Genomic DNA, 115,343 nt, shown 5'->3' with positions numbered 1-115,343 from the left:
TCCACCACGAAAAGCGGCTGGTTATTACCTGCGATTGACGTTTCGCCCCGGATCACGATCCGCGACGAGCCCATTCCGCCCTGGCTGTTGGTGATGTTCACACCCGCGATCTTGCCCGAAAGCGCATTCACGAGGTTGCCTTCGCGCGCTTCGGCCACGTCTTTGGTCTGCAACTCCTGCACCGCATAACCGAGCGATTTCTTCTCTTTCGCGATGCCGAGCGCTGTTACCACCACTTCCTGCAAAATCGTCTCGTCGCTTTCGAGCCGGACGTCGAGCTTGCCGTCGCGCGGGACGGGCAATTCAATGGATTTTAAACCGATAAACGAAAATTTCAATATTGAACCGGCGTCGGCTTCGATGGCGTAGCTGCCGTCGCCGTTGGTGGATGTACCTTTGGAAGTGCCTTTGATGAGGACAGTTACGCCGGGCAGCGTTTCGCCGCTGGTGGAAGTGACCTTACCGGTCACCGGGATCGTTTGCGCCTTTGCCGGTTGCAGCCAGGCGACACTGAACAGGAGGAAAATCAGTACTAAATTTCTTCTCATGATGTGGATTGGAAGTTAGGGACAGCTTAAAAGTTTGTGATTCATTATTTACTCTACTTATTTTATAGATTTAATATACAAATGTAATAAAACGATATTATTTCCAATGCTAAGGCCGCTATTTTCTGGGAAATTGTCTGCTACGCCAGGCTCGCGATCCTTTTCCAGCCCGTACGCGTCAAAACCACGGGGTCCGATTCGTATATCCGCATAATGGCGTCCACCACCAGGTCCAGCTCTTCGAACGTGTTGAACTTGCTGAACGAGAACCTCACGTTCTCCTTATCGGCCTCGCACGCCAGCGCCTGTATCACATGCGACGCACCGCCACCCTGGCAAGCGCTCCCGCCTGAAACCTGAATACCGACCTGGTCCAGCTTGGTCACCAGGCTCCCCGTGCTCAAACAGGGAAACGACACACTGAGCACATTAGCGACGCTGTTTTCGATCGATTTGCTCTCTCCGTTATAGCAAATCCCCTCTATTCCGCTGATTGCCAGCTTCGACACCAGATATTGTTTCAGCTTGGAGACCTTGCTGCGGCTCGCTTCCAGGTTGCGGTAAGCTACTTCCAATGCCTTCGCCAGTCCCACTATACCCACTACGTTCTCCGTCCCGCCGCGCTGGCCACGCTCCTGCCCTCCGCCGTAAATCAGCGGTTTCAGGTGGTGTTTTTGCTTGATATAAACAAAACCCACGCCTTTCGGACCGTGGAACTTGTGTGCCGAGCCTACGAGGAAGTCGATCTCAGCCTCCTGCAAATCGAAATGTGCCTTGCCCATTGTTTGCGTCGTATCGGTAAAAAACACCGCATTGTACCGACGGGCCAACACACCAATCGCATGGATGTCCGTCAGGTTCCCGATCTCATTGTTCCCGTGCATAAGCGCAATAAGCGTGCGCGGGTTCGCCCGCAGGAGGTTTTCGAGATGGTATAGATCTACATTACCGCGTTCGTCGAGCTTCACGAAGCTTGTTTCAATGTCGCCCTCTTTCTCGTGCCGCTTCAATGTTTGCAACACCGCCTTATGCTCGATACGGCTTGTGATCACATGGCTAAGATCGTAAGCCTGGATTGCCCCCGAGAGCACGAGGTTGATCCCCTCCGTCGCACCGGCTGTGAAGTAAATCTCTTCCGGCAAAGCGCCCAGCAGATTTGCTACCGTACGGCGCGCCTGATCTATCGCCTCCTTTGCCCTTCTCCCCGCACCGTGTGCCGATGAAGGATTGGCATAGTGGGTGGTCAAAAATGGCAGGATCGCCTCAATCACTTCCGGGTCCAGGGCGGTCGTAGCCGCATTATCCAGGTAAATTTCCATGTGTCTCTGGTTTGTTGTTGATCAAAGTTTATTCACGGCAAGGCACAGATTTTCCCGGGCCTGACCAACCCTGATTCAGTGCACAATACCAGTTTACTACTGTGGTTGGATTTTCAGATTTATCAATAGAATTAGGTTGGGGCACCTTGACGAGTCACAGGTTGCCAGAAGATCACAGAGCCTAACCTCTCCCTTCGTTCTCAATAAATCTATAAATTCGATAGACAAAGATTGATAAAAGATTTTAAGAATGCAAGGGGTGACATTAAGGATAGCGAAAAAAATTTGCGGATGCCGTTTTGAGAGCCGCTTGCACATCGATCCCGCGGCTTTGCTCATTTGATCGTTTACCTAAGCTGAACAGAGCCTAGTTTGCGGGGAAAAATTCATCATCAAGCTAAACTTTTCAAACTTTGGCAAGTGCTGCAACATTGAAATTACTGGCTTTCGAGCGGCTGCGCGATGCGGAATGCCTCATCGCGAACGGCCATGCTGGCGCGGCTTACTATATTGGCGGATATGCGATTGAGCTGGGACTTAAAGCCATTGTCTGCAAAAAACTGAATATAGAAATTTTCGAAAAAGACGAAGTCCCCAGACATATTGCGAAGTCTTTCATGGTACATGATCTGTCCGATCTTATGATACTAGCTGGTATGGCTAGTGCATTGGAAGAAAAATGTCGTACTGATGCCGGTTTTCAAATAAGTTGGTCGCTGGTGTCTGACTGGTCAGAGCAACGCAGATACGAACTGGCATGTCAGGCCGGGAAAGCAAAAGTTTTCGTATTTTCATTAAAAATTGTAATAGAATGGCTGCAAAAGAACTGGTAGAGACACTTACCAAAGTGTTTCAAGAGGCAAAAGATGATGGTTTGATTGTAAACGCGATCGGACTCGCCCCAGCTCATCATGGAATGGCAAAAAACCGATTTGTGCTGGGAGTGAGTGCCCCATCGCTTTCAGGAGTACACAAATACGACAAGATAGAAATAATCATAAAACTTCTTTGGTCAAAACTTGCTATTAAAGACCGCGGAATGATCGAGCGTGTTCGTGTTTTTGACAACGTAGAGGTTCTCGATGATCTCAAATACAACGATTTCGAAGACTATCCATATGAAGGCTACATCGGCATTCAACGGAAATTGCCTCAGCTGTACCCAGTCGAGTAAGTCGCTTTTACCCTCGTTATTTCACCTCCTTCTTCAACTCCTCATACCGCTTCCGTAGCTTTTCCAGCGTGGGTTTCTTCGAAGAGCGCTTCGCCAGGTTCACTGTCTCGTGGGGATCTTTTGCCGTATCATAAAGCTCCTCATACCCGTGCTCGGTGTAAAGCATATATTTCAAATCACCGCTCACAACGCCTTCCACCTTTGGCAAACGCGGGCTTCCCAGATAGGTGTGTTCATAAAGGAAGTCCTTGCGGGCAGATCGCTTCTTTTGCTCGGCTGCGAGAAGATCGTACCCCTGGATTGCGGATGGCACAGGTATTCCCGCGAATGAAAGAATGGTAGGCGCAATGTCAATATTCAATGCGAGTTGGGATGATGATTTGCCTTGGAAACTCTTGGGCAATGCCCCGCCGGAAATGATCAGGGGTACCCGGATGGATTCTCCAAAACCAAACCATTTTCCCTCCAAGCCATGTTCCCCGAGTGAAAAACCGTTGTCGCCCATGAAAATAATGAGCGTGTTCTGATCGATTTTCAGGTTTTTGAGTTGCGCAACCACATTACCCACCACTTCGTCGACACCGCTGATGAGCCGGTAGTATTCACGGGTGGTTTGCTGGCGAAGCTCCGGGGTTGAAAGCAGCGGCTTCCATCTGTCGCGACCGATATTCTGATCTGTGCGGAAGAATGCGGGGAGGCTGTCCCAGTATTGCGGGGCTGCGGTGAGCGGTTCGGGGATTTTTACATCTTCATATAAAGTCTTAAAACGCTCCTGAACAGGGTACTGAGGCGGATTACCGTCTAATTCGTGCGGCGCTTTGAAACTTACAGAAAGGCAAAAAGGTGCCTCATTACCCGCAAAACGGTCCAGAAATTGCGCAATATCTTTCCCCACGCTATCGGTGTGGTGAATGGTATGGCCGCTCGCATTGACCAGCACATACTGCGGTTGGCCTTCCTTTTTGGCCGCCCAGTAATCAAACAACGTGTCGGGCTGGTTCTTTACCCCGATGCCGAATTTCCCGATGAAACCGATCTTGTAACCAGCCTTTTTCAGCAATGCCGGGTAGGTTTGAGCAAGGGCTTCCGGTTTGAAATCGGTGCCAAAATCGTTGATCCCATGCCTGGACATGTATTGTCCGCTTAGCAAACTGGCGCGGCTCACCATGCATATTGCGGTAGTAACATGCGCATTCCGGAATAAAATGCCCCTTTTCGCCAGCGCATCCAGGTGCGGGGTTTGGATGATTTTGTTCCCCATTGCTCCGAGCGCGTCCCAGCGGTGGTCGTCGGTGAGCAAAAAGATGATATTCGGCCTTTTGGCCTGCTGCGCGAGCGCTGCACAGGTGCTGACAAGCACCAGCGCGATGATGATCAAGGTCTTTTGCATATTACAAACCACTCACCCGGAGACTATCCTTGCCGTCGTACCGGTACTTCCATTGCCGCATATATTCATCGGCAGTCAGGAATTGGTCCTTTGCGTCAGCCAATTTTGCCCGGAGCGCTTTTTCAAGTTTCGCCTGTACGTGTGCGTACGCCGGTGAGCCTATGAGGTTTTTCAATTGATAAGGATCTTTGGCATTATCATACAAAAGCCATGGACCTTTCAAATCTCTCACATAGGTGTATTGTTCCGTGCGAATACCGCGGTATTCCTTTCCGCCATCCAGGAAATTGTTTTCATGAAACGGCACTGGCACCTGGATCAGCGCGGCTTCATTGCCCTTCGGTTTCCGCCGGCCGGCCAGGATAGCCGCATAATTGGTTCCCTCCACGCTTTCCGGGATTTCCATATTACTGATCCCCAACAAAGTAGGTAATATATCGACGTTAGAAAAAGGCAGAGCAAGCTCCCGCTTCACATTTCCCAAACCCGCCGGATAATGCACCAGCAGCGGCACTAACACCGACTCATCCCAAGGTTTCTGCTTCCTTGTTTTGCCCTGCGAATAAAGCATATCACCATGGTCAGAAGTAAAAACCAGGATCGTATTCTCCTCAATACCAGCCCTTTTCAATGCATTTAAAAGATCACCGGCCGATTTGTCGAGCGCTGTACAATGGGCGTAGTAACCTGCCAGGTCTTTCCGGGCTTTGGCTTGCAGCGAATCCGGCACATTCGGGCGGAGTTTCAGCCTGGCCGGATCATACATTTTGCGGTAAGCCTCCGGCGCGGTCTGGTAAGGATCGTGCGGCGGCCCCCAGGACAGCACCAGCACGAACGGGTTGTTCTTATTTCTGTCGATGAAACTGATAGCACTGTCGGTTTGCGGAAATACATCATAGCCGGGCCATTCATGGCGCACATCATTTTCATCGAAGTAGAAGGAGCTGTTGTAATCGTGCGTCACTTCGCGGGCTTTCCAGTAATCGAAACCCTGACGGCGGTCGCGCGGGACGGCGCGGTTACGGGCAGCGAACAGCTTTTCATGGCTGGCTTGCCCGTTGATATGCCATTTCCCGATGTAGCCGGTCGCGTAACCAGCCTCTTTGTAAATCTCGGCCAATGTGAGCGCTTCATTGCGCAAGGGGCGGTCGTTGTAAAAAACGCCGTGCGTGAGCGGGTACTGGCCCGTGAGCAAGCTCGCACGTGCGGGGCTGCATACCGGCATCACCGACACGGCGGTTGTAAACACCACGCTTCGCTGCGCCAGTTTGTCGAGATTCGGCGTTTTGACATCCGCATTGCCTGCGTACCCAAGCGACTGTGCATTCCATTGGTCGGCGAGCACGATCACAATATTAGGCCTGCGCGACGCCTGCGGCTTGTCGGCTTTCCAGGCAAAACCGGTCGCCATCGCCAGCACAATGCCGGCGACCGACAACCGGATCGCATATTGATATTTTGAAATCATCTTCCAGTCTCTTGCTCTGTTTCGGGATAACCTTTTTTCAACAAAACAGCCAGTTCATTAACTGTAATCACGAAATTCTTATCCTTCGCCAGGTTTGTAAATTCTCCCGGATCCTTCTGGTGATCATACAATTCCATACCGGCTTTCCCGCCGTCCCATTCGGTGTAGCGAAAACGCTCCGTGCGTACGCTGCGGCCAAAAATCTGGCCTCGCCGCACCTGCGTATAGGCCGGCTTGTTCCAGGGAGCGGCCGGGTTTTTCAGCAATGGCGTCAGGCTTTTACCCTGCAAATTTTGCTTCGGATCGAGTCCGCACAGCTCGGCCAGCGTCGGATAAATATCGACCAGCTCCACGGTGCGGCCGGAAGCTTTTCCCTTGGTACCGCCCGGAACCGAAATAATGAGCGGCACGCGCGCGGAGTTTTCAAAAAGGCTCTGCTTCATCCATTGGCCGTGCTGCCCCACATTATAGCCATGATCACTCCACAGTACGATGATGGTCTTATCGGCCAATTTCAGTTTATCGACGGCGTCGATCAGCTTGCCCACCTGCGCGTCCATAAATGTGATCGTAGCATAATAGGCCCGCAATGCCTCGCGGCGCTTGGCCTCATCCAGGCCCCAGTGCGGCGGTTTGGTAAACAATGCAGCTTCTGGAACGTCGTCCAGGTCGTTAGGGATCTCCTTAGGCAGCGGTACCTGGTCTACCGGGTACATATCAAAGTATTTCTGAGGTGCCACATAAGGTGTATGGGGCCTGAAAAAGCCCACGGCAAGGAAAAACGGCTCGTTCTTTTTCTCGGTCATGATCTTGATCGCCTCACCGGCGATCATGCCGTCGGTCTGCTCCTCGTCCGTACCCTCCGTCGCGCGCCACGCCAGTGCGCTCCCCAGCCCCCGGTCGGGTGTAAGGTTTTTGATCAATGGCTCCTCGGTTTTGTCGCGTCCTTTGGGATTCACACGGTAGTTCCACGAATCAGGGTCGTCCAGGCCGTCGGTACCGATCTGTCCCGGCACGCCGTAATGGTATATTTTGCCAACCCTTGCGCTGTAATAGTCGTTGTTCTTGAAAAGCTGCGGCAGGGTAACGATATCGGGCAGATTTTTCCGGAAATGCGTCTGTAACTCGTAGATCTTGGTCACATCCGGCCGCTGGCCCGTAAGCAGCGACGAACGGCTGGGACTGCAAAGCGGAAACTGCGTATAGGCCTTATCGAACCGCACGCCCCGCTCGGCCAGCCGGTCGATGTTCGGGGATTTCACAAATGTGTTCCCGTAGGTACCCAGGTCGTTGTTCAGGTCGTCGACCGCGATAAACAGGACGTTGTACTTCGGCTTGGCCTTATCGTCGCCATCCGCGGCTACCGAGGCAGCAAAGGGAGTAAGTGAAAGCGCAGCCAGCGCCAGCAATGCATATTTTTTCATCATAGGTTGTGGTTTAAATTATTCCTTGCCCTCCTTCACGGTCGGAGCGTCCTTTGCATCGGTTTTGGGCAAAGACTTTGCCAACTCGGCCTTCACCGACGCATACTTCGTGTCAGCAGCCAGGTTCTTCCATTCCTGCGGGTCGGTATCGTGGTCGTAAAGTTCCTCCGATCCGTCGTTGTAGCGGATATAGCGGTATTTTTCAGAACGCACCGCGTGATTGCCCAATCCATGCGTAGTAACGGAAGGGTGGTTCCACGCCGTCGCAGGGTTTTTCAGGAGCGGCACGATGCTGTTACCTTCTACCCCTTTCCTGGCAGGTAATTTACACAATTCGGTGAGCGTCGGGTAAATATCCATCAGGTTCACCGTGCGCTCGGAAACGCCATTAGCTTTCGACAAACCCGGCGCATAAACAATGAACGGCACGCGCGAAGCCTCTTCCCACAACGCAAACTTCCGCCAATGCTCCTTCTCGCCCAGGTGCCAGCCGTGGTCGCCGAAGAAAACAACGACCGTATTTTTGGCATACGTGCTTTTCTCCAACGCATCCAGCAGGCGGCCAATCTGCCCGTCGGCAAACGTAATGCTCGCCAGGTAACCCTGCACCGCCTTCTCCCATTGCTTATGCTCGACGATGAACTTGTGATCACCCTTCGGCTTGGCGATTTTCACGCCGGCATCCGGCACGTCCTGCAAATCGTTGGCAATCGTTTTCGGCAGTTTAATATCGGATAAGGGATATTGATCAAAATACTTTTGCGGGACATACCACGGCAAATGCGGCCGCGTAAAACCAACCGCCAGGAAGAAGGGTTTCTCATGCTGGCCGTTCAGAAAACCAATTCCCTCATTCACCACCTTATAATCACCCATATCTTCATCCTGCACATTCACAGGGCTCCAATCGAAATGCGCGAAGCCATTAACCGGTGCACGGGGCGGCTCGGGAGATTTTGGTACATCAAAATAGGAAGGCCACGAAGCATTGTCGTTGAATGCATTATGAAAAATCTTGCCCGCTCCCTTTACTTCGTACCCGTTGGCGGTGAAATATTGCGGAATGGTGACGGCGTCCTTCAAAACCGGCCGCCAGGGCTGGTTGTTATGGTACACCCCCGAGCTCGACGGCCTCACCCCCGTGAGCAGGCTCGCACGCGACGGGTTGCACGCAGGCGCGGAGCAGTAGGCCCTTTTGAAAACAACACCTTTCTTCGCCAGCCTGTCGATATTCGGCGTTTTGATACCCGGATACCCGCCAAACGGCCCGATCCAGTCGTTCATATCATCGACCGCAATGAACAGGACATTGTATTGAGTGTTTTGGGCGAATGCGGGTATGGTCATCGCCCAAATGCTTAATAGCATTGCCCCGATAGCGACCCGATAGTTCTTTACCATTTTCATTATTTTACTTTGATCATTAAAAAGGCGACTCCGACGGAGTCTTGAAATCTTGCGGTATCTTTTTTGCTACAAACAGGTTGCTCCTCCGGAGCTGGCATTCGCCGCCGACCACGGAGCGGTTTCCTGCTTCCAGCAATACAATTATCCTTTACGTGCGGGCTCCATAGGGGCCTCCTGCCTACCTCAATCCGCTTTATCGGCGAATGCTGGATCGGGCTCCAAGCCGGGCAGTATTACCTTCGCTACACCCGGATCACCGAATTTCCAGGCCGGCAGCTTGTCCATTTCGGCTTGAAACACCTTTCTGATCTTTTCACCCTCCGTGCCCGCCTTACCCAATGCAATCGGATTTTTCTCTTCGATATCCTTCTGCAAATCGTAAAAACGGCCGTCGGAATAGAGCTTGTAATGGCGGTCCCTGAAAAAACGGGCCGATTGCCTGTTGGCCGCTTCGGAATGGATGGGCTGGTAATGCGAGAATATCCACTTCCGGGGCGTCCCTTTTTCGCCTCTGATCTGTGGCAGAATGCTGGTACCATCGGTATTCCAGCCGACCGGCACTTTCACATTCGTGGCCTGTGCGATGGTCGGAAGGATATCGGTAAAATCAACCAAATCGTTCGTTTCGTGGGTTTTGTAGCGGCCGGTTCCCCAATTGACGATCAGCGGCACATGATGGCCACGATCGATCGTCAGCCCCTTGCCGCCTTGCAGCTTACTGCCGTCTTTCAATTGTGTCACAATCGGCCGACCGGTGCCGTTATCGCCGGTAAAAATGATGATGGTGTTCTCGTACAGTCCAAGGTCTTTCAGCTTCTGCACAATCTTGCCTACATTTTTATCGAGGTAAGAAACCATATCCCTGAAATTGGCCGTATCCTTTTTGAAACGCCCTTCCACGTCCGATTTCCAGCTTTTGCTCTCGGGAGTAGGCAGGAAAGGATCGTGTACAAGCGCCATCGGGAAATAGGCCAGAAACTTGCGGTCCTTGTTCTTTTCGATGAAATCGAGCATATAATCCGTAAAGATATCCGGGCCGTAGTCGTCGGCATCCGTTTTCAATATCTCCCCGTCGCGGTCGATGAGCGGTTTGGCGTAACGCTCGCCCTCCCGCCTGGGCTTGCTGAGCTGCCACAAACAATACTGGTCAAATCCAAAGTGTTTCGGCAATTTCTGGTTCGCGCCGAGCTGCCATTTGCCGGCAATGGCCGTAGTGTAACCGGCTTCCTTCGCCAGGTGCGCGAAAGTCTTCTGGTCCTGGTTCAGAAAACCGAACTCGGAGTAATTCTTATAATTATACTTCCCGGTCATGATCTGCACCCGCGAAGGTGTGCAAAGCGGTTGCGAAAAGCCGTAATTGAATTTCAAACCCTCTTTGGCGAGTCGGTCGATATTCGGGGTCTGATAGGTACTCCCGTACGTTCCAATGCATTCTTTGCCCATGTCATCGGCCAGGATGAGGACGATGTTGGGCGTTTGCTTTTGCGCCCAGGCCGGTACGAATGCGAGGAGCGTGAGCAGCAGGGTTAGGTGTCTTTTGTTAGTCATATAGGGTCAGATGTGGTCATGAAATAGTCAGATGTTGTCATGAATGGTGAAATGTTACTTTCCGCTGCCTGCCTGTTGCTTGGCTTTGTCGTAATCATAAAACCATTTGAAAGTCTTGTCATAATCCTCCGCGCCGACGCGTTTGTACCATTCTTCATATTTAGGCACCAGCTTTTTGGCGATTTCGGGCTGTTTGTCGAACTGGTCGTATAACTCCGTCCGGTCTTTTTCCACGTCGTACAACTGCCATTTCTCGGTTTTTTCCGCCACGAGTTTCCATTTGCCGTCGCGGATGGCGCGGTTGCCTTCGTGTTCCCAGAAAATCGGGTTCTTTCGGTTGACAGGCTTGCCCGTAAATGCAGGTTTCAGACTGGCACCTTCCAGCGGCTGGATCGTATTGCCAGCATAAGTAGAAGGGTATTTCGCACTGCCGAGATCCACCAGCGTCGCCATTATGTCGATAATGTGGGCCGGCTGGCGTTCAAATTTGCCATTGCGCGCGGCAGGGATACCCGCAGGCCACGAAATAATGCCCGGGGAAGAAATGCCACCCTCGTGCGTGTGGTGCTTGTAGGCCCAGAATGGCGTGCAAGCCGCTTCCGCCCAACCCTGACCGAGGAACACCGTGGATTGAGCCGTACCCGGCTGATCGCCCTCATAACGGCCTTCGATACCGGGCTCGGCATTACCGCCGTTGTCGGACACGAAAAGGATCACGGTGTTGTCAAACACACCGCGTTTTTTCAGCCCGGCTACCAGGTCGCCGATGCTTTTGTCGAGCCGGTAAATCACCGCGGCGTAAATCGCCATCATGTCGTCGTAACGTTTCTTCTCCGCGTCGCTCAGGCTGTCCCATTTCTTCACATTCGGGTTAATGGGCGGCAGCTTCCACGACGGGTCCACCAAGCCGAGCTTGATTTGCTTCTCGTACCGCTCCTGGCGCAGCTTTTCCCAGCCTTTCAGGTATTTACCGCGGAATCGGGCAATGTCCGCTTCGGGTGCCTGCAATGGAAAATGCGGCGCATTATGAGCGAGATAGAGCATAAAAGGCTTTTTCTCAGCCACCGCCTCGTCGATGAAGCGCAGGCCGTAATCCGTCCAAAGATCGGTCGAGTACCAGTCTTTCGGCAGCTTGTCCGAGTCGTTGGGGATTTCCTGCCCGTTCAGGTACAGCTTCGCATTGTTGCCATTAGCATAATAAAAACCGCCCGCAGGTGCGTGCAGTGAGCGGTCGAAGCCACGGTTCGACGGATACACACCATGCTGGTGCCCGACGTGCCATTTACCGGTCATCGCAGTAAAGTAACCGGCACTTTTCATGACTTCGGCGATCGTCACGCTGTTATGGTTCAGTTGCCCTCGGTAGGCGGGATGGTCGGCGCCTTTGTCGTCCATCATATGGCCGATACCCGCCTGATGGCTGTACACCCCGGTGAGCAGGGCCGCGCGCGTGGGACAGCAGCGGGCGGTGTTGTAAAAATTGGTCAGCCTTACGCCATTCCGGGCCAGTTCGTCGAGGTTAGGTGTCGGGATTTCGCTGCCGTAACAACCCAGATCCGCATAGCCCAGGTCGTCGGCCAGGATCACGATCACATTGGGTTTCTTTTGGGCAAAAACAGTCTGCGCGGCAGTGAGTACAGCCGCCAGCAGAAGCCAGCTGATTCGTTTTTTAAGCATAGGATAAATGATTATTTCAAAAACTTATTGATACCGGATTGTGACCTTCTTCAACTTGCCTGTAAATGCGAATGGCGATTGGTACTGGTCCGAAACCGGGAACTTCTGGTCGCGGCCGACGTCCGTACCATCGATCTGCCGCGGTCCCTGCACCTGTGCCTGCGTAGCCGCGAAGCTGCGCTCGCCTATCTTTTCGTCGTTGATATAAACCGTCTCCTTCCCTACCGACTTGCTGCCTTCCGAAGGTCCGGTAAATTCATATATTAGTTTGAAATGCACCCGGCCGGTTGGAATGGCGGCATTGGAAGCCACGTGATACGAATCCCGGGCAGTTTTGTGCGCATAATGTAGCTTCCCGTCCTTCACAAACAGGCTGATACCGCTCTTTTCCCCTCCTACCGCAAAGAGTACGCCCTCCTCTTTGCCCGTGGCAATATCCGCTTCCGCATCCACGGTAAACGACCGTCCGTCGTACAACGGACTACTTACGCCCACGAGGTTATCGATGCCCGGGAAAAGGGTAATTTCGGGCACTTTGCCATAAACCGTCCGCCCGGCAGGCATATCATGAGCGGTAAAATCTTTCAGTGGGTACACGTTGTACTTCTTCGCTTCCTGATCGAAAACGGCCTGCAACTCTTTCAGCTTTTCCGGATTTTTAGCAGCGAGATTGATGCGCTCGTTGAAATCCTCGTTCAGGTTATACAACTCCCACACATCTTTGCTGAAATCCACCGACTTGCCCGACGGATCGGCCTTGCTGCCCGCGTCGAAACCTTCCCAAACCGAATGCCCTTTCGAAGCCTTCCAGCCGTCTTTATAAATCGATAATGCACCGGCGATCTCATAATATTGCACCGTGTGCCGCGAAGGTGCATTCTTCTGATCCACCGCATAGGCAAGACTCGTCCCCTCAAACGGCTCCTGTTTATAGCCGTTGATCACCTTCGGCGCCTCGGCTTTCGCCAATTCCAATGTCGTAGGCAAAATATCGTTCACATGCCCGTACTGATTACGGATGCCTCCTTTCTCCTTAATGCCTTTGGGATAATACAGCACCATCGGGTTGCGCGTACCGCCCTCGGTGTTGGCATCGCCTTTCCAGTAACGGAACGGCGTATTGGCCGCGGCCGCCCAGCCGATAGGGTAATCCGTGCTCGACTCGTCGGTACCGATCAGATCACGGGCATTCAGAATGGCGTCAATGCGTGCTTCACCTTGCAGGCGGTTGATCTGCGGGCTGATGGTACCATGCTCGGTACCGCCCTTACTCGCCCCATTGTCACCCAGGATCACCGCAATGACGGTATTGTCCAGCTGATCGATCTGTTCCAGGTAATTCACAATACGCCCGATCTCATAGTCGGTGTATGTATAAAATGCCGCGTAAACTTCCATAAAATGCGCATAGGCCTTCTTTTCTTTTTCGGTCAATGCAGCCCATTCTTTCACGCCCGGGTTACGTTCGGGCAGTACGGCGTTTTGCGGGATAATACCCAGTTTCTTCTGCCTCTCGATCACAATCTCGCGGTATTTGTCCCAGCCCATATCGAACTTGCCCTTGTACTGGTCAATCCACTCTTTCGCTACCTGGTGGGGCGAATGCGTGGCGCCCGTCGCGAGGTACAGGAAAAACGGCCGGTCGGCATCCACGGATTTTTGATTGGCGATGTACTTGATCGCCTTATCGGCGAGGAGTTCGTTCAAATGCCTGGTATTCGGCTCGATATCGAGCTTCGTCACATCCTCCCACAGCTCGGGATGCCACTGGTCGGTGGCGCCGGGCAGGAAGCCGTAATAATGATCAAATCCGCGCCCGGTAGGCCAGCGGTTGAACGGCCCCGCCTGTGAGTTTTCGGTCACCGGCGTAAGGTGCCATTTACCTAACGCGAATGTAGCATAACCATTCTCCCGCAACACCTCGGCGGCAGTACCTTTCTCGAAAGGGATGTAGGTATCATACCCCGGAAAATCAACCGCGGCGGGCGTCAGCAGACCCACGTGCGCCGAATGATGGTTCCTGCCCGTAAGCAGGGCTGCGCGCGTAGGCGAGCAAATGGCGGTGGTATGGAAGTTGGTGAACCGCAAGCCGTTATTCGCCAGCCTCTCGATGTTCGGGGTTTCTACCAGTCCGCCAAATGCCGTCGTAGCGCCGAAACCCGCGTCGTCAATGAGAATCCACACCACATTGGGCGCGCCTTTCGCAGCCTTTTTATTGTATTGAATATGAAACGGCGTCGATTCCTGCAATGTCTTACCGGCCTTGCCGTTCCAGGGTTGCTGAGGGCTGTGCTGCGCCAACACCGGCTGAACGGCCAGACCGCCGGCAAGCATTACCGCACTGATTTTAAACAGGTTCTTCATTTTATCGGGGTATTAAAAAAATGACTATTCCTCAGAAGCTCCGGCGCCGTGCGGCGATGCACCGCCGGAAGCGCTTCCTGGCGCATATTCCGGGTTCAATTGAGTGGGGACCGGCGCGTTGGTCTTTTGCTTCCAGGCTTCGAGCTTCTCTTTCAGCTCTTTGGTTTTACCCGGATTGGATTCGGCCAAATCTTTCGTTTCACCGATGTCCGCGCGGATATTATACAGTTCTACATGCCCGTCTTCATAAAACTGGTGTAGCTTGAAATCACCGGAACGAATGGTACTTGCCGGCCTCGTGCGGAATGCGTCCTTGTTGCGCTTGTCGCCCTTGTAGGCTTCGAGATAGGCAGGGAAATGCCAGAAAATATCTCGCTGCGCAGCCGTTTTGCCTTCCAGAAGCGGGGCGAAACTTTGTCCGTCCAGATCCGCATTCAACGGTTTTTGAATATGGGCCACTTCCAGCAATGTCGGGTAAAAATCAATGCCGATCACCGGTGTGTCGGTCTGTGAGCCGGCCCTGGTTTTGCCCGGCCATTTCACGATCAGCGGCACGCGTACGCCACCCTCATAAAGCATTCCTTTGGAGCCGCGCAACGGGTGCTGGGCGGTTACGGCGCCCATTCCGCCGTTATCCGAGAAAAACACGACGAGCGTATTCTCAGTCAGGTTTAAGGCATCGAGCTGTTTCAAAACACGGCCTATTCCCTCATCGGCGCTCTGGATCATCGCCGCATAAACAGGGTTATAGTGGTAGGCGTCTCCTTTTTTGGATTTGTATTTGGAAATAATATCCGCCTTAGCCTCAATGGGCGTATGCACGGCGAAGTACGACAGATATAGAAAAAACGGTTTCTGTTGATGATTATCCAGGAACTTCAGGGCCTCGTCGGTTAGCCTATCGGTGAGATATTCCCCCTCCTTGCCGCTGGTAATGCCTTCGTGCGGCGATGCCTTTCCATCTTTATTATAAGGATAAAAATAGGCGCTCGTGCCTCCTGTCCCGGCTATTACATGCTCAAATCCCTGTGCATGTGCATCGGCGCCCTTGCCTTTCCCGCCCAGCTGCCATTTGCCGATCAGGCCGGTACTGTAACCCGCATTTTTAAGCTCCTCTGCGATGGTTACCAATGAAGGGTTCAAAACCGTGTTATTCTCGACAGGGATCAGTTTGCGATCCACCGAATAGCCGCGATCGGAATTACCTACGGTGTAAATACCGTGGCGCGGTGTGTATTTGCCCGTCATCAGCGACGCGCGGCTCGGTGCGCAGTTCGGTCCCACGGAATAGGCCTGCGAAAACCACATCCCCTCTTTCCGGAGCCGGTCGATGTTCGGTGTTTCGTAGTATTTGCTCCCCGCCGAACTCAGGTCTGTCCAGCCCCAGTCGTCGACAAGGATGAAGAGGATATTGGGCTGATCTTTTGCCTGTGCCTTCGCACAGGCGGGTAACAAGCTCAGCAAAACGGCTATTTTCAGAATGGTCCTTTGCATCATTTCCAATGTTTAAAACCTTTATTCCCAACCCGGGTTCTGCAACAGCTTCGGGTTCAAATCCATTTCACGTTGTGGGATCGGGTGCAGGTAATGTTTCTCGGCGGCGTTGGTTTTGCCGGCAGCGTGCAATGCAGTGATCATCCGCTTGGTGCGGATCAGGTCGAACCACCGCTGGAACTCAAACATCAACTCCAAACGGCGCTCGTGATAGACCGCCTCGCGGAACTCGTCTTTGCTCAAACCCGACAATACATCCAATCCCGCGCGCTTGCGAACGCGGTTCACGGCAGCATACGCATCGGCGGTGGGGCCATTACCCTCGTTCAATGCCTCTGCATAAATCAGTAGTATCTCGGCAAACCGTATCACCGGAATGTTCTTGGCCGATTCCGTCGGGTTCACGATCTGCGCAGGATCAAAATACTTGAAAAAGCGCGGCGGGAATGTGATCTCCTTTCCGGTGGTAGGGCTTACAAGCGAAGTAAAAAACGTCACATCGCGGCGCTTGTCCTTCTCACTGAACAGCTTATACACATCGGCATGAGGCTCGTCCGTCCCCGCCGATGCCACCCCGGGTATCCCTACCGGCGTGGCCGACGAAGCCAGGCGGTTGCCCTGCCCATTGACATTGGATTTACATTGTACAGAGAAAATATGCTCTTTCCCGTTCTTGGTAGCCACATTGAAAACATCCGCAAAATTCTCGAACAGATCGTAACCATAAGGGCCATTGATCACTTCGAGGCTCTTTGCAGCAGCTTTGTCCCATTCCTGGCGCGTCAGGTACACCTTCGCCAGGATGGATTTGGCGGCACCGCCGGTAGCCCGGCCGGCATCGGCTCCGGTAAAGGAATTGGGTAATGCTTCCGCGTCGGTCAGGTCCTGGATAATCTGCTTGTACACATCCTCCTTGGGCGTGCGCGCCACCTGAATCGCCTCGTTACTCAATGAGCTATTTTCTTCGAGGATCAGCGGAACATCGCCCCAAAGCCGCACCATATTGAAATACAGCAGCCCGCGCAAAAACTTCGCTTCATTCACAAGCCGGGCGCGCAGAGCGGCGTCCATTTCAATACCCGGAATGCGCGCTATGGCAATATTGGCCCGGTTAATAGCCACATAACTTTCCCTCCACAGCTCATCCACGCGGTCGTTGGTGGTAGAATGCGCCAGTACGGAAATCGTGCGCACGTCGGCATTCGTTACACGCAGGCCCGCGATGGCGTCGTCGGACATGATTTCGAATGCGAGGTGAAACAGCCGGTTATACATCGTAAGCCCGCCGTTGTTCAATGCAGCATTGTATACGGCCGTCACGGCGGCGAGGGCGTCGCTTTCGGTCTTGTAAAATTGTTCGGTGGTAATGAGGGAGGCAGGATCCTCGTTCAAGTCCGTGCAGGCGGTGAAACTGAAAATGGCGAGTATCAGTAATAGTATCTTTTTCATATGCTGTCAATGGTGGTCAAGCGTGGTCATTTACGGTCAGGTGTGGTCAAATGCTGTCAAGTGTAGTCAAGGTTGGTCAAGTGTAGTCATTTGTTGTCAAGTATTGTCAGGGTTGGTCAGGCGTGGTCAAGTATTGTCAAATACAGGTCAGGGTGGTCAGGTGTGGTCAATGGCTTCGTTCGCATTCAATGACTATGAATGACCATACCTGACTACAAATGACCACACCGGACAACACTTGACCATACCTGACAATACTTGACCACACCTGACTTTATCTGACAACACCTGACCCAAAATACTTAGAATGAAATACTGAGACCGCCAAGGAACGACTTGCTGCCGGGGTACACGCTGTAATCGATCCCCTGCGTGAGCGTACTTTGCTCGTTGCGGCTCACTTCGGGGTCGAAACCGGTGTATTGGGTCCAGGTAAGCAGGTTGGCCGCCGACACGTACACTTTAACCTGGCTCGCATGGATTTTGGAAGCAATGGCCTTAGGCAAATTATAGCCCAGCGTCACGTTTTTCAAGCGCAGGAACGACGCATCCTCCACGTACCGGCTCGTGTTCACAGCCGCCGGATCCTCGAATGCCCGCTGGATCACATTTGTCGGGTTTGTGGGTGTCCAGCGTTCCAACGCGGTTACCGAGGCATTCTGCTGGCCGGTCAGGAGTTCGAGCTGCTGCTTGTTCTGGTTGAAAAGCTTGTTGCCATAGGTACCCTGGAAGAAAAAGCTGAGGTCGAAATTGAGATAGGACAAGGTGTTGGTGATCCCTCCCTGAAATTTCGGCTGCGCATTGCCAATGAGCGCCCTGTCGTCCGCTTGCGTGATTTTACCATCACCATTGATATCGACATAGCGGCGGTCGCCCGGTTTGGTAGTGGCCGGGTTAATGGTCGGCAGGTTGGCAATATCGTCGCCGGTCTGGAACAGGCCATTCGTTTGATACCCATAGAATGACCCGAGCGGCTGGCCTACCTTGGCGATATTGGCGCCGGAAATGATGTAATTAGCACCATCCCCGAGAGTCAGCACTTTATTGCGGTTAATGGAAAACACGAAATTGGTATTCCAGGTGAATGCGCCGGTGAAGTTCTCGGTGCTGATCCCCAGTTCTATCCCCTTGTTTTCTACGGAGCCGTAGTTCTGCAATGCGGTCGATTGCCCGGTCGTGTAAGGGATCGGCACATTCAGAAGCAGGTTGGTCGTCTTTTTGTAGTAGGCGTCAAACACGACATTGATGCGGTTTTTGTACAGTGACAGATCAATGCCCGCATCATATTGCGCAGTGGTTTCCCAGCCAAGATCGGGATTTGCAATGCGGTTCGGTGCAAAGCCAATGTAGGTTTGCCCCCCGAAGAAATAGGTATTGGAATTCAAAGTCGCCAGCGAAAGGTACTGCCCGATCTCCTGGTTACCCGTCACCCCGGCGCTCAGGCGGAGTTTCAGGTTGCTGATGGTTTTGTAGTTTGAAAGGAAATCCTCTCTCGAAATATTCCACGCAAATGCCGCGGAAGGGAAATAACCCCATTTCTTATCCTTTCCAAAGCGGGAAGAACCATCGGCCCGGCCACTCACCGTGAAAATGTATTTCTGGTCGATCGAATAGTTGATACGCCCGAGCCAGGAGTTCAATGCCCAGGCCGACGAGCCCGAAGACGGCTGGCTGTACACCGAGCCGCTCCCGAGGTCGTTGTACTCCAACTGGTCGGTCACAAACGCCTCGGATGCAGCTATGGCACTCTCGGTTTCAAATGCCTGCTGCGTATACCCGACTACAACGTTGAGTGAATGCTTCCGGTTAAAAGTTTTGGAATAACTCAATGTATTCTCGTTCAGCCAGGTCGACGAAAACTTGGTACCGACAGAAGCCTTGCCGGTCGGGTTGGAGTTCGCGCCCTGGTAGATATCCGACGGCACGTAGCGGTTCTGCTTGTTGTTGATCACATCGGCGCCAAACGACACCTTGCCCACCAGGCCTTCCGCAAAGGTATACTCCCCGTACACATTGCCGAGCACGCGATAGGTCTTGGTTTGGTTCACTTCTTTTTCCAACGTGGCGATCGGGTTACCCAGTGGCGTCTCGAACTCGCTTTGATAGGTATATTTCCCGTTGGCATCATACACATTCACCGTCGGCGGCATAGCGAGTAAGGCATTTACCACACCGTTATTGGCTACCTGCGCGGTGATTTTACTCGCGGTAAGGTTGACGCCCACTTTCAATTTGGAAGAAAAATCGCGGTCGAGGTTGATCCTGCCCGAATACCGCTCAAAATCGGTATTGCGCAGCACGCCGTTCTGTTTGAAATAATTCCCGGAAATCGAATAGCGCGTACGATCATCGCCACCGGTCAGCGATAGCTGGTGGTTCTGGATCGGCGCCGAGCGGAACGCTTCATTTTGCCAGTCGGTACCCTCGCCTAACGCGTCGATTTGTGCCTGCGTATAATAGGGCGCCTTCCCGGAATTGGCGCGCGCATCGTTTTTGAGCAATGCCCAATCCCTGGCGCTGGTAAGCACGTCCACTTTTTTCAACACTTTTTGGGTGCCGTAGTAGGCGTCGTATGTCAGTGTGTTTTGTCCGGCTTTCCCTTTTTTAGTCGTGATAATCACCACGCCATTGGCACCGCGCGAGCCATAAATCGCCGTAGCGGAGGCGTCCTTCAATACTTCAATGGATTCAATATCACTGGGGTTCAGGCTGGAAAGGGCATTGATACTCGGCCCGGCTGTCACACCGGCGCTGGCGTCGGCATTGCTGTTATACACCGGGAAGCCGTCGATCACGTACAACGGCTCGTTACCGCCGGTAATGGAGTTGCCCCCGCGTATGCGTATGCTCACGGCCGCGCCCGGCTGCCCCGACGTTTGCGTTACCTGCACGCCCGCCGCCGCACCCTGCAGCGCGCGGTCGAAAGAGCTGATCGGCTGTTTCAAAGCCAGCTGCGGCACCGAAGCTACCGAACCGGTAATGTCGCCTTTTTTCTGCGTCCCATAACCGATCACAACCACTTCGTCGAGCACGTTGGCCGTTTTCAGGACAACCTCCGCCGGCTCGCCGGTTAGTTCATAAATATCGATTTCCTGCCGCTGGTAGCCTGTCAGGTTCACTTGCAATGTAAATGGAAAATCATCGGGAGCAGGAATGGAAAACTTACCGTCGAGATCGGTAGCGGCATAGCGCGCTGTGCCTTTAAGGACGACCGTCGCTCCGGGGATCGTTTGCCCGGAGGCGTCCTTCACCACACCGGTAACCGTTTCCTGGGCGTAGGAATAACTAAAAAAGCCTGTCAGAAACAGGACCACGTAAAGGTACCTTCTCATTGATTGGTGTTAAGCGGGTTTAGTAAATTACTCAAAAGTGGAGCGTGGACTGCCCCATTCCGGGGCCCTGGCACCGAAAACGCAACGCTAATCCATATACGCAGTTCAGCGCATATGCGAAACCCTGCCCCTGTGTTTAAAGCATTACAGGCATTTGTAGATGTACCGTCTGGAAATGGTGGTTATTTCCGGTCGACAAAGTTTCAATAAAATACTTACTCTATAAATTTGGTGGGCAAAGTAAAGTTACATATCCCAATAATGCAAGCATCGTCCTGCATTATTGGGATATTTTAAGCTTATTGCTTTTAATAGGAAACGATTAATCGAGTTTGGTTACTTTCAGATCGGTAAAATGCCCGAGCGAACCCGGCCCGATCCACAGGCCCACACTCCCGCGCAGGTCTTTCCCCTGTTTGAGGTCGTTGACGATCAATGCGGGTTGTGAAGCGCCATTGATATACAGTTTGGCGGTCTCATCCTTCACCTCAATTTTCACCTTGGTCCATTCAGCCGGCACCATGTCGGCATAGGCCTCATATTTTTCCGGCGTTTCCTTGCGCAGCTTTTCCCAGGGAAACCCGGGCATCGACACGTATTGCGTAGAGTGGTTGCGGCGCACCTGGTCGTTGGCACGGCCATTGGTGGGACGGATGTAGAAAAGCTCCATTTTGGAAGTATCCGCAGCGACCCTGAATGCGATCCCCACAAACCCGCGAGCGCCTTCTCCGGCATTTGCCTGCGGCTGGCCCGAAATCGTGGCTTCAATGGTGCCGTTATGAAAATCCATGCCTTTCAACACGGCCAGCGTCTTTTCGTTCGTCGCCATTTTGGGCATTTCCAAGGCAATGGCAGATTTTCCTTTGTAATCTGCCGCAGCGACGGTCACCTGAAAAGGTGTAAGCAAAGCAGGTTTGAGTGCAATATCCTGTGCCCGGACAGAAGTGAGCAGACAAGACAAGGCGAATGAAAGCCCTAAGGCGGTGGTTGTGATTTTTTTCATGGCTGTTTTAAAGTAAAATTGGAATGGCTATCAAATACATAACCATTCCAAAACTACTTATTTGCCCGTATTTTTTCCAACGGCACGCTCAGCTCTTTTTTAATATGGCTATCATCCGATGGCATCCGCTGCACGAGTGGTGGCGGGGTGTCACCTATCTTCTTTTTGTAGACTTCCAGTAAGGCGAACAGCTCCTTCGCTTTGGCCGGATTGGTTTTCAACAGGTTATGCTGCTCGCCGATGTCGTTTTTGAGGTTAAACAACAATGTATCCGCAGCGGGAACGATCACTGCATTCCCTGCTTTTACATCCTTCTGCGGCAGCCGGATCTTCCAGTCGCCTTTGCGATACGCTTCGATAATGCCATTGGAATAATAGGCAAATTCATCGCCTTTCCGCTTCCCTGTACCAAACAGCACCGGGCTGATGTCCTCCCCGTCGAGTGGCTTTTTGGTTTGCGTTTTCTGACTGCCTGTGAGGCTGATAATCGTCGGATAAAGATCGAGTTGCGATGCCAGATCGTCATAAACCGTTCCCGGCTTGATTTTCCCGGGCCAGTAAGCCACGGCCGGCACACGTTGCCCGCCCTCGAAAGTAGTTCCTTTTCCTTGTCGTAACGGCCTCGCCGAGCCGCCTTCCACATCGAATATCAGCCAGGGACCGTTGTCGCTTGTGAATACAACCAGCGTATTTTCTTCCAGCCCGTTCTTTTTCAATGCGTTCACCACCTGCCCCACACTCCAATCCAGCTCCTCGATCACGTCGCCATACAGGCCCCTTTTCGATTTCCCCTCAAATTCCGGCGAAGCGTAAATCGGCACGTGGGGCATATTGTGGGTAATGTAGAGGAAAAACGGCTTATCCTTATTCTGCTCGATGAAGCGCACTGCCTCTTTGGTGTAGGTCTGGGTGATATATTTCTGGTTTACTTTAATGCTGTCTACATCATTGCCGCGCAGGTATACCACACCCATCATATCATTGCTGTAAGGAATACCGTAATATTCATCAAAGCCATTTTGCAAAGGCAAAAATTGCCTGTGGTGCCCCAGGTGCCATTTCCCGAAGATTGCCGTGCGGTAACCGTTCCCTTTCAATGCCTCAGCAATTGTCACTTCCCCGGGTGGAATACCGGTAAAACTTTCCGGGAAAAATACATGATCGATGCCGAGCCTGCGCGGGTACCGCCCGGTAATGAGCGCCGCGCGCGTAGGGCTGCACACGGGCGAGGTGGAATAAAACGAAGTCAGTTTGATACCGTTCGCAGCCAGCCCGTCGATATTCGGTGTGCGAATGTCCGTAGCGCCGAATGTACCGATGTCGCCATACCCCAGGTCGTCGGCGAGGATAACGACGATATTGGGCTTCCGGTGTGTTTGTGCCTGGGCGGCCAGCGATGCCAGGAGCACGGCCGCGCCCATTACTAGTCTTCTCATGGAAGGATATTTAAAATGTTACTTTCCCTTTTGTAATAAACCCACTTTCTCGTGATTCTCCTCCTTCTGCTCGATGACCAGCAGCTTTACCTTTCCATTGAATGCGAAAGTACCGGGATAATCCTTAGTAACCGGAGAATTGAGGTCCTTCCCGACGCTGAACCCGTCGGAAGAAGCCGAAGTGAGGTATTTGCTACCGATACCGGCCTGCTCTGCCGCCTTTTCGCCATTTACGAACAAAGTCAGTTTCTGATCGGCTGCGAATTCGATACGAATGGTGTTGCGACCTTCTTTCAGGGGTTGGGACGATGTCAGCACCACCGGTTTCAGGCCGTCGTTGAGCAGGTAATGCAATTTGTTTTGCTTTAAATAAAGGCTGCTTCCCCCCAGCAGGCCGCCGTTGGCGAAAATCACACCCTCCGCATTCTTTCCCGCTTCTATTTCCGCGGTAATGTCCACCGGCCCTTTTCCGATGTAGACCCGCGTTTTGATGGTCGTACCTTCGTAAATCACCGTTTTAGGACGCACAGGCGGCGGCGTAAGCCCGGCGCGGAAATTTTTGAGCGGGTATACATTGTATTTCTGCGCTTCCTCATCGAACAGCTTTTTCAATGCTTCCAGCTTTTCGGGATATCGGGCGGCAAGGTCGTTGATCTCATTCCAGTCTTCATTGATATTGTAAAGCTCCCATTTGTCACGTTTGAAATCCGCGATGAAATTGATATCGGTCGTTTGCTCGCCAAATGTATTACGCGGGTGATAAACGCTTGCTTTCCAGCCATCTTTATAAATAGCCCGGCCACCATGTAACTCGTAATACTGCTGCGTATGCCGCGCCGCAGCCTGTGCGTCATTCAGCGAATAGGCGAGCGATGTACCATGGAACGGCCATTGTTTGTATCCATTGATTTCGGCCGGGACCTTCACTCCGGTAAGCTCGATGGTAGTCGGCAGAATGTCCGTCACATGCGCGTACTGCGCACGTAGACCACCCCTATCGGTAATGCCCTTCGGGTAATGCACAATGAGCGTGGTATGCGATGCCCCTTCCGCATTCACATCGCTTTTCCAATAGCGGAAGGGCGTATTGGTAGCCTGCGACCAGCCCAGTGGATAGTTGGGGTAGCTGTACTCGGTCCCCAGCTTGTCATATTGAGACAACAGAAACTTGATATCGTCCCCAGCCGACTTCTCGGCCGTGCCCGCCGTGCCGGTGTAAGTCCCCTCCTTGCTGCCGCCATTGTCCCCTACGACGAGGAAAATCAGCGTGTTATCCAACTGACCAATCTGTTGCAGGTAATTTACTACCCGGCCCACTTCATAGTCGGTATACGAAAGGAAGCCTGCATACACCTCCATGAAACGGGCGTAAATCTTCTTCTCATCGGCCGAAAGCCCGTTCCAGGGCTTGATACCCGTCTGCCGCGGAGGCAGTTGCGTGCCTTTCGGCGCGAGTCCGCCGGCGAGTTGCCGCTGGAAAACTTTCTCGCGATACTCGTCCCAGCCGCCGTCGAACTTGCCTTTGTACTTGTCGCTCCACTCCCGCGCGACGTGATGCGGCGCATGCGCGGCACCGGTTGCGAGGTAAAGAAAAAATGGTTTTTCGGGATCGGCCGACTTCTGATTGGCGATGTAGGAAATAGCCTTATCGGACAGCAGCTGGTTCAAATGCTTTGTGTTAGGCTCGATATCGATCGGCGAAGTTTCCTCTACCAACTGCGGATGCCACTGGTCGGTAGCACCGCCTAGAAAGCCGTAGAAATGCTCAAAACCCCTACCGGTCGGGTAGCGATTGTAAGGCCCGGCGATAGTGAGGTCACGCGGTTGGTTGCCGTGCCACTTGCCCAATGCAAATGTGTTATAGCCATTTTCCTTGAAAATCTCGGCCACAGTACCGGCTTCAAACGGGACGTTACCATTGTAACCCGGCGCCCCGATCCCCAATTCGGCATGATGCCCCATTGCCACCGCATGCGGGTTCCTTCCCGTGAGTAGGGATGCGCGCGTAGGACTGCAAATGCCCGTGGTATGGAAGTTGGTGTAGCGCAAACCGCCTTGGGCCAGCTTTTCAAAATTGGGGGTATCGATCAGCCCGCCGAATGCGGACGTAGCACCGAAACCCACGTCGTCGAGCAGGATCCACACCACATTCGGGGCACCTTTGGGTGCTTTGGGTTGCTCCTGCCACCATTGCTCTGTCTCTTCGATCGTCTTGCCGATCTTTCCCTTAAATGGCTGAACGGGGTCGTGCTGGGCCGAAGCATGCCCGAAAACGGCAGTGCCGAGCACAAAGAGGCTCAGCCGCTGCCTGGTCAGGGCGGTTAGTAGTAGTCGTTTTAGCATAAAAATTTTAAGATAAATGGAGCAGGAAAAGCGGGCACGAGATATGTCGTGCCCGCGGGCGTAAACCTTACTTTACAGCCTGAAATCTTTCCAGTTTCTCTTTTTCGTCGGCCAATCGTTTGGCATCGGCTTTCAGATAACCGAAGTGGTGAAGGTCTTTATCGGCATTCGCCGCAACCCAAAGCAGGAATTTCTTGGCCTCGGGGTTGGAATTATTTTTTGCGATGGAAAAATGGATGTTTTCAACCGGCACATTTTTGACTTTTTCGGCTTCCAGCGTCGCAATCACCTGGTCCAGATTTTCCAATGCTTTTTCTTCTTTCGAAACGCGGCCGTTGCCATCCAGGTCGACAGGAATGATCGTCAGCCCTTCTACCGGCTTGCGGCTTTGCAGGTCATAAGCGAGACCTGGCGTCGTGTAAGTAATGCCTGTCTCATCTTTCAACAGTGCCTTAATTAAATGCTCATCAGCGCCGGCAATGGCTTTCCCCTTGATATTCTGTTGTTCATAACCAAAATATTTCGCGAACGTAAGCGGCGCCCCGGCTTTCTGCAAGCGCGTGTAGATCGTGTATTGCGTCGTCAGCGACTTGTCCTTTTCTGCGTAAATATCGTGGAAGAAAATCTGTTTGTACGTCTTCTCGTTCAATCCTTTATCGGCATATTCCTTCGCAAAAGCCGATTTCGCATTTGCCACCGGCAACAATGCATAACGACCGATTGATATGTACTCGCGCGTGTCCTTCACTTCCTTCTCCTGCTCATAGGCTTCAATCAGCAGGTCATATTTAGCCGGATCGGTGATCGTGCGCGTTTCGATCACAATCTGGGCCTTCGGGTTCGCTGCGGTGTATTCTTTGATCCATTTATCAACCAGCGGGTAAGCGAAACGCACGCCCGTGATGATGACCTTGTTTTCGTTGGTCTCCTGTGCAAATGCATTTGGAAAGGCAGCCAGCGCCAGACCTGCTGCCAGAAAGATTCTCTTAAAATTTTTCATGATGTAAAAAGTGATTGGGAGTATGGGCCAGTCGGCCCACAGCATAATGGATGATATATAACAGAGTGAAAATCAGATTACAGCAGAACATACCGCCGTCAGGGGCAGCTCAGCAACAGCGACAGGATGCAAGAGCGAAGGAACAACCGGAAGGGCCCACCATAGGCATGTCAATACTGCGCGAAGAATAACGATCCATCGATTTCATGTTTGAAAAAGATTGTGGTATTGATCTCGTCTGCTGGTGGTTAACAGACAAAATCTACTAATTTGATAGACAAAGTAAGTTTAAAGAAATTGAAAACGCAAGGGGTTGGGTTGAAATTCGTGGAAATTTGGATAAGAAAGGTGGTTACCAGACGACTTGCAGGCCTTCGCTGGCGTACTTCCGGATGTTTCTATCTATTGTGATGAGCGCACATTTCTGATGAAGCGCCTGCCAAATGAGCATTCGGTCGAACGGATCTTTGTGATGAGCAGCAGAAAGTTTGTAGAAAGAGGAACAAAGCTCAGTTGAGAGTGGTAGTATGCGGAAGTCTGCTTTAACTGTCGCTATCGCGAAATCCTCAGGATTTGCTCCATCCAGATCAAGCTTATGAATTGAACGCTTAATTGACATTTCCCAAAAACTCAGTGTACTGACAACAATTTCATTGCTTTTGTTTCTCAAAATACGCTGAACATTGGCAGGAAGCTTTTCAAAATCTGTAAGAGCCCAAATTAATGTGTGTGTATCAAGGAGGTAGGTCATAAGCCAAGGAATTCTTCTGTCGTCATTTTGAAATCGTCTGCAAATGTCACCGTCACTTTACCTTTCAGTCCTCCCAATTTCCTGGGTTCCTTGTTCCTTGGAAGCAAGTCTCCGGGAACAAGATACGCCTGGACTGCCTTCTCCTCACCGAACGTAACTCCTACTCTTTCTCCTTTTCTTAATTCTAAAAGAACCGATTCGGCGTTCGCTTCAATTTGATCTGCGCTGATGGTCATCATATCCCCGTGTTTAATGTTTGATACAATTTACGACATTTACTAAACACCTGCCAGTAAAAACAAGCCTAATGTCCGAACGGCGCGGCTGCATTATCAAGCACCTGAGGTTTCGATTTTCGCTTGTTCCACTTCTTGAAATCCTGCCAGATCGCCTCAGGGTAGAGGTTGATTCCATAGCTGTAATAAAAGCCGCTGAACCGCTCGCGGAATTCGCCGGAAGAGAGGGCGTTGCGATAGCCGATCTGCGAGTTGATACCTGCCCAGCGCAATGCGCGGTATTCGGCGTAGACGCCTACTTGCAGGGGAATGAAGTAATCTTTTCGCGAACCGGATGCAACGCTATCGAACAGGTCCCGGAAGCGGGTGCTTTCGTTCCCGATGCCTATTTCCAATGGCGTAGACAATACCCAACGCTTGTTGCGGATGGCGGTGTGCCAGTAGGCGAAGTTGGCGAAACGGACGTCGGTAGCGGTGTAATAAGAAAGGTTCAGGGGATTCGGAAACATCTTCCGCCAGTTGACCAACCTCCTAGCTGCATTATAGCCCAGCCAGTAGTAGCCAGCCGTAAGACGGTTGCGCTTTTCGCCAAAGGTTATCCCCGCATTGACCCCAAAAACATTGATATGTTTGTGTTGAATGAATGTCCCCCGCGCATCAAAATTGAAGAAGAGCTTGACTTTGTTTTGCGCTGACGCCGGGCCTGACGTGGCCGTGGTATCCGGCGAAACCTCAATTTTGGGCAAAGTAGCTGCGGATTGTGTAGCAGTACCCGATCTTAGGGCAGCAGTGGAATCGGTTTGGGCGTAAACGGGCCATTGTCCTGCAAGCAGCAGGGTTAACAGTAAAAAATTGATCTTGTTAGGGCGCTTACGCGGTTCTCGGAAACCGTATTCCATCTTGACTTCAACACTAAACGGCAACGGGCCTGCTTCGTTTTCGTCTTGTCAGGACCACCGGGGTATTGCAACAATTAACGCAAAACCGGCGAAAGAAATTTACGGATTAAAAAAATTTAATTTCCAAACATCAATTCACCCGCTTCGAGAGCGCATTCAATTCATTATCAGTGGGGGTTTCAGAAGGAACACCACCAGCCGGAACGTCGATTTTGGCTGCCCATACGATGGCATTCAGCACGAGTTTACGGAAGTTATCGTTTTGCCAGTTCTTATGCATGTGCCCGCCGGTAAAACCAAATCCCCGGCCGCCGTCCGGCCGCTCGAAGGCCCAGGCCAGGGTTTGCATTTCCTTTCTGGTAATCACCGCCTCGCGCACCGCGGGGTTGTTGGAATGCGTTCCGTCAGGCTTGTTCAGGGTGGATTCCGGTGGTAATGCCTGTAAAATGGGGGTTATTCCTTTCATACCTGTTGCGAACCGCATGTGGTAGTACCATTCATCGAGAATGCTGAAAGGCTTTACGCCTCGTGCGACGGGGTGATCGGGAAAGCGCGCGAAACTGGCTTCCCAAACAGGATTGACGGACCAGTTGGTTTCAAAATACCCTCCTATCCATTTCAAAAACCGGTCTCCGCCAGCCTTGGCATCTACTTCGAGGGAGAAATGCAAATTGACAATGCCGGTACCGCCCGCAATCAGCTTTTCCATTTTAGCAGCATGCACCAGTTCAAGATGATCGGCACCTCCCCCGTCGAGGTAAAATACGACGGCAGCCGCATTGTCCAATACCGATTCGTCCTGTGGCCATCCATTGCGGACAATCACGGCTTCTACGCCCGGCAGGCTGTCGTTGAGGGCTTTGGCGAGTAATGTACAGCCGCCATTATGCTCGTGTTCCCCTTTACCGTGGCTGTCGGGGCCAGCGATAAAAACGATCTTTTTCTGAGGAAACGTCCCCCTGCCGGCAGATTTAACCTGTGCATTCGCTGCTGTGCAGAGCAGCATGAAGCTCAAAATGAAAGTGCATATCCTGTCCATTGTTTCCCAATTTGGTTGACGGCCCGTTTCGGGGGCCAGTAACTGGGCTTGGACAGCATAAAAATCAGGCCATGGGTTACTTCATCGCAAGACTGATAAGCTCGGCAGTGTTCTTCACATTGGCCTTTTTCATGATACTCGCGCGCTGATTGGCGACGGTATTGGAGCTGATATCGAACTTTTCGGCAATGTCCTTGCTGCTCATCCCCTCGGTGAGGCATTTGAGGATCTGTTGTTCTCGCGGGGTTATGATTTTCCAGATTGATTTTTCCTGGACTTCCTCCTGCACGGAACGCGCGTCGCTCACGCGGGTGAGCTGCCTGAGGAGGTTTTTGATAATCACCGACGACGCATAAGGCGGAAAATAGAGCTCACCTTTTGCAATAGCCCGAATCGCGCGGAGCATTTCATCGCGACTGGTATCTTTTTCGAGATAGCCCGAAGCCCCGTTCAATGCCGACGAAAGCATGTAATCGGTGTTGTTGTGCATACTGAACACGAGAATTTTCGAGGACGGAAACACCGGCACGATCTGCTTAATCACTTCCAGGCCCGGCATACGGGGCATCGTCAGATCGAGCAGGATTACGTCGGGCTTCACTTTCTCGACCATATCCCATACCTCATCGCCATCCGACGCTTCGCCGGCAATGATCAGATCCTCTTCATCTTCGAGGAGGGTAATAATGCCCTGCCTCACTACCGAATGATCGTCTACAACTAAAATCCGAATAGGCATACGTGGTCAGCTAATCAGCAATAAGTCATTATAAATCAACCTGAACGACTAATCTCGTACCGCTGTCCACTTTGGAAATAATCTCTATTTCTCCATTCAAAAGCCGGGTGCGCGTACGGATGTTCTCCATCCCGTTGCGGGTCAGGAACTGTCCTTCTGACTTTAAATTACTAATTAAAAATCCTTTTCCGTCATCCGCAATTTCCAAAACGATGCGATTCTTATTTTGTTCCAATTTTATCTTGATCAGATCCGCATTCGCATGTTTCACGGCGTTGTTCAATGCCTCCTGGGCAATGCGGTACAGTCCGATCTCCATCGGACGGGCCATCATAATGCGTTCGCCTGTCTCGCCTTCGAACAAAATTCTGATTCCCGACACATCGGCTGTCTGCTGGCAAAGCAGCTTCAATGCCGACGCAAGCCCAAAATCGCTCAACACCGAAGGCATTAGATTAAACGATACCTGTCTGGTTGTCTGGATGATATCCTGGATCAGCGTCACCAGTTGCTCGAAACGTTTCTGGTGCTTCTCGTCGTGAGGCTGCACGGCCTTTAATTTTTCCGCATGCAATTTCAGGCCTGTCAGCATTTGGCCTATCCCGTCGTGCAGCTCCAATGCAAACCGCTTTCGTTCTTCCTCCTGCCCTTCTATCAATGCGCCTGCCCTGATACGGTCTTCGGCCAGCTGTAATTCATATTTTTCTTCTTCGAGACGCAGCAGTTCCTTCTGCGTTTCGAGAAGCTGGCTGTTGGCCTCTTTTAATCTTTGATTGGATAACTGCAATGCATCTTCCGATTCCGTCAGCATCCGCACAACACGGCGCGTGGTATTCACTACCGGCCTGAAAATCAACAACCCCTCCGCTACAAGCACGAGGATAGTCATTAAATCCAATATCCATTCAATGCGTTCCAGGTTTTGAAGCCGCTCAAAACTCTCCTTGTCAAACTGAAACACAATGCGGTCCATCTGCGACAGAAACCGTGGCTCGTTGACAAGGACTTGCGCTAACGCCCGCTGTTTCGCAGCCGCGTCGACACTGTCGTGGCTGATGATCCTTAAATTTTGGTAAATGCTGTCAAATACGGGAGCCAGCTCGCGGAACATGGTATCCAGGGGCTGGCTCTTCCAGGTTACAAAACCTTTTTCCACCGGCAGCCTTCTGGATACCAGGTCTTCGTGGCTGTCTTTCCACAATGTAAGCAGTGAGTTAAAGCTCACGGAGTCGCGATGCGCGATTCCGTTGATTTTCAACACAGCCAGCTTGGTAAGACGCTGACTGAGCATCCGCTGTCGCCCGGCCACGTTTACCAGCCGGCTGTCGTGGTTGAGGTTACGGATCGTACGCCTGATCAGAAACAGGCCACTCACGGTAAGCATCGCCACCACACACAATGCCACTACATAAAATCGGGTGAGGCTGCCCGCTACACGTTTGTCGAGTCTTTCCATTTGCTAAGCCCAGGGGTTGAAACCCCTGGTTGATGATGGTCTGCGACCGGACGGCGCTGCCGTCTTGGTGGGGTGCGCCTTCGGCTGCCCCTTTGAGCTAACCTATTTGCCTAATGCTTACAGTCCGATATATACGCGGTTCTCTTTTACCATCACTGGGAAAGTGTTGATCCGGTATTCGTCGTCGTTCAGGCACTGTCCGGTTTGCAATGAAAAGGTTTTTTTGTGAAAAGGACAAGCAACTTTCGGTTCTTCTCCATGGCTACCGATCATTCCTCGCGAAAGTGCCATTTGCTGGCGGTGCGGGCATTGGTTGTCGGTTGCATACCATTCTCCCCGTCTCGCAAAGTTGTAAATGGCAATTTGCTTGCCGCCGATAAACGCGCAGCCTCCGCCATCTTCGGGGATATCGTCGACGTAGCATGCCATGTGCCAGGTTACTGCATTAATTGTGTCGGTGATCGTTTTCATTTTGCTGTAAGGTTGGTCGTCAAGGCCAGGGGTTGAAACCCCTGGTTAAAAAATCTTTTTGCTATTGATTTGCTATTCTATTGCTATTCTTTTCCTATTCTTTTGCTATTCTATTGCTATTGATCCCCGGGTTAAAACCCGGGGCAATGGGATTTTTCATTTCAATCCATTTCCGTTGGCTTTAGCCGACGGGTGGCGTATGCAATGGGTTTATTTTCAATCCATTTCCGTTGGCTTCAGCCGACGGGCGGCGTATGCAATGGGTTTATTTTCAATCCATTTCCGTTGGCTTTAGCCGACGGGCGGCGTATGCAATGGGTCTATTTTCAATCCATTTCCGTTGGCTTTAGCCGACGGGCGACGTATGCAATGGGTCTATTTTCAATCCATTTCCGTCGGCTTCAGCCAACGGCAGCACGGCCGGCGAGCCGGCAATGCGCCATGGATACCGGCTGCTATACCCATTCCGTCGCGCGTTTCTGCTCGCGCATGTCTGCGAACGTGATGCTGGGGTCTTTCATCGGCGTGTTCACGAAATGCGTGAAACGTTTGCGCAATTCAGGGTTTTCCACCACCTCGCGCCATTCGCATTTGTAGACGTCGATGAGGTTTTGCATATCGCGTTCGAGTTCTTCGGCAATACCCAGCACGTCGTCCACGACCACGGCTTTGAGGTAGTTCATACCACCTTCCATTTTGTTCAGCCAGGTGGCGGTACGCGTCAGCGGGTCGGCTGTTTTGATATAAAACATCAGGAAGCGGTCGATGAGGCGCAGACAGGTTTCCTTATCCACATCGCTGGCAAGCAGCTGTGCGTGCTGTGGTTTCGCCCCGCCATTGCCGCATACAAACAGGTTCCAACCTTTGTCCGTGGCAATGATACCGAAGTCTTTACTTTGCGCTTCCGCACATTCACGCACACAACCCGATACCGCCGATTTCAGCTTGTGCGGGGAGCGCAGTCCTTTATACCGGTCTTCTACTTCGATCGCAAAAGACACCGAATCCTGCACTCCGAATCGGCACCAGGTAGAGCCTACGCAGCTTTTCACAGTCCTCAAAGACTTACCATAAGCATGGCCGCTTTCGAATCCCGCATTGATCAGTTCCTCCCAGATCTCCGGCAGGTCGCCCAGGTGGGCACCAAATAGGTCGATGCGCTGGCCGCCGGTGATTTTGGTATACAAATTATATTTCTGCGCTACCTGCCCAATCACAATCAGTTTCTCGGGGGTAATTTCCCCGCCAGGAATCCGTGGAACCACCGAGTAAGTACCGCCTTTCTGAATATTGGCCAAATAGCGGTCGTTCGAATCCTGTGCAACTGCGCGGTCTTTTTCGAGGATATTTTCATTCCAAAGGCTGGCCAACAGCGAGGCTACGAGCGGCTTGCATACTTCACAGCCATCACCTTTTCCGTGATGATCGAGTACGGCGCCATAGGTTTTCAGGCCATTCATTTTTACCAAATCGAGCAACTCCTGACGTGAATAGTCGAAATGCTCGCAAACCACGTTGCGGACATAAACGCCCTTTTCCTTCATCAAACCGGAGATCAGGTCCTTCACCATCGGGATACAGCCGCCGCAACCAGTGCCGGCTTTGCAGCATTTCTTCAATGCATCCACGGTGTGATGGCCGTTTTCGCCTACTTCATGGCAAATCATGCCCTTGGTAACGGCCTCGCACGAGCATATGAGCGCGTCGTCGGGCAGGCTCATTACACCCGCACCCGTTTCCTCGCCCCCGCGGGAGCCCAGGATCAGGTCTTCCGAATCGGGCGGCAGAATGGTTTTATTCTTGCAGGTTTGGAGGAGCATATTGTATTGCTCCGCCTCTCCTACCAGGATTCCACCCAGCAAAGTCTTGCCGTCGGTGCTGACATTAATGCGTTTATAAATGCCCTTGGCTTTGTTTTCGTAGCGGATCGTGCGGCAAGCCGGCTCCTCCACGAACGGATCGCCGAAGCTCGCCACGTCGGTACCGATCAGTTTCAGCTTGGTCGACATATCGTAGGGCAGAAACTCCTTCTCACCGCCCGTCAGCATGGTGGCTACCACGTCAGCCATTTCGTAGCCCGGCGCAATGAGACCGTAAATCATATGGTGTGCTAATGCGCATTCGCCGATCGCAAAGATGAATGGATCGGAAGTTTGCAGCTGGTTGTTCACTACAATACCGCCCCGTGGATGCGTTTCGAGGCCGGCAATTTTGGCTACTTCGTCACGCGGACGGATACCTGCCGAAATCACGAGCATATCCACATCGAGAGAGCTGTTGTCGGCAAACTGCATTCCTTCAATGCGGGCTTCGCCTTTGATTTCCTGTGTGCTTTTGGAGAGGTGAATCTGCAAGCCCAGCGATTCGAGCTGGCTTTGCAGCATGCGTGATCCTGCCTCATCAATTTGCCTCGGCATGAGTCTCGGGGCGAACTCTACCACGTGCGCTTCTTCCAATCCCAGGTCGAGCAACGCCTTAGCCGCTTCCAGGCCGAGCAAACCGCCACCTATTACAGCACCTTTTCTGGCTTTCTTGGCATACGACTGGATCAGTTCCAGATCCTCTATTGTGCGGTACACAAATACCCCGTCCTTTTCCACACCCGGGATCGACGGAACGAATGCCCCGGAGCCGGTTGCCATAACAAGATAGTCATAATACACTATATGTCCATGGTGTGAACGTACCAGTTTCTCTTCCCTGTCGATATCCACTACGGGGTCTGACAAAAACAACCGTATTCCGTTCTCCGCATACCAATCGACACTCGCCATAGAAAGGTCCTCTGCCGTCTTGCCTGCAAAAAACTCGCTCAAATGTACTCTGTCGTAAGCAGCGCGGGGCTCTTCGCCAAATACGGTGATGGTAAAATCCTGTCCGTCTTTTTTTTTCGAGAGGAGCTTTTCACAGAATTTGTATCCCACCATACCATTGCCAACTACGACGATCCGGGTGTTTGAAACAGCTTTCATAGTAATTAATAACTATTTATTTGTGAAAACATAATTATTTTGTTGTACTATTTCAATATTATAGGTGCGTTGTTGATTTTTCGATAAGTCAAAAGTAAATCGTGTTTTCTGAATTTCCTAACTTTTAATTCGTGTTTATGGTTAAAAACAAACATAATTTTTGGCAAAATGATTGTTTTATAAAATTTGACTAGTAAATTTGAACCAATAATCAATATAGTTACAAATTACTATATATAGTACATTTCTAATATTCACCCTATTATATATAAGAGATGGAAGCGAAACTGACACTGGTAGGAGCCGGCCCTGGCGACAGCGAACTGATCACACTCAAAGGCATGCGCGCATTACAATCCGCAGATGTGGTGCTGTACGACGAGCTCGCCAATGCGACTTTCCTGGAATTTGCACCGGCCCACGCATTGAAGATGTATGTAGGCAAGAAAGTGGGAAACCCTTCCTTCTCGCAGGACGAGATCAACGGCCTGATCGTCCGACTCGCCCGCAAGCGCGGCCATGTAGTAAGGCTCAAAGGCGGCGACCCGTTCGTGTTCGGCCGCGGGCATGAGGAGATCGAATATGCGCAGGACCACGACATCGTCTGCGAAATCGTACCGGGCATTTCCAGCAGCATTGCAGTTCCGGCTTCACTAGGCGTACCGGTAACGCGCCGCGGGGTAAGCGAGAGCTTCTGGGTGATCACCGGCACGACACAAAGCGGCGAGCTTTCGGACGATCTCCGGCTGGCCGCTCAGTCCAAAGCGACGGTCATTGTTTTAATGGGTTTGAATAAACTGGAAGAGATTTGCGCACTATACAAACACTTCGGACGTGGACATTTGCCGATGGCCGTGATCCAGAACGGCACCCGGCCGGATGAGAAGAGTGTGGTTGGACAGGTTTGGGAGATGCCCCGCCTCGTACGCGAGAGCGGCATAGGCACGCCGGCAATCATGGTGATGGGCGAAGTAGTGGCCCTCAGTCCCGCATACGCATTGGAATACCTGCAAAACATGCAGATGGCATTTTGACCCGCTTGCTTTCACTCCAACCTAAACATAATCACAATGAGAAAAGCTGTTTACCTCCTTTTGCTGGGTATTACCGCGGCCGGCCTGCTGGCCCCGACGCGGACTATGGCGCAGTTCAGCCTTTCGGGTCAACTACGAACCCGGACGGAGTTGCTTGACGGACAGGGCACAATGCTTTCCAAGGGGGAAAAGCCTGCCTTTTTCACCTCCCAGCGTACCCGGCTGAATGCGGGCTACAAGGGCTACCGGACGCAGTTTTTCGTCGCCGTTCAGGACGTTCGCGTTTGGGGACAGGATGCTTCTACCAATAACCGCATTACCAATTCGTCGCTGAATGGACTCATGCTGCATGAAGCCTGGGGGGAAATCAGTCTGCTCGACACCAACCAGACCAAACTCGGGAAAGAGTTTGCATTGAAGATCGGGCGGCAGGAGTTCCTCTATGACGACAGCCGTGTGCTGGGTAACCTCGACTGGCTGCAACAGGCGCGGCGCCACGATGCGGCTTTGATCAAGTACGGTTTCAATGGCTTCACCGCACATTTGGGAGTTGCGTATAATCAGAACCGTGAGCTCAAAACAGGCACTTTGTACGACGGCGTACCCGTGGGCTACCCCGCTGGTACAAACGGGATCGGGACGATGTATAAGTCGCTGCAATTCCTGTATTTGGGCAAAAAGTTAAAGCAGGGCAATGCCTCTTTCCTCTTTGTAAAGGATGATTTTCAAAAATATACACTGGACACGGCAGGCGTAAAAAGGCTGGCCAATGGCGTTCGCAGCCGCGTTACTTTCGGACCGTACCTGCAAACCAAAATCGGCAAAAACTGGACGCTGACTGCCAATGCATTCTACCAGGCCGGTAAGGACAAGGACGGTGCGTCGCTAAGCGCTTATATGTATTCTGTCCGGGGGTTGTATGCGATGAACCGGGTATTTTCCATTGGTCCCGGCTTTGACTACACCTCCGGCACAGCTACGGGATCGACCAAAAACCACACATTCGACCCGCTTTACGGCACACCGCACAAGTTTTGGGGACAAATGGATTACTTCTATGCGGCCAACGGCTTCGGCAAGGGCGGACTTTCGGATCTTTACATCAATACGACCATCAAGGCTTCCGAAAAGCTCTCCATCAACACCGATATGCACCATTTCGCGAGCGCAGCCACAGTACGTGTAGCTGATAATCAGAAACTTTCATCCGGCTTCGGCGAAGAACTCGACATTATCGCCAACTACAACCTGACAAAGTCCATCAGCTTCCAGGGCGGCTATTGTACCTTCTTTTCCACCAAGAGCCTTGCGCAGGTGAAGGGCGTAAAGAACCCGCAGAAAATGTCGAACTGGGCCTACCTGATGATCAATATCAAACCTGAATTTTTGAAATAAGTCTGTCATAACCAACCATTTCAAACTCTTATTACTATGGAAACGACCAATAAGCCGCTTGAAAAACTCAACATATTCAGCTTCAAAGGTGTGCAAATGCGTACCTTCCATCTTACCTGGATGGCGTTCTTCCTTTGCTTCTTCGGATGGTTCGGACTGGCTCCATTGATGACCGTCATCAAAACCGACCTGGAATTGACCAAACCGCAGATCGGCAACATTATCATCGCTTCCGTGGCCGCGACAGTGATTGCCCGCATCGCGATCGGGAAACTGTGCGATACCTGGGGACCGCGTAAAACTTACACCGCACTGCTGGGACTCGGTTCTATCCCGGTCATGACAGTCGGCCTGGTAAACTCTTACGAAGGCTTTCTGCTTTTCCGCCTCGCTATCGGCGTGATCGGTGCTTCGTTTGTGGTGACGCAATACCACACCTCCGTGATGTTCGACAAAAAGATAGTCGGAACCGCCAATGCGGTAGCGGGCGGCTGGGGTAACCTCGGTGGCGGTATCACCAACATGGTTATGCCTTTGATTTTCGCGGCATTCGTGGGTGCAGGATACCTGCCCGAATCCGCTTGGAGAATTGCAATGGTGATCCCTGGTGCTGCATTGCTGATCTTCGCATTCGTATATTACTTCTTCACCAAAGACACCCCGGCCGGCAACTTCGAGGACCTGGCCATTGCCAACCCGAAAGCTGCGAAAGCGAAAGGAACGCTCGGCATTGCAATGCGTGACCCACGTACCTGGGCGCTGTTTCTGGCCTACGGAGCATGTTTTGGAATTGAGATTACTTTCGACAACGTAGCGGCACTGTATTTCTTTGAAAACTTCAATACCTCCCTCGCAACGGCGGGTATCCTGGCTGGAACATTCGGTTTTATGAACATTTTCGCCCGGGCAGTGGGTGGTATCGTGGCCGATAAAGTAGGTAACAAATGGGGTATGCTGGGTAAAGGACGTTTGCTGGCGCTCCTGCTCGTACTGGAAGGCATCGGCATTGCATTGTTCGCACAGAGCGGCAGCATTATAGGCGCGGTAATCACGATGCTTTGCTTCGCGATGTTTTTGAAAATGGCCAATGGTGCCACCTACGCTATTGTTCCTTTCATTAATCAAAAGGCGATCGGCTCCGTAAGCGGTATCGTGGGTGCAGGCGGTAATGTGGGCGCGGTACTTGCAGGCTTCCTGTTCAAATCGACTACCATCTCCTACTCGCAGGCATTCATGTACATCGGTGTCGCTATTGCTTGTGTGGCTGCCATTATTGCATTGATCAATTTTGAGAAAACACAAATAATCACAGCAGAAGCTGGCCAATTGGAGCCAGCAGAGGCATAATGGCATTGCAATCAGCAGGAGCATAATGGCATTGCAAAATGAATCTCTATTTGAATGCAAGCTCTATTGAAATTGAATCTCTATTGAAATCCAATCTCAATCTCAGTTTCAGTTGACTAAAGTCAACTGCAATAGATGGCTGCTGCGAGCATATAAAAAATCCCCTTGCCCCGGGTTTTAACCCGGGGATCCAGATAGAAAGAAAAAAAAGATATATATCTATGAAACCAGCCCCCAATTCCTACAAATCGACCTGCTGTTATTGCGGCGTAGGCTGCGGGGTCGTGGTGACGAAAGAAAGTAATGGCCAGCTGAGCCTCGAAGGGGATAAAGAGCATCCTTCGAACAAGGGAATGCTGTGTTCCAAAGGTATGAACCTGCATTACACGGTCATGGATCAGTCGGATCGCCTGCTTTACCCACAAGTGAGGCTGAACCGTTCGATGCCCTTGCAGCGCGCGACCTGGGATGAGGCACTGGAACGCACAGCCGCGGTTTTTAAAACACTAATCAAAAAATTTGGGCCCGATTCGGTAGCTTTCTATGTCTCCGGTCAATGCCTTACGGAGGAGTACTACCTTGTAAACAAGCTGATCAAAGGTTTCATCGGGTCCAACAATATCGACACCAACTCCCGCCTGTGCATGAGCTCGGCGGTGGTGGGTTACAAGTTGTCACTGGGCGAGGATAGCGTTCCCGTGTGCTACGACGACATCGAGGCGGCCGATGTCATGTACGTAACCGGCGCTAACCCGGCCTGGTGCCATCCCATTATCTGGCGGCGCGTGGAAGCGCACAAAACGGCGAACCCGGATACCAAAATTATCTGTGTGGACCCGCGCGTGACCGACACCGCCCGCTCGGCCGACCTGCATTTACAGATCCGCCCGGGCACCGACATTGTCCTTAACAATGCGATCGGCCGTTTGCTGATCGAAAATGATTATCTCGATGAGCGGTTTATTACAGACCACACCGATGGTTTCGAATTATTCCGGCTACAAGTAATGCAGCGCACATTGGCGGAAGCGGCCGACATTTGTGGTGTCCCTTCCGCCGACATTGCCTTAGCCGCCGAGTGGATCGGTCGTTCAAAAGGTTTTCTCTCCTTTTGGACAATGGGCCTGAATCAGTCGGTAATCGGTGTAAACAAAAACCTTTCGCTCATCAACCTGCATTTAATTACCGGGAAAATAGGGAGACCTGGCAACGGTCCATTCTCGTTAACCGGCCAGCCGAATGCCATGGGCGGCCGCGAAACAGGTGGCCTTGCCAATATCCTACCGGGCCACCGTGAAGTGGTGAACGCCGCACACCGGGAGGAAATGGAGCAGTTCTGGAACACGCCTGTCCGCATTGCCGACAAGCCCGGACTCACCGCTACCGAAATGTTCGAAGCGCTGGCTGATGATAAACTGAAAGCGATCTGGATTATTAACACCAACCCGTTGGTGAGCATGCCCGACATGAATGCCGTGGAAAGCGCATTGAAGAAATCACGTTTCATAGTCGTGCAGGACGTTTCCAACCGCGCGGATACCGTTCATTTCGCCGATGTGGTGCTCCCCGCGGCCGCCTGGCTGGAAAAAGACGGCAGCATGACCAACGCCGAACGCCGCATTACCTACCTTCCCAAAGTGCTGGACGCGCCGGGGGAAGCATTGCCCGATTCCGAAATCCTCTGGCGTTTTGCGCAGAAAATGGGTTTTGAAGAAGCATTTAATTACAAAACTACCTCCGAAGTTTACGATGAATATGTCAAAGTAACCAAGGGAACCAATATTGACGTCACCGGCGTAAGCCACCAGCTATTAAAAGAAAAACGCAGCGTCCAATGGCCGCTAGCAGCCATCGGCGGTCGGCAGTCGGCGGTCGGCAGTCAAAAGAAGCCACGACAGATCGATAACGCGACAAACGGTGAAGTATCAACCAGCCACGGCACAAAACGCCTTTTCACCGACCATCAATTTTACACCAAAAACAAAAGAGCACAAATCCACCCCGTACCGGACGAAAACACCTCCGAACCCACAGACCATCAATTCCCGTTGGTTTTAACCAACGGAAGAATCCGTGACCAGTGGCACACGATGACCAAAACGGGCCGCGTTGCGAAATTGAACAAGCATATCCCTCAACCTTTCCTGCAAATTCACCCGGAAGACGCAAAAGAACGCGGCATTCTGGAAGGCAGCCTGGTGACTGTCAGTAGTCGCCGCGGGGAGGTGCGCGTGAAGGCGCAGATTACTACGGATGTGCGCAAAGGCCTTTGCTTCCTCCCTATGCATTGGGGAAAAATACTAGGAAGCAACCTGGTACGGGCGAACAATCTGACCAGCCCATTGGTTGACCCAAAATCCAAAGAACCCGATTTCAAGTTCTCGGCTGTACAAGTCGCTTTATACCAAAAACCATTTGAAAAAATTATCATTATCGGCGCCGGATCGGCTGGATTGGGCTTCATAAATTCCTACCGCCAGCTGAATGCCGACGATGAGATCCATGTTTTTTCCAAAGAAATATATCCGTTCTATAACCGGGTAATGCTGCCCGACTATATCAGCGGCTCACAATCCTGGGAACAGCTCGTGAAGCTGCGCGAGGACCAGTTTGCTGAAAACCGCATTACCGTGCACAAAGGCGTGAGCATCGTGCATATCGACCGGAAACATAAAACCGTCATCGATAGCAATGGATTGGAACACCATTACGACAAGCTCATTCTCGGCATGGGCAGCAAGGCTTTCATGCCAAAGGGCGTGCCTAACCTACCCGGCATTTTCAACATGCGCTCGCGCCTCGACGCGGACTCGCTCCTGCCGTTTCTGAAACAGCCCGAGCCGCATGCGGTCATCGTCGGCGGTGGTATTTTGGGACTGGAACTGGCAGCATCCTTCCGCGAAATGGATGTAAAAGTGACGGTAATCCAGCGCAGCGGCCGTTTTATGGAGCGCCAGCTCGACCCTCTGGCCAGCGAGTTGCTATACCAGGAACTCCTCGACCGGGGTATCGAATGTTATTTCAATGATGAGGTGGCTACCTTCTCGGGTTCGGATACCGTGGAAGGAATCAGGCTGAAATCGGGGCGGAAGATCGACTGCCAGGTGGTTGTACTGGCAATAGGCACCGTCCCGACCATCGATCTGGCCCAGCAGGCCGGCCTTGAATGCAAGCGCGGCGTGGTGGTGAATGATTATATGCAAACCTCCGACCCGGACATTTACGCTGCCGGAGAAATCGCTGAATGGAATGGGCAGATGTGGGGCATTACCCTCGCCGCCGAGCACCAGGCCGAGGTGATTGCGAACTACATTGCAGGCGACATTTCGCAGCCTTACAAAGGCAGCACTTCAATGAACATCCTGAAAATGGAAGGTTTGCAGCTTTGCAGTATCGGCCTGACCGACGCCCCGGCCAACGATCCGGCTTACGAGCAGATCGTATTCATCGATAAATCAAAGCGTTACTATAAAAAATGCATCGTACACCGCGACAAGCTCGTGGGTGCGATCCTGATCGGTGACAAGAACGAATTCCTCGAATTCCGCGACCTGATTTCGGGTGGGGTCGAACTCTCAGAGAAACGCCTCCAACTCCTGCGAGCCAGCCAGAATGCCGAGCCGATAATAGGGAAACTCGTATGCTCCTGCAACAATGTGGGACAAGGAAACCTGGAAAAAGCCATTGCAGGCGGCTGCGGGGATTTCCAGCAACTCTGCCAGACCACCGGCGCCGGAACCGGCTGCGGCTCATGCCGGCCGGAGGTGCGGTCGATACTTGAAAAGGCGTTGGAAGCAAATTTGGTACCGAATTGAAATTAGGTCAGGAATGGTCATTAATAGTCAGGTGTGGTCAAGTGTTGTCAGATTTAGTAAGGGATGGTCAAGTGGTGGTCAGGTGGTGGTCAGGTATGGTCATTAAGTCATTTATTGTGAGTTACAATTTCCTCCATACCCGATCACGTGTACAACACTTACACTCTTGACAATACCTGACCATACTTGACAATACTTGACAATACTTGACAATACCTGACAATACTTGACAACACCTGACCACACCTGACAACACTTGACAACACTTGGCAACACCTGACCACGCCTGACAACACTTGACCATACCTGACAACACCTGACAACACCCGACCATAAAACCGTAAATCGATGCGCGACTATTACCACATCAAAATCAACCTGCCGGGGGGCATTGCTTCGCCGGGGTACCTGAAAGACATTCTTTCGGCGGCGTGGAATGCGAATGTCCGCAAGGTGCGGTTCGGATCGCGGCAGCAGCTGCTGATGACGGTGCATTACGAGGATATGCGGTTTCTCGAAAGCGATTTCAAAAACCTAGGCATCTTTTACGAGGTCAATACCGACCGCCGGCCCAATATTGTGAGTTCTTACTGTGGCGAGGAGGTTTTCAGGACCGGGCAATGGCTCAATGCGAGCGAGTACCACTCCGTACTCGACAGCTTTGACTTCCAGCCTGGCCTGAAAGTTAACATTTCCGATTCCAATCAGAGCTTTACGCCGTTTTTTACGGGTAATCTCAACTTCATTTCCTCGCCCGAGCCGCATTTCTGGTATTTGTATGTGCGTTTGAAGCAAACGAATACGGTTTTCAAATGGGACGGGTTGATTTATACCAACGAAATCGGGCGGTTGTCGAAAGCGCTGGAAGAATGCATGCTGGAAGAAGGTTTGAATGAAGAAAATGCATTGAAATCGGCTGTGGGAGAACGCATTCGCTATGTTTTTCAACCATCGCAGCAAGAGCTCGAATTGCCTTCTTTTTCCCTGCCCTACTACGAAGGCTTCAACCGCTACGAATCGCGGACCTGGCTGGGTCTTTACCGCCGCGATGAGGAGTTTACGATTGAGTTCCTGCTCGATGTGTGCGCGTTATGCCTCAAAACACGCGTGGGCGAGATTTGCTCTACACCCTGGAAATCACTGGTTATTAAAGGAATAGAAGACCAATACCGCGAAGCTTGGAGCAATATCCTCGGAAAACACAACATCAATGTCCGCCACGCCGCCAACGAGCTGGCCTGGCAAACGGAGGATCATAATGGCGACGGTGCAGAACTTAAAAACGAACTGATCCGGTATTTTTCCAAAAACGATACCCGCACGTTCGGCCTCTGTTTCGGGATCCAGACCCGCCCGAAATCCGAAGTTTTCGGCTCGGTACTTATCCGGAAACGTCCATTGCTGCGGATCGGGCAGCTGCCGCTGTTCAGTGTTTACGACCTTTACTATACCGAAAATTTCAACCCCAACAGCCGCGCGCAAGTGCTGTTTGAGAGGGGTTTGTTTAAAATACATTTGCCTGCCCAGCTGGAACGTCTTTGCAGGCGGTTTAACAATCAGCGGTCGAGGGATACTCTGAAAACTATGCTGTCCGAGCCCGACGAAGCCAAAGCCGCCGTCAAAACGGCGAAGACGGTGCACCAATGCCCCGATTGCCTGACTATTTATGATCCCGAGTATGGCGACGTGCTCGGCGATATCCCTCCCGGGACCGCCTTCGAAGACCTTCCGGCAAGCTATTGCTGTCCTACCTGCGACAGTGGCAAGGCCGTTTTCCTGGCCGTAGAATTTACCCGACCATCCAACCTAGAACCAGCCTGACTATGACATGCATACCCGCTATCGAAACCCGTTTCTTTGCATTTGAAAGCGATTTCGTCGACAGCCTGCGCTGCATTCCGATGATCGTGCGCTACAAGCTCGACACCTGCCGCGTGAAGCTGCAACTCTCCGACTGGGCCAAGTTCAATTATGACGAAAAAGACCTGCTGGCCGAAATGCCGTGCCATACGGACCTGGAAATCGACATCTATGCCGATTATGTGAATGAACTGGTTTGGAAATACACGAAAACGGTTCCAACCCTGCTCAACAACCTCGACCCCGCGTGGGTATCCGCGCACGTACCCACGGAGGTACACGAGAAGGCGCAGGAATGGAACTGCCCTGTCATTTCCGCCAGCCAATGGATGCAGCTTGATGTCCTCGAACGGTTCGCATTGGTAAAACTCAGCCGCTCGGGACATGAAGGCCGGAATTTTCCGCGGGCGCTGGCAGAATTCGGGCTTGCGACGGCTTGCCAGCCTTAGCTACTAACGCCTATTTTTGCGCAACACGGTTCACAGTAAGCAACTTGCGCAGTTCAGTTTGTACATCACCTGACGACGGCCGCGCCGCGTGTGCTGCCACCATCCGGCCCTGCGCGTCGATCAGCAAATAGCGCGGAATACCCCATACGTGGTATAAATTCCAGATAGACCCGGGGGCATCCGCTTCGTTAAGCATGTGCAGCCCATTTGGCACTTTGCCGTTGGCCACCATTTTCTTCCAGGCCAGGGTATCCCGGTCGACGGACACGTATAGAAATGTGACCTGATCGTTGCCTTTAAATTCCGCCTCCATCTTTTTGGAATCGGGAAACTCTTCGATACAATAGCCGCACCAGGTTGCCCAGATATCGACGTAAACAATTTTTCCCCGTAAATCGGACAATGACAGTTTCTTGCCATCGGGTGTCAGGCCAGTGAAATCAGGGGCAGGTTTTCCGGGACCGATTTTCTCCCAGCGGGCAACGTCCTCACGGATCACGTTTTTAAAATCTTCGGAAATAATCTCCTTTTCGAGTTCGCTTGTGAGCTTCATTATCTGAGGTGAAAGGCCATCCATTCTGATTTGAATGTCAGCACTTTTAGCCCGCATAAAATCTTCAACCTGTTTGGGATATCCGGCTGCTTTTATTTTATTTTCCACCAAAAATGGAAAAATTGATTCCAGGCTATCCGCGTCCATGTTTTCATTCTCTTCATACACAGCATTATGAATCCGGTGCTGATAAAATTGCGCGGCGATCATAGAATAGTCAGGCATACCTATTTTCAACGCAATCGTATCAATGGGCAGGGTTTCAACAACTTTTTTCACCGAACCCGGAATCTCTGATGAGTCTTTTCCGACTGCATAATTGAATTGGTAAGAAAGAACACTCATTTTAGAATACCGGGCAAACAGATCGATCATTTCCTCTGAAACCTGCTTTTCCAGCTTCAATTTTGCTAACAATTGATCATATCCTCTCTGCAATGAATCCTTTGCGTCCAAAAATTCATCCTTGTTGAGCTGGAATGCATAAGCTCCGTTCCATTTTCCGAGACCATTCCAGATTTGGACCGATTCGTTAATAACCTGGTTCAGAGCCGCTCCATCTCCTTCATAACTGACTGACAATTTGGCCCCTGGCTTTGATGGAACGATTGCCAGCTCGTCCCCGGGAGAAATGGAGAGTGCAGACGTCAAATGCACGGCCATCGCGGAGGCAAACACCGGGGCATCCAATTCGAATTCCACCACACCTTTTCCTGCACTGTCAAGTATTACACTACCCAATCCAATGGTATCCAGGTTCACCATGTTGCTTCTGACAATCTTCACCGTATCCCCCGCGGCTTTGCGATAATGAATGGAGATTTTAACCAATTTGTTCTGCTTTTGATCGCAACTGGTCAACTGGAAAAGGATACCTACAAAGACAAGGAAGGCAAAGATGTAATAGCGCATTGGATTTGATATTGGGTTGAAGAATAGTTTCTCAAATCGGATTACGCTAATAAAAGCACTCTTGTGGAGATTGTATTTATTCTTTTAAAAATTTAACATTTCTTAATTCACCTGCATTCCCTGCCCGAACGGTTAATACGTACAAACCAGCCGGCAAATGAGAAACATTCAACTGAATCTTCCCTTTCAAATCAGCTGTTTGGCTTCCATTCAATGCATATTTCTTTCCGGAAACATCTGTAATTGCGACAAGCTTCAAAGTTTTATACGGACCAGGTATTGTTACCTGCAAAACCGATTGAACAGGATTGGGCGCAAGCAGAACATTTCCGCTTTCAACGTCGCAATCGACTGTCACAACCCGGGTTTCCTGCGTCTTCCCATCTTTATCATATTCTTTAATGCGGTAATAACTGCGGTTTAATACAGCCTCGGCAGTAAAGAAATATTCATTTCTTTCTTTCGAATTACCTGCTGCTGCTACCTGCCCGATTGCTTCCCAATTCCGGGCGTCGCTGCTTCCGAGAATTTCAAAATAATCCGCATTCACTTCCTCGGTTGTTGCCCAGCTTAGGCGTGCATTGTTCCCACGGCATTCAGCATTGAATTCCGTGAATACTACCGGCAACGGGCCCGAGGTTTTCGTCAGCGTATTATTCCTGGTGATTAGCCACACGTCGGGATCGAAAATTACCTCAGTGGCTTCAAAACCGAGGTTTTCAATAAAAAACTGTCCATTTGAAATGTTGTTCAGCACCACGAGCTTCTGTTCGTTGGTATTTGCATTGCGGAAAAGCAACGGGACCGGCAGCTGAAAGAAACTGACCGATGCATGCGATTGCGTCTGGTTCAGTTTCACCTGCACCGCGTTGCCCGCCGGGTACCATTCAACCTGGTACGAAGGATACCCCTGCCCGGTAAACCATTGATCGAAAAAATAGGTGAGGTTTTTACCGCTGGCTGCTTCCAGGTGGCTTTTCAGGTTTGCGGTCGTGACGTAACCATAGGCCAGTGACGGATCGTTGATGTAGTTGCTTACGCCCGTAAAAAACGTTGCGTCCCCGAGTATCCAGCGCAGCATATACAGCAAATGCGAGCCTTTGAGGTAACTCAGGCGATTGCTGAAAATCCGGTTCACATCACTCACATTATCCACCCAAACAGAGCCGCCGGGCTGCGAGGTAATCGTGTTGATTTCGTTGGTACGCGTCGTTTTGGTATTGGCCGGGTATTTCGCCTCCGAGTAAATGCTGGCAAGATGCGTTGCGAAGCCTTCATTCAGCCAGATATCCTCCCAGCTTCCGCAGGTAACCTTGTCGCCAAACCATTGGTGCCCGAGCTCATGCGCGATAAGCGTCTCGGCCATATTGACCATAAACGAGCAGGTCTGGTGCTCCATACCGCCTCCCCAGCCAAATTGCACGTGCCCATACTTCTCGTTCTTAAACGGGTAATCGCCAAAGAGGTTGCTGAATTGCACCATCGCATTGAGTGCATTCTGCACACCACCCTGAAAAGTTGCCTGGCTTTCAGGGTAGCAATAGGTTTTGAAAGGGACATTCGTACCCCCAATCATTACGCTGTTGTCCAATACATTGTAGTTTGTAACGGCAATTGCCACTAGATAACTCGCGATTGCGTACCGGTGTTTCCAATGCGTTCGGGTTTTGGAACCGGCAACCGCCGTTTCACTTTTCAGCAAGCCGTTGGAGGCAGCCTTGTACGCTGCGGGATGGGTAATGTAAATATCGAGTGAGTCGGCCTTGTCGTCGAGGCCGTTTTTGCAGGGCCACCAGTCACGGCTTCCATAAGGCTCGCTCAGCGTCCATAGCACAGGAGTTGCCGACGCCCCGTGCGTGGTTACTACGAAAGCCGCATTCGTCGGAGGCGGAGTGCCTTCGTAGCTGATCGTGACTGAATCTTTCGTTCCGACGCCCAGGGGGCTTTGCAGGGTGATCATCAGCGCATCCCCGGTGTGCGTAAAAGCGACGTTGCTGCCGTGCTGCTGCACAGATGACACGGTCAGCGCATTCGACAGGTCGAGGGTAATGCTGTTGCCTGCGGTAGTCATTACAAAATACGGCGTTACAGCACCTTTGATATTGTTCACCGCCGGGTCAACCTCCCATTCGCAGCGGTAATACTTCACATCGAAATTGTTGGAAGCCAGCACACGCAGCCCGGACGCATTCAGTCGCAGGCCTGCGCTTCTGCTTTCGAGCACGGCAATGTCGGAAGTGGAGAAATCCGCGAAAGACTCCTGGCCCATGGCTCGTACGACGAGTAGTAAAAAGAATAACAGGAAAGGTGTTCTCATAGCGTGCAGTTTCATGTAAGTACATCACTGTCAATACGCTAACTTAACCAATTGAAAACAATTCTCTCCTGTTTTCGCATCAAATGTTCAAACGGCGGGTTTCTGTCAAAGAGAGGTCAGGCTGCTGCAAAATCCGAACAGCCTCTGCAAATCGTCGGCATGGCCGAAATCGATGCGGTTCTCGCGCAGGTAGCGCGTGAGCTGGCGCCTGTTACGCCCGTACACATGCAGGAACGCGCGCCTGGACGCTGCGTGTACGACCCGGTTCTGATCGATCAGGAAATAGCTGGTTTTCATTCTCCACCGGTGCCCGGACGCATTGTTTTGCCATTGGACATGCCCGCCCTGACTGGTTACCATTTGCACCTGTGCAGCATTTCCTTCCGAAGCAGAAAAATGCTGTCCCGAATAGCTTAGGCTATTTCCCGCAATTTCGGGTTGCGTACGTGCAGCCAGCCGGACCCGTCCTCCCTCACCAATTACCTCCATATCCGAATGGGTATCGGTAAGGACAAAGCGGCGGTCCCCTATTGCGACATAATCAATCAGGTATTTGCCTGTAAACAGCAGCGTGTCGGCCCGAGGGTTCAGAAACCGCATCTGGCCATCCTGGTAATAGTAGTTCAGGAACGCCTCACTCTTTGTACCATTCCGGAAATAAACCACCCCTTTGACGAACGCGGGGAACAGGTAAGCAACGGACTTTTTTTCCTGTGCATTTTCCCGTGCCGGCACGGGAGTCGGCCAGGCGACGTTTAGCGGCGCGTTCATCGATAGTGTTGAAATTAGAAGGGAAACAAACAGTACTGTTTTCATAGCGGTTTCAGGTTAGCCATTCGTGATACAACTTCTGCTTGAAAGATGTTATCCACTCATTTCCATACCCTTAAACAGCTCTCGTTTTTTAAAATAAGTTTACCGCAGTGACTTGTACAAGTCTGCCCGGACACATGTTGAAGAATTTTTCTACAACATATTGTTGAGAATCTGGCAAAATTTTGATTTTTTAGTAATATTAGTACTACATATAGATCTCGAAACGTATATATTGCCGTTCAAACGGCAAACTACTGCTAACCAACGTTATTTAATTGTCGGAAATGAGGTCAACGGCACGGTTTTGGTGCCCGTTATGGCCTACATCAAAGGAACGTATGATGGAAATCGGAACAATCAAGGCGGTACATATTTATACCCACCAACGATTATATGTTACGGCCGAGCTGGAATTGAACTTGAAAGGAGTGAAATATACGTTTGGTGGTTATGACGTATTTTTGTCAGGCATGCATGGCGGAGAATCTTCGGATCCACCTTACCTGGGCAGGTTCCTGTTCAGGTGCATGCAAGTATGCCGGGTCGACAACTGGGATGAGCTGAAAAGCTCAAAAGTGCTGGTTGAAATTCAGCACGGTAAGGTAGTGGCGATCGCCGATATTTCCGGCGACAACTGGTTCAACCCGGCCAAAGAATTCGGGATAATGGACCTCGAAAAAGAGCAAATGGAATCTACTTTCAGGGATAATTCCAAACCTTAGAATCACCCGAATCTTCCTCTTTACAGTAGCTATTCAAGCCTGACCTCATAAATACCATTCTCGCATTTCTCCGGAACGGCCAGTTCGAGGTGCTCCTTCCGGTTCACCCGCAGGTAATTTTCAATAGCAAGTACCGCTTCATTTTCCGTCTCAGCTCCCGACACCGCCAGAACCACTCCCGGTTCCAGCCGTCCTGTCTCATCACGATTTGTTATGCTTGGCATGATTCGTTGTTTTTTGGCTGGGGGTATTTTAAAAACTGTGCCAAGGTTGTTCATTAAAGCCGGGCACCACAATGCCCGGCTTTCTAAATGTTTTCCTTGAAATTACCTCTTCGAACTACCTACTCGTGTACTTCACGGGATTCTGCCGGGCGTTGTAGAACTACCAGGTACGGTCGACGACGGGATAGTGGTGCTTTGAGGTACCTGCGTCGGATTGGTGGTCGCTCCCGGGATGGTGCTTCGCGGCACGTTGCTATTGTTGGGATTTGACCCTTGCTGCAAGTTTCCGGGGATATTAGTGCGTGGCACGGCATTCGGGTCGGTCGGCGTAACAGGAACGGTCGACGGCTGCGTAGTACTTGGCGATGTAGTGGTTCCCGGAGTGGAAACTCCCGGAGTGGTCACACTACTGGGTACGGTGCTCGACGGCACAGTCGACGGCTGCGTGGTCGGTGATGGCTGTGTCACGGTGCTACCGGGTTTCGCAGCGCCGGGTAGATCGGATGGCTGCACAATGGCTCCCGGGACGGTTTTAGGCTGCGTGGTATTCGATGGATAAGTCGATGGCTGACTCGTGCCCGTAGCCGGCTGCGTGCCCGAAGGCACCGCGGTGCCCGGCGTGGTAGCGCCCGGCGTGGTAGCGCCCGGCGTGGTCTGAGCAAGGGCGGCGGCACTGCCCAAGACGACTCCGCCGGTAATGGCCAATGCGATGATATTCAACTTCAAAGCTTTCATGACAATATGTATTTAGTTGATGAATCTTTTTCAATAATGTGGTTGTGTTGGAAAAAGAATCGTACCAGAAGTGTCCGGGCGGGCATTAAATTCACAGCTACGCATATACGTGACGAGGGTATTCAGATTGTCTCAAACACCCCCCGAAATAGACGTTTTCACACTCGTTCTTTCCACGATTTATTCTTGAATTTTGTATAAAACTAAATCCAGAAACCAATGGAAAAGCAATTGGACACCATGGCCGGCCGCTTGGAGGAGAGCCTCGCAACGCACCGGATCGTATCCCAGGAAGAATGGACCAAAGCGCGGAAGGATCTGCTCAAAAAGGAAAAGGAACTTACCCGGCTCAACGATGAGCTCAGCCGGCAGCGGAGGGAGTTACCCTGGGTGAAAGTCGATAAATCCTACATTTTCGACAGCACGGAAGGAAAACTCTGGTTATCAGATCTTTTTTATGGCAAAAGCCAGCTGATCATCTACCATTTCATGTTCGCGCCGGAATGGGAAGAAGGCTGCCCGGGCTGTTCGTTTCACTCCGACCACATCGACGGCGCCAATCTCCATTTGCAGCACCACGACGTCTCGGTGGTAGTCGTGTCGCGCGCTCCATTGGAAAAGCTACTGGCTTTTAAAAAGCGGATGGGATGGAAATTCAACTGGGTATCGTCCTACGGCAGCGACTTCAACTACGATTACCATGTATCGTTCACCAGCGAGCAACTTAAAAACGGTACGATCTATTACAATTTCGAATATGCCAAACACGACGAGGGCACCGAGTCACCCGGGACCAGCGTGTTTTACAAAGATCGGACAGGCAACATTTTCCACACTTATTCCAGCTATTCCCGCGGCGGAGATATCCTCATCGGCGCACATAACTACCTCGATCTCACACCCAAAGGAAGAAACGAGGACGGCATTATGGACTGGATGCGTCACCACGACAAATATGAAGATTTCAAAGGCGATCAGGGCAGCTGCTGCCATTAACAGCAGTCTCCCGCGCCTGTTGCGCTACGTGATGGTCAAAACACTCGAAGCGCTCCTGAAACTGGCAGGAGCGCCCTGACTTCCTGTTGCCTCGTTCTTCCTTCCATCATTAAGTAAAATGCAACGTAAAATGCCTTTACTGCATGAGTATCAATGATATCTCATACATCCTAAATCCCACGAAGAAGCGTTGCTTCACCTTTTTATGTTTGGAATTAGCCAAATCCAAAAACACAGGAAGAACCTGATCATTCTTCCTGCTATCGCCGCATTTGCCGGACTGGTAGCCTATCAGAACCGGGAGCAAACCGACCGCTCCTGGGGCATTTACAAAGCCGACGCCGCGAGTACCAGTTATTCCGCATTGGACCAGATCAACACTGCTAATGTAAACCGCCTTCAACCCGCCTGGACGCATTCCTACACCGATATGAAGGACGGCAGCCGCGCCGGCAGCAGCGAATGCAACCCGATTATCGTCGACGACGTCATGTACACCACATCCGCGAAGCACTGGGCCTATGCCATTAACGCGCAAACCGGCGAGCAACTCTGGGCGTTCGACCCGTTTGATGGCACAGAGGGCGGAGGGGTAAGCCGCGGGGTTACTTATTGGGAAGATGGAGAGCGGTCCGGTGCACCAGATAAACGTATCTTCTTCACCGGTGGCGACAACCTTTTCGCGCTCGATGCGCGTACGGGCAAACCCATTGCGACGTTCGGCGAAAATGGCCGTGTGAGCATGAATGTAGGCCTTCGCGATGATCCGGCGACCATTTCGGTGATACCTACTTCGCCGGGTATTGTTTACAAAGATTTGCTGATAATGGGGGCCGAAGTTTCCGAACTGTACGGCGCACAACCCGGCTATATCCGTGCTTATAATTGCAGAACCGGGAAACTGGAATGGACATTCCATACAATCCCGCTGCCCGGCGAGCCCGGCTACGAAACGTGGCCCAAAGATGCCTACAAATATGCAGGGGGTGTGAACGATTGGGCCGGAATGAGTCTCGATACCCGCCGCGGTATCGTGTTCCTGGCATTGGGATCGCCGTCGTATGACTTTTACGGGGCCGATCGCAAAGGGGATAACCTGTACGGCAACAGCGTGGTAGCCCTCGACGCCGCAACGGGCAAGTACATCTGGCATTACCAGCTCGTTCACCACGATTTGTGGGATTACGACCTCCCCGCACCGCCCAACCTGGTGACCGTCCACCGCGACGGAAAACAGATAGACGCCGTGGCACAGGTTACCAAACATGGGTTTGTATTCGTTTTCAACCGGGAAACCGGCGAGCCCCTATTCCCGATCGAGGAGCGAAAAGTACCCGCATCCCGCATTCCGGGAGAAGTAGCATCGCCAACTCAGCCTTTTCCTGTAAGGCCTAAGCCATTTGCCCGGCAATGGATGACCGAAGCCGACCTGACGCATTACACAGACGCAGGACATGATTCGATCGTGAAAAAATTCCGCTCGATGCGGTACGAAGGCCTCTTTACCCCACCCGACCTCAAAGGAACATTGATGCTCCCGGGGTCCCGCGGCGGGGCTGAATGGGGCGGCGCCGCTTACGATCCGGCTTCTACCGTACTTTTCGTCAAATCCAATGACTCTCCTGAAATCCAGTCGATGAAAAAAGTGGATCTGGAACAGGAAGCCAAAGAACAGACCGTTTACGACCAGGGAAAGACATTGTACATGACCTATTGTGTGGCCTGCCACGGCAAAGACAAAAACGGCGACGAACCGAACTACCCATCGCTGATCGGCCTGCGCAACCGCATGACGCGCGAGGCCGCGCTCGACAAAATCAAAAAAGGAGGAGGCAAAATGCCCGCATTTGCCTCCGCGATCAAAGGCAAGGAAAAGGGTATCATCGCATTCCTTTACGACCGCCCGCAGAATTCCGCCAAAGTAACCAAGCAAGAAACCGGACAAACTCAAAAGGGCGCCGACAAATACCTGAACCTGACGGCGTACGGCCATTTCCGCGATCCGCAGGGCAACCCGGCATTGCGTCCGCCATGGGGAACACTTAACGCGATCAACCTCAGCACGGGCGACTACGAATGGCAGATACCGCTCGGTAACGACGAAAAACGCCAGGAAAACGGCGGTCCGGAAACCGGCCAGGAAGGTTCTGCCGGGCCGATCGTCACGGCTGGCGGCCTGGTTTTCATCAGCGGCACCCAGGACCGCAAGTTCCGCGCGCTCGACAAAAAAACCGGCAAGCTCGTTTGGCAAACCATCCTCCCGGGCGTCGCCAACGCAACCGCCTGTACCTACATGAGCGGCGGCAAGCAGTACGTGGCACTATCCGTCGGTGGCACCAAAGAAAATCCGTCAGGGTCTGTAATGGCGTTCAGGTTGCCTTGAAATCATGCATTTGCCTGCACCGCCGTCTTCCCCGGCAAAAAAATCGAAGGATCGCGGAGAAAAGCGGCGATCCAGATCAGTGCGAGCGGGAGGACGGCGTTGAATGCAGTGCCGTACGAAAGTTCTGTGGCGAGGGCGCCGGCGAAATAGCACGTCAGAAGGATGAACCCGATTTTCATGGTTTTTGGGTAAACGAAAAGGGCCGAGAACCCGATCTCCATCAGGCCCAGTGGAACGACGTAGTCCCCTACCCCGACTTTCGAGAGCTTCTCAACAATTTCGGGGTTTTGGCTCAGTTTCATCACGCCGCTAAGCACCGGCAGTGCCGACGCCAGGGCGGTCAGGACGATAGTAGCGATTTTCTTTGCTTTCATGTCTGTTTTGATTTTTTGCCAAAACTACCTACCTTTACTATACAAATGATAGTAATATACAAAAGGTTAGTAATAACCTTTTGGTTAGCAAAAATCAACATGGCTTTCACTCATCACAACGGAGAAAGACCCAGCCCGGCACAATGCTACAACAAACTCAATGCCGCAGGGGACGCATTGTATGTCATCGGGGGTAAATGGAGATTGCGGATCATCATCGCACTTGCCGAGGGACATAAAAGGTTCAATGAAATTCAGCGCGCTATAAACGGCATTTCGGCCAGAGTTCTCTCCAACGAATTGAAAGAGCTGGAAATCAATGGATTCGTCACCCGAAAAGTGTACACTGACTTCCCCGTCTCGATCGAATACGAGCTGACACCATACAGCGATACATTATCTCCGGTAATCGAGTCGCTGATCAATTGGGGAGAAATGCACCGCCAGCGGATCATGCATTCGGAGAAAGCGGAAGAAAATGACGCTATTGCTCTGGCAGAGATACTGTAATGTGCCACATATCGCCTGAATTGCTCACTTTTTCGGTTCCCCATGCACCCGGGCCCCCGTCGGGCCGCAGGTAGACGTTAAATACGAGCGTGCTGATTTGAGAACCTTTGATAAGCACGCTTCCGCAAGCAGCGCCATTATCGCAGTTGCCGGTTATGGGCGTTTTGGAATGCAATATTTTCGTTTTTGTCATATCAATCTGCATTTCTTCATTGCCCGAAAGCTTCGTCAGCGCCAGCGATGGCGTTTGCAATTCGAGCTCCGTGGCGAAGCCGAGTCGCTTGTCGCTGAAATTCGTAGTCGCGCCGAGGCCGATGAACGAAATCACCGGATTATCCACCGGTTTATTGAATTGCAATCGCAGCTTCCCATAATAATAGCGGCTCGTATCGGTCTTGGGCGCATTAGCGGCAAGCAACGGCTTCGCTGAGAGAAACACCTGCAACCCCGCATTCATAAACAGATTGACTCCCTTCCCCACCGGCCCCTGCGGATGCGACGTGAAGATTTTCCGGGCCGTATCGGCATAATAGTAGTTGGTATTGATCACCGGCACCGAACGCACATGCGTGCTGCTGGCACCGGAAGCCGCACCAAACGTCATACCCGTTACATGCTGAGGCACATTAATATACGGCTGGTCGTCGAAGCTGAACGTCACCGACAATTCCGATTTCAGTTTCTGGAAATAAATCCCCTCATCGGTACTTCCGTTTTTATTGTAAAAGAAAGTCATGGTTTGAGGGATCGAAGTAGGCCCTTTGGGGACGGGCGGCTGATAGCTGTTATTGACACCGTCCTGAACCAGTTCATAGGTGCTCAGAACGTTCGGCGCCTGAGCGAGGGAAGTGCTGACCGGGCCGGCAATAATTATGCATGTAAGCACCGATCTTATGGATGATAATGAGCATGTTAGCATGTGTAGAAAATTAAGATACGTTGAGACTAGTGCTGGCAATATATCATTTATGGATGAAGACACCCACTGATCCGCGCACGTCGTTCTCATTTTAGGAGGATAGTTCAAATTTATCTTCACATCTTACCATGGAACCCATCGAAAGCCTGTAACCTCAAACTAAGTAATTGATTATTAACTAAATGTAATGCTTGTGTTATTTTTCCCTATACGGAAGAGTTAAAGGCTGGTACCGATTTTTTAAAGGCGTAGCCGTTATGCCAGCACGATTTGAATTGTGATGTTTCGAGAACATAAGTAACCGCCGCGCAGAAAAGCCCGCGCGGCGGTTGTTGTACTGATTAGAGGCTACCGGGGCTCGGTGAAGACCTCTTGGACGTAGATATTTGAGAGAATGAATTTGCTATTTGTATACGTAATCGTATCCATTGCACCTGCCGCATATTGGACTTTATTAATCCTTACAAACTTCGCTCCAAATTGACACTGGAGTTCGCTCTTTTCCGGATCGTAGTACAAAACTTTAAAGTAATTCCACGGGCCTTCCAGCAGCCTGTAAGAGTCCAAAGGCGTATCATCTTCGGGCTGGCTTAGAAAATAGGCGCCTGTGCTTATTGACTCCAAAATGCATATTGCATTTTTACTATGGCTAACAGCACTATCGGTCAGAGTGTACTTACCGGGTTTAGTGTGAAAATAGTTCATATGTACCCTCTGATACTCTCTTTCACTAATTTTTCTCATAAGACTTACTGCTACCACGTCCATAACGCACATTTCCTGATTTACAGACGCGCCAAATTGAACCGTCATGCCGGTTTTAAAAGGCACACCATTTACTTCGCCCGTAAACACCTGATTTACCATATGTGGATTTACAGGTGGTTGTTTTTCACAGGACAGCAGGCCAGAAAGCAATAGTATAACTATATAGCTGTATCGTTTCATAGTTTAATAGGGTTACTTACGCGCAGCTGTCGATTTAAGATCTTGCTGCCGAATTGGATTTACAATGTTTTGAAAAATGGAATTAACAGTCGCCCCAAATAAAACAGGCGACTGCTGACTTTCAAACAAATAGGCTACCGCGGCTCGGTGAAAACTTCCTGGACATGGATATTTGAGAGGATGAACTTACCGTTCGTATACGTAATCGTGTCTACTGCCTCTCTCGCATGCTGGCGTTTATTGATCCGCACAAATTTTGCCCCTAACTGACCCTGCATCTCATTCTTTTTGGAATCATAGTACAATACTTTAAAGTAGTTTCATGGCCCCTCGAGAAGCCGATAAATGTCCATCGACACATCGTCTCCCGGGAATGAATCAAAACTTAAACTGGTTGTGATCGAATCCAAGGTGCATACCAGCCTGTCGCGATGGCTATTCGCGCTGTCGGTTAGCACATAATTTCCAGGTTCGGTATGAAAAAAATTCAGATGCACGATTGCATATTCATCATCCTCGATTTTTCTAACCAAACTCATGGCTATCACATTCTTATCACACATATTCGTTCTCACAGACGCACCATGTGGAACCGTTATCCCGGTTTTGAAAGGCACTCCGTTTACCTCGCCGGAAAATACCTGTTTTACCATCCATGGATCCATAAAAGGCTGTTTTTCACAGGACAACAAGCCGGAGAATAATAATATCAATAAATAGCTACATCGTTTCATGGCTTTAATGCGGGCTGGTAAATGACTTTTTTCCGTATAACCTGATTCCCACCGCGTGCGGTTATTATGTACGTACCCGGCGCCAGCCCTTTCCCTGCCAAATCAAACGCAACCACGTTTCGCCCGGCGGAACACTTAAAAACCTGCCTTTGAATGTACACCCGCCCATTAAGGTCTATCAGGCCAAACCCGACCTCCGTAGCCTTTTCAGCACTGAAAACGAGTTCACACGACCGGAAGTCGGATTGGGCTGCAAAACAGCTTCTCCGCCTTCAATTTGAAGTGAATCGTCGTCCTTCTGTCCCTTTCGATATCCACCATTAGGGTCGTCATCCACCCATATCTGCATCCAATACTCGATCATTTGCCCGTCCGCGGATATGATCTTCAATTTCAGGTAAAACAGATGATTGCCGTTGTGGTACAGCCCAACATTGTAAAACTCCCCGGTACCGTTCCCCGAATAGTTTATCCCATCCGAAGATTCCTTCCACTGGTACGAATAAGGCGGGCTTCCACATTTGGCGATGGCCTCATAGGTGTATACCTGATACGCATATCCGCTTGTCGGCCCGTAAATCGAACCACTCAAAACATTTGGTTCAGGGCGAAATGCCTTCACGATCGGCGATTTATCGGTCATCACTTTCGCGTTATTATGGGTGGCATTGCCCATCGGCGAACCTGCAAAAATTTTGTTCGGATTTGAATAATAAAAGATTTTGCTGCCTGGCGCAGTACCGCTCGCTACTAATGTATTGACACCCGAGAATATATACCCTTGCGCATACGGCAATCCGAAGATTTCATTCTCGTGATTACACCCGAAAAGATGGCTTAGTTCGTGCGCACCAACAACCGGAACAATGGGAAAGTTTAAATCTACAATTGCGAAACTTCGGCTACTATTCGGGTGATGGTAAACCTCTGGATCTGGAACTCCTCCCGCGTCACCGTGATCCTCCCAAGAAAACAACAGTACAAGGTCTGCCTTATTCTGATTGCACAGATTTTGCACAGAAGCGGTATTACTAAGAGCAAGAGCGTCTTTTTTGATGTCATAGTCTTTTTGAGTAAAAGTCGTCTGCACCACCCCCACCAGCTGTACGTAGGCAGTATTTGCCACCCCGCTATTCGTTACCGTCTGATTGAAAATGTCCAGGGTATTATATGCGTGGTTAGTCGCCGAAATCGGGTTCACATTATTTCCGTATAAGAAAAGCACCCGAATATTGCTCGTACACGGCTCGATCTTCGCATTGTCACCCGGCTTTCTTCCGCTTTTGTCAATGTCGGGCTCGGCCTGGATTTTTTGCATCGCCGAGCCAATCCCCGAGGCGCAGAAACGCTCTTTCCAGGCGTCGTTCTCATACCCCATCAACAGCTGGCCATCTTCGCCCAGGTCGCAGATTTCGTACGACCGCTCGGGCTCCTGGATGATCCCGCCCTTCATCCCATTGCGGGAAGTGAGTATTACCGACAGCAGACTTTCTCCTACTGTTCCATAGAGTTTGTAATTACGGTCGTCGGAGTACTCGATCGTTTTAATGTGCACGTCGTGCGTTTCGGCACGACCCGGAATGGTGATCTGCATGCGGTTATTGGACAGCACTTCGGCAATTGGCCGCATCCGCACGATGATCGTTTCACCGTGGTACCGCCCATTGTTGGTAAGGCCATCAAATAAATGCTTCCCGTTTTCAGAAAGGCTTGCGTAATCCGGTGTATCCGGCAAAAGAAGATCTGTGCGTGCTCCCTGCGCGTAGGCGCGTATGAATGAAGTGCTCGCAATGGCCATGCAGGCCAGGCAAACCGCAAAAAAGCGGGAACGCATTACATTACCATTAATCCGAAAAAAGTCCATAGGCATACCTGTTTAAGTTCCTTAAAAAACTGAACGAGAGCCCGCGGCAAGCCGCGGCAGGAACGGAGTAGGTAGGTGCCCGACCAGGGGTACCCGGCCATGGTACTTCGAATTAAATGGATATTTTTTTCAAATCAATTGGAAATAGGTCACCGATGATCAAGCAACCGGGATGAATTACCAAGCAACGTTATTTCACCTTTGTGCCACTTTCTCCTGCAAAATTTTAGCCACACTTTCCTGTAACGGCGGGTGCAAATCGGCAAGGAGCCACCAGGTGTGGATTTTGGCACCGGCATCGACAAGTTTCCGGACCACTTCGAGATGGTGTTCGCGAGCGCCCTCGTGGGCGGTAGCCCAGAGCGTCTGATCGAGCACCGTACCGCCGAATTCATTGCGCGCTTCGAGCGGCGCTTTGCGTGCGAGCAGCAGATCCACCACTTCGGGGTAGCCGAAATAGCCCGCCCAATGCAATGCCGTCCAGTCGCGATGGTCTTTTGAAGCGGGGCTCACCCCTTTTTCGAGCAGGAAACGAACTGTTTCTGCCCGGTTAAGCATCGCAGCCCATACAAATGCAAGTGCCAGGTTGGCCTCCGGCGTCGGGGCGATTTTCAGCCATTCCACGCGCGCCAGCGGCGTGTCGGCTTTCAGCTTGCCGTCGTCGCCAAGATAGCCCGCGAGCTGCGCCGTTTTTCCCATAGCGGCGGCCGTCACCACGTTATCGACTCTCGCACCTCTCTCCACCAGCACCGCTGCCGACTGGGGATAATGGAAATAAATGGCCGTTACCAACGGCGCGCAATCGTCGCGGACACCGTTGATCGCCGCACCATAATCGAGTAGTTTTTCCGCCAGCGCCGTTTGCAGGCCGGCTTGGTATGGATGCACACTCGATACCAGCAGTTCCAGCGTCGTGCCCCATTTGGTGTCGTACGTATCCGCCAGGGCATCGGGTACGGCGCCGGCTGCGAGTAGCGTTTCGGCGACGTCGAGCCCATTCTGCGGGGTTACCTGCCTGAAATTCTCTGTCCCGTTGGCAGCGATGTAATGCAGCAGGGTTGCCCTGTGCCCGCGCGACGAGCGCTCGTGCACCATGGCCGGATTTTCCTCCAAAAGCGATTGCAACACGGGCAAATCGCCCTGCACGACGGCATCCACCGCCTGTTCGAATTTCGCAACCTGTGAGCCGGGCTCCTGCAAGTCGGCCATGTGCGTCAGAAACGCCGGCCAGTCTACAAAACCATGCTCCCTGGCCACCACAACGCGCGCGTCATCGAGGCTAAAATTGGTATCCGGGCGATTCAGCTGCGTCAGCCGCTCCGGTTCGGGATGGTATTTTCGAATGTACTTAACAGAATCCTTATGAACAGACCGGCAGGCGTCCGCCAGCGCAGCGGCTTGTTTTTCGTAATACTCCGGGGCCGGATCGGTTGTGAGAGGGAGAATATCGGTCGTGTTCATGAGTTCGGTTTGGTAGCAGCTGAAACATAAGACAATTAGTGCGTTTTTGAATAAAATACAAAATCCGGTTACTGACCGTATCCGCATTTCTTCCGGGTGTCCGAAATCAGAGAAGGCACCGGCCTTTTGAACGGACCAGTGCCTTCCCGCATTGTCTTTGTCACTTCCTGATTCTCCGAATCACCGACGACCTTTTGAGGCCTGCCTACCGGTCAACAGTAAGGTGTTTTTGTATTTCAACCTTCCCGTCCGGGCCGGTGACCGTTAACACATAACTGCCAAGCGGCAGCGCGTTCGTCGCCACTTCCACTTGTTTCCCGGTGGCGGTGGTTCGTTTTACAGTTCGTCCGGCATTATCGCGGATCAATATAATTGCCCCGGGCCGGATGTTTTGCAGTACGACGCGCTCACGTGCCGGGTTAGGAAATACAATGGCGGCCTCGTCTCCCGCTCTCTTGATGGACTTCATCGACGAAAAGCTTACCGTACCGTCGGTATCCACCTGGCGGATCCGGTAATAGGATGTCCCCGGGAGCGGCGTGGTGTCCAGGAAATCGTAATGCTGCTCAATGGACGTATCGCCCTTTCCCTTTACCTTACCCAAAGCCTTAAAGTGGCGCGCGTCAGCACTCCGCTCCACTTCGAAGTAATCGTTGCGCACTTCCTCGGAAGTAGACCAGCCTACACGCACTGCCGATTGCTCCACCTCCTTCAATTCCAACTCTTTAAACGTCACGGGAAGTACCGCGCAATCTTCTGTTGAAATGGAGGTGATGTTCGCATCCATCCAGGCTAAGTGACCGAGCAGCCAGGTTTTCAGGTATTGAACCTCCTTCGCGTAGGTGTTGCCGGGCAATGTATAATGCTCATTGAACATCACCGCCGTTTCAAGGATATTCCACTTCGAGAAATTGCGTTGCATGGCATTCTGCGCCGTCAATTCTGCCTGTTTCTGGTCAATGAATGCAGAAATGGACGCATCGCTCCACTGAGTCTGACGGAGCTGCTGGTAGCGCCCCATCAGTTTGCCTTTGAAATAACAATCCGTAAGCAGGCGTGCAGGCCAGAAAATGGTCATGGGCGGACGATCCGGGCAGTAGATATTAAACTGCCAGGCCCACGAGCCGGTCGGCAGTACCGAAAGCTCATAGCACCACTGCTGGTTCCCCATCGACTTATCGAAATCCCACGGAGCACCCATCACGATTTGGCCGCCCTCGTCGTCCCGTTGCTTGTACAGGAAGGTACTCGCCCGCCAGTTGTCGGAGTTCTTGGTGATTTCCTGCAACAGCAGGTAATCGATGGCCGCATCTTCGTCGAGCAAAGGGCGGTAGCCGGCCGTCGCATCTTTATAATTCGGGCCTGCCAGTATCTGCTCGAAATTGTCAATGTGGTTTTTAATGTAATTGAACTGCAAATCCCGGTTGGCAATGTTGGTATAGTTGTGCAGTTTGGGATATTCTACATGAAAAAGAGGGTGCGGCTGTGCAGGCGCATTATTACCCGCGAAACCGGACGTCCATTTCATGTCTTCATCTTCCGCCACCTGCAACAGGTAGCCCCCGGTGATTTTCGCCGGATCGGTATCCGTTTCGGAAAGTTTTTTGATGTTGATACGGTTTGAATTTCGTTTAATCTTCTCCATCAGGATATACACCCCGTGGTACGACATTCCACCGATTTCATTCTTAAATACCTCCACATAACGCGTACGCGGTGAGTACCGGCCCGTACGTGTATACATTTCATGCGCGAACACATCACGGATAAACGACTTATCACCATAGCAGGCGTTCAGCACCCAATCCGACTCCGCGGGCATGCCAAGCAGTGAAGCATCTACGCTGCTACCGCCCACATCCCTGATTTCGACACTGTAAGACTTTTTATCCCAAAAAATGGATGTGTTCCCGCGGATTTCGATGCCGATGTTACTTTCAAACTGGAACACATTCGAGCCGGAATTCATGTCGAATGAATGTATTCCGCTGCCATTCGGAGCGGTGATCTTAAATGACGCCGTGATCTTGTTGTCGTTCTCGATCACCGCGCCATTCGTATTGATGACAACAATGGGCAGGTTCGACGTGATAGAGGTTTGGGCAAGGCTGGTGACACCGTAAAGTATCAGCATTAAACAGCCGGTGCAACGAATCCGGAGCGAGTGTAGAATTGAGGCCATAAACGAACGTTGATTAACTTAATAATTTATTAATATATAAATATAAAAAGTTAATAATCGCTTCACATTGAGGCAGTAAAGTTTCTACTAAGCGGTTATTCCAAATAACAAGCCTTGCCCAAACAATGTCATCCGCCGTATACATTAAAGGCCAGCAGATGTTTCTTGAAAATCGCTTCGAAGCGGTCGGCTTCCTTGTCCTGCTTCGCCCTACGACATTCGCGGACGATACTTTGCAGGATAAAAAGATCGGTATTCACATCACGGCTGCGACCATTGTCTTTCGCTTTGATCCATGAGAGGTTTTCATCCGAACGAATGGCCATCACACGTGCAGAATCCAGCGCTTTTTCATTCTCGCCCACATCAAACAATGCCCCGACAAATCCTGCGGAAATCTGATCGTACGGAATGGTGTCGTCGGGCATGACAGACATGGCCTTGTCGACTACCTTGCGGGCCTTGTCGATCCTGTTTTCGGCAATGAGCTGCTGCGCGAGCCGGAGGAACGAAAGCCTGGCTGTGATCACCGGCGCGCCGCGGTAGGCGTCGTCGTAGTACACTTCGGGGTTGTTCGTTTCCCGCCATTGCATTTTGTTCATCATGTTGTCGTACATGATATCGGAGTTGACGTAGCCGTCCGACGCGCCCGGAACGCGCACCGGCAGCAGGCGGTAGGCATAGCCCTCGAGTTGAAGGTATTCCTGCAAACCAAGATTGTGCGACGAACCCATTGTCGACGAGAAATACACCGGCCGTTTCCAGTTGTTGCTCGAAATGATGTCTAGCATCACCAGGTCGCCTTTGAGCAAGTCGGTTTCGCCGATTTTCCAGCTCATAGAATCGCTCAGATAGGGCGTTAGGTCGCTTTTGACGATATTCATTTTCTTAACCTCTTTTGTATCAACCGGCAGGAACAGCGTCGCAGACGGCAAGATCGAGGTCATATCGCCGCTGGTAAGCGGTACCTGGATCGCTTTGTTGTCCTGGCGGATCAGGTCAAGATATTCTTTCAGGTTAATGCCCCCTTTCACGGAAGGAATCTCGTAAAACGGCAGGTATTCGTTTTTGCCCAGCTGGTAATTCCCCGAATCCAGTGAGAGCGGTAGCGCATCCGACTGGTTGATCTTCCGTTTCAACTGTTCGATATACCAGTCTGCCCCCAGGAACGTCTGCACGCACACGCGCACGTCGGTCCGGAAGCCCTCCACTTCCTGCACATACCACAATGGAAAGGTGTCGTTATCGCCCCCTGTGAACAGGATCGCGTTCGGTGCGCAGGAATTGAGCAGGTTACGGGCAAAATCCACGGAATGGTACCGGTCTGCCCGGTCGTGGTTGTCCCAGCCCCGCGCCACCATGATCGCCGGCACGGAAAAACAGGCCAACCCGGCGATTCCGGCACGCAATGCCGGTTTGTGAACAACCTTTTCCAGAAACTTCGCCGCTGCCATCACACCAAAGCCGATCCACATGCAGAAAATATAGAACGACCCCACGTAAATGTAATCGCGCTCGCGCGGTTCGGCGGGCGGAGAATTGAGATAGATCACAAGCGCGACCCCCGTAAGAATGAACAGAAAACTCAGCACCAGCAGATCTTTCCGCCGGTGATAGTACATATATATAATGCCCGCAACGCCCAGCAAAAACGGCATCATAAGGAAATTGTTATGCCCGCGATTCTCCCCGATGCTTTTCGGAAACGAATGGCTGGTTTGCCACGGCATCAGAATGCCCGCTCCCTCCCGGTCGCTTTCGCGCCCGACAAAATTCCACAGGAAGTATCGCCAGTACATATGCCCGAGCTGATGCGAAAACAGGTAAGAGAGGTTGTGCCGCATCGTCGGCTTCTGGCCCTCAGCAACTCCCGTCATTTGCTGGTACAACTGCGGATGCCCCGGGTTAGCACTATACATCCTCGGCAGCAGCATTTTGCTGCCCGGCTCATATTCGTACACCGGCTTATAGTCGATCAATACATATTTACCATCTTTTTTGGCGTAAACAGGCGCTCCGCGCTTTTGGCTGACGGGCCTGGAAACGTAGGAAGGCCCGTACAGCAGCGGCCGGCTTTCGTACTGCTCCCTTTTGAGATAATACACAAACCGGAGAAGGTCGCTGGGATTGTTCTCATTGATGGGTGTGTTGTACCCCGACCTCACCAATACCAGCGAATAGGATGCATAACCTATGAGGATAAACGCAAGCGAAAGCAAGCCGGTATTCAGCAATGCGCGGTGGGTGCGGTGCGAAAAGCGTATTCCCCAAACCAGCGCACCCAGGAAGAGGATCGTGAAGAATGCAATGCCGGTGTTGTAGGGCAAGCCCAGCGAGTTGACGAAGAAGATCTCGAATTTTCCCGCCAGCTCGGGCAGCCCCGGGATGATGCCGGCATTGATAATATCCAGAATCAAAAGGCCCGACAGAAAAGCGATCGAAGCGCCCAAAAAGCCGGGTTTAGGATATTTTTTGAAATAATATACCAATGCCAATGCAGGTATTGTCACGAGGTTCAGCAAATGAACACCAATAGAAAGCCCTATCAGATAGGCGGTTAGGATCAGCCAGCGGTTTCCGGTAGCGGGGTCGTCGATGGACTCCCATTTAAACACGGCCCAGATCACAATGGCGGTAAAAAATGAAGACAAACCGTAAACTTCGGCCTCCACAGCCGAGAACCAGAACGAATCCGACCACGCATAGGCGAGCGCGCCCACAGCCGCCGCACCTGTCACAAGCACCACGTCCGCTGTGCTGCCGTCCTCAGGCTTCTTTCCAATCAGTTTCCATGCAATCAGACTGATGGTTTTGAATAGAAAAAAGATCGTAAACGCGCTGCTCAGCACGGAGACCATGTTGATCCAATAGGCCACTTTCATCACGTCGCCAAGGGCCAACAGGGCAAACAGCCGTCCGATCAGCAGGAAAAGCGGTGCGCCGGGCGGGTGCGGCACCTGTAATTTGAATGCACACGCGATGAACTCACCACAGTCCCAGAAGCTGGCGGTTCGCTCCATCGTCAGAACATAGGTGATCAGGCTGACGGCCAGTACGGCCCACCCCGCCAGGTCGTTCCATTTCTTTAAGGATATCATGTTTGAAGGTGTTTTGGATGAAGGACCAAAACTATTCAACATGACACACGGGCGTCACACCGGCGCTCTTAAAAAAAGTTAAGAAAAATAGCTGATAATGAGGCTTTAACTTTATTTAACAACACATACGCTTGGTAGCCGACCGCTGAGCATAGGGCCTTCGGCCCGACGATGGACCATGCGCACTGTCCGAGAAGAGGCCTTTCAATCCAAGACAAACATAGTCCATGGTCTGCGGTCCATGGTCGGTTCCGCCTCCGTCAGAAAAGCAGGGATATGCAATAAATAAGAGAGCTCCAGAGTAGCGAACCCGCGGTAATGGTAATCATAACACCACACAGAAACGGCAATTCAGCTGATTTTGAAAGTTTTACCGATCTTTCCATTCTAAATAACAACTTTTTATGATAGAGGTCTAAGCCCTGCGACATGCCTGTTGCAGTTCCATCCGTAAAAGTAAATATTCAAAATGAAATGGTAAGTAGTCTGACTTTAATTGTAGTTTACTAATATATCGACGGCATTTAGTAGCACTTCTACGTACATATAGTACAATTTCAATTCACCAGTTTTTTAGCTGAATCCGGTCTTGCGCCGTTTATAGATTTCCACCTTCTTGAACAGCTCCAGAATGTTCGTCACTTCGAGTTTTTCGAAGATCCTGGCCTTATAGGTCGACACCGTACTTTCCTTGATATTGAGGTCGATCGCGATATCCTTCGTCCATTTGCCGGTGAGCAGCATATCCATGATTTCCAGCTCACGATTCGAGAGAATTTCGAGCGGGCTTTCCTTGCTTTCGCGTTCGAGAAGCGTGTTATTGACGAGCTGGTCCTGGATTACATTGCTGATGTAGGTCCCGCCGGAGAGCACGGAAGTGATCGCTTTTTCCAGTTCTTCGTTGGAGGTATCTTTCGGCAAATAGCCGTTCGCACCGGCTTTTACGTAATGAATAGCGTACAGTTCTTCATCCTGCGACGAGAATATCAGGATTTTCACCTTGCTCTGAATGTCGCGGATCTTGCCGATCATATTAAAAGCTTCACCGCCTGGAATTTTGATGTCCAGGATCACAAGATCGAAGAATCTGGATTGTAGAAGTTTGAGTGTTTCACTAAAAGTAGCCGCCTCGATAACCGTTACCGAGGGTAAAAAATCTTCAATCAACATTTTAACGCCCATTCGCACAATGGAATGGTCTTCTACCAGCAAAACTGTTTTCATTCAATAATACTTTTACTTCAAATCAGTTTTAAAAGTAGTTTAATATAAATGAAATTTTGTGTAGAAAATTGACTACACTAAAATTATTTTGAAAAAATAATGTGAACGGAAGTCCCGATGGGCTGGTTGGGCTTCACGTGCAGGCGGGCGCGTATGAGCGTACTGATTTCTTTGACGATCAATAGTCCCATTCCAAAGTTCTGGGCAGCGTTTTCGTTTGCAGGAAGCTGCTTGGCATCGCTGTTGATCCATTCGCTCACCGTACTTTCCATACCCGGGCCGGTATCGTTCACGATCAGGTGCAGTTCCTCCCTGAAATCCTGGTAAGTAACGCTGATAGTGCCGCCGTTGGTTGCTTTGTTCGCATTGTCGATCAGGTTATGCAGGATGATGCTCACGAGCTGCGCGTTGTTCTTGATAATCACCCCGGGCGTCACCGCATTTACGAATCGGTTGGCATTCACTTCCGCATCCTGCGTAAAAATGGCAAACTTTTGCTCAACCATTTCATTCACATCCAGGTACGTAAAGTGCACATTGGTATTCTTGTACCGGAACTCGGTGTATTCCAGCAGGTTTTTCATAAAATGATACAGCCGGTAGCTCGACTGGCTGATCGCCCGTACCGTCGACAGATCGGGGTGGTTGCGGGCCAGGCGGCCGGTGGTGGTCATCAGGAAGCGCAGCGGGCTTTTGATATCGTGGGAAATGCTTGCGATGAGGTGCTTCTGATGGGTATATTCCCTTTCCAGCTTCCTGCGGGAATCTTCCAGGAATTCAAGGCTCGACCGCAGCTCGACTGTCTTGGAATCGAGGTCGCTGATTGTATCATAAAACGAACTGAAAAAGAAGTAGTTAATCAATACAATCAGTGTAAAATTCTGAAACAGCTGTATTGCAATGGTGATGCGCCCGGAGCCCTGCGGCCCCCAGGAAATGTATCCTCCCAAATGATGCCCCAATAGCACATACGCAATGAACGGTATCACTGCCAAAGAGGAATAGATGACGCCCCAGCGGTTGCCCAGGCCGTAGAACGCCGCCACAGTAACCACGACAAGGTATTGCAGTGTCACCAGATCGAACCCCTTCTGAAAATAATACAGGTTGGTCCAGATGATGACCATGAAGATGAGCATGGCTGCATGGGCGGCTTTACGCCATTGAAACCCACTCGCCACGGCGATGTAATAAACCACCACGATGCCCAGCAAAATGGCGGCCCGTATCGCCTGTAAACGGTAATGCTCCAACTGGTAGAAGATCAGCAGCAGCGTAGTGGTGACAATTTTCAGGTTAAGTGCGTAAGAAAGTACTTTGATGCGCGCCCGGTTGAGGATACTCGTTTCACCTACTAACTGTTTTCGGACAGGCCATTCCAGAATCGATCGGATCATGTATTCACGTTTTCTAAACCGCCGTTCGTCTTCGGGGTCGGACGATGCGATAAGATCCAAATCTACCTAAAATACGCAACAGATGGTGTAGAGAAATTGCCACAAGCAAAACAATGGCAATCTACAATGGCTTTTTAGGGCTGATGCTACATTTGTAAAATCCTGCAAATGAATGATCGTGGAGTCGAATGCAAGATCCCGGACTTGAACGTATGAAGTACGTTAATAAACGTTGAGTATAACTTACACCTTCCGGTTCTACCGAGAAGGTGTTTTGTTTATCAATGCTTTGATGGGGAAATCCGTTTGGCTGCTGGCCTGTATGATGATGAAAAAGAGGAACGTAGTAAATAACGACTTTTGAGTGGTGTGTGCCTGGTTTTACTTACCCGGTTTGTCCTGCGTTTGTTTCTTTGATTTCTTCACTTCACCTGGTGTAAACTCCCCGTTAATCCATCTTACAAAGTTTTTAGATTGTACCTGATAGACCTGGGCTGACAGAGGCTTCAAATCTGATTTTTCGATTTCGAGAAGATAATCAGCCAGAAGCCTGTTGATCTCTTCCAAATATTTGCTTTGCGTCTTCATGAGAGGATTTTTGTGTTTTTACAAATAAAGAACTATTCTGATACTCAATCAAGTGCGTGATTTTCGTATCACTGTGCAAACATAGTCCTTTCCCACTATTCTATCCTCGGTTTTGGGGTGAGAACGCTGAATTCTAGGGTGTAACGACCCCTCGATGGGGGGACGAAATGGGGCTATCAAATCCCTTCAGTGGCCACTAAATTTTTACTACAAAGCACTACCCAAGGCACGCTACCGAAAACTTATAGCATTTACGGCACCGGCTTGTAGCTGAGTTCAAGCATCCAAAACTGACCCTCCGGAGAGCGGTTTGTAGGCCGTCAACGAAGGGTCATAAGGGTAGTCAGTTTTACTCTAAAACATCACCGGAATGCGTCTGCGAGCACTCCATGAAGTCCATATGGCCCATAATGGGTGCGCCGGGAGGCATTTCCAGCACCGAGCCGGGTTCGAACTTGATCGGATTCTTGCCAAACTCGTCGATCTGCGCCAATGCGAACAGCATATTCGCTTTCTGCTTGGGCGCGGCGGCAGCGAGCTGCCCTTTCAGCCAGTCGCTCAGCTCCCCCACTTTCAGCAATGCCTCGCCACGCACGTTTTCAGGTGCTTTGGAATCCGCAGCGAGCATGAGCAGGTATTTCAGCGACAGGTTATTGACCAGTGTTTGCAGTTCGCCCTTGTAGCCATCCAGCGGGGACGATTTCCAGGTTTTCTCCAGGAGCCTGTCGATCACCGGCATCAGTCCGGGCTGCTTCGCGTCGCGTGCATTGTACTCGATCAGGCGCGCGGCGCGCTCGGGATTGAGCAGGTACGAGAGTGTCGTACCGGCGGCGGTTTCGGCAGCTGCAATGGGGTCGAACGTCGGGCCGGTGTGGCCGGTGAAAGTTTCAAGGCTGGCAGGGTAGCCGCTCGGGCGCGGCGGGATTTTTCCGATCAGCGCCTCCGGCAATGCCAGGGCGTCCGGGGTGATCGTCCCCAGCAGCGATTCCAACGCACGCCATTGCTCCTTAGGCTCTACCATCCGCGTCGTTACCTGGCCGTCGTTTTTCACGGCATGGGTAAAATACAGCCCGCCTACCGATTTTGCCACCGCTTCTACCTGGTAGCGGTGCAGGAGATAGATCGGCACGAGCACTTCTTCTATGGTCGCCATCGGCTCCCCTTTTTGAATGGCTTTTTCGGAGAAGTTGTCGAGCACCTTTCTGCGGACCTTCATGATATTCGTCATCTGGTCGATCGGGTTGGCGCCATCGTCCCATTGGTGCGACGTCGGGTGTGCATTACCGCCAATGTCGGGGATGTACAAAAAGCCCTGTTTCAGGGTTTCCTGCATGATTTTTTCAAGCCCGGCCTCTTCGTCGGCACCTTTCGGGAACTCGGTATAGCCCCACATCACCGCGCGCTTGTCCCAGGCACCAATGCCTTTCGCATAAGCGTCAGAGATATCGACCGTGCCGTCCGCTTTCAGGGAAAATCTCGGGAACGGGTAATCCATCACCGAGCCGCGGTCTTTCGGGCTGGCGGCAAAGTTATGGTTGAAACCGAGTGTATGCCCTATTTCGTGGGCCGAAAGCTGCCTTACCCGCGCCAGGGCGAGCTCCTGCATGGCATTGGTCGTTTTCTTGCCAGCCTCGTAAGGCTGCAACAGGCCCTCAGCGATGAGGTAATCCTGACGGTGGCGGTCGGAGCCGAGCGTCACCACGCCTTTGATGATTTCACCCGTCCGGGGGTCGATATACGAGGCGCCGGAAGAAAACCCGCGCGGCGCACCGGTCCGGTTGATCCAGTTTACCACATTATACCGGATATCCATCGGATCGGCACCTGCCGGCAATTCTTTCACCTGAAATGCATTTTTGAAACCCGCCGCCTCGAATGCCTCGTTCCAGTAAGCCCCGCCCTCGATCAAAGCGGTTTTCACGGGCTCCGGCGCACCGCGATCGATGTAATACACGATCGGCTCGACTGCCTCGCTGGGTGCATTACCAGGTTTTTTCTTCTCCAAACGGTGCCTGCGGATAAACCGCTTTACGATCGGCTCGGTCATAGGCGCAGAGAAATCCATGTAGCTGAACATCCCGAATGCAGAGCGCGGATCGAAACGCCGGGGCTTGTAGTTGCCATCGGGCAACTCCACAAACGACTGGTGCATGTTGATCGTCACCGCGCCAGGATCCGGCGCGAGACTGCTGCCACCGCCACCAAACCGGTTCACATTGGGTGAACCGCCGGTGAACGTCACCATCGCTTCGAATTCGGTGTTTTTGGGAAAATTTTTAGTGTTCTCGAGGTATACTACCGAGCGGGATTCGTCGAGCCGGTAGGTACCGCCTCCGCCACTCGGCTGCGCCACGCTCACAGGCCCGCTCACGCGGCGCACACCCAGGCGCGCGGCGATGTTCTGGCTGTCGCGGATAATGAACGGCGTAAGGTCTACGAGCACCTTTTCGCCTTCCACCGCCACCGGCGCAAAACCCCATATCACCGATTTGGCAAATGCATTATCTACCGCCTTTTGCTCGTCGGCATTCTGCGTAATGGCACGGTAGTTCGTTACCGGCTCCACGAGCAGCACCTTCGGCCCTACTTTGATGAATTTGGCCAATGCAGAAGAGGCCTGCCCGCGTTCCGGGCCGCCATTGCCTACCCCTTCCGAAAGCGAGGCGAAATAGAGGAACTCCTTGTCGAGCTTATCCACTTCGAGCAGCACCTTCCCTGTTTTTTCATCATAATAAAAATTGAAAAAGCCTTCGTACTTCTTCATACCCTGCGTGGCGGAAGCAATGCTCGTGGCGGCGGCCGTCGCAAGGGGGGCCGTCCGCTGACCGCCTGCTCCGCCCTGATTTTGCGCAAAACTGAGGGTACCGGCTGCCAGTAAGACAGCCAATGCATAGAATCTCAACTTCATAGGATTCGGGTTATGGATGAATGATTTAAATACTATTTCACCTGCTCCGCTTGCAGCAGGAATACTTCCGACCGGTAATCGCCCGTCTTGTTCAGCATCAGCTTACCCCTGATCTTCACCGGCTTGTCGGTATAGCCGACTTCCTTCACCATTTTGACCTCCACCATCGACGGAATATCGCCCTGCCCGCAATAGGGGCATTGGTCCATCGGTACCACAGCGAGCATAAACTCCTTGTGGTTCAAGTCGGCATTGATCGGGATCATATAACCGGGCAATTCGACGGCCTTGTTCTGCAATGCTTCCAGCCGGGCCGGAAATGCAGGGACCATCTTGAAATCGGCGTTCTTCTTGTAGGTACGTTGCCCGATGAGCTTCCAGGTGTCGTTCATCAGCGGAATATGCGTTGGCGGCTGGGCCATACCGGCGTATCCCGACACCAAAAAAATCAACAGCAGCCATTTTTTTGTAAAAATCATTTCAAATTTTCGACATGGTTTCAGAAATATCCGTCCGGTAGGCTTGAATGGCCGGCAACAATGCAGCCACCAACCCGATGAACAGGCCCGCAGCAAGCAGCAAGCCCTCTTCCGGCAAAAACACGAGGCCGTCCATTCGTGCTTGCGGCGAGCCCTGCCAATAGCCTATCGCGTGCAATGCACCATGGCCAAGCAATATCCCGGCAAATGAGCCGAGGGTGGTTAATAACGTTCCTTCCAGCACGATCATGGCAAAAATTGTCCCACTCGACGCGCCCATTACCCGCATGACCGCGAGGTCATACACGCGCTCACGCAGGGAATTGTAGAGGCTCACGAAAACACTCACCCCCGCCAGGAGCATCAATGCAATGGCAAACCAGCGCACTGCATCGACACCTATGCCGATCAATGCAAACAACCGTGCACTCTCCTTTGCCGGAGAAGCCGCCTGCATGGCCGTAGAACGGTTGATCGTCGCCGGCAATGCCGCCATCGCCATCCTCGAACGGTACTGCAGCAGCATCGACGTGATTTCGCGCGCCCCATCGGCGCCGTGCATCTGCCAGACGCTTTCGAGGCTTGTAAGCACCAGATTGTCCGCAACACTCCCTCTCTGTTTCAACACACCGGCGACTACATAGGGATGGTCGTCGTGCAAGTCTTCGTCCGACGTCAGCCCGTGCGAACCGTAAATGCGGTCGCCGGCTTTCAGGCCCTGTGCCCGGGCTACGTCTGCCCCGATCACGATTTCAAATGGTTTCGTCCAGAAGCGCCCCGCCGCCAGCTCCAGACCATACAGGCTTACATAACCTGTGTCGGTCCCCACAATACGAAACCCGGCGTAGTTATCCCCCAGCGCAAGCGGAACCGCCTTTTTCACCATCGGATGAGCGGCCAGCGAATGCGCATTTTCCCCGCTGATATTCCCCGTCGGAAAATCAATGAAGTAAATGCTGCTCAATATCAGTTGCAACGGGCTGCCCTTCGCCCCTACCACCAGATCCACGCCCCGGGCATTATCGCGCAACCGCTCTCCTGCCTGGTTCATTCCCAGCAATAACATCGCCAGCATGCCCGTACCAAATGCGATCAACAGCAGGTTCAATGCGAGCGTCAGCCGGTTGGCTTTAAGATTTTTCCAACTGATTTGAAATGTGTTCATGGCGAAGTTCAAACATAAAATCCTTGAAAAAAGACTCCTTAACCCGGTCGTCGTGGGTGCAAACAATGAGCGTGGAGCGCTCCGATGTGGCCAGGTCCGATAGCAGACGGATCACCGCATCGGCATTTCGATTGTCCAGGCTGCTTGTGGGCTCATCGGCCAGCAACAACGCCGGCCGGTTCACGAGCGCCCGCGCAATACCCACACGCTGCGCCTGCCCCTGGCTCAACTCCTGCGGATAGGCATGTCGCTTATGGTCCATTTCCAATGCATTCAGCACCTCCCTGATCCTGAAAATATCCTTCCCTATTCCCGCGAAACTTTGGGCGAGAAGCAAGTTTTCCTCCACCGTCATGCTGCGGATCAAATGGGGCTGCTGGAAAACGATCCCGATATGTTGACCGCGGAAGCGGTCGAGGGCACGTGCGGGAAGTGCGTAAACATTTGTTGCATTGACCATTACCTTGCCTTCGGAAGGTTTCAGCAAACCACCCAACATATGCAGCAATGTCGTTTTACCGCTGCCCGATTCACCCAATAACAGCCATTGCTCACCCGCTGTCACGGTCCAGTCGGGAAAGTGCAGTGTCGTGCCGTTGGTGAAGGTTTTGGTTAAATCGGATGTTTGCAGCATGGGAGTTTGGTCAGGTGTGGTCAAGGTTAGTCAGGTGTAGTCAAGATTGGTCAGGTGTTGTCAGGTATTGTCTGGATTGGTCAGACATTGTCAGGATTGGTCAGGTGTGGTCAGGCATTGTCAAGATTGGTCGGGCATTGTCAGGATTGGTCAGGTGTGGTCAGGCATTGTCAAGATTGGTCGGGTTTTGTCAGGTATGGTCAGGATTGGTCAGACATTGTAAAGATTGGTCGGGCGACGTTGCTCCGGGCGATTTGCAGGCGGTCGGAAGAAACATCAATCTTTGCTTCGTAGGAGCTTTTTGTTTATAGAAATCAATGCTGCAAACCAAAAGGCGGGCTCCGTAGGTGCCTCCTTGGCCACATACAAAACATCAGGCGACTCCTAACGGAGTCTTACACCCCTTCACTGGCCGTTTTTGCTATAAACAGGAAGCCACTCCGTGGCTAGCTTGCCATGACATTCCTGACCGCTCTTGACCATTCCTGACAACACTTGACCATTTCCTGACCACTCACGACAAACTCTGACCATTCCTGACAACACCTGACCATTTGCTGACCACTCACGACAAACTCTGACCATTCCTGACCACACCTGACCACTCACGACAAACTCTGGCCCCACTTGACAAAGCCTGACCAAAACTCCCCGCTATTTCCCCGTCCCGGTCGCTTCCCGTACCGTCGGATATTTAATCCCCAGCTGTTCCAGATACGTCGGGTACTTCGCCGGATCGTAATAATACTTTTTCATTTCAGGCCGGAATTCGGACATGATCTTTTCGTTGAGATGGATCGCCGGCTTGTCGGTGTCGGAAATGAGGGCTTTGTATTTGACGTCTTTGGTCTGGACATTATTGAAATAATCCCAGGCATAGCGCAGCACTTCCGGCTTCACCAGCAGATCCAGCAAGGTCATGGCCTCCACTTTGGCACCTGCCGTAACGCCTTTATGCGCGATCGGCGTCGCCATGGCAATCGCATTGGCCCAGTGGTGGCCGGGCAGACCGGGAATATTGGCCGGATAGCGCAGCACCACCGTAGGCAGGTTCCAGGAAATATCGGCAATGTCGTCGGAGCCGCCTCCGCCGGTGGTAGGCGTAGCCGACGGCTTGCTGAGCTGGCTCAATGTGGTCGCCAGGCCGTTTGTTTCCAGCGCACCGCCTTCGGGATTTTGCATTTCCTTCTGGGCCGCCTTGGCCAGGACCTGGTCGTCATCCGACCATTTCGGCAGGCCTACGCGTTTGATATTCTCATACATCGTTTCAGCAATGGCCTGGTTGAAATGCCCTGGCCAGGCACTGCCCAGCACTTCGTAGGTCATTTTCGTCTCCGTCATTTGCGCTGCTCCCTCGGCGATCCGGATACCATCCTTGAACATCTGGGTGATCTTCGGATAAGTGCGTTCGCGGAAATAGTACCATACCGACGCTTTGGAAGGTACCACATTGGGCTGGTCACCGCCGTCCTTGATCACATAATGCGACCGCTGGGTGGTTTCCATATGCTCGCGGTGGAAGTTCCAGCCGATATTCATCAGTTCGACGGCGTCGAGCGCGCTCTTCCCGCGCCAGGGCGCCGCCCCTGCATGGGAGGCCTGTCCTTCGAAGTTGAACTGCACCGATACCATCCCGTTATTGCCGCCGTCGCCATAGGAAACCGAGAGGTTATTGGCCACGTGGGTGAAAATGCAGGCATCCACGCCTTTGAAAAAGCCATCACGGACGTAATACGCCTTGGTACCGAGCTGCTCCTCGGCTACACCCGGCCAGAGCATGATGGTACCCGGTATCTTTTCGCGTTCCATGATCTTCTTCAACGCCAGCACGGCGGTAATGTTCAGCGGCTGGCCCGAGTTATGCCCTTCGCCGTGCCCTGGTGCACCTTCGATGATCGGGTCGTGGTAAGCGACACCGGGTTTCTGGGATGCCTTCGGAATACAATCAATATCACTGCCGACGGCGATAAGCGGCTTTCCGGAGCCCCATTTGGCCGTCCAGGCAGTGGGAATGCCGGCAATGCCCTGCTCGATCGTGAAGCCGTTTTTCTTCAGAATGTCGGTCAGGTATTTCGATGTCTCGACCTCCTGAAAACCCAGCTCGCCGAAGCTGAACACCATATCGACCATTTCTTGCGTAAACTTCGCCTGGCTGTCGATCTCTTTGGCCATCTCCGTTTTCAGCGCATCGATTTTGGCAGGGTTCATTTTCACCTGCGCCATCGTTTGCACCGGCAAAGCCAGCATCGTGCCCGCCGCACAGCCTATTCCCCAATGCCGCATTCTCCGGAACAAACCATTTGTTTTTAAAAGCATATCTGGAACCGTTTAAATGTTAACCTATTTACCTGAACCTGAACTTTTTTCCTCGCCGGATGCCGGAACGCGGACAGTGGGATATTTAATACCTAACTGTTCGAGGTAGGTCGGATATTTGGCAGGATCGTAATAATATTTCTTCATTTCCGGCCGGAACTCCTCCATGATCTTCTTGTTCAGGTGAACGGCCGGCTTGTCCGTCTTGGAAATCAGAGCAGTGTACTTAGTATCCTTGGTTTGTACCTCATTGAAATACTTCCACGCATTGGTCAGGATTTCAGGTTTCACAAAGAGGTCGAGCAATGTCATAGCCTCGGCTTTGGCGCCTGCGGTAACCCCCTTGTGCGCGATGGGCGTCGCCATGGCAATAGCATTGGCCCAGTGATGACCGGGTAATCCCGGAATATTGGCCGGATACCCGAGGACAATTGTCGGTAAATTCCAGGAAATATCGGCAATGTCGTCCGACCCTCCGCCGCCCGACGACGCCGTGGCCATCGGTTTTCTCAACTGGCTGAGCGAAGTACTTAAACCATCGTTCGCCCGCTCGCCCCCGAAGCCGACAGCCGGACTTCCCACCTCTTTTTGCAATGCTCGGGCAAGTTTCTGGTCCTCTTCACTCCATTGCGGCAAGCCTACGCTTTTGATATTCTCATACATCGCCTCGGCAATGGGCTGATTCATGTGTCCTGGCCAAGCGCTGCCCAGTACTTCGTAGGTCATTTTCGTTTCGGTCATTTTCGCCGCCGCTTCGGCAATGCGGATACCGTCTTTGTACATCTGCGTGATTTTCGGATAGCTCCGCTCGCGGAAATAGTACCATACCGACGCCTTGGAAGGCACCACGTTGGGCTGGTCGCCGCCGTCGGTAATCACATAATGCGATCGCTGGGTGGTTTCCATGTGCTCGCGGTGGTAGTTCCAGCCGATATTCATGAGTTCCACTGCGTCCAAGGCACTCTTCCCACGCCAGGGCGCGCCGCCTGCGTGCGAGGCCTGTCCCTCGAAATCGAAACGCACGGAGATCATCCCATTGCCACCGCCATCTCCATAGGAAGTGCCCAGGTTACTGCTCACATGCGTGAAAATACACGCATCGACATCTTTGAAATAACCATCACGGACGAAATACGCCTTGGTAGCCAACTGCTCCTCGGCCACACCCGGCCAGAGCATAATGGTGCCGGGGATTTTCTCCCGTTCCATGATCTTTTTCAATGCCAGCACAGCCGTCACATTCAGCGGCTGGCCGGAGTTATGCCCCTCACCATGGCCGGGTGCCCCTTCAATGATCGGGTCATGATAAGCCACGCCGGGTTTCTGCGATGCCTTGGGAATACAATCGATATCGCTGCCAACGGCGATCACCGGTTTCCCCGATCCCCATTTGGCCGTCCAGGCAGTAGGAATGCCTGAAATGCCCTGCTCGATTGTAAATCCGTTTTTTTGGAGAATATCGGTCAGGTATTTAGAGGTTTCCACTTCCTGAAAACCCAGCTCGCCGAAGCTAAAAATCATGTCCACCATTTCCTGGGTAAACTTCTTTTGACCTTCGATGTCTTTCGCCAGCTCGGTTTTGAGCGCATCGATTTTGGCGGGAGTAAGTTTTACCTGCGCGCTCACGAAGCCGGGTAGCAAGGTGAGTGCGAGCAACCATTTGAAACTATGTTTTTTCATATCTAAATCAGTTTGTTAGTGGACAATTCCGCATTCGGGATCGGGAAAATGTACTCGGGCTGCGAAGGTGAAATGGATGGCGCCGAAAGTCCGCCGCTGCCTTTCGCCGGAATGGGGAGCAGGTTGCGCAGCAGGTCGTTCGAGCGCAGGCCTTCCCCGAGAAACTCGATGCGGCGTTCGAGCCATATCGTTTTCACCAACGCATCGGCCGTAGCGACGTCGGCCGCAGGAAATGCATAGGCGGCATCCGAGCGCATACGCACCGCTTTCAGCAACTCCACCGATTTGGTGAGGTCGCCGGTTTTGGCAAGCGCTTCGGCGTAATTGAGCAATACTTCCGAATAGCGCAGCAAGGGCACGTAATCGATCGTCGGGTTCGTCTGGTTGTATTTTTTCAAATAGGTCAATCCGCCTGCAACCCGCGTGAATGCGGTTTTGCGGACGTCGGTAGCCGGCCAAGACGGGTCGCCCAGGATGCCCGTCGGGTTTAGGTTGTATTCCAAATTGAGATTATACTCGTAGGCCAGCGAATTCTGGCCGCTCACCAGGTTCAGGGCAGTCATTGGCATCGAAAAGATCGATTCGGTAGTCGTGTAATCTGTAAAAAACACGGTGGTAATGTTCGATTGTAACTGGTGTTTCACGCCCGACGGCGCCACGAACGGTGCCGCATCCGATACGATTTTCTTCGCTTCGGTTACCGTTTTGGCATAATCACCCATGGTCAGGTACACCCTCGTTTTCAAGGCAATAGCAGTATTCTTATGCGCACGGGTGGTGTTCAGCAGAGCCGTCGAATAGTTGACAGGCAGACCTGCCTCCGCTTCGTCCAGGTCTTTCAGGATTTGCGCATATACTTCGGCCACTGTGCTCCGGGCCAGGTCGTTGTTGGCGGGGGTGCTCTCGCCTTTCAGCCGCAAAGGAATCCCAGGCGAGGCGCCTTTGTCTTTCGCATACGGCTGCGCATAGCGGGTGATCAGCCCGAAGTAGCAGAATGCCCGCACAAACTTGGCCTCAGCGATGTACTGGGTGGCGGTAGCAGCGTCCACCACATCGGGATGCAGCGGCAGGCCGTCGATCAGCAGGTTCGCCGAGTTGATGGCCGTGTATGAAGTCCCCCAAGCGGAAGAAGCATCGTTCGAACCGGAGGTAACGGTGTGGCTCCACGCGTCGTAACCCGTAAATACATTCTGGGTGCGGTTGATGAACTCTTCGCCGCGGATATCCGCCAGCATCAGGTAACGCCCGCCGTACAGGCTCCCGTTTTTCATCGCACCGTACAAGCCATTCACCTGCCCCAGCACACGGGCCGGCGTGTCGAAAATGTAGGCATCCTGCAAGGCAATGTTGGGCACCGGGTTGAGCAGTTCCTTTTCATCGCACGAGGTCATGAGGGCCGTCAGCGGCAACACCATGCAGGCCAGCCTGAACACCAGGGTATTCACAGGCTTCATAGGAGTATTTTCAAATATCTTTTTCATGATCAGAAACCGAGGTTTAAACCAAATGTGAATGTGCGCCCCTGGGGAATGGAGTTCTTCTCCACACCGGGGGTCGTGTTGGAATTACCATTGACCGAAATCTCGGGGTCGGTACCGGTGTATTTCGTGAGGATGAATGCATTGAAAACCTGCGCATACAACCGTACCGAACTCAGCCCCAGCCTGCTCAGTACCGGCCCGGGCACGCGGTAACCCAGCGAAACCGACTGCAACCGCAGGAAATCGCCCTTTTCGGCATTTTCGGAGATCGGCCATGACGAGCCGTTCGAAAGCAAGTCACCGTATACGACACGCGGAATGTTGGTCACCTGTCCCGGCGTGGTCCAGCGGTCGAGCACCTCGGTAGTGTTGTTCCAGAAGCGCTGGTCGCGCCAGGTGCCTTTGGTACCGTTCATTACCAGGTTACCTCCCGAGTAGGTGAAGTTCACCCCCAGGTCCCACTGACCATATTTGACATTATTGATAAAACCGCCGTAATAGGTCGGCAGCGCATTGCCCAGCAGGTAGTAATCGTCCACCGCGATGGCAGGTGCGGGAGAGCCGTCCAGATAAGTCCAGCGGCTGCCCCCCGCAGGTACCACGTGGCTGTACTGCACACGTTCGCCCGCCTTGTTGATGAAGACGCGCTGGCCGTTTTCGGGATTCACACCGTCCGTTTTCGCTCCATACAAGCTCCCTACCGAATAGCCCACGCGGGTAATGTTGGTCGCCTCCGCTGCCGTGGAAGTAGTCCCCACCAGCTCGGTACCCTGCCCGTACAGCTCGGTGACCTTGTTTTTATTATGGGTAAAATTGAGACTCGCATTCCAGCTCAGCTTGCCTTTACGAATAATGTTGGCATTCACGCCCAGCTCGATCCCGTGGTTGTACATCGCGCCGATGTTCATGAATATGGCATCACCCGGAATACCTTTGGAAGGCGATTGCGGCACATTGAGGATCAACCCGTTCACGCTATTGGCATAGTAGGTGGCTTCGAGGGTGATACGGTCGTTCAGGAAGCTTACGTCAGCCCCCACGTTGGTCTGGTTGCTCGTCTCCCATCCCAGGTCGGGGTTGCCGCCCTGGCTGAAATTCCAGGTAGGGACGGCGGCGTACAGGTTCGACTCGTATAATGCAAGCGAGCCGTACGCGCTTACACCCGAGTTACCCACGCGGCCCCAGCTTGCGCGGAGTTTCACGCTGTTCATGATATCGGCCAGCTTGGAATGCTTGTAAAATTCCTCTTCCGAAATGCTCCATCCGGCCGATACGCCACCGAAATTGCCGTACTTCTTGCCGCTTCCCAGTGCAGAATTGCCGTCGCGGCGGTAGTTGAGGGTGAAGAAGTATTTCTTGCTAAAATCATAGGTAAACCGGGAGAATACAGAGACCAATGCACTCTCGGTCAGCACATTCGCAGCCGGCGAGATTTGCCCGTAACTTCCCTGAAACTCATCGAAGAACGGATCCGAAAGCTGCGTGCGGGTAGCTCCCCAGCTCGACGTCCCGAATTTCTGCACGTCATAACCGGCCAGTAAGGAAATGTTGTGATTGGTGGCAATGGTAGTCTGGTAGTTTAATGTATTGGTCCAGTTCCAGTTGCTGATCAGCCTGCTGCTGTTGGTCGCGCTGCCGTTGGAAGAGTTTCCCGGACCATGTACGGGGCTGTTAAAACTCACATTCTCGACTTTCAGACGGTCCATCGCATAGCTCATTTTGTATTGCAAGCCTTTGAAAATCTTGACAGTAGTACCAAAATTGGCAATAATGCGGTCGTTTTCAGAGGTATATTTATTCAAATCCAGCAATGGAACCGGGTTATAAAAGTTGCTCGCCACCTTGTTGTTGCCCATGCCCAGCGTATTGGACGCGCTGAGGTTGTAGGAGCCGTCGGGGTTTACCGCGTACACGTTCGGGGCGGAAAGCCACGCGAGGCGGGCAGAACCCACCAATCCAAATGCATTGCCGCTCAGCGAACCGGTGTTGGGCGAGGCATTCAGGCTGGTATTGTAATTGATATTCCCTGAAAACGACAGCCAGGAATTCAGCTTGTGATCGATGTTGAAGCGCGCCGCTTTCCTCGTAAACTGGTTGGTTTTCAGAATCCCTTTCTGATTGCTGTAATTCGTGGAAAAGTAATATTTCGTGGATTCAGAGCCGCCGGACACACTGATGCTGTGGTTTTGCGAAACGCCGGTTTGATATACCTTATCATACCAGTTGGTGTTCACAATGGAACCGTCCTCCTGGATAATCGGAAAGAACAGCGCCGAGGCCACGGCATCGTTGTTCGCATTGCCGCCCAGGATCTTGGCGTTCATCACGCCTTCGTTTTTAATATCCATAAACTGCTGCGCATTCAGCATCGTGGGCAAGCGGGTTGCTTTCGTCATACCCGTCCAGCCTTCGTAGGTGACCTTCGCCTTGCCGGTTTTACCGCTTTTGGTGGTGATCAGGAGTACGCCCGCCGCCGCACGCGACCCGTAAATGGATGTCGAGGCTGCATCTTTCAACACGTCAATCGACTCGATATCGGCAGGGTTAATGTCGCCCAGCGGGTTATTGGCCACCGTAGAGTTAGCCGAAACATCACCTGTATTAATAGGAATACCATCCACCACGATCAACGGAAACGAGCTGAGCGAGATCGAGTTAATGCCTCGTATGCGGATAACGGGCGGGTTGTTCAGCACACCGTTCGGTTGACCGATACTCACCCCCGTGGCGCGCCCGGCCAGTCCCTGGTCGAAACTCTGTACCGGCATGTCCTTCAATTTATCTCCCGAAACCCGTGCCGCCGAACCTGTAAATTCCTCTTTGGATTGTGTACCGTACCCCACGACCATCAGCTCATTCAACTGCTTGGTACTGCTCGCCAGCTTGATACTGATCGCCGACTGACCGCCCACGGCCACTTCCTGCGCCACGTACCCCACGTACGAGAACACGAGCACCGGCGCACCGGAGTCCGACACCTTGATGATGTACTTGCCGTTCATGTCGGTAATGGTACCCGTGGAAGTACCTTTCACAAGCACCGCCACACCGGGTAATGCCTCGCCATTGTCGTTGTCGGTCACCACGCCCGATATCTCGCGGTCGGCGGGGCGCACGAGCGACGCCAGCAGGATTTCCGTTTTCTGGATCTGGCCGGTTGTTTTGGTCTCTTTTTCCACGATTACCACCGTACCGCGCTGCTCGCGGTAATCGAGGCGCGTCGGGCCGAGCAGTTCGTCGAGTACCTCGTCCACCGGCTTACGGCTCACCGCAATATTGACGCGGTAGGGCGCCACGAGTTCTTCATTGTATACAAACTTGAAGCCGGTCTTTTTCTTGATCAGGTTGAATGCCTCTTTCAGGCTACGGTCGTGCAGCGTAAGGTCGATCGTCACTTCCTGAAGACTTTGCCTGGCATCCACTCCCGCCCCGAGGGAAGGAAGCGTTACCAGCAGCACGAAAAGTAAGAAGAACGTGGTCAGGCGTGTCCATTTGTGTATGGACAGTAAACTTCTGGTACAATTTTTCATACCTTTGAATGAGTTGGGGTTAATCGTGAAACATTAATTCCAGCTTCCGGATAGCAAGATCAGTCAGTGATTGGCGTTACGTTCTGATTTTCACTATCACTCGGTCCGGCAGGCCTCGGCTTGCCGGATTTTTTGCATTGAAGGGCAGTCGTTCATTACATAGGCAGCGGGTTCAAATGGGTCTTCTTTTTTTGCTAAGTACTATTTGATTGTCTTCCAGATGGTATTCCAGGTTATTGGCGAGCGATAGCAGGTCGAGTATGCGGGGGAGGGAGTCGGTTGATGCAAATTCGGCAGACATATGATATTCCCGTATCGATTCCTCTGCCCGGATCTTTACATCGAATTTATTTTCCAGAATGGCGATCACGTTGGCGAAGCTCTCGTTGTCGAACAGCAGCCTGCCGTCCTTCCATGCCACAGCATTGGCGCTGTTTACATTCACTTTTGTGATCTCGCGGGTCTTCACATCGTAAGCCACCTGCTCGTTGGGCAACAGTATCTTCCGCTCCGCGCCGGCTGTACCGCCCGCACGCTCCACTTCAACCTTTCCGCGAGTAACGGTAACCAATATACTTTTCAAAAAATGATAGGACCGGATATTGAATGCCGTCCCTAAAACGCGGGTGGTGGTGCCGGAAGCCGCCACGAAAAATGGCTTCGACTCGTCCCGTTTGATATCGAAGTAAGCCTCGCCGTCGACCAGCACGACCTTCCGCTGGTGTTCCGCGAAATGCCTTGGATACTCCATTTTGCTCGATTCGTTGAGCCAGACCGTCGAACCATCCGGCAGCTTTATTTCCTTGCGCTCGCCCTTGCCCGTAACTACCGAAACCGTGTTTCCGAAGAGTGCGGCAGCATTATGTCTCCAAAAATAGAATGCGATACCCATCACGACCAGTACCGAAGCGGCAATCCGGAATGTCCTGGAAAACGCTGCCCACGGACGGCTATACAATGGCCGGATTTGTCCCCGCTCTACCCCGCTCTCTTTATCGAGCTGCCGGTTAAGTTCGTCATCCAGTTTACCTTCGGCCATCAAACGGAAGAAAATATCCAGTTCCTCCCTGCTCAACGCATTGGCGACGTAACGTTTGACGAGTTCTTCCAGGAATTGCTTTTCCTCCATTTTCAGGCTATTTATTGTGAAGACGGGCGATACGGATTTTAGGGTACCCCTTTGGTCAAATTTTTTTTGTCATTTTTGGTCAGGTGTTGTCATTTGTTGCTCGTTCGAGCAAATCTCCTGACTTGCACACGCTATTCGCAGGCCTCCGGCCGATTGATATCGCATAGTCGCTCTTGCCGTATGGACCGGCCGGAGGCCTGCGAATAAAGAGTCACGAAGGGAACCTTCGCGCCATTCCGCACAACACATGACCACAAATGACAATACATGACCACTAACTTCACCAAGCCGCCATCACGCAAATTACCAGCGAGTTAAACGACAACCCGAAATTCTTGTGGGCGGAATATTTGAGGTATTTGATCGCCTTCACCATGTGCTTTTTAATGGCATTGCGGGAAATGCCCAGCACCTCGGCGGCTTCGTCGTAGGAATGCTCCATTTCCCGGCAAAGGCGGAACACCTCCTGGTCGCGCGGGGAAAGTTGGTGGAGGATTTTTTGCAGATAATGCTGATATTCTTCCGATTGCAATGCCTCTTCCACATGGCTGGCATGTTGCAGCGAGGCGCGGATCACCTCTTCCCGCACCGACCGCTCGGTAGCCGCGTGGCGCAGGAAATCGAGCACACGATTTTTGGAAACCGTAAAGAGGTAAGCTCTGAATGATTGCAGGTTGGCGAGCGTCTCCCGCTTTTCCCATACTTTCAGGAAGATCTCCTGGCACAGGTCTTCGGTATGCTCGGTGGATTTCACAAATTTGAAAACATAACGGCTGATTTCCCCCCGATAATGACGATACACCTCGTCGAAAGCCTTGCTGTCTCCCAAAGCGAGGTCTTTCAGCAAAACAGTTTCTTCGAGCGCGTCCATCGTTGAGGTTGTCTTTTATACCGCCAAATATCGTTTCCCTAATTTAGGCACATATTCATTAAAATTTCAAGGTTTTAAGATTTGATACACAATTAATTTCGTCATTTCGTCAAATAGATTAGTATAATTATGGTTTTTATAAAATAGTTGAAATAATACTTCAAACACACCTAACAATACCCGACATTATCTGCCCACACAACTAAACCTGACCACGCCTGACAAAAAAACGCCACCGGAATCCGGTAGCGCTTCTCAAATACTACAACATTATTGAGCCTTACTAGTCTTTCCTGCGCAGGTACACATTGTTACTGATCGATTCCAGCTTCACGTCCGGGCCGCCGCCGTTGATCTTCCCTTCGAGCAGGTAGCCCACGATCGGGTTCTTCTCCTTTTTGTTTCCGAAATCGATGTCCAGGTCGGAGTACACTTCGCCGGTAATGGTTTTCACGGCCACATTGGCCCCTTTGGCTTTCGGCCAGGTCATATCCACGAATCCGCTAATCGTTTTGGCGGCCACGGCCGCGGTAGCACCCTGAATATCGATATTCCCATTGATGGTTTCGAGTTTCAGCTTGGCTTGCCGGGGCAGGGTTACCTGGTAGTTGATCTCGCTGCAAACGTAGTAGCGGTTTTTGCCGTCGTCGCTGCTCCACGTGCTTTTCTCTCCCGGACAGTCCTCGCCTTTGCCTTCCTTTATCTTTTCCTTGTCGATGTCGGTTTTAAGGACGATTTCATCGGCAGTAGTCATGTCGGTGACCCGAAATGCGTCATTCAGTTTGTTCTGGTTTATTTTGACGGACATATGCACCGAAACTTCCTGCTTGTCCCAGTAGCGCACCCGGATGCTGTCGCCGAAGCGCAAATTGAGGTTTACCGTTTTGCCCGATTGGTACGGCAGGCTCTTATCGATGATTTTCTGGGCAAAAGCGGAGGCGCATATCACGCCCAGGATGGCTGATAACAATATCTTTTTCATGGTAATAGATGCAGGTTTGGGTGTTATTTCTGCTTGCGTATATAAATGTTGCTGCTGATCGTGTTGAGGGTCATTTCCACGCCCCCGCCATTGATCGCCCCGTCGACGTTGGCCATACCGCCTACTTTGGACATGCCGTCCTTGGTATTTTTCACACCGAGATCGAAATCGGTATACATTTCCCCGTTGATCGACCGGAGTTTCAGGTTCGACTTCGCAGCCGGCGGCAAAGTAATGTCCACATCCCCGCTGATCGATGAAATGGCCGTCGGCTTACCTTGTGCGAGGTTCGAGAACGTGGCGGTTACCTCGCCGCTCGTGGTGTTGGCGACCACGGGGCCCGTAATATTGTTGAGGACGATATTGGTGTTGTTCGTCTTGATTTCGAGGTCGCCGTCCATATTCGAGATCGACAGCCCCGATCCTCCCTGCCAATTGGTTTCCACGAATTTCACCGCTACCTGCCGGGGTAGCTTGATCGTGTATTTGATCGACTTGCGGGTCGCTTTCTCGATTTTCAGCCCCGAAGCATCCGGTGTCACCGACAACCCGATCCCGGAGTTATCGACCGCCGTGTAATACAATGGTTTCAGCCCCTTCGCACGGTCGGGCGGTGCCTCGAAGCCCGACGACGCCTGGATTATAACCTCGTCGCCATTGTACCCTTCGATTTTCACCGTGCTGGCCGAAAGCTCGAATACCACTTTTTTATCTTTCGAATTGGCCAATTTTGTCTTGTATTCGGGGGTTTGGGCGCACGCAGTGCTCAGGCTCCAAAGGAAGCCCGCACTGATTAACAGTACTTTTTTCATGGTTATTTATTATTAGGATTTATTTGCTTGTTTGGCCCGGTGTTTGAAACCCCTGGTTAAAATATTGCTTTTGCATAGAGGGCCAGAGGCCCGACCGATATCCCATCCAGGGAATTTATTCCCTGGCAAAGGGCATTGTCAGACGTCCGCGTTGAGGCGGTTCATGCCTTCGGTTGCTTTCAGCCGCACCACGTCGAGTACCTCCTGGTTGCGCGCGATCTGCTGAAATTGATCCACCGCCCGTTTTTCCTTGATCGCCACCAGCGTTTCAATGAGCGATATCTGGATATTAGGGTCCGTCTGAATCGCCAGCGACTGGATCAGCGCTTCCTTCACCTCTGTTTCATCGGCGAAATGCGTCAAAGCCTGGCACGCCGCCAGCCGAACATTTACATTCGGATCGAAATTGAGCGTGTTGATCAGCAGCTGCGTAATATCGCGGTCGGCATCGGAGATTTCATAGCTATGGTTCACCGCCTGGATACGCTCGCTCGCCGAGGTATTATCCATTTGCTCGAATGCGAGTACCTTTTTCATTTCCTCAACCTGGCCTGCTTCTTTTCCTTCGAAAGCAGCCGATACCGCCCTATTTTCAGACTTTGACTGATACAACCACCCCGCACCGAATCCGACGAGCAACAGCGCCAGCCCAGCCGCAATACGCAACAACCATGTCCCCAACCTGCTCACCGGCCCGCGCTTCGGTGGGTCGAGCATCAATGCCAGCTCATGATTGAAAGTCAGCGACGGCTGCTCCTTTCGGGCATTCGCAAAATAGCCGAACTGCGCCGCGTGGCTCTGTAAATGCTCCGGCACCTCGCCATGCTGGAAGAACTGCTTCAATGCACGCTCCTCTTCCAGCGACGTTTCGCCGTCGTAATATTTTTCTAGTAGCTTCTCAATATCCGGTGCCATAATTCTCTGCTTTTAAATAATTCTCGCGCAACTTCTGCCTTGCCCTCGAAAGGATCGTACGGATATTCGCATTACTCAGGCCGGTCACCTCCTCGATCTCCTCCAAGGTATATTCCTCCACGTCGCGCAGGTGCAATACCAGTTTCTGTTGCTCGGGCAGCTCGCCGATGAGCCGGTGCATCAGGCCGGCGCTGTCGCTGTTCTCGACTTGCCGGTAAGGCGATACGTCCGCTGCCTGCATGGCCACCATATCCGTTTCGTTGCTCGTTTTCTGTTTATGATGGGATTTCAACCGGTCCAGACAAAGGTTCTTCGTCATTTGCACCGCCAGCGCCTCCACACTCTGGTAACTTTCCAGCTGTTGCCGGTTGGTCCAGAGCCTCAGGAACACATCCTGAATGGCATCCTCTGCCTCCTCGCGGTTGCGAAGAAACATTTGCGCCAGTCGGAACAGGCGCCCCTGAACGGGCAAAATGCGTTGGTTGAAGGCTTGTAAATCCATATTCAATGGCATAGACGACCGGCTTCCGGAAACGTTACAGGATTTACGAAAAAATTTTCATCCGGCGTCCAGCCCCGAACAAAACTGTTCGCTTTCGGACAAGCGTACATGCACAAAAAGCGCCATTACCGACTCCAAACAGCATTTTTACATTTTGGCAAAGTATTTGTTTTGCATTATTACAACTAATAAGCTGCGCAGATTATGAAAAGAACTTTTCTCGGGGAATTCGAAGAAATCGTCCTGCTGGTGGTGGCCGGCTGCACCGGAGAAGCCTACGGTGTCACCATTTGGGAACGCGTGCAGGAATACACGGGCCGGTCGGTTTCGTTGAGCGCGGTACACGCTACATTGTACCGCCTGGAAGAGAAAGGATTCCTTACCTCCGAAATGGGCGGCGCCACAGCGGAGCGCGGCGGCCGGCGGAAGCGTTTTTTCAGCATGACCAATTATGGTAACCGCGCATTGCAGGAAATCAACGAGATTCGCCGGCAACTCTGGCAAGCGATCCCGACCGAAAAGCTGCAACCCAAACTCAGCTTTTCATGATATGGAAAAGGCCCCGCAACACAACCGCCCGCCCCGTTGGGTCGACCGGCTGCTGACGATCATCATCGCGCCGCATTTCCTGGAAGATATTCTGGGCGATCTGCACGAGGTGTATGCACGACACGCGCAAGCAGGCGGCACCCGCGCGGCACGCCTGCGTTACATGCTCGCATCCGCGCGTTACGTGCGCCCCTACTTCATGAAACGCAAGCCCCGAACCTACTCCCCCACCTATATTTTTAGTCCTGCCATGATCAAAAACTATCTCAAAATCTCGCTCCGAACGCTGGGCAAAAACAAGGCTTACAGCTTCATCAATATCACCGGCCTTGCCATGGGTATGGCCGTAGCCATCCTGATCGGCCTCTGGATTTACGACGAACTATCGTTCGACCGGTATTTCGAAAACCACGACCGCATTGCCCAGGTATGGCAGCACCAGACATTCAACGGGCAAATCGGCACCCAGACTGCCCTGCCCTTTCCCATCGGCGATGAGATCAGGCGAAATTATGGCGCAGACTTCAAATACGTCATCATGGCTTCCTGGAACAGCTGGCATATTCTGGCCAATGGCGACAAGAAATTCAACAAGAGCGGGTCATATATCGAGTCGGACGCGCCCGAAATGTTCAGCCTGCGTATGCTACGCGGCACGCGCGGAGGCTTAAAAGACCCTTACTCCATTATGCTCTCGGAGTCCGTAGCCAAAGCCTTTTTTGGCGACGCCGATCCTATCGACAAAACCATTAAGATCGACAACAATCTCAATGTGAAGGTTACGGGAGTTTATGAAGACTTCCCCAATAACACCACTTTCCGCGAAATGTCGTTCATGATGCCGTGGCAGTTGATGATCGTCGCCAATCCATGGCTCAAAACCATGGAAGATCCCTGGCGACCGAACGCCTATCACACGTACGTACAGCTGATCGACAAAGCGGACATCGACCAGGCGTCGGCGCGTATTAAAGACATCAAGAAGAGAAATATCAATAAGGAGCAACTAAAATATAAGCCCGACGTATTCCTGAACCCAATGAGCGACTGGCACCTCTACTCGGAGTTCAAGGAAGGCCGCCGGGTAGGCGGGCGCATCGAGTTCGTATGGCTTTTCGGTACCATCGGCGTATTCGTGTTGCTGTTGGCCTGCATCAATTTCATGAACCTCAGCACCGCACGTTCCGAAAAGCGGGCCAAGGAAGTGGGCGTCCGCAAGGCCGTCGGATCTGTAAGAAAGCAGCTCATCACACAGTTTTTTACTGAATCATTTCTTGTAGCAGGCTTCGCATTCTCGCTTTCGATTATGCTGGTAGTATTATGCCTGCCGCTGTTTAACGAGGTGGCCGACAAGAAGATCGCTATGCCCTGGTCCAGGCCCGAATTCTGGCTGGCGGGCATTGGTTTCAGCATCATTACGGCCGTTATCGCGGGTAGTTACCCGGCATTGTACCTCTCTTCCTTCCAGCCGGTGAAAGTATTGAAAGGCACTTTCCGAGCCGGCCGTTTTGCCGCGGTGCCGAGGAAAGTGCTGGTAGTGGTGCAATTTACAGTGTCGATCGTCCTGATCATCGGAACGGCCGTGGTATTCAGGCAGATCCAGTTTGCCAAAAACCGTCCGGTAGGTTACAGCCGCGATGGGCTCATTTCGATTTTTACATCAACAGGGGATATTCACAAACATTTCGAAGCGGTTCGTCATGATTTGAAAAGCAATGGCGCCATTGTGGAGATGGCCGAATCGGGCAGCCCTATCACTGAAACCTGGTCGTCCACGAGCGGTTTTGAATGGAAAGGCAAGGACCCGGAGCAGTCGGTCGATTTCTCGTTCGACGAGATTTCCTATGATTACGGGAAAACGGTCGGATGGCAATTCGTACAAGGCCGCGATTTCTCACGGGAGTTTGCGACTGACTCGGTGGCATTGGTGGTGAACGAAACGGCGGTAAAATTCATGGGCATGAAAAATCCGGTCGACCAACCGATGACCTGGTTTAAAAAGCCTTACAAGATCGTGGGTGTTATTAAGAACATCGTGGTAAACTCGCCCTACGCACCTTCCCGGCCACAATTTTTCTGTCTTTCGTCCGGGCAGGGCAACGTGATCAACATCCGCCTCAACCCAGCCGTCGGCTCATCCGCGTCGCTTGAAAAGATCAAAACCGTTTTTGAAAAATATGACCCGGGCTCACCGTTTGAATATCAATTTGTAGATGAAGTATATGCCCGTAAATTCGTTGACGAAATACGCATCGGCAAACTTACGACCTTCTTTTCTATACTCGCCGTGCTGATCAGCTGCCTGGGACTCTTTGGCGTAGCATCCTTCATTGCCGAACAGCGTACGAAGGAAATTGGCGTTCGGAAAGTGCTTGGCGCCACCGTTCTGAGCGTTTGGGGGCTGCTATCGCGTGATTTTGTGCTGCTGGTTTGCATTGCATTCCTCATTGCCACGCCCGGCGCCTACTATTTCCTGAACGGCTGGTTGCAGAAATACGACTACCATACCAGCATTTCATGGTGGATATTCGCCCTCACCGGCCTCGGTACGCTGCTGATCACCTTGCTGACGGTCAGCTTCCAGGCCATTAAAGCCGCGACCATGAACCCGATCCGCAGCCTGCGGTCGGAGTAGCGCCATATTGCCGACATTAACCATTGGATTATTTCAAATGCCTGAACACCGTCCGCCACGCTGGGCAGATTACCTGCTCGAAAAGTTTGTGAACCCGCGTTTCCTGGAAGACATTCAGGGCAACCTGGAAGAGATCTTCCTGCGTCGTGCGCATGAGGTGGGCGCGGCGCGGGCCCGGCGCGAGTATGCGTGGGGAGCCCTGCGGCATCTTACACCCTATTTTACCAGGAAAAGTCCCCAGCAATACCCAACCGTTTCCAATCTGAGCCCTGCAATGCTGAACCATTATCTCACCTATGCCTTGCGGCATTTTGCTAAAAACCGCCAGTTTACGTTTTTGAATGCTGTGGGGCTGGCTACCGGCCTCATTTGTACATTGCTAATTTACCTATGGGTCGCCGACGAGCTGGCTTTCGATCGATTTCACGAAAAAGGAGCCCGTTTGTATAAAGTGATGGTCCATGAAAAAGGCGGCGCCAAGCTCGTAACCTCGGACGGTACCGGCGGCATTTTAAGGGTAATGCTGCCAAAGGACATGCCCGAGGTAGAAATGGCGGTTTCTACGACACCACCGGCCTGGTTTCAGAAGTTCAGCCTCTCGGCAGCCGGGCGCACGGTGAGCGCGGCGGGGAATTTTGTGAGTTCCGATTATTTCAAGGCATTTTCTTTTCCACTGATACAAGGCAATGCGCAATCCGTCCTTACCGACAAAAATACGGTTACGATTTCGGAGCAAATGGCCGTCCGTCTGTTCGGGTCGGCCGAAAAGGCGATGAACCAGCTGGTGGAATGGAAATGGCAGGCATTTTCCCGCAAATGCCAGGTAACCGGTGTTTTCAAAGATCAACCGCACAATTCCAGTGAGCAATCGGAACTGTTGATTCCTCTGACCGCCTGGGACGATATATTGCCCCAGGGCAGCATGCCCAACACGGCTACCGGCCCGTTCCGAAACTACCTCGTCCTTCGCCCTGGTGCCGACGCGCAGCTGCTGGAAGCAAAGCTCGCCGACTACGCAAAGAAGCGCTTCAATGACCCCAATGCGACATTATTCATCCAGAAATACGCCGATGGCTACTTGTATGGTCAGTATGAAAACGGTGTGCAGTCGGGCGGGCGGATCGAATATGTGCGGCTGTTCAGCGCTATTGCCGTGTTTATCCTGCTCATCGCGTGCATCAATTTCATGAACCTCTCCACGGCCAAGGCGTCGGTACGGGTGAAAGAAGTGGGTGTCAAGAAAGCATTGGGTGCCGGCCGGGCAACGCTTGTCTTCCAGTTCCTGGGCGAGTCGATCCTGATGAGTTTTATGACATTACTGATGGCGCTGGGCGTCGTTTGGCTTGCATTACCTTATTTTAATACCATTACCAACAAAGAGCTCACGCTGCATTTCAGCGGGCAATTCATCGCTGCATTGGCCGCGATTCTGCTGCTTACCGGCCTGCTCGCGGGCAGCTACCCGGCATTGTACCTGTCGCGTTTCAATCCCGCACTTACATTAAAAGGCAAACTCCTGCACGGCATGAGCGAACTATGGGTACGGAAAGGGTTAGTAGTGTTCCAGTTTGCGGTTTCGGTGATCTTCATCATTTCGGTAGTGGTTGTATACAAGCAAATTGATTATGTCCAGGCCAAAAATCCGGGTTACGAGAAGGATAATATCGTGTATTTTGAAATGGAGGGCCGTGCCGCAACGCAGACGGAGGCATTTCTTGCCAGGCTGAAAACGGTCCCCGGCGTGGTAAACGCGTCGAGTATCCAGCAAAAGATCATTCTTCCCGCATTCCTTCCATCGGCTGGTGTGCGCTGGGACGGGAAGAACGAGAAAGATGAGATCCGCTTTTACAAAATGCCCGTCAACTACGGCCTCACCGAAACGCTGGGTATCCGCATGGTCGCGGGCAGGAGTTTTTCAAAGGATTTCAGATCGGATACGACTGCGGTCATTTTAAATGAAACCGCCATCCGGCAAATGGGTATCACCGACCCGATCGGCAAACAGATCATGATCGACGGCTGGAAGACCCACATCGTCGGCGTGGCGCAGGATTTCCATTTCAATTCGTTGCACGAAACGATCAAACCATTCATTTTCAGACTATCACCCAAAGAAACCATGCTTGCCACTGTCAAAATCCAGGCCGGCCGGGTACCAGCAACCCTGGCACAGATTCAGGATTTTTACGCGAGCTTCAACCCGGGCTATGCATTCGACTACGAATTCCTCGACCGTGATTACCAGATTCAGTATGCCTCGGAACAGCTCGTAGCACAACTGGCCAGGTATTTTGCGGTGCTGGCGATACTGATATCCTGCCTGGGCCTTTTTGGCCTGGCCGCATTCACCGCGGAACGTCGCCGGAAGGAAATCGGGGTGCGAAAAGTGCTGGGTGCCACCACAGGCAGCGTGGTAACGATGCTCTCGCGCGAGTTTCTGGTGCTGGTAACGATCGCTATTGCGGTGGGTTGCCCGCTGGCGTGGTGGCTCACGCAGCGCTGGCTCGATCATTTCGCTTACCGCGCCACGATCGGTGCGGGTATATTCGTCGGAGCAGGGCTGGCGACGATCATTATCACGCTTGCTACCATCAGTTTTCAGTCGGTCCGAGCGGCGCTGGCCAACCCGACGCAGTCATTGAAGTCGGAGTGATTTGGCAGCATATGATTATTACAACTTCGGTTCGATCCACAATGCAGCGAGGCAGAGCATCAGCCAGGTAAACCAGGCCCAGCCGGGAAGTCTTCGGGTTGATACCGCGTCGTCCTTTAAGCCGGTTGTTGCATCCAACTCTTGTGTGGATAGAATGAAATGCTGCATGCGCGAAGCATGGCGCAACGGAGAATAATCCTGCACATAAAGCTCGGTTTGCAATGAGTCATGCAAACCGAGCCAACCGTTGTTCTCCGGTAAAAAAGTAGCGGCAGCCGAACGGTCATTCAAGGCAGAGACAATCGTTGAAACGGTATCCTCACCGACCGTCAGAAATCGTGGAACGGGCTGAAAGTTATTCAAATGCACTGTAACCGGCACATTTTGATAAACCGGAGCATCCCATTCGATCACAGGCGCCTGCGCGGGGCGCGCGTATGCGAGGATCTCGTTCCAAACCTTTCCATAAGCAATGCTATCACCCGACAGTTGCATTGGAAAGGTCTCATTCAATAAACTTACCGCAATTTTGCCTGTCGTCTTTTCCGTCACCACCGGGTAATGCGGCGCCTGCAACTGAAAGCTACTTGCCTCGAAACGGAAAGGTAGCGCAGTCAAAGAGTTGGAAACAGTAACCGATTCTTCATTGGAAATTTTCACCGATTGAAAACGTGTGCCCAATGCATTGTTGATTGCCCGGAGGTCGGTAACCGGGTCGTCCAGTTGCAGAAAGAGCACACTTTTGCCCGCGTTCACAGCCTTTTTCACAGCCGCATCGGCAGCATTCGAAGCACTCGTTACGACCAGGTCGGGCTCGGCAGCGCGGTTGATATTCAGCTTGCTGCGAATATTTTTTGACAATGAAGACGCATACAGCACGGAATGGCCCTGCTTTCCAAGCCAGGTAGCGAGGTTGCGCGTTTCAAAATCGGGGTTATCGAGCAGGAAACTCACGGTCAGTTTCTGCCCGGGTTGGCCGAAAAAGCGAAGCGTATCGATAGTTCGACCGTCGAGGTCAATCGTCGCGGTGGTGCGGCCTTCGGAAAATGTTGGGAACGCGAGCCTGAAACGGTTTTCTCCGGCATTCAGCATGACGCTATCTAGCGTTCTGCCGGCGTACCGTACCTGCAATGTCTTTTTCTCCGACAGCCGAATCCCGCCTTCAATCCGCTGCATTTCGCCTTTACGCAACACGCCTTTCCATTGAAGGTTGCGGAGCGCGTCAGCGGCAAACCAGGGCTTCCAATGCAAAACGGGCATATTTTTCAATTGCCGGATGGAGGCAAAAACCTTTTCGTCAAACTCCTGTCCCACTATCACCAGCGTATCTACCGGCCTGCCGGCGATTTCGTCCGCACGTAGCAATTCAGCTCCGGCCAGGCTATCCCGCAATCGCCCGGCCACTCCGGAAGGTACATTTCCGGCAATCAGCAGCCCGGTTTTCGACCCGGCATTGGATTGAAAATAGGGATCGAACAGCCACGTCAGCAGGCTCACCCAAAGCAAGCCATTAAAAACCAACCGGGTACCAAATCTGCCGGCGTTCCGATGCCGCGCAAACAGCAGCCAGCATTGTAGCGCCAGCAACGCTACTGCCGCCACGAGCAGCAGTATGTTCAAAGGTTCAGTCCAGTTGAAATCGGTATCGATCATTCAGGTGTTTTATTCTTGCTAAAATCTTAAAGAGGCGTTCCGCAATGCCTTCCGGAACGCCGCCTCCAACTTTTTCTCCCCCGACCATGACGGGCGGCTTTGCCATGCAGCGTTCGATTGCTGGTATAAATCGCGCTTCAAACCGGTCATTTCGGCATTACTTAGTGCCCTGCCTGCTGCCAGTTTTTGCAATGCCGCGAGCATATTCCAGTTTTGCAAACCGCCGTTGAACGGCCCGCTTTCGGTAAGCCGCTGCGCTATTTCCGCACTTAACGCTACCCGTTTTGCTTGCTCGCCTTTGGGTAACTCATTCTTTTCCAAATAGCCGAGCAATGCAGCAGCCAGCGCGGCCGTTTGTTTTTGGTTAAAATCCTTTTCGAAGTCCCATTTCGTCGCCAGATCTTTGAGTTCGCCGGTGAGCCGTTTCTCCTTTTCCTTGATCGGCGGGGGATCGTAGCCGCTTTTCTTCACGTATGTTCGCGCTTTTTGCTGGGCGGTTTTGAGATATTCCAATGCCTTATGCTCGAATGGCAGCGCTTTCTCCGGCTCATAGGTTCGCAAATGCAGCTCCGACTGCCACATTTGCTCCAAAGCCATTTTCAAAAGGCTGCGGGTGGATTGCTCGTAAAAAGTATTCGTTTCGGCATCGTCGTGCGCATGCGTGTATTGTTCCATCAGTGCGGCAAGCGGGTCTTTTTCGCCCGCGGGCTCATGCTCATGCGCGTGTACATCTGCATGAGCGGGCTCGCGAGCGCCCTCGCCCTGGCCATCGGAATGGTGCGTGAATGCGTCGATGATATTGCCATTATCCCCCGCTGGATTGCCATCGCCGTCGGGCGCCGCGCCGTGGGTATCCCCGCCAATGGTGGTTTCAAATTCCTCACCCAAATATTGCCCGTAACGCAGCCGGAGTATCTTCTGGTCAAAACCGATCTCATTCGACGTCGCTTTAAATTCTTTGGCGCTAAGCTTTTTACGCCGGGCAATCAGCTTTTCAGTATCGATGATGATCTGCCGCTGGCTGCGGAAGTATTCGGGCATGATATTCACCGCCATAGTCGCAAGCTCAACTTCCTCCACTTTCGCAGTATCCTTATACACCACAAAATACGTATCCGATTTACTGAAATTCGCTTCCGGCTGGCGGTTGTCGATCGCCGCCCAATAGTAATAAAGCTCGTCACCCGGTGTGAAATTCAGCGCTTTCAAATCGATGGTTTTCCGAATGTCAGCTTCCTTAAAATCGGCCGGACTGAGCGGCATGCGTATTTCACGGAACTTGACATTCTCACCCGAACCCCGCGCCACGGTAGCCACTATGAATGCCTGCTTCACCCTGAAATCGTCCGATATTTTGGCCGATACGGTGATATTTTGAGGGTCTTTGAGGAAATGGTAGCGATACAACTCCTTCGAACCAGGCTCAATGCGCGGCGCGAGATCGGGCAATGCTTCGAGTTTGTAAAAATCAGACTGGTATATCAGCGAATCTCTGAAATATCCTTTGATAGAGTACAAACCAGAGCCGGAAACGCGATCCGCGTACTTGAACACGCCGTGCTGTTCTTTCAAATTCACCTCCTCACCCCTGCTATTCGCAATGCGCACACTTAAATGCTCCGGGTTCTCAAACCACACCGACCATTCCACCACCGATCCGACAATCGCACTGATATTCAGGTCGTCCGATTTCTTTTCGGGCAGGCCCGTGTAGCCGGGCGGGACGATTTTAACCGCCGAAGATTCAAATTTTGGAATAACCTGCCCCGAAATACGCTTAACTGGTTTCAACGCCGACACAGGCTTCTCCTGCGCAACCTTCCGCTCACGCATATCCAACACACCGTGATAAATGAACGCCGCCAGAACCACCGCTCCAAAATACTTCCAGATGCCACGGTATAATATGCGACTTGGAAAGGTGATGATGCGCGCCTCAATGCGTTCGAGTTGCATTTGTTCGGCGATGTTCAGGTCGTTGCGATCGAACAGGTCGAGGCTGTATTCAGCATCCTCGTTATAACTGTGGATCAATGCAATAGCAGCCTTTTGTTTATCCCTGAAAGCCCTCGTAATCCATATCCCGATCAACCAGCCGATAGACCCAACCGCCGAGCTCAGCCACGGACTGTCTTTCAGAAAAATATCCGCCAGCAGGTGCGTCGCCAGGCCCAGCAAGAAGCACTTCAAAATCGCAATCCATTGCAAGTGCGTATTGACCGATTTAACCAGTTTCCTTACATCAGCCATGGTTCCCGCTTGTTTTGCGCAGCGCCAACCAACGCTCCGCTCCCGTTAACAATATCAAAACCAATAGCAGCCAAGGCCGCAATGCCGCTTCTTCCTGCGCATGCGAGGCCGGGACTTTTTCAAACAATGCATTCAGTTGCCCTTTACTCAAAGGCGCGTTATCTGCTTTCAAATCCAAATGTTTCACCAGCAACTCACCCAGCCATTCGGGTAGTCTGCCGCTTTCAACCAGCTCCGAATCCGCCATCCGAAGCGTGTCGCGCAGCTGAACAACCTGCGTCGGAACGCCCCATTGCGGTGCATTGCCCGAAACCACGTAAGTCGTTCCCGGTTGCGGATTAGCCCACGGATGATCGGTAAAAATCCAGTCGTAGTGACTTCCGGGGCTTATTTCCTGTTGTATTTCAAATGAAAAACCGTAAACCTCCGTCAATGCCGCAAGTGCTGCCCGGACGGTTTGCGTTTCCACTGCATTGCCGTAATCCAGCAATACTTTGATAGTGGCTTTATACGCCGGTTTGTTTTTCGAAAGATCAATTTGCCTCGTATCCGACGAATCGATGGCTAAAAAAAGCTGATACTCACCCGGCACGTACACCCGGGATTTCAGGCTGCCGTCATTCCTGAAATACAACCTGAAATCCTTCGCATTACCGCCGGCTAATACATTGATATTTTGTTGTAAATATTTGGATTGAGAAGACGCATCCATGGTTCCAGCCAGGTTAGCAGCTTTTTCCGGCGAAGTACCGAGCCAGTACACAGGTTCACCATTGCGCTGTGCCTTTTCGAGTTCAAAACGGTAGGTATCGGTTACCAACCGGTCGGCCTGTACGAGATGGACTACTCCCCGTTCGCCTGTGTTCCTCAACCAATCGGCGACCGGTTTGCTCAATATTAATGCAAGAAGGATAACCAAAAGGCACCGTATGATCATCAACCAAACCTCATTCAGCCTCAGGCCGCGATGTTGCAGGGTGGTTTGCTCGCCGAGCCAGCGCATGGCCGCCCATTCAATGGTTTTGCCCCGCTTCTGATACCAGAAATGGATAGCCACCGGTACCGCCGCAGCCAGCATTCCCCAAAGCATATATGGTTGCAAAAACGCCATCAGCCCTTTCTTCTCGTTAAAAATGCCTTTAATACCATCCCCACGGGTTCGCTCATACGTGCCCGTACGAGGCGCACATGCGGGATTTGCAATGCGGTTTTCAAATCGGCGAGATAGGTTTCCATAGATGTCCTGAACTGCGTGCCCACAGCTTCTGCATCCAGCTCCATTTCTCTCCCGCTTTCCAGGTCTTTGAAGCGGTAAAATCCCTTTAAATCAAATGCTATCTCCTGGTCACCAAGTATCTGGAAGATCACTATTTCGCGGTAAGGTCCCGCCAAGGCACGTATCCACGACAGCCATTCGTCATTCGTTTGCAGCAAATCGCTCACAAAAATGAGCTGCTCTTTCTTTTTCGACTGAAATTCGGACTGCCGCAACCCCGATGTCCCCCACGATCCGGCCGCGGTCACTTTTTCCAACCCTACCAATATTTTCTGGAATGCTTGTCGCGCCGACGCGGCCGAACCCGTTCCGCTGATCGTTTCCACCCGGCCGTCGGCTATTCCGTACAGGCTCATCTGGTCATTCTGGATGTAGCACAGGTAAGCGAGCGACGCGAGCAGGATTTGCGCGTATTGCAGCCGGCTCACGCCATTTTCGGTATAATTCATCGATCCCGACAAATCCAGCACAAACCGGATCTGCCGGTCGCTTTCCGTTGACGACTCTCGAACCAGGTGTTTGTCGGTCCGTGCAAACAGTTTCCAATCGATGCGTTTCGGGTCGTCGCCGGGTTCATAATGCCGGTATTGTTCAAATTCAATGCCTATCCCCGACCGCTTACTGGAATGGATACCCAGCATCAGCTCCTCGCTCACCAGTTTCCCGGTGAGTTGCAGGTTTTTGAGCTTGATCAGGCTGGACGCCAGTAGGCCGGTTGTTTTTTGCATTGTTTGTTATCGTTGTTTCTGACAGAAGTTGGCCATCGTTTTTGTTGTTACATGCCTGACGGCATTTTTCACGCCGGGTTCAGGTCTCGTTTTCTACCAATGTTACATGCCTGACGGCATTACCATCAGCGAATATGAGCAACGCGCTCGCATACTTTCGTCGGCATTCAGGCGACTCCTCCGGAGCCTTTCCCGCAATGCTTCCATTTTGCTGCTACATGCAGGCAGCCGCTCCGTGGCTTGCTGCGCAAATCGCGTCAGCGATGTAATATTGGTAGCAGTAACCATGACAACCGACTCCAAAATCCCGTCAGGGATGTAACAACAAATCGGACGCGCCGCTTACAACCCATTCAACAACTCCTGGATCGCGTGGTCGCTGGTGATACCCTCCGCTTCGGCACGGAAATTCATCGCAATACGATGCCGCAGCACCGGGAATGCCAGCGCGCGAATATCCTCAGGAATCACTGAGAACCGCTCATGCAGCACCGCTCGCGCTTTCGCGCATAATACGAGCGCCTGCCCCGCACGAGGGCCCGCGCCCCAGTCGCACCATTCTTTTACGTATTCCGATGAAGTGTTTTCAGGCCGCGTGGAGCGTACCAACGTATTGATTTTAACCAATAACTCATCCGCAATATGTACCTGGCGCGTAAGCTTTTGCAGGTCGGCCATTTCGGTATCCGATAATATCCGTCCGATTTCCGGCCGAGCGGTACCGGTGGTAGTCCGCAATACGTCCAACTCCTCTTCCTCGCTGGGATAACTGAGTTTGATATACAACAAAAACCGGTCGAGCTGCGCTTCGGGAAGCGGGTAAGTCCCGGCCTGTTCGATCGGGTTTTGTGTCGCGATGATCAGAAAAGGGTTGGGTAATGCGTAATTCTCGCCGCCATAGGTAACGCTTTTTTCCTGCATCGCTTCAAGCAATGCGGCCTGCGTTTTAGGCGGTGTCCGGTTGATCTCGTCGGCCAGCACCACATTGGCAAATAGCGGCCCGCGGTTGAATTTGAAAAACTTCTTTCCCGTTTCATGGTCTTCCTCCAATATTTCGGTACCCACAATGTCGCCCGGCATCAGATCGGGCGTAAACTGGATCCGACGGAAGCTCATATGCAATGCTTCCGACATCGTCTTAACCATGAGCGTTTTAGCAAGACCCGGCACGCCTTCCAAAAGGCAATGGCCGGATGCAAGCAATGCTATCAATATTTCTTCAATAGCATCCTGCTGCCCGACGATCACTTTGGCTATTTCGGCTTTTAGTAATGGCAGTTTTGCTACCAATGCTCGGTAATGGGATGTTTCAGTTGCGTTTTCCAAATCCTGATAATTAGTTAGTCACCAAAACAGGTCCGGAGGACTATCCTGTTTCTAGCACATTCGATCGTAATTATTGTTCCTGGTCCCGGCGGGGCCTCCTACCACCTGCCGCGCGTTTCAGGCGACTCCTCCGGAGTCTACCAAAAATGGGTAACATTGGGTTTCTATAAACAGGGTGCCGCTCCGCGGCATTTTTCAATTCCCTTTCCCCCCTTTCCTCCTTCCTCCTCTCCACCGCAATCGGCGGTCGGCGGTCCATGGTCGGCGGTCCATGGTCGGCGGTCCATGGTCGGCGGTCGCGCCGCAGGCGCTCCTATCCCGTCAACGCATACACGACAATATTTACGCCAAAACGCGTATTGTCAACCGCCAGGAACCGTTTGTTCCGGAAATCGTAGTCCCATTCGCAACCGTAATCCTTGTTGCTGTACAGGACGCCGATTTTGCCGTTGATGGTAATGGCTTTGAGGTAATCGTGCACGAGGTCGTCGCCCCAGCCGTTCAGCTCGAAGGAGGTGGTCGGCGGGCCGTCGTTGAATTTGAAAAAACTGTGGTAGATAGGATGATTGTTCGGGATTTTCTGCAAGGCTTTCGGACCGAACGTCCGGGCCATTTCCTGTTCGAATGATTTGGCAAAGAGTCCGTCGATGTCGTGGTTACAGTCATCGACGAACACGAAGCCGCCGTTCTGCACATACCGTTTGAAATGGTCGCGCTCCTGGGCCGAGAATTCCACCAGTTTGTGCCCACTCAGATAACAGAACGGGCTTTTGAATATTTCGTTACTGCTCAGTTGCACTACTTTTTCCTTCTCGTCCACCGGTATGGTGGTGTACTCAACCAGCGAATGCAGCAAATTGGACGGCATTCGTTGGTCGGTATCCCAATTACCGGAAGTGTATTGGATTCTGGTGAAGAAAAAAGGTTTCAATACTAAACTGCGTCAGATAACGATGAGAATGTAAACTCCCGGATTTTCATCGGCGGGATCAGGTAATTACGGTTGCTTTCGGTGCTTACTACGCGTTCGGGTTTGCCGAGTGTTTCGAGGTTGTTGAGCATAATCACCGGGCTTTCATTGAAACGGAAGTTTTTGATCGGATGTTTGATCACCCCGTTTTCGATGTAAAAAGTACCGTCGCGCGTGAGGCCCGTGAGCAGGAGCGTTTGCGGGTCCACCTCGCGGATGTACCAGAGCTTGGTGACCAATATGCCGCGTTGCGTCGATTTGATCAGATCTTCCATGCTCGCCGTACCGCCCGCCATGATCACGTTTGTTGGGAACGGCACTGGTTTCACGTTGTTCTTTTGTGCCCAATAGCGCGAGTACACCAGGTTTTTAACCACGCCATTCTCGATCCAGCTGATCTTGTCAGCTGCCTGGCCGTCTCCTGCCCAGGGTGATGCCGGCAAGTCGGGATGTGTCGGGTCTGAGTAAATATGCACGCGTTCATCGACGATTTTCTCGTTCAATTTACTTTTGCCGCCTGCCTTGCTCAGGAACGAGCGGCCTTCGTCGGCACTTCGGGCATCGAGGTTAAAAAATATGTTTTCCAAAAGCACGGCAGCGGCGGTAGGTTCGAGGATCACCGTGTATTTGCCGGGCTCCAATGCTTTGGCGTCGACGGACCCCTTGGATTTTTGAATAGCAACCTTCGTGGCAGCTGTTGTATCCAGTTGGGTCACATCGCTATAACCTTTGGCCACGTAGCCGGAGCCTTTGCCGTCCGGCGTGCGCACGGTGAGCGAGAAATTCACGCTTGTGCTGGGGTAGTAGGCAAACAGCCCTTTGGAATTCATCATGGCCGAATAGCCTTTCTGGTTTTCCAGGAAGCCGGCCGCTGTCATGTTCTGGGTACGCGTCAGGTCGAGGCTCTTGGCAACAGCGTCGGCGCGATAGTCCGGATTTATACCGGCCGTCGATTCGAAGAAACCGTTGGATTTCAGATAGGTTTGCGGTTCCAGCACGCCTACATATTCCGGGTTTTCGGGTGCCAGTCGGGCCAGTTCTTCCGACCGCCTAACGACCTTCTCGATCGATTCTTCGCTGAATTCGTCGATCGTGGCAACGCCTACTTTCTTCCCGAATGCGGATTGCACCTGCAAGTTCTGGTTGATCAGCGACCCGCTCGTCGATACTTCGTTGCGGGCATAGCGCAGGTTCCCCCGCTCTTCACCCAGGATATTTACCTCGCATTCATCTGCTTTGGAATAGCTCAGCACCTTTTGACAAAGCGCCTTTGCTTCTGCTTCTGTTAGTATGATGGCCATTTGCGTAATGCTTTTTTTATGGTCGTTTTATTTGGGAAGAATGGAGGATGGAGGAAAGGGAAGATGGATTTTTATACTCATTACTTTTGCCTTCCTCCCACTCCTCCCATTCCTCCCTTTCCTCCATTCTTATATCTTCCTAGCGGTATTGATAACATTCACCCCGTTAAAGCGTGCCGTCGAACTGCCGTGTGACACGGCGCTGGACTGCATGGGTTGCCCCTTGCCGTCGAAGAACGAGCCACCCAGGCGGTAGTCGCGCTCGTCGCATACCTGCACGCACGAGTTCCAGAATTCTTGCGTATTCGATTGGTAAGCCACGTCTTTCAGCATGCCGGCGATTTTGCCATCCTTGATTTCGTAATACAACTGGCCGCCAAACTGGAAGTTATAGCGCTGCTGGTCGATCGAGAATGAACCGTCGCCAATAATGTAAATGCCCTTTTTAACATCCTTGATCATCTCCTCCACCGACAGTGGTGTTTTGCCCGCCGCCAGCGACACATTCGGCATACGCTGGAACTGCACCGAGCTCCAACTATCGGCATAGCAGCAACCGTGCGATTCCTTCGCACCGATAATATGCGCCTGGTCACGGATGGCCTGGTAGTTTACCAGCACACCGTCCTTCACGAGGTCCCACTGTTTGGTATTAACCCCTTCATCATCCCAGCCTACGGCGCCGAGCGAGCCGGGTTGCAGCTTGTCGGCCACGAGGTTCACCTGCTTGCTGCCGTACTGAAAGTTTTTGGACTGCCATTTATCGAGCGTAGCGAACGAAGTTCCGGCAAAGTTGGCCTCATAACCCAGTACCCGGTCGAGTTCCAACGGGTGACCAACAGATTCGTGAATAGTTAGCCACAAATGCGAAGGATCAAGGATGAGGTCGTATTTACCCGCTTCAACGGTCTTGGCCGAGAGCTTCTCCTTGGCCTGTTTCGCAGCCGCGGTAGCATCTTCGAGCATGTCGTACCCTTTGTTATAACGGGTAGTAACACCCGTAACTTTATCGGCCGGGTTCGACTGTAAATAGTCGTATCCCATGCCCATCGGAGCACTCAGTGATCGGCGTGTTTCAAACTTTCCGGTTTTGGGATCGATGGCCGTTACGTTGAAAAGCGGCCATATCCGGTGAATATCCTGGTCGATATAAGAGCCGTCGGTAGATGCAAAATATTTTTGCTCATTCACCTGGAAAAGGATCGAATTCACGTAGTTAGCCCCATTCTTTATGGCCGCATCGTTCACCGAAAGCAGCAAATCCACCTTTTCTTTAATAGGTACTTCAAATGCATTCTTTTTGAACGGCGCTTTCCAGCTCACTTCGCCAAAGCCTTTCTGGGGGGCGAGCTGTACCGGTTCTTTCATGAGCTTTGCATTAGCCTTAGCAATAGCGACCGCTTCTTCCGCCGCCTTCGCCAGCTGCGCTTCACTTTTAGCATCTACCACCGCAGCAAAGCCCCAGCAGCCGTTCGCGATTACACGCACACCCACTCCGTAGGATTCGGTATTGACGATGTTTTCGACCTTGTCTTCGCGCGTCGTCACAAATTGGTTGAGGTACCGGCCAATGCGCACATCGGCATAGGATGCTCCCTTCGATTTTGCCGCATTGAGGGCCGCATCGGCCAGGCGCTTTTTAACGGCTACGTCGTCGCCCGGCACCAGAAATACCTCCGGCGACACGGTACGGCCCATTGCAAATCCCGGCAACATGAACGCTCCCGTTCCGAGCCCGGCCATTTGAATAAAATCTCGTCGTTTCAAAGTGTAGATGTTTAGCTAACAGGAATTGATTGGGTGAGTTAAAAAAGTGCAATTCATAAGTTAATGAATGGCCGTACTTGTTTCAACTCACCTGTTATGGATGGCAGGATAGCGGTTTAAATGGATTACGCTTGCCGCTAAACCGCGTCTGAAAGGCTTGTGAACGTAAAATCGCGGATTTTCAGCGGCGGTATCAGGCTGCCGTTGGTGCGCACCGGCTTCCCGATCGCCTCCACGTTGTTCAACATGATCACCGGGCTTTCATTAAAGCGAAAATTCTTGACCGGATATTTGATCTGCCCGTTTTCGATGTAAAAAGTACCGTCGCGCGTGAGGCCCGTGTAAAGCAGCGTTTGCGGGTCGACAGTGCGGATGTACCAGAAACGCGTCACAAGAATCCCTTTTTCGGTGCCTTTGATCAGGTCGGCAAGCGAATCGTTTCCGCCCTGAAAAATAATACCATCCGGGGATGGAACTGCCTTAACGCCCTTTTTCTCTGCCCAGAAACGCGAGTAGTACATGTTTTTTACCACTCCTTTCTCAAACCAGGTGACTTTCTCCTGCGGACGGCCATCAGCGGAGAATGGCGAGCCGGGCACTTCGATATTCGTGGGGTCGGAATAAATGGTAACGCGCTCATCCAAAAGCTTCTCGCCCAGGCGTGTCTGCCCCCCTTTCTTCCCGAGGAAGCTCCGGCCTTCGTCCGCGCTGCGCCCGTCCATATTCCGCATCATATTGAGAATGAGGTCATGCGCCGCGGTAGGTTCGAGGATCACCGTGTATTTACCCGGCTCCAAAGCTTTTGCGTTCACCGACGCCAATGCTTTTTGCATTGCAATTTCCGTGGCGGTGCCGGTATTCAGCTTGGAAACGTCGTTATAATCGCGCTGTACGAAGCCTGAGCCTGTCCCGTCCGCCGTTCTGACAGTTACAGAAAAGTCTACGAAGGTCGATTTGTTATAACCAAAAAGGCCCTTGTTGTTTCCCAACGCCGTAAATCCGCTCCTATCTTGCATATAACCGGCGGCTGTCAGGTTCTTTTTGGAACAAGGTTCAATGCTGCCGAAAGCTGCTTTTGCCCGGTACTCGGGGTTAATACCCGCGGTGCTATCGACGAACGCATTGGTATCCACATACTGCTGAGCCCCGAGCATCGGCATATATTCAGGATTGTCGGGAGCGAGCTTTGCGATTTCCTCTGCCCGGCGCACAGTCTTTTCGAGTGATGCATCGTCGAATTCGTTAATCGTAGCCGTTCCCGATTTTTTACCAAAAACCGCTGTGACAGAAAGCGACAGGTCGTTGGTTTCCCCACTGGTCGATACCGAATTGCGCGCATAGCGGATGTTACCCGTCCGGTTTCCCGAAAGCGACGCGCTGATCTCGTCAGCCTTCGAAAACGCCAGCACTTTATCTATGATTTTTTTAGCTTCTTCTTTTGTTAAAATAGCCATTTGAACCTCGATTATGATCGTTTGTAAAATGGGAGGAAGGAGGATGGAGGAAAGGGAGGATGTATTCTTTTCCCGTTCTTCCCTTTCCTTCCCTTCTTTCCCCCTCCTCCCTTTCCTCCTAAATCTTCCTCCCCGTATTAATAACATTCACCCCGTTAAACCGCGTGGTCGAACTGCCGTGCGAAACGGCGCTGATCTGAGAGGGCTGGCCCTTTCCGTCGAAAAACGAACCAAACGTCCGGTAATCGTCCTGGTCACAAAGCTGCACGCACGAGTTCCAGAACTCCTGGGTATTCGACTGGTAAGCGACGTCATCGAGCATCCCGGTAATTTCGCCGTTTTTGATTTCATAGAAAACCTGCCCTCCAAACTGGAAGTTATAACGCTGCTGATCAATCGAATAAGAACCTCTCCCGATAATGTAAATGCCCTTCTCGACTCCTTTGATCATATCCATCACACTGCGTTTCTCGGTTCCCGGTTTGAGGCTGATGTTTGGCATGCGCTGAAACTGGACGGAACTCCAATCGTCGGCATAGCAGCAGCCGTGCGACTCTTTTTCACCCAAAATCTGCACCTGGTCGCGGATGGCCTGGTAGTTGACCAATATACCGTCCTTGATAATATCCCATTCCTTGCACGGCACGCCCTCGTCGTCGTATCCGACCGCGCCCAGCGTATGCGGCTGGGTTTTGTCGGCCACGATATTGACGAGCTTGCTGCCGTAGTTGAAATTCCTGGTCTTCCATTTGTCCAGCGTCGCAAAACTGGTACCGGCGTAATTGGCCTCATAGCCGAGCACGCGGTCGAGCTCCGTCGGGTGCCCTACCGATTCGTGAATGGTAAGTCCCAAATGGTTGGGATCCAAAACAAGGTCATATTTGCCCGGCTCCACCGATTTGGCGGTTACTTTCTGCTTCGCCTGCTTGGCTGCCATAATCGCATCCTCCACCATATCGTATGAGTTTCGGTAGCCCACGAGGCCGTTCGGGCCTGCGATTTTCTCGCTGGCCAGGCCGTCGAGATACTCGTACCCCATGCCCATTGGAGAGCTGATCGCGTCGCGGGTTTTGAATTTACCGGAAGCCTTATCCGTTACAGTGACCGTGAACGTCGGCCAGATCCTGTGGACATCCTGATCGATGAAAGAACCGTCGGTGGAGGCGAAATACTTCTGCTCGTTGATGAAAAAGAGGTTGGAGGTCACAAAGTTGGCCCCATTATCCATTGCGGCGCCATTGACATTCATCATCAGGTCGATCTTGTCCTTCACCGGTATTTCAAAAGCATTTTTGGTAATCGGCGTTTTCCAGGCTTTATCGCCTACGCCTTTCTGCGCGGCAAGCACTACCGGCTCTTTCTGGAATTTCGAATTGGCCTTGGCAATCGCCACGGCTGTGGCGGCACATTTGGCAATACCATCCGGCGTGACATCGCTCGTAGCCGAAAAGCCCCAGGTGCCGTTTGCAATCACCCGGATACCGATGCCGTAAGATTCGGCATTCACGATGTTTTGCACCTGCTTTTCACGTGTGAAAAGGTATTGCTGCAAATAGCGCCCGATGCGGACGTCGGTGTAGGTTGCGCCCTTGTCACGGGCGGCATTCAGCGCGGTTTCGGCGAGTTTTTTCTTGGTAGCCGCATCGAGCCACGGGGCGAGCAGTTGCGCCTCGGCCACGGGGCTCCCGACGACCGGTACCTCGGAGAGCATCATAGCGCCCAAGCCAAGGCCCGACATCTGCATGAAGTGTCTTCTTTTCATTGGTTAAGGTTTAGCCTTTCGGCAAAAGATGAAGAATGGTCGGATATTGAATCTCCAATGTAATCAATATATTCTCAACAAATATTGCTGTGGCAATTTTTTTATGCCAAACAAAAGAGCGCCGAAGTTCCAGTAACTTCGGCGCTCTTCCGGTGCGGTCGGCGACCGCTGTGCATTCGGACCTAGTGATATACTACGCCCCGCATGGCATTTTGAATAATCTTAACCTAATACAAACGCGATATCATCAGCGTCCGGAGCTGCTGTTCATCCCAGGGCTTGTTGACATAGCTGTGAAAATATCCCTTCCCGGCAGCCCAGCGAAATTCATCCGTATAAGCATTGCCCGTGAGCAACACACGCATACTGGATGGATATTGATTGGAAGCCAGTTTGAGAAATTCAAGGCCTGTCATTTCGGGCATCTGGTGATCAGCGAAAATGACGTCGATTTTGTGTTCGTCGAGGATCTTAAGCGCTTCTTCGGTAGAATTGGCCAGGTAAATCTGGGCGTCTCTCCGGAACGTCGCTTTAAAGGAATTCAGATTATTAATTTCATGGTCAACATAAAGGATGCTCATAGTTATTAGATCGATCGGGGTTACTACAAAGCAAATTTATGAATTAACTCATTACCGGGAACAAAATCCCGGACTGCGTAAAACAACCGAAAGCCCTGTCAAATTCCCAAAGATATCACATTTCGCACCCTTGTAGTTAAAACTAACTCACTGTCAATATTTTAATGACAAAAATTTTATTTAACGGTAAAATATATTTCAACTAAAATGTTAGAAAATAATTAACGCTACGGTCTAAATCCGTTGGTAACGATCTCTGAGAAGGTTCATCATGTGTACGTTCACATCCCATTGGCTAACGAGCGGCATTTGCGTGTACGGCATCGCCGGCATGTAGGGCGCGGGACCAAACTCGGTGGTGACGGTGAGTGTAGTACCGTTTTGCGTGTGAAGCGCCGCCACGCGGTCCCACCAGCCGAGGTGTGCACTCAGCACTTCCTCCCACTCGGGTGCGCGCGGATCGTTCACCTGCGGGCCTTCCGGGTGCCCCACACGGCTGTGGATGTGAGCCGTCCGCGAAATAGCTAGCGCAACCTCATCCGGAAGGTCGGCGAGCAGTGATTCGTGAACCGCGCACCAATGTGAAATGTCGAGCGCAATGCGGAGGCCGGGATCGGATTGGAGGTAGCCCATTGTGATATGAGCGGCGAAGAAGCTCTTACCCCGATGCGTTTCGTGGATGATAGGAATGCCGGATTCGGCGGAAAGCTTTGCTGCCAATGCAAAAAGCCGCTGGTTTTGAGCGGTGTTGAAATAATCTTTACCCGTCTGGCAGTTAATCAGCACCGGCCGCGCGTCGATCAGGTTGCGGAGGTATTTCTCATAATTCGTGGCATGCTCGTCGATGTCTTTCTCAAAAGATTGCCAGTACTGGCCGATCAGCCGCAGATCCCAGGCTGCCAGCGTATCCAGGATGGCCCGTTTTTCGGCCGGATCAAAAGGCAATGCCATTTCAACGCCATCATAGCCAGCGGCCTTTACATTTTTGCAAAAAGTATCGAACGGAAGGGTATTACCCCACTCCGGTGCGAAAAATTGAATGGTCATGGAACAGGTAATCAGCTTTTTTGCAACAGTTTTTCAATTTCTTCCAAGGATCGCCCCTTGGTTTCGGGGACGCTGGTACGAACAAAAAAGTAGTAAACCAGACATACCGCCGCATGAATCAAAAAGGTGACCGGTATGCCGAAATACTGGTTCATGACCGGGAACAGGGCGGTAGTGAAGAAATTGGCGATCCACAAGGCCAGCGTAGCCACTGCCATCGCGTTCCCGCGGATGCGGTTTGGAAAAATCTCAGAAAGTGCCACCCAAGTCACAGGTCCGAGCGTAGCGGAATATACGGCCACGAATGCCAGCACGAAAACCAGCACCCACAGTCCCGACCATTGCAGGTAGAACGCCGCCGATAGCGCCAGGGCATCCATAAACAAGAGGAACGAGCCATATTGCAAAAGCCTTTTGCGGCCCGCCTTGTCGATCGTACCGATGGCGACAAATGTGAATATGAAGTTGGTCACACCAATAATGATCGACTGTAAAAACGCCGAATTTTGAGCCATACCGGCCTTTTTGAAGAGCTCTGGCGCATAGGAGAAGATCGAGTTCTGACCGACTATCTGCGAAAATATGGCAATCATCACGCCAATAAACACAATGTGTGCAACGTCCTTTCGAAAAAGATCGGTGACTTTGTATTTGGTTTTGTCTGCGAAGCTCTGTTCGATCTGCTCCTGTTCGGCCAATGCATAATCCAGCCCGCCCACGCGCTCGAGAACGATATGGGCTTCAAACTCCCGGCCGGCGCGTATCAGCCAGCGGGGGCTTTCGGAGGCCATAAAAAGGCTAAAATAAAAGAGTAATGCCGGAATCGATTGTGACGAAAACATCCACCGCCAGTTATCTTCGACATCCAGCAGCATGTAGTTTGAAAAGTACGCCAGCAATATGCCCACTACAATGGAAAGCTGATAAAACGACACCGTGGTGCCGCGCATGGGTGCGGGAGAAATCTCGGCCAGGTAAATCGGACAAACGAGTGCCGCGGCCCCTACCGCCACACCACTCAGCATCCGAAAACCTATAAACATCGGAAAGTTTTCGGCCCAGCCGGTGCCCCCGCCTGTAACGGCAAACAGTATGGCACAGATCATCAGCAGTTTCTTGCGCCCCAGCCGCTCGCAAAGCCAGCCACCCAGCACAGCACCTATCGCTGCTCCGAGATTGATACAGCCCACGGCCCAGCCGGTTTCCAATTCGTTCAGTCCGAAATGCGCCTGAAAGAAACCGACCGTTCCGGAAATAATTACCAGATCAAAGCCGAATAGTATCCCGCCCAGCGCTGCAATAGCACTGAGCAGGTAAACATACCCCTTATTAATCTGAACAAGCCCTGGACCATTCAGGCCGGAAATACGCAGACCTGTTTTGTCCAAATTGGAAAATGTACCTGGGGCGTGTGCCATAATGGGTGTTTATTTTAATGAAACGTCTGCTTCCTTACTCAGGAAATCAGCCTCTGATTCCGTCAGACCGGCGGCATCCCAGGTAAGCAGCGCTTCGTCCGGGACGATATCGATCGGTGTGATGCTCGACGCCGATGCGGATGATTCGTGATAACCTATATTCGTCGACCGGTTGTAGCACGAAATCAGCGACCAGCGCGCATGATCCGACAGGTTAGCCTCGGACCGGTGCAGGATATTGCTGTGAAAGAAAAGAGCGTCACCGGCGTTGAGTTCTACAAACACGTGCTCCATGGTTTTCAGCGCCAAATCCACATAGCGCTGCGACGCGCCTACCTGCTCTCCCGAGAAACCATGCTCCACCCGGCCCATTTTGTGGGAACCTTTGATTACCTGCAGGCAACCGTTTTCAACATTCGCATCCGTGATAGCAATCATCACCGACATGAGCTGCTCGGGATAGAGAAATTCATTTTTATACCAATATCCATAATCCTGGTGCCATTCCCAAGCTCCTCCTACCCGCGGCTCTTTCTGCATGAGTTTGGAATGGTAATGGCAAACTGAATGGTCATTGTCGCCGGGCTGACGATCCAACAGCTGGTCCACCGAACCCACGAGCGTTTTGCCCCTCGTCAACAACCCGTACACATCATCGCCCGGCTTGTACCACAGCGAAAGCTTGCTTCGCTTGCCGGTACTGTCGTTGACATTGATGGCATGCTTACTGATCATCGCGTCGTCGAGCGCAATGCGGTAAAGTTTCGAAACCTCCTCGTTATCATAAAACCCGCGGACGATCAGATAACCGTCCGTATGATACTGCTGAATTTGTGCGTGGGTCAAAAGTTGCTTAGCCATGGGAATGGGATTAGGAATAGTACTTTAACATTTCAAAATTCAGCTATTCCATGAAATAAACGAATGAACGATTTTGTCTAAAACATGGATTATTTTACCTTTATCACATCCGTTATTTCTCTTTAAAACACACATTATGCGCAAAAGTAGAGGCTTCGAAGGCGAGCTCATCATCGAAATACCCAAAGTAGCCACATCGAACTGCGAGCAGCTGCCACTGATCAGTCAGTTGTTCATCTCCCGAATGGGCTATTATCCCAAAGCATTGCACCATTACTATCAGCGGCCGAATGGTATTTCACAGGCCATTGTGCTGTATTGCACTGACGGTCAGGGCTGGATAGAATTGAATGGAAGCACGTCGCAGGTACATGCGGGAGAGGTGTTTGTTCTGCCCGTCGACGTGCCGCATTCGTACGGGGCCGATCCGCAAAATCCATGGAGTATTTACTGGCTACACATCAACGGTGCGCTTTGCGGCGCGGCAGCAACGACGGTCATGAACCGTGATGACGAGCCGTTCAGGGCCATCCAGGTAGGTTTTTCCGACGAGCGCAATGCACTTTTCACCCACATCGCCAACACGCTGCTGAAAGGATACAGCGCTTCTAACTTGCTGCAAGCCAACCTCGCATTACCGCATTACCTCTCGTCGTTCATCGCGCCCGAGCATTTCGGCTCACAGAAAGCATCGGCATCCGATGTAAGCCCTACCGAAAAGGCGATCAGTTATATGCAGGACAACCTGTCAAGTTCCCTTTCACTAGATAATATTGCCCGTTCGGTAAATCTATCGGTCTCCTTCTTTTCCCGGAAGTTTAAAAAAGACACCGGCTACGCGCCGATCGAGTATTTCAATTACCTCCGCATTCAGAAGGCCTGCCAGCTGCTGCATTTCAGTACCTGGCGGGTCAATGAGGTGGCCTCGGCCATCGGGATCGACGATCCATTCTATTTTTCGAGGCTTTTCAAACAGCAAATGGGCCTGTCGCCGGCACATTACCGAAAAAATAAGGGTATAGACCGGCAGTAAAAAGCGGCCGTTACGGAATTATTGTACATATTAAGACTTAATCTAATCACCATCGAACATGTTTAAAAAAATCCTGCTCGCCCTCCTGGCCGTTTTTATCATCATTCAATTTATCCGCCCCGAAAAAAATCTCTCCGACGACCAGTCGATGAACATCGCGACGAAATATGACGTCCCGGCCGACGTAAAAAACATCCTCGAGGTCGCTTGTAACGACTGCCACAGCAACAAAACTGTTTATCCCTGGTACTCTAACATACAGCCCGTGGCATGGTGGATGAACGAGCATGTCGAAGACGGCAAGCGACATCTGAACTTCTCCACATTCACCAGCCTTTCCATCGCCCGGCAGAACCACAAGCTGGAAGAGACGGTAGAAATGGTAGAAGACGACGCCATGCCGCTCAAATCATACACCGCATTGGGTATGCACCCGGAAGCCAAGCTCACCACCGCTCAACGCGAACGCCTTATTCAATGGGCAAAGGCGCAAATGGATACGCTGAAAGCGAAATATCCGGCCGATAGCCTGGTCATGCCGAAAAGAAAGCCCGAACCAGGGCAACACTAATCCCACCCAAAAGCGACGGGCAGCTGTGTCGTTTGCAGCTGCCCGTTACCGGTTTAATTTTTGAAAATCCTCTGTGTAAAAAGCCTTTTACTCCCCTGCTCCACATGCAGGAGATAAATCCCCCTGGCTACGTCAGGTATCCGCATCCGGCCGCTGCCGTCCATATCGTGCCGCATTACCTCCATTCCGGCCATGTTCGTGAGCCTCACCGTGGCTTTACCCGTGTGGGGAGGCATTTGCAGATCCACGTAATCGTTCAACGGGTTCGGCCCGATGCGAAATGCGACATCGCCGTTGCGATACAAAGC

The 115,343-nt window shown here is 51.9% G+C and carries 87 protein-coding genes and 1 riboswitch (2 of these 88 running past the window's edge); of the genes, 17 read left to right on the top strand and 70 right to left on the bottom strand.

Going from position 1 to position 115,343, the window contains the following annotated elements; all coding sequences use genetic code 11:
* Together J2Y43_RS29235 and J2Y43_RS29230 are read right to left on the bottom strand one after the other, a co-directional pair.
* A protein-coding gene (locus J2Y43_RS29235) for a SusC/RagA family TonB-linked outer membrane protein (RefSeq protein WP_309990993.1) crosses the window boundary here: on the bottom strand, positions 1-548 show its 5' portion. Its footprint begins 2,647 nt before the window's first position; the window shows 548 of its 3,195 coding nt (coding positions 1-548); its start codon is at positions 546-548; the stop codon falls past the left edge of the window.
* Between the two features lie 140 nt (positions 549-688).
* On the bottom strand, positions 689-1,867 hold the full coding sequence (locus J2Y43_RS29230) for a cysteine desulfurase family protein (protein WP_309990990.1): 1,179 nt from the start codon (positions 1,865-1,867) through the stop codon (positions 689-691).
* A gap of 116 nt (positions 1,868-1,983) precedes the next feature.
* A riboswitch (SAM riboswitch) is annotated at positions 1,984-2,077 on the bottom strand.
* 203 nt (positions 2,078-2,280) lie between these two features.
* Here J2Y43_RS29230 and J2Y43_RS29225 point away from each other — a divergent pair.
* Both J2Y43_RS29225 and J2Y43_RS29220 read left to right on the top strand, forming a co-directional pair.
* Positions 2,281-2,700: a hypothetical protein gene (locus tag J2Y43_RS29225; RefSeq protein WP_309990987.1), complete on the top strand. Its 420-nt coding sequence runs from the start codon at positions 2,281-2,283 to the stop codon at positions 2,698-2,700.
* Positions 2,679-3,041: a hypothetical protein gene (locus J2Y43_RS29220; RefSeq protein ID WP_309990984.1), complete on the top strand. Its 363-nt coding sequence runs from the start codon at positions 2,679-2,681 to the stop codon at positions 3,039-3,041. The genes J2Y43_RS29225 and J2Y43_RS29220 overlap by 22 nt, the downstream gene beginning before the upstream one ends.
* Before the next feature lie 16 nt (positions 3,042-3,057).
* On the opposite strand, the gene J2Y43_RS29215 is transcribed toward J2Y43_RS29220, so the two are convergent.
* The 22 genes from J2Y43_RS29215 to nirB all read right to left on the bottom strand — a co-directional run bounded on the left by J2Y43_RS29215 (position 3,058) and on the right by nirB (position 34,939).
* Positions 3,058-4,431, bottom strand: coding sequence for a sulfatase (locus J2Y43_RS29215; RefSeq protein ID WP_309990981.1), 1,374 nt, complete (start codon positions 4,429-4,431; stop codon positions 3,058-3,060).
* A 1-nt stretch (position 4,432) separates the two neighbouring features.
* Positions 4,433-5,899 carry a sulfatase gene (locus tag J2Y43_RS29210; protein ID WP_309990977.1) on the bottom strand — a complete coding sequence of 489 codons (1,467 nt, stop codon included), beginning with the start codon at positions 5,897-5,899 and terminating at the stop codon, positions 4,433-4,435.
* Positions 5,896-7,326 carry a sulfatase gene (locus tag J2Y43_RS29205; RefSeq protein ID WP_309990974.1) on the bottom strand — a complete coding sequence of 477 codons (1,431 nt, stop codon included), beginning with the start codon at positions 7,324-7,326 and terminating at the stop codon, positions 5,896-5,898. Before J2Y43_RS29205 ends, J2Y43_RS29210 begins: the two co-directional genes overlap by 4 nt.
* Before the next feature lie 15 nt (positions 7,327-7,341).
* The gene (locus J2Y43_RS29200) at positions 7,342-8,724 is read right to left on the bottom strand and encodes a sulfatase (protein WP_309990972.1); all 1,383 of its coding nucleotides are present in this window, start codon (positions 8,722-8,724) and stop codon (positions 7,342-7,344) included.
* 189 nt (positions 8,725-8,913) lie between these two features.
* The gene (locus J2Y43_RS29195; protein ID WP_309990969.1) at positions 8,914-10,278 is read right to left on the bottom strand and encodes a sulfatase-like hydrolase/transferase; all 1,365 of its coding nucleotides are present in this window, start codon (positions 10,276-10,278) and stop codon (positions 8,914-8,916) included.
* A gap of 54 nt (positions 10,279-10,332) precedes the next feature.
* A complete protein-coding gene (locus J2Y43_RS29190) occupies positions 10,333-11,955 on the bottom strand; it encodes an arylsulfatase (RefSeq protein ID WP_309990965.1) in 1,623 nt (540 codons plus the stop codon).
* Positions 11,956-11,979: 24 nt separating this feature from the next.
* Entirely contained in the window at positions 11,980-14,319 is a 2,340-nt protein-coding gene (locus J2Y43_RS29185; RefSeq protein WP_309990962.1) for an arylsulfatase, read from the bottom strand.
* A gap of 24 nt (positions 14,320-14,343) precedes the next feature.
* Positions 14,344-15,816 (bottom strand): sulfatase, encoded by a 1,473-nt coding sequence (locus J2Y43_RS29180; RefSeq protein ID WP_309990959.1) that lies wholly within the window; start codon positions 15,814-15,816, stop codon positions 14,344-14,346.
* Between the two features lie 18 nt (positions 15,817-15,834).
* Positions 15,835-17,262, bottom strand: coding sequence for a RagB/SusD family nutrient uptake outer membrane protein (locus J2Y43_RS29175; protein WP_309990956.1), 1,428 nt, complete (start codon positions 17,260-17,262; stop codon positions 15,835-15,837).
* 302 nt (positions 17,263-17,564) lie between these two features.
* Entirely contained in the window at positions 17,565-20,594 is a 3,030-nt protein-coding gene (locus J2Y43_RS29170; protein ID WP_309990953.1) for a TonB-dependent receptor, read from the bottom strand.
* A 322-nt stretch (positions 20,595-20,916) separates the two neighbouring features.
* Entirely contained in the window at positions 20,917-21,597 is a 681-nt protein-coding gene (locus tag J2Y43_RS29165) for a hypothetical protein (RefSeq protein ID WP_309990950.1), read from the bottom strand.
* A gap of 53 nt (positions 21,598-21,650) precedes the next feature.
* Positions 21,651-23,033 (bottom strand): sulfatase, encoded by a 1,383-nt coding sequence (locus J2Y43_RS29160; protein ID WP_309990947.1) that lies wholly within the window; start codon positions 23,031-23,033, stop codon positions 21,651-21,653.
* A gap of 18 nt (positions 23,034-23,051) precedes the next feature.
* Positions 23,052-25,376: a sulfatase-like hydrolase/transferase gene (locus tag J2Y43_RS29155; RefSeq protein ID WP_309990943.1), complete on the bottom strand. Its 2,325-nt coding sequence runs from the start codon at positions 25,374-25,376 to the stop codon at positions 23,052-23,054.
* A gap of 67 nt (positions 25,377-25,443) precedes the next feature.
* Complete coding sequence (locus tag J2Y43_RS29150) at positions 25,444-26,376, bottom strand: hypothetical protein (protein ID WP_309990940.1); 933 nt, start codon at positions 26,374-26,376, stop codon at positions 25,444-25,446.
* Between the two features lie 352 nt (positions 26,377-26,728).
* Positions 26,729-27,127: a type II toxin-antitoxin system VapC family toxin gene (locus J2Y43_RS29145; RefSeq protein ID WP_309990937.1), complete on the bottom strand. Its 399-nt coding sequence runs from the start codon at positions 27,125-27,127 to the stop codon at positions 26,729-26,731.
* The gene (locus J2Y43_RS29140; RefSeq protein WP_309990936.1) at positions 27,124-27,366 is read right to left on the bottom strand and encodes a prevent-host-death protein; all 243 of its coding nucleotides are present in this window, start codon (positions 27,364-27,366) and stop codon (positions 27,124-27,126) included. The genes J2Y43_RS29145 and J2Y43_RS29140 overlap by 4 nt, the downstream gene beginning before the upstream one ends.
* A gap of 65 nt (positions 27,367-27,431) precedes the next feature.
* Complete coding sequence (locus J2Y43_RS29135) at positions 27,432-28,262, bottom strand: hypothetical protein (RefSeq protein WP_310226701.1); 831 nt, start codon at positions 28,260-28,262, stop codon at positions 27,432-27,434.
* A 130-nt stretch (positions 28,263-28,392) separates the two neighbouring features.
* The gene (locus J2Y43_RS29130; RefSeq protein WP_309990930.1) at positions 28,393-29,301 is read right to left on the bottom strand and encodes a ThuA domain-containing protein; all 909 of its coding nucleotides are present in this window, start codon (positions 29,299-29,301) and stop codon (positions 28,393-28,395) included.
* A 76-nt stretch (positions 29,302-29,377) separates the two neighbouring features.
* Positions 29,378-30,040: a response regulator transcription factor gene (locus J2Y43_RS29125; protein WP_309990928.1), complete on the bottom strand. Its 663-nt coding sequence runs from the start codon at positions 30,038-30,040 to the stop codon at positions 29,378-29,380.
* 28 nt (positions 30,041-30,068) lie between these two features.
* Positions 30,069-31,496 (bottom strand): ATP-binding protein, encoded by a 1,428-nt coding sequence (locus J2Y43_RS29120; RefSeq protein ID WP_309990925.1) that lies wholly within the window; start codon positions 31,494-31,496, stop codon positions 30,069-30,071.
* Positions 31,497-31,613: 117 nt separating this feature from the next.
* The gene (nirD, locus tag J2Y43_RS29115) at positions 31,614-31,967 is read right to left on the bottom strand and encodes a nitrite reductase small subunit NirD (protein ID WP_309990923.1); all 354 of its coding nucleotides are present in this window, start codon (positions 31,965-31,967) and stop codon (positions 31,614-31,616) included.
* Positions 31,968-32,422: 455 nt separating this feature from the next.
* Positions 32,423-34,939 carry a nitrite reductase large subunit NirB gene (gene nirB / locus J2Y43_RS29110; RefSeq protein WP_309990920.1) on the bottom strand — a complete coding sequence of 839 codons (2,517 nt, stop codon included), beginning with the start codon at positions 34,937-34,939 and terminating at the stop codon, positions 32,423-32,425.
* A gap of 275 nt (positions 34,940-35,214) precedes the next feature.
* Between nirB and cobA the strand changes: the two genes are divergently transcribed.
* From cobA to J2Y43_RS29080, 6 genes are all read left to right on the top strand, one after another.
* The gene (gene cobA / locus J2Y43_RS29105; RefSeq protein ID WP_309990917.1) at positions 35,215-35,973 is read left to right on the top strand and encodes a uroporphyrinogen-III C-methyltransferase; all 759 of its coding nucleotides are present in this window, start codon (positions 35,215-35,217) and stop codon (positions 35,971-35,973) included.
* Positions 35,974-36,009: 36 nt separating this feature from the next.
* Positions 36,010-37,368 carry an alginate export family protein gene (locus tag J2Y43_RS29100; protein WP_309990915.1) on the top strand — a complete coding sequence of 453 codons (1,359 nt, stop codon included), beginning with the start codon at positions 36,010-36,012 and terminating at the stop codon, positions 37,366-37,368.
* Between the two features lie 36 nt (positions 37,369-37,404).
* Positions 37,405-38,715 (top strand): NarK family nitrate/nitrite MFS transporter, encoded by a 1,311-nt coding sequence (locus J2Y43_RS29095; RefSeq protein WP_309990913.1) that lies wholly within the window; start codon positions 37,405-37,407, stop codon positions 38,713-38,715.
* Positions 38,716-38,936: 221 nt separating this feature from the next.
* Positions 38,937-42,530, top strand: a complete 3,594-nt coding sequence (locus J2Y43_RS29090) for a molybdopterin-dependent oxidoreductase (protein WP_309990911.1) — start codon at positions 38,937-38,939, stop codon at positions 42,528-42,530.
* Between the two features lie 348 nt (positions 42,531-42,878).
* Complete coding sequence (locus J2Y43_RS29085; RefSeq protein WP_309990908.1) at positions 42,879-44,351, top strand: rubredoxin; 1,473 nt, start codon at positions 42,879-42,881, stop codon at positions 44,349-44,351.
* Positions 44,352-44,353: 2 nt separating this feature from the next.
* Positions 44,354-44,839, top strand: coding sequence for a nitrate reductase associated protein (locus J2Y43_RS29080; protein ID WP_309990905.1), 486 nt, complete (start codon positions 44,354-44,356; stop codon positions 44,837-44,839).
* Between the two features lie 10 nt (positions 44,840-44,849).
* Here the strand turns inward: J2Y43_RS29080 and J2Y43_RS29075 are convergent, their stop codons facing one another.
* The 3 genes from J2Y43_RS29075 to J2Y43_RS29065 all read right to left on the bottom strand — a co-directional run bounded on the left by J2Y43_RS29075 (position 44,850) and on the right by J2Y43_RS29065 (position 49,437).
* Positions 44,850-46,304 (bottom strand): TlpA disulfide reductase family protein, encoded by a 1,455-nt coding sequence (locus J2Y43_RS29075; RefSeq protein ID WP_309990902.1) that lies wholly within the window; start codon positions 46,302-46,304, stop codon positions 44,850-44,852.
* Positions 46,305-46,380: 76 nt separating this feature from the next.
* The gene (locus tag J2Y43_RS29070) at positions 46,381-48,621 is read right to left on the bottom strand and encodes a M1 family aminopeptidase (protein ID WP_309990899.1); all 2,241 of its coding nucleotides are present in this window, start codon (positions 48,619-48,621) and stop codon (positions 46,381-46,383) included.
* Positions 48,622-48,726: 105 nt separating this feature from the next.
* Positions 48,727-49,437 (bottom strand): hypothetical protein, encoded by a 711-nt coding sequence (locus tag J2Y43_RS29065; RefSeq protein ID WP_309990897.1) that lies wholly within the window; start codon positions 49,435-49,437, stop codon positions 48,727-48,729.
* A 338-nt stretch (positions 49,438-49,775) separates the two neighbouring features.
* Here J2Y43_RS29065 and J2Y43_RS29060 point away from each other — a divergent pair, with 338 nt between their 5' ends.
* Positions 49,776-50,159: a hypothetical protein gene (locus J2Y43_RS29060; protein ID WP_309990894.1), complete on the top strand. Its 384-nt coding sequence runs from the start codon at positions 49,776-49,778 to the stop codon at positions 50,157-50,159.
* 29 nt (positions 50,160-50,188) lie between these two features.
* Here J2Y43_RS29060 and J2Y43_RS29055 read toward each other — a convergent pair whose 3' ends face one another.
* On the bottom strand, positions 50,189-50,383 hold the full coding sequence (locus tag J2Y43_RS29055) for a hypothetical protein (RefSeq protein ID WP_309990891.1): 195 nt from the start codon (positions 50,381-50,383) through the stop codon (positions 50,189-50,191).
* A 132-nt stretch (positions 50,384-50,515) separates the two neighbouring features.
* Positions 50,516-51,118: a hypothetical protein gene (locus J2Y43_RS29050; protein ID WP_309990888.1), complete on the bottom strand. Its 603-nt coding sequence runs from the start codon at positions 51,116-51,118 to the stop codon at positions 50,516-50,518.
* A gap of 219 nt (positions 51,119-51,337) precedes the next feature.
* Here J2Y43_RS29050 and J2Y43_RS29045 point away from each other — a divergent pair, with 219 nt between their 5' ends.
* Together J2Y43_RS29045 and J2Y43_RS29040 are read left to right on the top strand one after the other, a co-directional pair.
* Complete coding sequence (locus tag J2Y43_RS29045; RefSeq protein WP_309990885.1) at positions 51,338-52,114, top strand: thioredoxin family protein; 777 nt, start codon at positions 51,338-51,340, stop codon at positions 52,112-52,114.
* Positions 52,115-52,319: 205 nt separating this feature from the next.
* Entirely contained in the window at positions 52,320-54,497 is a 2,178-nt protein-coding gene (locus J2Y43_RS29040; protein WP_309990882.1) for a PQQ-binding-like beta-propeller repeat protein, read from the top strand.
* Between the two features lie 2 nt (positions 54,498-54,499).
* Here J2Y43_RS29040 and J2Y43_RS29035 read toward each other — a convergent pair whose 3' ends face one another.
* Entirely contained in the window at positions 54,500-54,871 is a 372-nt protein-coding gene (locus J2Y43_RS29035) for a DoxX family protein (RefSeq protein WP_309990879.1), read from the bottom strand.
* Positions 54,872-54,970: 99 nt separating this feature from the next.
* Between J2Y43_RS29035 and J2Y43_RS29030 the strand changes: the two genes are divergently transcribed.
* Positions 54,971-55,381: a helix-turn-helix domain-containing protein gene (locus J2Y43_RS29030; protein WP_223405019.1), complete on the top strand. Its 411-nt coding sequence runs from the start codon at positions 54,971-54,973 to the stop codon at positions 55,379-55,381.
* Here J2Y43_RS29030 and J2Y43_RS29025 read toward each other — a convergent pair.
* The 25 genes from J2Y43_RS29025 to J2Y43_RS28910 all read right to left on the bottom strand — a co-directional run bounded on the left by J2Y43_RS29025 (position 55,356) and on the right by J2Y43_RS28910 (position 89,200).
* Positions 55,356-56,267, bottom strand: a complete 912-nt coding sequence (locus tag J2Y43_RS29025) for a hypothetical protein (RefSeq protein ID WP_309990874.1) — start codon at positions 56,265-56,267, stop codon at positions 55,356-55,358. The genes J2Y43_RS29030 and J2Y43_RS29025 overlap by 26 nt on opposite strands.
* 381 nt (positions 56,268-56,648) lie before the next feature.
* Positions 56,649-57,248 carry a hypothetical protein gene (locus tag J2Y43_RS29020; protein ID WP_309990872.1) on the bottom strand — a complete coding sequence of 200 codons (600 nt, stop codon included), beginning with the start codon at positions 57,246-57,248 and terminating at the stop codon, positions 56,649-56,651.
* 320 nt (positions 57,249-57,568) lie between these two features.
* Positions 57,569-57,913 carry a hypothetical protein gene (locus J2Y43_RS29015; RefSeq protein WP_309990869.1) on the bottom strand — a complete coding sequence of 115 codons (345 nt, stop codon included), beginning with the start codon at positions 57,911-57,913 and terminating at the stop codon, positions 57,569-57,571.
* A gap of 65 nt (positions 57,914-57,978) precedes the next feature.
* On the bottom strand, positions 57,979-58,143 hold the full coding sequence (locus tag J2Y43_RS33665; protein WP_409014509.1) for a hypothetical protein: 165 nt from the start codon (positions 58,141-58,143) through the stop codon (positions 57,979-57,981).
* A 17-nt stretch (positions 58,144-58,160) separates the two neighbouring features.
* Positions 58,161-59,846 (bottom strand): zinc-dependent metalloprotease family protein, encoded by a 1,686-nt coding sequence (locus J2Y43_RS29010; RefSeq protein WP_309990865.1) that lies wholly within the window; start codon positions 59,844-59,846, stop codon positions 58,161-58,163.
* 195 nt (positions 59,847-60,041) lie between these two features.
* Positions 60,042-61,307, bottom strand: coding sequence for an ankyrin repeat domain-containing protein (locus J2Y43_RS29005; protein ID WP_309990862.1), 1,266 nt, complete (start codon positions 61,305-61,307; stop codon positions 60,042-60,044).
* A gap of 205 nt (positions 61,308-61,512) precedes the next feature.
* Positions 61,513-63,441, bottom strand: a complete 1,929-nt coding sequence (locus tag J2Y43_RS29000; protein WP_309990859.1) for a CotH kinase family protein — start codon at positions 63,439-63,441, stop codon at positions 61,513-61,515.
* Positions 63,442-63,617: 176 nt separating this feature from the next.
* The gene (locus J2Y43_RS28995; protein ID WP_309990857.1) at positions 63,618-66,587 is read right to left on the bottom strand and encodes a DUF2723 domain-containing protein; all 2,970 of its coding nucleotides are present in this window, start codon (positions 66,585-66,587) and stop codon (positions 63,618-63,620) included.
* A gap of 573 nt (positions 66,588-67,160) precedes the next feature.
* Positions 67,161-67,811: a response regulator transcription factor gene (locus tag J2Y43_RS28990; protein ID WP_309990854.1), complete on the bottom strand. Its 651-nt coding sequence runs from the start codon at positions 67,809-67,811 to the stop codon at positions 67,161-67,163.
* Positions 67,812-67,894: 83 nt separating this feature from the next.
* A complete protein-coding gene (locus J2Y43_RS28985) occupies positions 67,895-69,208 on the bottom strand; it encodes a HAMP domain-containing sensor histidine kinase (protein WP_309990851.1) in 1,314 nt (437 codons plus the stop codon).
* Positions 69,209-69,589: 381 nt separating this feature from the next.
* Positions 69,590-69,796: a hypothetical protein gene (locus tag J2Y43_RS28980; RefSeq protein WP_106596393.1), complete on the bottom strand. Its 207-nt coding sequence runs from the start codon at positions 69,794-69,796 to the stop codon at positions 69,590-69,592.
* A gap of 349 nt (positions 69,797-70,145) precedes the next feature.
* A complete protein-coding gene (locus J2Y43_RS28975) occupies positions 70,146-72,704 on the bottom strand; it encodes a zinc-dependent metalloprotease (RefSeq protein ID WP_309990848.1) in 2,559 nt (852 codons plus the stop codon).
* 32 nt (positions 72,705-72,736) lie between these two features.
* On the bottom strand, positions 72,737-73,183 hold the full coding sequence (locus J2Y43_RS28970) for a hypothetical protein (protein ID WP_309990845.1): 447 nt from the start codon (positions 73,181-73,183) through the stop codon (positions 72,737-72,739).
* Position 73,184: 1 nt separating this feature from the next.
* Entirely contained in the window at positions 73,185-74,348 is a 1,164-nt protein-coding gene (locus tag J2Y43_RS28965; protein WP_309990842.1) for an ABC transporter permease, read from the bottom strand.
* Positions 74,314-74,982, bottom strand: a complete 669-nt coding sequence (locus J2Y43_RS28960; RefSeq protein WP_309990839.1) for an ABC transporter ATP-binding protein — start codon at positions 74,980-74,982, stop codon at positions 74,314-74,316. Before J2Y43_RS28960 ends, J2Y43_RS28965 begins: the two co-directional genes overlap by 35 nt.
* 654 nt (positions 74,983-75,636) lie before the next feature.
* On the bottom strand, positions 75,637-77,229 hold the full coding sequence (locus J2Y43_RS28955; RefSeq protein ID WP_309991362.1) for an amidohydrolase: 1,593 nt from the start codon (positions 77,227-77,229) through the stop codon (positions 75,637-75,639).
* 93 nt (positions 77,230-77,322) lie between these two features.
* Positions 77,323-78,978 (bottom strand): amidohydrolase, encoded by a 1,656-nt coding sequence (locus J2Y43_RS28950; protein WP_309990837.1) that lies wholly within the window; start codon positions 78,976-78,978, stop codon positions 77,323-77,325.
* 2 nt (positions 78,979-78,980) lie between these two features.
* The gene (locus J2Y43_RS28945; RefSeq protein ID WP_309990833.1) at positions 78,981-80,459 is read right to left on the bottom strand and encodes a RagB/SusD family nutrient uptake outer membrane protein; all 1,479 of its coding nucleotides are present in this window, start codon (positions 80,457-80,459) and stop codon (positions 78,981-78,983) included.
* A 2-nt stretch (positions 80,460-80,461) separates the two neighbouring features.
* Complete coding sequence (locus J2Y43_RS28940) at positions 80,462-83,989, bottom strand: SusC/RagA family TonB-linked outer membrane protein (RefSeq protein ID WP_309990829.1); 3,528 nt, start codon at positions 83,987-83,989, stop codon at positions 80,462-80,464.
* Between the two features lie 172 nt (positions 83,990-84,161).
* Positions 84,162-85,118, bottom strand: a complete 957-nt coding sequence (locus tag J2Y43_RS28935; protein WP_309990826.1) for a FecR domain-containing protein — start codon at positions 85,116-85,118, stop codon at positions 84,162-84,164.
* 280 nt (positions 85,119-85,398) lie between these two features.
* On the bottom strand, positions 85,399-85,989 hold the full coding sequence (locus J2Y43_RS28930) for an RNA polymerase sigma-70 factor (protein WP_309990823.1): 591 nt from the start codon (positions 85,987-85,989) through the stop codon (positions 85,399-85,401).
* Positions 85,990-86,272: 283 nt separating this feature from the next.
* Positions 86,273-86,971 carry a hypothetical protein gene (locus J2Y43_RS28925; protein WP_309990820.1) on the bottom strand — a complete coding sequence of 233 codons (699 nt, stop codon included), beginning with the start codon at positions 86,969-86,971 and terminating at the stop codon, positions 86,273-86,275.
* Positions 86,972-86,994: 23 nt separating this feature from the next.
* On the bottom strand, positions 86,995-87,783 hold the full coding sequence (locus J2Y43_RS28920; RefSeq protein WP_309990816.1) for a DUF4097 family beta strand repeat-containing protein: 789 nt from the start codon (positions 87,781-87,783) through the stop codon (positions 86,995-86,997).
* 138 nt (positions 87,784-87,921) lie between these two features.
* Positions 87,922-88,698, bottom strand: a complete 777-nt coding sequence (locus tag J2Y43_RS28915; protein ID WP_309990813.1) for a HEAT repeat domain-containing protein — start codon at positions 88,696-88,698, stop codon at positions 87,922-87,924.
* A complete protein-coding gene (locus J2Y43_RS28910) occupies positions 88,682-89,200 on the bottom strand; it encodes a sigma-70 family RNA polymerase sigma factor (RefSeq protein WP_309990810.1) in 519 nt (172 codons plus the stop codon). The genes J2Y43_RS28915 and J2Y43_RS28910 overlap by 17 nt, the downstream gene beginning before the upstream one ends.
* A 204-nt stretch (positions 89,201-89,404) precedes the next feature.
* Here J2Y43_RS28910 and J2Y43_RS28905 point away from each other — a divergent pair, with 204 nt between their 5' ends.
* From J2Y43_RS28905 to J2Y43_RS28895, 3 genes are read left to right on the top strand one after another with little or no spacing between them, the layout of a single operon-like run.
* A complete protein-coding gene (locus J2Y43_RS28905; RefSeq protein WP_309990807.1) occupies positions 89,405-89,749 on the top strand; it encodes a PadR family transcriptional regulator in 345 nt (114 codons plus the stop codon).
* Position 89,750: 1 nt separating this feature from the next.
* The gene (locus tag J2Y43_RS28900) at positions 89,751-92,384 is read left to right on the top strand and encodes an ABC transporter permease (RefSeq protein WP_309990804.1); all 2,634 of its coding nucleotides are present in this window, start codon (positions 89,751-89,753) and stop codon (positions 92,382-92,384) included.
* 37 nt (positions 92,385-92,421) lie between these two features.
* Entirely contained in the window at positions 92,422-95,037 is a 2,616-nt protein-coding gene (locus J2Y43_RS28895; RefSeq protein ID WP_309990802.1) for an FtsX-like permease family protein, read from the top strand.
* A gap of 18 nt (positions 95,038-95,055) precedes the next feature.
* Here J2Y43_RS28895 and J2Y43_RS28890 read toward each other — a convergent pair whose 3' ends face one another.
* The 14 genes from J2Y43_RS28890 to J2Y43_RS28825 all read right to left on the bottom strand — a co-directional run bounded on the left by J2Y43_RS28890 (position 95,056) and on the right by J2Y43_RS28825 (position 113,431).
* Complete coding sequence (locus J2Y43_RS28890; protein WP_309990799.1) at positions 95,056-96,690, bottom strand: hypothetical protein; 1,635 nt, start codon at positions 96,688-96,690, stop codon at positions 95,056-95,058.
* An 18-nt stretch (positions 96,691-96,708) separates the two neighbouring features.
* Complete coding sequence (locus tag J2Y43_RS28885) at positions 96,709-98,940, bottom strand: hypothetical protein (protein WP_309990797.1); 2,232 nt, start codon at positions 98,938-98,940, stop codon at positions 96,709-96,711.
* A complete protein-coding gene (locus J2Y43_RS28880) occupies positions 98,933-100,051 on the bottom strand; it encodes a BatA domain-containing protein (protein ID WP_309990795.1) in 1,119 nt (372 codons plus the stop codon). Before J2Y43_RS28880 ends, J2Y43_RS28885 begins: the two co-directional genes overlap by 8 nt.
* Positions 100,051-100,944: a DUF58 domain-containing protein gene (locus J2Y43_RS28875; protein ID WP_309990792.1), complete on the bottom strand. Its 894-nt coding sequence runs from the start codon at positions 100,942-100,944 to the stop codon at positions 100,051-100,053. Before J2Y43_RS28875 ends, J2Y43_RS28880 begins: the two co-directional genes overlap by 1 nt.
* Positions 100,945-101,286: 342 nt before the next feature.
* Entirely contained in the window at positions 101,287-102,270 is a 984-nt protein-coding gene (locus tag J2Y43_RS28870) for a MoxR family ATPase (protein ID WP_309990789.1), read from the bottom strand.
* A 313-nt stretch (positions 102,271-102,583) separates the two neighbouring features.
* Complete coding sequence (locus J2Y43_RS28865; RefSeq protein ID WP_223404951.1) at positions 102,584-103,201, bottom strand: DUF4159 domain-containing protein; 618 nt, start codon at positions 103,199-103,201, stop codon at positions 102,584-102,586.
* A 2-nt stretch (positions 103,202-103,203) separates the two neighbouring features.
* The gene (locus tag J2Y43_RS28860; RefSeq protein ID WP_309990783.1) at positions 103,204-104,541 is read right to left on the bottom strand and encodes a TldD/PmbA family protein; all 1,338 of its coding nucleotides are present in this window, start codon (positions 104,539-104,541) and stop codon (positions 103,204-103,206) included.
* A 129-nt stretch (positions 104,542-104,670) separates the two neighbouring features.
* The gene (locus tag J2Y43_RS28855) at positions 104,671-106,308 is read right to left on the bottom strand and encodes a TldD/PmbA family protein (RefSeq protein WP_309990781.1); all 1,638 of its coding nucleotides are present in this window, start codon (positions 106,306-106,308) and stop codon (positions 104,671-104,673) included.
* 137 nt (positions 106,309-106,445) lie between these two features.
* Positions 106,446-107,762: a TldD/PmbA family protein gene (locus J2Y43_RS28850; protein ID WP_309990777.1), complete on the bottom strand. Its 1,317-nt coding sequence runs from the start codon at positions 107,760-107,762 to the stop codon at positions 106,446-106,448.
* Positions 107,763-107,880: 118 nt separating this feature from the next.
* Entirely contained in the window at positions 107,881-109,524 is a 1,644-nt protein-coding gene (locus tag J2Y43_RS28845) for a TldD/PmbA family protein (RefSeq protein ID WP_309990774.1), read from the bottom strand.
* A gap of 227 nt (positions 109,525-109,751) precedes the next feature.
* Entirely contained in the window at positions 109,752-110,105 is a 354-nt protein-coding gene (locus tag J2Y43_RS28840) for a response regulator (protein WP_106596417.1), read from the bottom strand.
* Between the two features lie 234 nt (positions 110,106-110,339).
* Entirely contained in the window at positions 110,340-111,152 is an 813-nt protein-coding gene (locus J2Y43_RS28835) for a sugar phosphate isomerase/epimerase (RefSeq protein WP_309990772.1), read from the bottom strand.
* An 11-nt stretch (positions 111,153-111,163) separates the two neighbouring features.
* Positions 111,164-112,570, bottom strand: coding sequence for a sugar porter family MFS transporter (locus J2Y43_RS28830; protein ID WP_309990770.1), 1,407 nt, complete (start codon positions 112,568-112,570; stop codon positions 111,164-111,166).
* A gap of 9 nt (positions 112,571-112,579) precedes the next feature.
* Positions 112,580-113,431 carry a phytanoyl-CoA dioxygenase family protein gene (locus tag J2Y43_RS28825; protein WP_309990767.1) on the bottom strand — a complete coding sequence of 284 codons (852 nt, stop codon included), beginning with the start codon at positions 113,429-113,431 and terminating at the stop codon, positions 112,580-112,582.
* 136 nt (positions 113,432-113,567) lie between these two features.
* Between J2Y43_RS28825 and J2Y43_RS28820 the strand changes: the two genes are divergently transcribed.
* On the top strand, positions 113,568-114,464 hold the full coding sequence (locus tag J2Y43_RS28820; protein WP_309990765.1) for an AraC family transcriptional regulator: 897 nt from the start codon (positions 113,568-113,570) through the stop codon (positions 114,462-114,464).
* Between the two features lie 58 nt (positions 114,465-114,522).
* The gene (locus J2Y43_RS28815) at positions 114,523-115,035 is read left to right on the top strand and encodes a heme-binding domain-containing protein (RefSeq protein ID WP_309990762.1); all 513 of its coding nucleotides are present in this window, start codon (positions 114,523-114,525) and stop codon (positions 115,033-115,035) included.
* A 53-nt stretch (positions 115,036-115,088) separates the two neighbouring features.
* Here J2Y43_RS28815 and J2Y43_RS28810 read toward each other — a convergent pair whose 3' ends face one another.
* Positions 115,089-115,343: the final stretch of a glycoside hydrolase family 9 protein gene (locus tag J2Y43_RS28810; RefSeq protein WP_309990757.1), read on the bottom strand. Its footprint extends 2,157 nt past the window's final position; 255 of the gene's 2,412 nt are visible here — the last part of the coding sequence; the start codon falls outside the window, past its right edge; the stop codon is at positions 115,089-115,091.

Origin of the sequence: Dyadobacter sp. BE31 (assembly GCF_031457695.1) — a bacterium.
GTDB lineage: Bacteria > Bacteroidota > Bacteroidia > Cytophagales > Spirosomataceae > Dyadobacter.
The sequence above is the reverse complement of the archived record's forward strand: the minus strand, read 5'-3'. Positions and strand labels throughout refer to the sequence as shown.

Excerpts from the sequence above, each read along its gene's own strand:
- J2Y43_RS29230 (WP_309990990.1), bottom strand. The coding sequence starts at position 1,867 with ATGGAAATTTACCTGGATAATGCGGCTACGACCGCCCTGGACCCGGAA.
- J2Y43_RS29220 (WP_309990984.1), top strand. The coding sequence starts at position 2,679 with ATGGCTGCAAAAGAACTGGTAGAGACACTTACCAAAGTGTTTCAAGAG.
- J2Y43_RS29215 (WP_309990981.1), bottom strand. The coding sequence starts at position 4,431 with ATGCAAAAGACCTTGATCATCATCGCGCTGGTGCTTGTCAGCACCTGT.
- J2Y43_RS29210 (WP_309990977.1), bottom strand. The coding sequence starts at position 5,899 with ATGATTTCAAAATATCAATATGCGATCCGGTTGTCGGTCGCCGGCATT.
- J2Y43_RS29205 (WP_309990974.1), bottom strand. The coding sequence starts at position 7,326 with ATGATGAAAAAATATGCATTGCTGGCGCTGGCTGCGCTTTCACTTACT.
- J2Y43_RS29200 (WP_309990972.1), bottom strand. The coding sequence starts at position 8,724 with ATGGTAAAGAACTATCGGGTCGCTATCGGGGCAATGCTATTAAGCATT.
- J2Y43_RS29195 (WP_309990969.1), bottom strand. The coding sequence starts at position 10,278 with ATGACTAACAAAAGACACCTAACCCTGCTGCTCACGCTCCTCGCATTC.
- J2Y43_RS29190 (WP_309990965.1), bottom strand. The coding sequence starts at position 11,955 with ATGCTTAAAAAACGAATCAGCTGGCTTCTGCTGGCGGCTGTACTCACT.
- J2Y43_RS29185 (WP_309990962.1), bottom strand. The coding sequence starts at position 14,319 with ATGAAGAACCTGTTTAAAATCAGTGCGGTAATGCTTGCCGGCGGTCTG.
- J2Y43_RS29180 (WP_309990959.1), bottom strand. The coding sequence starts at position 15,816 with ATGATGCAAAGGACCATTCTGAAAATAGCCGTTTTGCTGAGCTTGTTA.
- J2Y43_RS29175 (WP_309990956.1), bottom strand. The coding sequence starts at position 17,262 with ATGAAAAAGATACTATTACTGATACTCGCCATTTTCAGTTTCACCGCC.
- J2Y43_RS29170 (WP_309990953.1), bottom strand. The coding sequence starts at position 20,594 with ATGAGAAGGTACCTTTACGTGGTCCTGTTTCTGACAGGCTTTTTTAGT.
- J2Y43_RS29165 (WP_309990950.1), bottom strand. The coding sequence starts at position 21,597 with ATGAAAAAAATCACAACCACCGCCTTAGGGCTTTCATTCGCCTTGTCT.
- J2Y43_RS29160 (WP_309990947.1), bottom strand. The coding sequence starts at position 23,033 with ATGAGAAGACTAGTAATGGGCGCGGCCGTGCTCCTGGCATCGCTGGCC.
- J2Y43_RS29155 (WP_309990943.1), bottom strand. The coding sequence starts at position 25,376 with ATGCTAAAACGACTACTACTAACCGCCCTGACCAGGCAGCGGCTGAGC.
- J2Y43_RS29150 (WP_309990940.1), bottom strand. The coding sequence starts at position 26,376 with ATGAAAAATTTTAAGAGAATCTTTCTGGCAGCAGGTCTGGCGCTGGCT.
- J2Y43_RS29145 (WP_309990937.1), bottom strand. The coding sequence starts at position 27,127 with ATGACCTACCTCCTTGATACACACACATTAATTTGGGCTCTTACAGAT.
- J2Y43_RS29140 (WP_309990936.1), bottom strand. The coding sequence starts at position 27,366 with ATGATGACCATCAGCGCAGATCAAATTGAAGCGAACGCCGAATCGGTT.
- J2Y43_RS29135 (WP_310226701.1), bottom strand. The coding sequence starts at position 28,262 with ATGGAATACGGTTTCCGAGAACCGCGTAAGCGCCCTAACAAGATCAAT.
- J2Y43_RS29130 (WP_309990930.1), bottom strand. The coding sequence starts at position 29,301 with ATGGACAGGATATGCACTTTCATTTTGAGCTTCATGCTGCTCTGCACA.
- J2Y43_RS29125 (WP_309990928.1), bottom strand. The coding sequence starts at position 30,040 with ATGCCTATTCGGATTTTAGTTGTAGACGATCATTCGGTAGTGAGGCAG.
- J2Y43_RS29120 (WP_309990925.1), bottom strand. The coding sequence starts at position 31,496 with ATGGAAAGACTCGACAAACGTGTAGCGGGCAGCCTCACCCGATTTTAT.
- nirD (WP_309990923.1), bottom strand. The coding sequence starts at position 31,967 with ATGAAAACGATCACCGACACAATTAATGCAGTAACCTGGCACATGGCA.
- nirB (WP_309990920.1), bottom strand. The coding sequence starts at position 34,939 with ATGAAAGCTGTTTCAAACACCCGGATCGTCGTAGTTGGCAATGGTATG.
- cobA (WP_309990917.1), top strand. The coding sequence starts at position 35,215 with ATGGAAGCGAAACTGACACTGGTAGGAGCCGGCCCTGGCGACAGCGAA.
- J2Y43_RS29100 (WP_309990915.1), top strand. The coding sequence starts at position 36,010 with ATGAGAAAAGCTGTTTACCTCCTTTTGCTGGGTATTACCGCGGCCGGC.
- J2Y43_RS29095 (WP_309990913.1), top strand. The coding sequence starts at position 37,405 with ATGGAAACGACCAATAAGCCGCTTGAAAAACTCAACATATTCAGCTTC.
- J2Y43_RS29090 (WP_309990911.1), top strand. The coding sequence starts at position 38,937 with ATGAAACCAGCCCCCAATTCCTACAAATCGACCTGCTGTTATTGCGGC.
- J2Y43_RS29085 (WP_309990908.1), top strand. The coding sequence starts at position 42,879 with ATGCGCGACTATTACCACATCAAAATCAACCTGCCGGGGGGCATTGCT.
- J2Y43_RS29080 (WP_309990905.1), top strand. The coding sequence starts at position 44,354 with ATGACATGCATACCCGCTATCGAAACCCGTTTCTTTGCATTTGAAAGC.
- J2Y43_RS29075 (WP_309990902.1), bottom strand. The coding sequence starts at position 46,304 with ATGCGCTATTACATCTTTGCCTTCCTTGTCTTTGTAGGTATCCTTTTC.
- J2Y43_RS29070 (WP_309990899.1), bottom strand. The coding sequence starts at position 48,621 with ATGAGAACACCTTTCCTGTTATTCTTTTTACTACTCGTCGTACGAGCC.
- J2Y43_RS29065 (WP_309990897.1), bottom strand. The coding sequence starts at position 49,437 with ATGAAAACAGTACTGTTTGTTTCCCTTCTAATTTCAACACTATCGATG.
- J2Y43_RS29060 (WP_309990894.1), top strand. The coding sequence starts at position 49,776 with ATGATGGAAATCGGAACAATCAAGGCGGTACATATTTATACCCACCAA.
- J2Y43_RS29055 (WP_309990891.1), bottom strand. The coding sequence starts at position 50,383 with ATGCCAAGCATAACAAATCGTGATGAGACAGGACGGCTGGAACCGGGA.
- J2Y43_RS29050 (WP_309990888.1), bottom strand. The coding sequence starts at position 51,118 with ATGAAAGCTTTGAAGTTGAATATCATCGCATTGGCCATTACCGGCGGA.
- J2Y43_RS29045 (WP_309990885.1), top strand. The coding sequence starts at position 51,338 with ATGGAAAAGCAATTGGACACCATGGCCGGCCGCTTGGAGGAGAGCCTC.
- J2Y43_RS29040 (WP_309990882.1), top strand. The coding sequence starts at position 52,320 with ATGTTTGGAATTAGCCAAATCCAAAAACACAGGAAGAACCTGATCATT.
- J2Y43_RS29035 (WP_309990879.1), bottom strand. The coding sequence starts at position 54,871 with ATGAAAGCAAAGAAAATCGCTACTATCGTCCTGACCGCCCTGGCGTCG.
- J2Y43_RS29030 (WP_223405019.1), top strand. The coding sequence starts at position 54,971 with ATGGCTTTCACTCATCACAACGGAGAAAGACCCAGCCCGGCACAATGC.
- J2Y43_RS29020 (WP_309990872.1), bottom strand. The coding sequence starts at position 57,248 with ATGAAACGATACAGCTATATAGTTATACTATTGCTTTCTGGCCTGCTG.
- J2Y43_RS29015 (WP_309990869.1), bottom strand. The coding sequence starts at position 57,913 with ATGGATCCATGGATGGTAAAACAGGTATTTTCCGGCGAGGTAAACGGA.
- J2Y43_RS29010 (WP_309990865.1), bottom strand. The coding sequence starts at position 59,846 with ATGGACTTTTTTCGGATTAATGGTAATGTAATGCGTTCCCGCTTTTTT.
- J2Y43_RS29005 (WP_309990862.1), bottom strand. The coding sequence starts at position 61,307 with ATGAACACGACCGATATTCTCCCTCTCACAACCGATCCGGCCCCGGAG.
- J2Y43_RS29000 (WP_309990859.1), bottom strand. The coding sequence starts at position 63,441 with ATGCTGATACTTTACGGTGTCACCAGCCTTGCCCAAACCTCTATCACG.
- J2Y43_RS28995 (WP_309990857.1), bottom strand. The coding sequence starts at position 66,587 with ATGATATCCTTAAAGAAATGGAACGACCTGGCGGGGTGGGCCGTACTG.
- J2Y43_RS28990 (WP_309990854.1), bottom strand. The coding sequence starts at position 67,811 with ATGAAAACAGTTTTGCTGGTAGAAGACCATTCCATTGTGCGAATGGGC.
- J2Y43_RS28985 (WP_309990851.1), bottom strand. The coding sequence starts at position 69,208 with ATGATCCGATCGATTCTGGAATGGCCTGTCCGAAAACAGTTAGTAGGT.
- J2Y43_RS28980 (WP_106596393.1), bottom strand. The coding sequence starts at position 69,796 with ATGAAGACGCAAAGCAAATATTTGGAAGAGATCAACAGGCTTCTGGCT.
- J2Y43_RS28975 (WP_309990848.1), bottom strand. The coding sequence starts at position 72,704 with ATGAAGTTGAGATTCTATGCATTGGCTGTCTTACTGGCAGCCGGTACC.
- J2Y43_RS28970 (WP_309990845.1), bottom strand. The coding sequence starts at position 73,183 with ATGATTTTTACAAAAAAATGGCTGCTGTTGATTTTTTTGGTGTCGGGA.
- J2Y43_RS28965 (WP_309990842.1), bottom strand. The coding sequence starts at position 74,348 with ATGAACACATTTCAAATCAGTTGGAAAAATCTTAAAGCCAACCGGCTG.
- J2Y43_RS28960 (WP_309990839.1), bottom strand. The coding sequence starts at position 74,982 with ATGCTGCAAACATCCGATTTAACCAAAACCTTCACCAACGGCACGACA.
- J2Y43_RS28955 (WP_309991362.1), bottom strand. The coding sequence starts at position 77,229 with ATGCTGGCTTTGCCGGTGCAAACGATGGCGCAGGTGAAAATGAACCCT.
- J2Y43_RS28950 (WP_309990837.1), bottom strand. The coding sequence starts at position 78,978 with ATGAAAAAACATAGTTTCAAATGGTTGCTCGCACTCACCTTGCTACCC.
- J2Y43_RS28945 (WP_309990833.1), bottom strand. The coding sequence starts at position 80,459 with ATGAAAAAGATATTTGAAAATACTCCTATGAAGCCTGTGAATACCCTG.
- J2Y43_RS28940 (WP_309990829.1), bottom strand. The coding sequence starts at position 83,989 with ATGAAAAATTGTACCAGAAGTTTACTGTCCATACACAAATGGACACGC.
- J2Y43_RS28935 (WP_309990826.1), bottom strand. The coding sequence starts at position 85,118 with ATGGAGGAAAAGCAATTCCTGGAAGAACTCGTCAAACGTTACGTCGCC.
- J2Y43_RS28930 (WP_309990823.1), bottom strand. The coding sequence starts at position 85,989 with ATGGACGCGCTCGAAGAAACTGTTTTGCTGAAAGACCTCGCTTTGGGA.
- J2Y43_RS28925 (WP_309990820.1), bottom strand. The coding sequence starts at position 86,971 with ATGAAAAAGATATTGTTATCAGCCATCCTGGGCGTGATATGCGCCTCC.
- J2Y43_RS28920 (WP_309990816.1), bottom strand. The coding sequence starts at position 87,783 with ATGAAAAAAGTACTGTTAATCAGTGCGGGCTTCCTTTGGAGCCTGAGC.
- J2Y43_RS28915 (WP_309990813.1), bottom strand. The coding sequence starts at position 88,698 with ATGGCACCGGATATTGAGAAGCTACTAGAAAAATATTACGACGGCGAA.
- J2Y43_RS28910 (WP_309990810.1), bottom strand. The coding sequence starts at position 89,200 with ATGGATTTACAAGCCTTCAACCAACGCATTTTGCCCGTTCAGGGGCGC.
- J2Y43_RS28905 (WP_309990807.1), top strand. The coding sequence starts at position 89,405 with ATGAAAAGAACTTTTCTCGGGGAATTCGAAGAAATCGTCCTGCTGGTG.
- J2Y43_RS28900 (WP_309990804.1), top strand. The coding sequence starts at position 89,751 with ATGGAAAAGGCCCCGCAACACAACCGCCCGCCCCGTTGGGTCGACCGG.
- J2Y43_RS28895 (WP_309990802.1), top strand. The coding sequence starts at position 92,422 with ATGCCTGAACACCGTCCGCCACGCTGGGCAGATTACCTGCTCGAAAAG.
- J2Y43_RS28890 (WP_309990799.1), bottom strand. The coding sequence starts at position 96,690 with ATGATCGATACCGATTTCAACTGGACTGAACCTTTGAACATACTGCTG.
- J2Y43_RS28885 (WP_309990797.1), bottom strand. The coding sequence starts at position 98,940 with ATGGCTGATGTAAGGAAACTGGTTAAATCGGTCAATACGCACTTGCAA.
- J2Y43_RS28880 (WP_309990795.1), bottom strand. The coding sequence starts at position 100,051 with ATGGCGTTTTTGCAACCATATATGCTTTGGGGAATGCTGGCTGCGGCG.
- J2Y43_RS28875 (WP_309990792.1), bottom strand. The coding sequence starts at position 100,944 with ATGCAAAAAACAACCGGCCTACTGGCGTCCAGCCTGATCAAGCTCAAA.
- J2Y43_RS28860 (WP_309990783.1), bottom strand. The coding sequence starts at position 104,541 with ATGGCCATCATACTAACAGAAGCAGAAGCAAAGGCGCTTTGTCAAAAG.
- J2Y43_RS28850 (WP_309990777.1), bottom strand. The coding sequence starts at position 107,762 with ATGGCTATTTTAACAAAAGAAGAAGCTAAAAAAATCATAGATAAAGTG.
- J2Y43_RS28845 (WP_309990774.1), bottom strand. The coding sequence starts at position 109,524 with ATGAAAAGAAGACACTTCATGCAGATGTCGGGCCTTGGCTTGGGCGCT.
- J2Y43_RS28840 (WP_106596417.1), bottom strand. The coding sequence starts at position 110,105 with ATGAGCATCCTTTATGTTGACCATGAAATTAATAATCTGAATTCCTTT.
- J2Y43_RS28835 (WP_309990772.1), bottom strand. The coding sequence starts at position 111,152 with ATGACCATTCAATTTTTCGCACCGGAGTGGGGTAATACCCTTCCGTTC.
- J2Y43_RS28830 (WP_309990770.1), bottom strand. The coding sequence starts at position 112,570 with ATGGCACACGCCCCAGGTACATTTTCCAATTTGGACAAAACAGGTCTG.
- J2Y43_RS28825 (WP_309990767.1), bottom strand. The coding sequence starts at position 113,431 with ATGGCTAAGCAACTTTTGACCCACGCACAAATTCAGCAGTATCATACG.
- J2Y43_RS28820 (WP_309990765.1), top strand. The coding sequence starts at position 113,568 with ATGCGCAAAAGTAGAGGCTTCGAAGGCGAGCTCATCATCGAAATACCC.
- J2Y43_RS28815 (WP_309990762.1), top strand. The coding sequence starts at position 114,523 with ATGTTTAAAAAAATCCTGCTCGCCCTCCTGGCCGTTTTTATCATCATT.